Origin of the sequence: Klebsiella sp. S69 (genome assembly GCF_016516145.1) — a bacterium.
GTDB lineage: Bacteria > Pseudomonadota > Gammaproteobacteria > Enterobacterales > Enterobacteriaceae > Klebsiella > Klebsiella oxytoca.
The window spans coordinates 1-114,762 of the sequence record NZ_JACVUU010000021.1 but is presented as its reverse complement, the minus strand read 5'-3'; the positions used below and the strand labels follow the sequence as shown (position 1 = coordinate 114,762).

At 56.7% G+C, this 114,762-nt stretch carries 107 protein-coding genes, 1 pseudogene and 1 riboswitch; of the genes and pseudogenes, 58 read left to right on the top strand and 50 right to left on the bottom strand.

What is annotated here, in order from left to right:
• Window positions 1-53: 53 nt before the first annotated feature.
• Window positions 54-263 carry a YdgH/BhsA/McbA-like domain containing protein gene (locus tag IAE27_RS20365; protein WP_004105360.1) on the bottom strand — a complete coding sequence of 70 codons (210 nt, stop codon included), beginning with the start codon at window positions 261-263 and terminating at the stop codon, window positions 54-56.
• Between the two features lie 384 nt (window positions 264-647).
• On the opposite strand from IAE27_RS20365, the gene IAE27_RS20360 reads away from it, so the two are divergent.
• From IAE27_RS20360 to IAE27_RS20330, 7 genes are all read left to right on the top strand, one after another.
• Window positions 648-959, top strand: a complete 312-nt coding sequence (locus tag IAE27_RS20360) for an antibiotic biosynthesis monooxygenase family protein (RefSeq protein ID WP_004115172.1) — start codon at window positions 648-650, stop codon at window positions 957-959.
• A gap of 45 nt (window positions 960-1,004) precedes the next feature.
• Window positions 1,005-1,727: an ArsR/SmtB family transcription factor gene (locus IAE27_RS20355; RefSeq protein WP_154022840.1), complete on the top strand. Its 723-nt coding sequence runs from the start codon at window positions 1,005-1,007 to the stop codon at window positions 1,725-1,727.
• A gap of 393 nt (window positions 1,728-2,120) precedes the next feature.
• The gene (mrkA, locus tag IAE27_RS20350; protein WP_004105354.1) at window positions 2,121-2,729 is read left to right on the top strand and encodes a type 3 fimbria major subunit MrkA; all 609 of its coding nucleotides are present in this window, start codon (window positions 2,121-2,123) and stop codon (window positions 2,727-2,729) included.
• 289 nt (window positions 2,730-3,018) lie between these two features.
• A complete protein-coding gene (locus IAE27_RS20345) occupies window positions 3,019-3,720 on the top strand; it encodes a molecular chaperone (RefSeq protein ID WP_064397332.1) in 702 nt (233 codons plus the stop codon).
• A gap of 11 nt (window positions 3,721-3,731) precedes the next feature.
• Window positions 3,732-6,218 carry a fimbria/pilus outer membrane usher protein gene (locus IAE27_RS20340; protein WP_004115165.1) on the top strand — a complete coding sequence of 829 codons (2,487 nt, stop codon included), beginning with the start codon at window positions 3,732-3,734 and terminating at the stop codon, window positions 6,216-6,218.
• Entirely contained in the window at window positions 6,209-7,204 is a 996-nt protein-coding gene (locus IAE27_RS20335; protein ID WP_004105348.1) for a fimbrial protein, read from the top strand. Before IAE27_RS20340 ends, IAE27_RS20335 begins: the two co-directional genes overlap by 10 nt.
• Window positions 7,205-7,218: 14 nt before the next feature.
• A complete protein-coding gene (locus tag IAE27_RS20330; protein WP_004115158.1) occupies window positions 7,219-7,869 on the top strand; it encodes a fimbrial protein in 651 nt (216 codons plus the stop codon).
• Between the two features lie 57 nt (window positions 7,870-7,926).
• Here IAE27_RS20330 and IAE27_RS20325 read toward each other — a convergent pair whose 3' ends face one another.
• The 6 genes from IAE27_RS20325 to IAE27_RS20300 form a co-directional block, all read right to left on the bottom strand.
• Window positions 7,927-8,643 (bottom strand): EAL domain-containing protein, encoded by a 717-nt coding sequence (locus tag IAE27_RS20325; RefSeq protein ID WP_064370284.1) that lies wholly within the window; start codon window positions 8,641-8,643, stop codon window positions 7,927-7,929.
• Between the two features lie 140 nt (window positions 8,644-8,783).
• Window positions 8,784-9,368, bottom strand: coding sequence for a helix-turn-helix domain-containing protein (locus IAE27_RS20320; protein ID WP_016808168.1), 585 nt, complete (start codon window positions 9,366-9,368; stop codon window positions 8,784-8,786).
• Between the two features lie 4 nt (window positions 9,369-9,372).
• The gene (locus IAE27_RS20315; protein WP_200092820.1) at window positions 9,373-10,074 is read right to left on the bottom strand and encodes a flagellar brake protein; all 702 of its coding nucleotides are present in this window, start codon (window positions 10,072-10,074) and stop codon (window positions 9,373-9,375) included.
• A gap of 387 nt (window positions 10,075-10,461) precedes the next feature.
• On the bottom strand, window positions 10,462-11,334 hold the full coding sequence (locus tag IAE27_RS20310; RefSeq protein WP_016808169.1) for an aldo/keto reductase family oxidoreductase: 873 nt from the start codon (window positions 11,332-11,334) through the stop codon (window positions 10,462-10,464).
• 115 nt (window positions 11,335-11,449) lie between these two features.
• Window positions 11,450-12,679, bottom strand: coding sequence for an amino acid permease (locus IAE27_RS20305; protein ID WP_004105334.1), 1,230 nt, complete (start codon window positions 12,677-12,679; stop codon window positions 11,450-11,452).
• Window positions 12,680-12,814: 135 nt separating this feature from the next.
• On the bottom strand, window positions 12,815-13,276 hold the full coding sequence (locus tag IAE27_RS20300; protein ID WP_032729031.1) for a multidrug/biocide efflux PACE transporter: 462 nt from the start codon (window positions 13,274-13,276) through the stop codon (window positions 12,815-12,817).
• Between the two features lie 96 nt (window positions 13,277-13,372).
• Between IAE27_RS20300 and IAE27_RS20295 the strand changes: the two genes are divergently transcribed.
• From IAE27_RS20295 to IAE27_RS20285, 3 genes are all read left to right on the top strand, one after another.
• Window positions 13,373-14,245 carry a LysR family transcriptional regulator gene (locus tag IAE27_RS20295; protein ID WP_004105330.1) on the top strand — a complete coding sequence of 291 codons (873 nt, stop codon included), beginning with the start codon at window positions 13,373-13,375 and terminating at the stop codon, window positions 14,243-14,245.
• 290 nt (window positions 14,246-14,535) lie between these two features.
• Window positions 14,536-15,711, top strand: coding sequence for an acetyl-CoA C-acetyltransferase (locus IAE27_RS20290; protein ID WP_016808901.1), 1,176 nt, complete (start codon window positions 14,536-14,538; stop codon window positions 15,709-15,711).
• A gap of 242 nt (window positions 15,712-15,953) precedes the next feature.
• The gene (locus tag IAE27_RS20285; protein WP_004105324.1) at window positions 15,954-16,649 is read left to right on the top strand and encodes a porin; all 696 of its coding nucleotides are present in this window, start codon (window positions 15,954-15,956) and stop codon (window positions 16,647-16,649) included.
• A gap of 231 nt (window positions 16,650-16,880) precedes the next feature.
• On the opposite strand, the gene IAE27_RS20280 is transcribed toward IAE27_RS20285, so the two are convergent.
• The gene (locus IAE27_RS20280) at window positions 16,881-18,056 is read right to left on the bottom strand and encodes an oligogalacturonate lyase family protein (RefSeq protein WP_004105320.1); all 1,176 of its coding nucleotides are present in this window, start codon (window positions 18,054-18,056) and stop codon (window positions 16,881-16,883) included.
• 542 nt (window positions 18,057-18,598) lie between these two features.
• On the opposite strand from IAE27_RS20280, the gene kduD reads away from it, so the two are divergent.
• Both kduD and IAE27_RS20270 read left to right on the top strand, forming a co-directional pair.
• On the top strand, window positions 18,599-19,360 hold the full coding sequence (gene kduD, locus IAE27_RS20275; RefSeq protein ID WP_004105319.1) for a 2-dehydro-3-deoxy-D-gluconate 5-dehydrogenase KduD: 762 nt from the start codon (window positions 18,599-18,601) through the stop codon (window positions 19,358-19,360).
• Between the two features lie 311 nt (window positions 19,361-19,671).
• On the top strand, window positions 19,672-21,090 hold the full coding sequence (locus IAE27_RS20270) for a sugar porter family MFS transporter (RefSeq protein ID WP_004105316.1): 1,419 nt from the start codon (window positions 19,672-19,674) through the stop codon (window positions 21,088-21,090).
• Here IAE27_RS20270 and IAE27_RS20265 read toward each other — a convergent pair whose 3' ends face one another.
• Window positions 21,091-22,086: a LacI family DNA-binding transcriptional regulator gene (locus IAE27_RS20265; protein WP_004105314.1), complete on the bottom strand. Its 996-nt coding sequence runs from the start codon at window positions 22,084-22,086 to the stop codon at window positions 21,091-21,093.
• 241 nt (window positions 22,087-22,327) lie between these two features.
• Here IAE27_RS20265 and IAE27_RS20260 point away from each other — a divergent pair, with 241 nt between their 5' ends.
• The 3 genes from IAE27_RS20260 to IAE27_RS20250 all read left to right on the top strand — a co-directional run bounded on the left by IAE27_RS20260 (window position 22,328) and on the right by IAE27_RS20250 (window position 26,481).
• Window positions 22,328-23,569, top strand: a complete 1,242-nt coding sequence (locus IAE27_RS20260) for an MFS transporter (RefSeq protein ID WP_004105313.1) — start codon at window positions 22,328-22,330, stop codon at window positions 23,567-23,569.
• Window positions 23,570-23,587: 18 nt separating this feature from the next.
• Window positions 23,588-25,021: a glycoside hydrolase family 32 protein gene (locus IAE27_RS20255; protein ID WP_017145468.1), complete on the top strand. Its 1,434-nt coding sequence runs from the start codon at window positions 23,588-23,590 to the stop codon at window positions 25,019-25,021.
• A gap of 113 nt (window positions 25,022-25,134) precedes the next feature.
• On the top strand, window positions 25,135-26,481 hold the full coding sequence (locus tag IAE27_RS20250; RefSeq protein ID WP_070557733.1) for a carbohydrate porin: 1,347 nt from the start codon (window positions 25,135-25,137) through the stop codon (window positions 26,479-26,481).
• Between the two features lie 343 nt (window positions 26,482-26,824).
• On the opposite strand, the gene IAE27_RS20245 is transcribed toward IAE27_RS20250, so the two are convergent.
• The 6 genes from IAE27_RS20245 to IAE27_RS20220 all read right to left on the bottom strand — a co-directional run bounded on the left by IAE27_RS20245 (window position 26,825) and on the right by IAE27_RS20220 (window position 33,072).
• Window positions 26,825-27,955 carry an oligogalacturonate lyase family protein gene (locus tag IAE27_RS20245; protein ID WP_032692184.1) on the bottom strand — a complete coding sequence of 377 codons (1,131 nt, stop codon included), beginning with the start codon at window positions 27,953-27,955 and terminating at the stop codon, window positions 26,825-26,827.
• A 68-nt stretch (window positions 27,956-28,023) separates the two neighbouring features.
• Entirely contained in the window at window positions 28,024-29,310 is a 1,287-nt protein-coding gene (locus tag IAE27_RS20240) for an ABC transporter substrate-binding protein (protein WP_004105307.1), read from the bottom strand.
• A 16-nt stretch (window positions 29,311-29,326) separates the two neighbouring features.
• On the bottom strand, window positions 29,327-30,454 hold the full coding sequence (locus tag IAE27_RS20235) for an ABC transporter ATP-binding protein (RefSeq protein WP_004105304.1): 1,128 nt from the start codon (window positions 30,452-30,454) through the stop codon (window positions 29,327-29,329).
• Between the two features lie 12 nt (window positions 30,455-30,466).
• On the bottom strand, window positions 30,467-31,369 hold the full coding sequence (locus IAE27_RS20230; RefSeq protein ID WP_004105302.1) for a carbohydrate ABC transporter permease: 903 nt from the start codon (window positions 31,367-31,369) through the stop codon (window positions 30,467-30,469).
• Window positions 31,362-32,252 (bottom strand): carbohydrate ABC transporter permease, encoded by an 891-nt coding sequence (locus IAE27_RS20225; RefSeq protein WP_004115132.1) that lies wholly within the window; start codon window positions 32,250-32,252, stop codon window positions 31,362-31,364. Before IAE27_RS20225 ends, IAE27_RS20230 begins: the two co-directional genes overlap by 8 nt.
• Window positions 32,253-32,745: 493 nt before the next feature.
• Window positions 32,746-33,072: a cupin domain-containing protein gene (locus tag IAE27_RS20220; protein WP_004105284.1), complete on the bottom strand. Its 327-nt coding sequence runs from the start codon at window positions 33,070-33,072 to the stop codon at window positions 32,746-32,748.
• Window positions 33,073-33,208: 136 nt separating this feature from the next.
• Here IAE27_RS20220 and IAE27_RS20215 point away from each other — a divergent pair, with 136 nt between their 5' ends.
• Window positions 33,209-33,901 (top strand): aspartate/glutamate racemase, encoded by a 693-nt coding sequence (locus tag IAE27_RS20215; protein WP_200092825.1) that lies wholly within the window; start codon window positions 33,209-33,211, stop codon window positions 33,899-33,901.
• A gap of 61 nt (window positions 33,902-33,962) precedes the next feature.
• Here the strand turns inward: IAE27_RS20215 and IAE27_RS20210 are convergent, their stop codons facing one another.
• The 5 genes from IAE27_RS20210 to IAE27_RS20190 form a co-directional block, all read right to left on the bottom strand.
• On the bottom strand, window positions 33,963-35,093 hold the full coding sequence (locus tag IAE27_RS20210; RefSeq protein WP_115239249.1) for a CfaE/CblD family pilus tip adhesin: 1,131 nt from the start codon (window positions 35,091-35,093) through the stop codon (window positions 33,963-33,965).
• A complete protein-coding gene (locus tag IAE27_RS20205) occupies window positions 35,090-37,786 on the bottom strand; it encodes a TcfC E-set like domain-containing protein (RefSeq protein ID WP_200092819.1) in 2,697 nt (898 codons plus the stop codon). The genes IAE27_RS20210 and IAE27_RS20205 overlap by 4 nt, the downstream gene beginning before the upstream one ends.
• 69 nt (window positions 37,787-37,855) lie before the next feature.
• Window positions 37,856-38,374 (bottom strand): CS1 type fimbrial major subunit, encoded by a 519-nt coding sequence (locus IAE27_RS20200; RefSeq protein WP_004115121.1) that lies wholly within the window; start codon window positions 38,372-38,374, stop codon window positions 37,856-37,858.
• Between the two features lie 29 nt (window positions 38,375-38,403).
• Window positions 38,404-39,111 (bottom strand): fimbria/pilus periplasmic chaperone, encoded by a 708-nt coding sequence (locus IAE27_RS20195; protein ID WP_064370276.1) that lies wholly within the window; start codon window positions 39,109-39,111, stop codon window positions 38,404-38,406.
• A gap of 490 nt (window positions 39,112-39,601) precedes the next feature.
• Window positions 39,602-40,525: a LysR family transcriptional regulator gene (locus IAE27_RS20190; protein ID WP_108704588.1), complete on the bottom strand. Its 924-nt coding sequence runs from the start codon at window positions 40,523-40,525 to the stop codon at window positions 39,602-39,604.
• Window positions 40,526-40,659: 134 nt separating this feature from the next.
• Here IAE27_RS20190 and lysA point away from each other — a divergent pair, with 134 nt between their 5' ends.
• Window positions 40,660-41,922: a diaminopimelate decarboxylase gene (gene lysA, locus IAE27_RS20185; RefSeq protein WP_108704589.1), complete on the top strand. Its 1,263-nt coding sequence runs from the start codon at window positions 40,660-40,662 to the stop codon at window positions 41,920-41,922.
• A 39-nt stretch (window positions 41,923-41,961) separates the two neighbouring features.
• Here the strand turns inward: lysA and IAE27_RS20180 are convergent, their stop codons facing one another.
• A complete protein-coding gene (locus IAE27_RS20180; protein ID WP_162098332.1) occupies window positions 41,962-42,963 on the bottom strand; it encodes a LacI family DNA-binding transcriptional regulator in 1,002 nt (333 codons plus the stop codon).
• Between the two features lie 303 nt (window positions 42,964-43,266).
• On the opposite strand from IAE27_RS20180, the gene IAE27_RS20175 reads away from it, so the two are divergent.
• The 4 genes from IAE27_RS20175 (at window position 43,267) to IAE27_RS20160 (ending at window position 47,357) form a co-directional block, all read left to right on the top strand.
• On the top strand, window positions 43,267-44,604 hold the full coding sequence (locus tag IAE27_RS20175; RefSeq protein ID WP_004115108.1) for a PTS sugar transporter subunit IIC: 1,338 nt from the start codon (window positions 43,267-43,269) through the stop codon (window positions 44,602-44,604).
• A 7-nt stretch (window positions 44,605-44,611) separates the two neighbouring features.
• Complete coding sequence (locus tag IAE27_RS20170) at window positions 44,612-46,039, top strand: glycoside hydrolase family 1 protein (RefSeq protein WP_154022846.1); 1,428 nt, start codon at window positions 44,612-44,614, stop codon at window positions 46,037-46,039.
• A gap of 68 nt (window positions 46,040-46,107) precedes the next feature.
• Complete coding sequence (locus IAE27_RS20165) at window positions 46,108-46,881, top strand: GntR family transcriptional regulator (protein WP_154022847.1); 774 nt, start codon at window positions 46,108-46,110, stop codon at window positions 46,879-46,881.
• Complete coding sequence (locus IAE27_RS20160) at window positions 46,878-47,357, top strand: GNAT family N-acetyltransferase (protein ID WP_016809909.1); 480 nt, start codon at window positions 46,878-46,880, stop codon at window positions 47,355-47,357. The genes IAE27_RS20165 and IAE27_RS20160 overlap by 4 nt, the downstream gene beginning before the upstream one ends.
• Here IAE27_RS20160 and galR read toward each other — a convergent pair.
• On the bottom strand, window positions 47,318-48,334 hold the full coding sequence (gene galR / locus IAE27_RS20155; RefSeq protein ID WP_004105264.1) for an HTH-type transcriptional regulator GalR: 1,017 nt from the start codon (window positions 48,332-48,334) through the stop codon (window positions 47,318-47,320). The genes IAE27_RS20160 and galR overlap by 40 nt on opposite strands.
• Window positions 48,335-48,956: 622 nt before the next feature.
• On the opposite strand from galR, the gene aas reads away from it, so the two are divergent.
• Together aas and lplT are read left to right on the top strand one after the other, a co-directional pair.
• A complete protein-coding gene (gene aas, locus IAE27_RS20150) occupies window positions 48,957-51,116 on the top strand; it encodes a bifunctional acyl-ACP--phospholipid O-acyltransferase/long-chain-fatty-acid--ACP ligase (protein WP_023330017.1) in 2,160 nt (719 codons plus the stop codon).
• Window positions 51,109-52,302 (top strand): lysophospholipid transporter LplT, encoded by a 1,194-nt coding sequence (gene lplT / locus IAE27_RS20145; protein ID WP_154022848.1) that lies wholly within the window; start codon window positions 51,109-51,111, stop codon window positions 52,300-52,302. Before aas ends, lplT begins: the two co-directional genes overlap by 8 nt.
• A gap of 103 nt (window positions 52,303-52,405) precedes the next feature.
• On the opposite strand, the gene IAE27_RS20140 is transcribed toward lplT, so the two are convergent.
• The 5 genes and pseudogenes from IAE27_RS20140 to IAE27_RS29660 form a co-directional block, all read right to left on the bottom strand.
• Window positions 52,406-53,446 carry an NADP(H)-dependent aldo-keto reductase gene (locus IAE27_RS20140; RefSeq protein ID WP_070556883.1) on the bottom strand — a complete coding sequence of 347 codons (1,041 nt, stop codon included), beginning with the start codon at window positions 53,444-53,446 and terminating at the stop codon, window positions 52,406-52,408.
• 237 nt (window positions 53,447-53,683) lie between these two features.
• Window positions 53,684-53,902 carry a YgdI/YgdR family lipoprotein gene (locus IAE27_RS20135; RefSeq protein ID WP_004105255.1) on the bottom strand — a complete coding sequence of 73 codons (219 nt, stop codon included), beginning with the start codon at window positions 53,900-53,902 and terminating at the stop codon, window positions 53,684-53,686.
• Window positions 53,903-54,026: 124 nt separating this feature from the next.
• Complete coding sequence (locus tag IAE27_RS20130) at window positions 54,027-54,740, bottom strand: TerC family protein (RefSeq protein WP_200092818.1); 714 nt, start codon at window positions 54,738-54,740, stop codon at window positions 54,027-54,029.
• A 186-nt stretch (window positions 54,741-54,926) separates the two neighbouring features.
• Window positions 54,927-55,622: a DNA mismatch repair endonuclease MutH gene (gene mutH / locus IAE27_RS20125; protein ID WP_004105252.1), complete on the bottom strand. Its 696-nt coding sequence runs from the start codon at window positions 55,620-55,622 to the stop codon at window positions 54,927-54,929.
• Window positions 55,623-55,710: 88 nt separating this feature from the next.
• A pseudogene (locus tag IAE27_RS29660) lies at window positions 55,711-55,851 on the bottom strand (hypothetical protein); the annotation flags it as partial.
• 453 nt (window positions 55,852-56,304) lie between these two features.
• Here IAE27_RS29660 and rppH point away from each other — a divergent pair.
• Complete coding sequence (gene rppH, locus IAE27_RS20115) at window positions 56,305-56,835, top strand: RNA pyrophosphohydrolase (protein ID WP_004105248.1); 531 nt, start codon at window positions 56,305-56,307, stop codon at window positions 56,833-56,835.
• Window positions 56,836-56,847: 12 nt separating this feature from the next.
• The gene (ptsP, locus tag IAE27_RS20110) at window positions 56,848-59,094 is read left to right on the top strand and encodes a phosphoenolpyruvate--protein phosphotransferase (RefSeq protein WP_004105247.1); all 2,247 of its coding nucleotides are present in this window, start codon (window positions 56,848-56,850) and stop codon (window positions 59,092-59,094) included.
• Window positions 59,095-59,100: 6 nt separating this feature from the next.
• Here ptsP and IAE27_RS29655 read toward each other — a convergent pair whose 3' ends face one another.
• Window positions 59,101-59,253 (bottom strand): hypothetical protein, encoded by a 153-nt coding sequence (locus tag IAE27_RS29655; protein WP_227685286.1) that lies wholly within the window; start codon window positions 59,251-59,253, stop codon window positions 59,101-59,103.
• Window positions 59,254-59,389: 136 nt separating this feature from the next.
• Between IAE27_RS29655 and lgt the strand changes: the two genes are divergently transcribed.
• The 10 genes from lgt (at window position 59,390) to recD (ending at window position 74,800) form a co-directional block, all read left to right on the top strand.
• Entirely contained in the window at window positions 59,390-60,265 is an 876-nt protein-coding gene (lgt, locus tag IAE27_RS20105) for a prolipoprotein diacylglyceryl transferase (protein ID WP_004115094.1), read from the top strand.
• 6 nt (window positions 60,266-60,271) lie between these two features.
• Window positions 60,272-61,066: a thymidylate synthase gene (thyA, locus tag IAE27_RS20100; protein WP_004105244.1), complete on the top strand. Its 795-nt coding sequence runs from the start codon at window positions 60,272-60,274 to the stop codon at window positions 61,064-61,066.
• A 219-nt stretch (window positions 61,067-61,285) separates the two neighbouring features.
• Window positions 61,286-61,753: a prepilin peptidase-dependent protein gene (locus IAE27_RS20095; protein ID WP_154022849.1), complete on the top strand. Its 468-nt coding sequence runs from the start codon at window positions 61,286-61,288 to the stop codon at window positions 61,751-61,753.
• Window positions 61,744-62,307, top strand: a complete 564-nt coding sequence (locus tag IAE27_RS20090; RefSeq protein ID WP_154022850.1) for a prepilin peptidase-dependent protein — start codon at window positions 61,744-61,746, stop codon at window positions 62,305-62,307. The genes IAE27_RS20095 and IAE27_RS20090 overlap by 10 nt, the downstream gene beginning before the upstream one ends.
• Window positions 62,304-62,717: a DUF2509 family protein gene (locus IAE27_RS20085; RefSeq protein ID WP_004115074.1), complete on the top strand. Its 414-nt coding sequence runs from the start codon at window positions 62,304-62,306 to the stop codon at window positions 62,715-62,717. Before IAE27_RS20090 ends, IAE27_RS20085 begins: the two co-directional genes overlap by 4 nt.
• Complete coding sequence (locus tag IAE27_RS20080) at window positions 62,702-63,025, top strand: prepilin-type N-terminal cleavage/methylation domain-containing protein (RefSeq protein WP_004115071.1); 324 nt, start codon at window positions 62,702-62,704, stop codon at window positions 63,023-63,025. The genes IAE27_RS20085 and IAE27_RS20080 overlap by 16 nt, the downstream gene beginning before the upstream one ends.
• Before the next feature lie 12 nt (window positions 63,026-63,037).
• Window positions 63,038-66,412, top strand: coding sequence for an exodeoxyribonuclease V subunit gamma (gene recC, locus IAE27_RS20075; RefSeq protein ID WP_004115045.1), 3,375 nt, complete (start codon window positions 63,038-63,040; stop codon window positions 66,410-66,412).
• Window positions 66,413-66,540: 128 nt separating this feature from the next.
• Window positions 66,541-69,426 (top strand): pitrilysin, encoded by a 2,886-nt coding sequence (gene ptrA / locus IAE27_RS20070; RefSeq protein WP_115239254.1) that lies wholly within the window; start codon window positions 66,541-66,543, stop codon window positions 69,424-69,426.
• Entirely contained in the window at window positions 69,423-72,968 is a 3,546-nt protein-coding gene (gene recB, locus IAE27_RS20065) for an exodeoxyribonuclease V subunit beta (protein ID WP_115239255.1), read from the top strand. Before ptrA ends, recB begins: the two co-directional genes overlap by 4 nt.
• Window positions 72,965-74,800: an exodeoxyribonuclease V subunit alpha gene (gene recD, locus IAE27_RS20060; protein ID WP_064356481.1), complete on the top strand. Its 1,836-nt coding sequence runs from the start codon at window positions 72,965-72,967 to the stop codon at window positions 74,798-74,800. Before recB ends, recD begins: the two co-directional genes overlap by 4 nt.
• A gap of 39 nt (window positions 74,801-74,839) precedes the next feature.
• On the opposite strand, the gene argA is transcribed toward recD, so the two are convergent.
• The gene (gene argA / locus IAE27_RS20055) at window positions 74,840-76,171 is read right to left on the bottom strand and encodes an amino-acid N-acetyltransferase (RefSeq protein ID WP_004105227.1); all 1,332 of its coding nucleotides are present in this window, start codon (window positions 76,169-76,171) and stop codon (window positions 74,840-74,842) included.
• A 227-nt stretch (window positions 76,172-76,398) separates the two neighbouring features.
• Here argA and amiC point away from each other — a divergent pair, with 227 nt between their 5' ends.
• Together amiC and cobD are read left to right on the top strand one after the other, a co-directional pair.
• Entirely contained in the window at window positions 76,399-77,652 is a 1,254-nt protein-coding gene (gene amiC, locus IAE27_RS20050; protein ID WP_024274647.1) for an N-acetylmuramoyl-L-alanine amidase AmiC, read from the top strand.
• Window positions 77,653-77,669: 17 nt separating this feature from the next.
• Window positions 77,670-78,749: a threonine-phosphate decarboxylase CobD gene (gene cobD / locus IAE27_RS20045; protein ID WP_004105223.1), complete on the top strand. Its 1,080-nt coding sequence runs from the start codon at window positions 77,670-77,672 to the stop codon at window positions 78,747-78,749.
• Between the two features lie 259 nt (window positions 78,750-79,008).
• Here the strand turns inward: cobD and IAE27_RS20040 are convergent, their stop codons facing one another.
• From IAE27_RS20040 to pduA, 21 genes are all read right to left on the bottom strand, one after another.
• On the bottom strand, window positions 79,009-79,875 hold the full coding sequence (locus IAE27_RS20040; RefSeq protein WP_004105221.1) for an L-threonine kinase: 867 nt from the start codon (window positions 79,873-79,875) through the stop codon (window positions 79,009-79,011).
• A 164-nt stretch (window positions 79,876-80,039) separates the two neighbouring features.
• Window positions 80,040-81,254 carry an acetate/propionate family kinase gene (locus tag IAE27_RS20035; protein WP_004105218.1) on the bottom strand — a complete coding sequence of 405 codons (1,215 nt, stop codon included), beginning with the start codon at window positions 81,252-81,254 and terminating at the stop codon, window positions 80,040-80,042.
• A complete protein-coding gene (gene pduV, locus IAE27_RS20030) occupies window positions 81,239-81,691 on the bottom strand; it encodes a propanediol utilization protein PduV (protein ID WP_004105216.1) in 453 nt (150 codons plus the stop codon). Before pduV ends, IAE27_RS20035 begins: the two co-directional genes overlap by 16 nt.
• Before the next feature lie 4 nt (window positions 81,692-81,695).
• Window positions 81,696-82,046: a propanediol utilization microcompartment protein PduU gene (gene pduU, locus IAE27_RS20025; RefSeq protein WP_000441103.1), complete on the bottom strand. Its 351-nt coding sequence runs from the start codon at window positions 82,044-82,046 to the stop codon at window positions 81,696-81,698.
• On the bottom strand, window positions 82,046-82,600 hold the full coding sequence (pduT, locus tag IAE27_RS20020; protein ID WP_000075777.1) for a propanediol utilization microcompartment protein PduT: 555 nt from the start codon (window positions 82,598-82,600) through the stop codon (window positions 82,046-82,048). Before pduT ends, pduU begins: the two co-directional genes overlap by 1 nt.
• Before the next feature lie 2 nt (window positions 82,601-82,602).
• Window positions 82,603-83,958 carry a cobalamin reductase PduS gene (gene pduS / locus IAE27_RS20015; RefSeq protein WP_135800268.1) on the bottom strand — a complete coding sequence of 452 codons (1,356 nt, stop codon included), beginning with the start codon at window positions 83,956-83,958 and terminating at the stop codon, window positions 82,603-82,605.
• Complete coding sequence (gene pduQ, locus IAE27_RS20010; protein ID WP_108704598.1) at window positions 83,955-85,067, bottom strand: 1-propanol dehydrogenase PduQ; 1,113 nt, start codon at window positions 85,065-85,067, stop codon at window positions 83,955-83,957. The genes pduS and pduQ overlap by 4 nt, the downstream gene beginning before the upstream one ends.
• Window positions 85,068-85,078: 11 nt before the next feature.
• Window positions 85,079-86,470 (bottom strand): CoA-acylating propionaldehyde dehydrogenase PduP, encoded by a 1,392-nt coding sequence (gene pduP / locus IAE27_RS20005; RefSeq protein ID WP_200092817.1) that lies wholly within the window; start codon window positions 86,468-86,470, stop codon window positions 85,079-85,081.
• Window positions 86,467-87,477 carry a two-domain cob(I)yrinic acid a,c-diamide adenosyltransferase PduO gene (pduO, locus tag IAE27_RS20000; protein ID WP_154022852.1) on the bottom strand — a complete coding sequence of 337 codons (1,011 nt, stop codon included), beginning with the start codon at window positions 87,475-87,477 and terminating at the stop codon, window positions 86,467-86,469. Before pduO ends, pduP begins: the two co-directional genes overlap by 4 nt.
• Window positions 87,478-87,486: 9 nt before the next feature.
• Window positions 87,487-87,762: a propanediol utilization microcompartment protein PduN gene (pduN, locus tag IAE27_RS19995; RefSeq protein ID WP_000549823.1), complete on the bottom strand. Its 276-nt coding sequence runs from the start codon at window positions 87,760-87,762 to the stop codon at window positions 87,487-87,489.
• Between the two features lie 3 nt (window positions 87,763-87,765).
• Window positions 87,766-88,257, bottom strand: coding sequence for a microcompartment protein PduM (pduM, locus tag IAE27_RS19990; RefSeq protein ID WP_049094904.1), 492 nt, complete (start codon window positions 88,255-88,257; stop codon window positions 87,766-87,768).
• Window positions 88,254-88,886, bottom strand: coding sequence for a phosphate propanoyltransferase (locus IAE27_RS19985; RefSeq protein ID WP_049094903.1), 633 nt, complete (start codon window positions 88,884-88,886; stop codon window positions 88,254-88,256). Before IAE27_RS19985 ends, pduM begins: the two co-directional genes overlap by 4 nt.
• Window positions 88,886-89,368, bottom strand: a complete 483-nt coding sequence (locus IAE27_RS19980) for a BMC domain-containing protein (protein ID WP_105889103.1) — start codon at window positions 89,366-89,368, stop codon at window positions 88,886-88,888. Before IAE27_RS19980 ends, IAE27_RS19985 begins: the two co-directional genes overlap by 1 nt.
• A 3-nt stretch (window positions 89,369-89,371) precedes the next feature.
• Window positions 89,372-89,647, bottom strand: coding sequence for a propanediol utilization microcompartment protein PduJ (pduJ, locus tag IAE27_RS19975; protein ID WP_001057755.1), 276 nt, complete (start codon window positions 89,645-89,647; stop codon window positions 89,372-89,374).
• A gap of 19 nt (window positions 89,648-89,666) precedes the next feature.
• A complete protein-coding gene (pduH, locus tag IAE27_RS19970; protein ID WP_004105142.1) occupies window positions 89,667-90,017 on the bottom strand; it encodes a propanediol dehydratase reactivase beta subunit PduH in 351 nt (116 codons plus the stop codon).
• The gene (gene pduG, locus IAE27_RS19965) at window positions 90,007-91,839 is read right to left on the bottom strand and encodes a propanediol dehydratase reactivase alpha subunit PduG (RefSeq protein ID WP_200092815.1); all 1,833 of its coding nucleotides are present in this window, start codon (window positions 91,837-91,839) and stop codon (window positions 90,007-90,009) included. The genes pduH and pduG overlap by 11 nt, the downstream gene beginning before the upstream one ends.
• 15 nt (window positions 91,840-91,854) lie before the next feature.
• A complete protein-coding gene (gene pduE / locus IAE27_RS19960) occupies window positions 91,855-92,376 on the bottom strand; it encodes a propanediol dehydratase small subunit PduE (protein WP_004115017.1) in 522 nt (173 codons plus the stop codon).
• A gap of 14 nt (window positions 92,377-92,390) precedes the next feature.
• Window positions 92,391-93,065, bottom strand: a complete 675-nt coding sequence (gene pduD, locus IAE27_RS19955; RefSeq protein WP_108704603.1) for a propanediol dehydratase medium subunit PduD — start codon at window positions 93,063-93,065, stop codon at window positions 92,391-92,393.
• A 10-nt stretch (window positions 93,066-93,075) separates the two neighbouring features.
• Window positions 93,076-94,740 carry a propanediol dehydratase large subunit PduC gene (pduC, locus tag IAE27_RS19950; RefSeq protein WP_070556862.1) on the bottom strand — a complete coding sequence of 555 codons (1,665 nt, stop codon included), beginning with the start codon at window positions 94,738-94,740 and terminating at the stop codon, window positions 93,076-93,078.
• Window positions 94,741-94,758: 18 nt separating this feature from the next.
• Entirely contained in the window at window positions 94,759-95,571 is an 813-nt protein-coding gene (gene pduB / locus IAE27_RS19945) for a propanediol utilization microcompartment protein PduB (protein ID WP_200092813.1), read from the bottom strand.
• Entirely contained in the window at window positions 95,568-95,852 is a 285-nt protein-coding gene (gene pduA, locus IAE27_RS19940; protein ID WP_001183618.1) for a propanediol utilization microcompartment protein PduA, read from the bottom strand. The genes pduB and pduA overlap by 4 nt, the downstream gene beginning before the upstream one ends.
• Before the next feature lie 525 nt (window positions 95,853-96,377).
• Here pduA and pduF point away from each other — a divergent pair.
• The 21 genes from pduF (at window position 96,378) to cobT (ending at window position 114,615) form a co-directional block, all read left to right on the top strand.
• Window positions 96,378-97,178, top strand: coding sequence for a propanediol diffusion facilitator PduF (gene pduF, locus IAE27_RS19935; protein ID WP_004105118.1), 801 nt, complete (start codon window positions 96,378-96,380; stop codon window positions 97,176-97,178).
• Window positions 97,179-97,366: 188 nt separating this feature from the next.
• On the top strand, window positions 97,367-98,278 hold the full coding sequence (gene pocR, locus IAE27_RS19930) for a transcriptional regulator PocR (protein WP_064370267.1): 912 nt from the start codon (window positions 97,367-97,369) through the stop codon (window positions 98,276-98,278).
• A 290-nt stretch (window positions 98,279-98,568) separates the two neighbouring features.
• Window positions 98,569-98,737: riboswitch (cobalamin riboswitch) on the top strand.
• A gap of 87 nt (window positions 98,738-98,824) precedes the next feature.
• A complete protein-coding gene (locus IAE27_RS19925) occupies window positions 98,825-100,204 on the top strand; it encodes a cobyrinate a,c-diamide synthase (protein WP_070556860.1) in 1,380 nt (459 codons plus the stop codon).
• Complete coding sequence (cbiB, locus tag IAE27_RS19920; protein WP_004105111.1) at window positions 100,201-101,160, top strand: adenosylcobinamide-phosphate synthase CbiB; 960 nt, start codon at window positions 100,201-100,203, stop codon at window positions 101,158-101,160. The genes IAE27_RS19925 and cbiB overlap by 4 nt, the downstream gene beginning before the upstream one ends.
• A 10-nt stretch (window positions 101,161-101,170) precedes the next feature.
• On the top strand, window positions 101,171-101,803 hold the full coding sequence (locus IAE27_RS19915; RefSeq protein ID WP_135800264.1) for a cobalt-precorrin-8 methylmutase: 633 nt from the start codon (window positions 101,171-101,173) through the stop codon (window positions 101,801-101,803).
• Window positions 101,800-102,939 (top strand): cobalt-precorrin-5B (C(1))-methyltransferase CbiD, encoded by a 1,140-nt coding sequence (gene cbiD, locus IAE27_RS19910; protein WP_023330004.1) that lies wholly within the window; start codon window positions 101,800-101,802, stop codon window positions 102,937-102,939. Before IAE27_RS19915 ends, cbiD begins: the two co-directional genes overlap by 4 nt.
• Complete coding sequence (locus IAE27_RS19905; RefSeq protein ID WP_004114996.1) at window positions 102,933-103,538, top strand: cobalt-precorrin-7 (C(5))-methyltransferase; 606 nt, start codon at window positions 102,933-102,935, stop codon at window positions 103,536-103,538. The genes cbiD and IAE27_RS19905 overlap by 7 nt, the downstream gene beginning before the upstream one ends.
• Window positions 103,528-104,097: a decarboxylating cobalt-precorrin-6B (C(15))-methyltransferase gene (locus IAE27_RS19900; RefSeq protein ID WP_004105104.1), complete on the top strand. Its 570-nt coding sequence runs from the start codon at window positions 103,528-103,530 to the stop codon at window positions 104,095-104,097. Before IAE27_RS19905 ends, IAE27_RS19900 begins: the two co-directional genes overlap by 11 nt.
• The gene (locus tag IAE27_RS19895; protein WP_004114994.1) at window positions 104,090-104,863 is read left to right on the top strand and encodes a cobalt-precorrin-4 methyltransferase; all 774 of its coding nucleotides are present in this window, start codon (window positions 104,090-104,092) and stop codon (window positions 104,861-104,863) included. The genes IAE27_RS19900 and IAE27_RS19895 overlap by 8 nt, the downstream gene beginning before the upstream one ends.
• Window positions 104,844-105,899 carry a cobalt-precorrin 5A hydrolase gene (cbiG, locus tag IAE27_RS19890; protein ID WP_135800263.1) on the top strand — a complete coding sequence of 352 codons (1,056 nt, stop codon included), beginning with the start codon at window positions 104,844-104,846 and terminating at the stop codon, window positions 105,897-105,899. The genes IAE27_RS19895 and cbiG overlap by 20 nt, the downstream gene beginning before the upstream one ends.
• Entirely contained in the window at window positions 105,899-106,624 is a 726-nt protein-coding gene (locus IAE27_RS19885) for a precorrin-3B C(17)-methyltransferase (protein WP_004105101.1), read from the top strand. The genes cbiG and IAE27_RS19885 overlap by 1 nt, the downstream gene beginning before the upstream one ends.
• Entirely contained in the window at window positions 106,621-107,406 is a 786-nt protein-coding gene (locus IAE27_RS19880; RefSeq protein WP_004105100.1) for a cobalt-precorrin-6A reductase, read from the top strand. The genes IAE27_RS19885 and IAE27_RS19880 overlap by 4 nt, the downstream gene beginning before the upstream one ends.
• Before the next feature lie 10 nt (window positions 107,407-107,416).
• A complete protein-coding gene (gene cbiK / locus IAE27_RS19875) occupies window positions 107,417-108,211 on the top strand; it encodes a sirohydrochlorin cobaltochelatase (RefSeq protein WP_004105099.1) in 795 nt (264 codons plus the stop codon).
• Window positions 108,208-108,921, top strand: coding sequence for a cobalt-factor II C(20)-methyltransferase (locus IAE27_RS19870; protein WP_108704605.1), 714 nt, complete (start codon window positions 108,208-108,210; stop codon window positions 108,919-108,921). The genes cbiK and IAE27_RS19870 overlap by 4 nt, the downstream gene beginning before the upstream one ends.
• Complete coding sequence (gene cbiM, locus IAE27_RS19865) at window positions 108,918-109,655, top strand: cobalt ECF transporter S component CbiM (protein ID WP_004105094.1); 738 nt, start codon at window positions 108,918-108,920, stop codon at window positions 109,653-109,655. The genes IAE27_RS19870 and cbiM overlap by 4 nt, the downstream gene beginning before the upstream one ends.
• Before the next feature lies 1 nt (window position 109,656).
• A complete protein-coding gene (locus IAE27_RS19860; protein WP_004133685.1) occupies window positions 109,657-109,938 on the top strand; it encodes an energy-coupling factor ABC transporter substrate-binding protein in 282 nt (93 codons plus the stop codon).
• A complete protein-coding gene (locus tag IAE27_RS19855) occupies window positions 109,925-110,602 on the top strand; it encodes an energy-coupling factor ABC transporter transmembrane protein (RefSeq protein ID WP_004105090.1) in 678 nt (225 codons plus the stop codon). Before IAE27_RS19860 ends, IAE27_RS19855 begins: the two co-directional genes overlap by 14 nt.
• A gap of 8 nt (window positions 110,603-110,610) precedes the next feature.
• Window positions 110,611-111,426, top strand: coding sequence for an energy-coupling factor ABC transporter ATP-binding protein (locus tag IAE27_RS19850; RefSeq protein WP_004105088.1), 816 nt, complete (start codon window positions 110,611-110,613; stop codon window positions 111,424-111,426).
• Complete coding sequence (locus IAE27_RS19845; protein WP_154022855.1) at window positions 111,423-112,946, top strand: cobyric acid synthase; 1,524 nt, start codon at window positions 111,423-111,425, stop codon at window positions 112,944-112,946. The genes IAE27_RS19850 and IAE27_RS19845 overlap by 4 nt, the downstream gene beginning before the upstream one ends.
• The gene (gene cobU / locus IAE27_RS19840) at window positions 112,940-113,485 is read left to right on the top strand and encodes a bifunctional adenosylcobinamide kinase/adenosylcobinamide-phosphate guanylyltransferase (RefSeq protein ID WP_004105085.1); all 546 of its coding nucleotides are present in this window, start codon (window positions 112,940-112,942) and stop codon (window positions 113,483-113,485) included. Before IAE27_RS19845 ends, cobU begins: the two co-directional genes overlap by 7 nt.
• A gap of 74 nt (window positions 113,486-113,559) precedes the next feature.
• On the top strand, window positions 113,560-114,615 hold the full coding sequence (gene cobT / locus IAE27_RS19835; protein ID WP_004105084.1) for a nicotinate-nucleotide--dimethylbenzimidazole phosphoribosyltransferase: 1,056 nt from the start codon (window positions 113,560-113,562) through the stop codon (window positions 114,613-114,615).
• The last annotated feature ends 147 nt before the right edge of the window (window positions 114,616-114,762 follow it).

Genomic DNA, 114,762 nt, shown 5'->3' with positions numbered 1-114,762 from the left:
AGACCAGCCGCCTTCAGGCGACCTGTCCGGCAGCTCCCTCTGCAACCATTCGATTATTTAGACAGCTCGGCGGTCATATGTACCTGGTTACCGGTATAAGCTTCGGTAATGTGGTAAGACTCACCCTGGTCTTTAGCAATGGCAGCGATTTTGGCTTCGGCGTTGTCCAGAGTATCTGCGGTTACGCTAACAGGCTGAGCGAAGCTAGCAAAAGAGACCAGAGACAGCATACCGGCAGCGGCAAGTAATTTTACGTTTTTCATGGTGTTTATCCTTTTAACTTTTATGGTGGAAAGCGTGGTTGCTTTCGATGGACTTATAATAAGTCTGCTAACTATAACGCGCGTTGCAAAAAGTGCGATTTAGATCACACTTTTGTGACGGTATGATGATGAATTAGCTGATTTTTGTTTTTTTATTTTCAATAAAAACATATAGATGCTCTCTTTTTGGACCTGTTTCAGGCCTTAGAAAATAGTTTCAAAAGAGGCGCGATTAGCTTTCTTCAGGTTATTAACTATTGCTTTTGTGAATATGTGGGATGTTTTTTGCACAATAAAAGCCATCATACTTCGCCCATCAGCGAAGCATTGAGCCCGGCAAAGAAGATATCCTGGCCTTCACACTGATTGCGTGAGGACGACGGTATGATTGCAGTACTTTTTGAAGCTGAGGTTACCCCGGCGAGCCAGGAGCGCTACTTAACGCTGGCGGCGGAGCTGAAGCCGCTGCTGAGCGATATTGACGGTTTTATTGCCATTGAGCGTTTTCAAAGCCTGACTGCGGCAGGCAAAATTCTGTCGCTCTCCTGGTGGCGTGATGAGGATGCGGTACTGGCGTGGAGGCGCAACCTTTGCCATCAGGCTGCGCAGAAAGAGGGACGGGAGAGCATCTTCGCCTGCTATCAAATTCGGGTTGCCCGGGTGCTGCGCGAATATCGTTCTCAACATGCCGATTAACGTAATATGGCGGCAGTTTGCCGTTGGGAAAATAAGCGAGGCGCTATGTTAAAACCTGTTGAGCGGATTGAAGACGATGAATCGCTGGCCCTGGCGATGGCGGCAGTGGCGTCGGCAATGGCGGATGCCTCGCGGTTGAAGATACTTTGCGCCTTGATGGATGGCCGGGCGTGGACGGCTACCGAGCTTTCCACCGTGGCCGACATTTCCCCCTCCACCGCCAGCGCGCATCTTAGCCGGCTGGTCAGCAGCGGTTTGCTGATGTGTCTTGCCCAGGGCCGCCATCGCTACTACCGCCTCGCCGGTAGCGATGTTGCCGGATTGCTGGAAAATATGATGACCATGGCCGGCAAGCGTGCGGTGGCGCTGTCCACCGCAACGCCGGTTAATTTACGCGTCGCGCGTACCTGTTACGATCATCTGGCCGGCGAAGTGGCGGTATCACTGTATGATTTTCTGCTGCGCGAAGCGTGGTTAGCGCCTGATGGCACTACTCTGACGCCCGTCGGCGAAGCGCAGTTTGCGCGCCTGGGGATAATGACGAAGAGCGGCTCCCGGCGCAAAGCGTGCTGCGGCTGCCTTGACTGGAGCGAACGTCGCTTTCATCTCGGTGGGGCGGCAGGCGCGGCGCTGCTGCAGCACGGTCTGCAGAAAGGCTGGTTTACCACTACCCCGGGATTCCGCGAAGTGACGATTACGTCAGCAGGATGGCGAGCGCTACATCAGCATTTTCAGCTGGCGAAAAATACCCGATCAGCGAGCGATTAAGAGTGTTCTGACTGGGGGGAAATAGTTTTTATGCCAATATAGGTTGCTATATTGTTAATTCCATATCGTCTTTTCCCCTTCCGTGTAAATAACAATAACTTCGTTTCTTGCTATCAATCCTGAATTATTAATAGTTGTCAGCTATCTGTTACATTGATTAACAGCTCGTGAACATATGTATATTTGTCAGCGAAAAATAGCATTCTTTGACGCCGACAGCCTTGACGATTTCTTTATTAGAATTCGTTCCTGACGCCTTAAATATTGCGGCTTCCGGTCAGTCGAAGTTTCTATTAACAGTTGCACAAGTGAGCATCGCAAATCGCTTCTGACTTTTGTGCGAATTAACTGTTTGCTCATCGATACTTAATTCACTCTGACAAGGAAATGGCAATGAAAAAGGTTCTTCTCTCTGCTGCAATGGCGACTGCGTTTTTTGGTATGGCTGCAGCAAATGCTGCTGATACCAATGTAGGCGGCGGTCAGGTTAATTTCTTCGGTAAAGTTACCGATGTATCTTGTACTGTTTCCGTAAATGGCCAGGGCAGCGATGCAAACGTTTATCTGTCACCGGTGACTTTAACTGAAGTTAAAGCCGCCGCTGCGGATACCTATCTGAAACCGAAATCTTTCACTATCGATGTGTCTGACTGCCAGGCCGCTGACGGTACCAAACAGGACGATGTGAGCAAACTGGGCGTGAACTGGACTGGCGGTAACCTGCTGGCCGGCGCTACTGCTAAGCAGCAGGGCTACCTGGCGAACACCGAAGCCGCTGGCGCGCAGAATATCCAGCTGGTTCTGTCCACCGACAACGCGACCGCGCTGACCAACAAAATCATCCCGGGTGATGCCACCCAGCCTAAAGCGACCGGCGATGCTTCTGCCGTTCAGGACGGCGCGCGCTTCACTTACTACGTTGGCTACGCTACCAGCACCCCGACGACTGTCACCACCGGTGTGGTTAACAGCTACGCGACTTACGAAATTACTTATCAGTAATATCGACTGAGAGATAAAGCCGCCTCGCGCCGGGGCGGTTTATATCCGCAATCTTTCGAATAGCACAGGCGCTGGCGACGCTCGCTCATCCCAGTCACTTACTGGAGTAAGCTCCCGGGGATTAATGAGAAGCTCCTGCCTCTCAGCGAAGGACAGCCTTCGGCTGGACAAATTCGTCGGGAACGTATTTGTCACGCTCTTGCCGCCTTTCTGCAATTCGAATTATTGAGGGTATACAACAATAATAAAGCGGCCACTGCTGCCGCTTATTTTTTATTCTGAGGTCAGCATGAAGCGTATTGCCCTTTTTTTCTGTTTCATTTTTAGTTTTGCGGCCCATGCCAACAATATTATTGTTAACGGCACCCGTTTTATTTACCCAGGAAATGAAAAAGAAATAACGGTGCAGCTCTCTAACACCGCCGACCGTCCGGCGCTGGCGCAGGCCTGGCTGGACAACGGTAATGCCGATGCGACGCCGGATACCATTACCACACCATTTATTATCACGCCGCCTATTTCCCGCGTTGATGCGAAAAGCGGCCAGACCCTGCGTATTAAGCTCGGCAGCAATGCGGGACTGGCTAAAGATAAAGAGACGCTATGGTGGCTGAATCTTCTGGAAATACCGCCGGTCGAGGCCAGCCAGAAAAATGAAGGACAGAATATTCTGCAGCTGGCGATTCGTTCGCGCTTTAAGTTTATTTATCGTCCTGCCGGTTTAGGCAATCGCGACGCGGCGGCAGACAAATTAGCGCTCTCCGCTAACGGCAGCAGCCTGTCGATCGGTAATCCAACACCCTTTTATATCACCGTAAGCCGTATCTCCCGTAACGGCGGCAAAGCGCTGAATAGCAAAACGGTCATGCTTGCCCCGCAGTCCATTCAGACCATCGCCCTCTCTTCTGCGGTGAGCAAAGGTGAGACCCTGACCGTTAACAATATTAATGATTATGGCGCAGACGTCGCAGTGAAAGTTACCGTCAAATAAGGGAAACGATCATGAAGCAGAGGTCAATCTGCCCGGGAAGATTAAGCACGACGATTGCGGTTGCGCTGTGCTGCTTTCCGCCATTTTCCAGCGGACAGGAAAACCCGGGAACGGTCTATCAGTTTAACGATGGTTTTATCGTCGGTAGTCGCGAAAAGGTCGACCTGTCGCGCTTCTCGACCAGCGCTATCAGCGAGGGCGTCTATTCCCTCGATGTGTATACCAACGGCGAATGGAAAGGGCGCTACGACCTGAAAATCACCGCCGGTAAAGATGGCAAAATGGGCGTCTGCTACACCAAAGCGATGCTGATGCAGTACGGGATCTCGCCGGAAAAGTTTAACCCGCAGCTCAGCGAAAAAGAGGGATTCTGCGGACGCCTGCAGGAGTGGCGTAACGAAGATAATGTTAAAGACACGCTGATTCAGTCCTCTCTGCGACTGGATATTTCCGTACCGCAAATCTATGAAGATCAGCGCCTGAAAAACTTTGTCAGCCCGGAATTCTGGGATAAAGGCGTTGCGGCGCTGAATTTAGGCTGGATGGCGAACGCCTGGAATAGCCACACGTCGTCGAACAACGGCTCTGATAACAGCAGCGCGTACCTTGGCGTTAACGCGGGCCTGTCGTGGGACGGCTGGCTGCTCAAGCATATCGGTAACCTGAACTGGCAGCAGCAGCAGGGGAAAGCTCACTGGAACAGCAACCAGACCTGGCTGCAGCGTCCTGTTCCGCAGATTAATTCGATAGTCAGCGGCGGGCAGATTTTTACCAGCGGCGAGTTCTTCGACACGATTGGCCTGCGCGGGGTCAACCTGGCGACCGATGACAATATGTTCCCGGACGGCATGCGCTCTTACGCTCCCGAAATTCGCGGCGTAGCGCAAAGCAATGCCCTGGTGACGGTGCGCCAGGGCAGCAATATTATCTATCAGACTACGGTACCGCCGGGGCCGTTTACCCTGCAGGATGTCTATCCTTCCGGCTACGGTAGCGATCTTGAAGTATCGGTAAAAGAGGCCGACGGTTCGGTTGAGGTGTTCAGCGTACCTTACGCCTCAGTGGCGCAGCTGCTGCGTCCGGGAATGACCCGCTATGCGCTTTCTGCCGGTAAGGTCGACGATAGCTCCCTGCGTAATAAACCGATGCTTTACCAGGGAACCTTTCAGCACGGTTTGAATAACCTGTTCACCGGCTATACCGGCGTCACCGGCTTTGATGACTATCAGGCCTTTCTGCTGGGAACCGGGATGAATACCGGCATCGGCGCGCTCTCCTTCGACGTTACCCACTCGCGGCTGAAGAGCGATACCCTTGACGAGCAGGGGCAGAGCTATCGCGCCACCTTTAACCGTATGTTTACCGAAACCCAGACCAGTATCGTGCTGGCGGCGTATCGCTACTCCACCAAAGGCTACTACAACCTGAACGACGCGCTGTACGCCGTCGATCAGGAAAAGAACCACCGCAGCAGCTACACCGTATGGCGGCAGAAAAACGGGATGACGTTTACCGTTAACCAGAATCTGCCGGACGGCTGGGGCGGTTTTTACCTTAGCGGTCGGGTGGCGGATTACTGGAACCGTTCGGGAACGGAAAAGCAGTACCAGTTTAGTTACAACAACATGTACGGTCGGCTCTCGTGGTCGGTCAGCGCCCAGCGCGTCTATACCCCGGATAGCTCCGGCCACCGTCGTGACGATCGCGTTTCACTCAACTTTAGCTACCCGCTATGGTTCGGCGAAAACCGTACGGCTAACCTGACGTCAAACACCTCGTTTAATAACTCGCGCTTCGCCAGCTCGCAGATTGGGGTCAACGGTTCGCTGGATAGCGAAAATAACCTCAACTACGGCGTGTCGACAACGACCTCGACCGGCGGCCAGCACGACGTGGCGCTGAACGGCAGCTACCGTACCCCGTGGACCACGCTGAACGGCAGCTATAGCCAGGGCGAAGGGTATCGCCAGAGCGGCGTGGGCGCCAGCGGAACGCTAATTGCTCATCGGCATGGCGTCGTGTTCTCGCCGGAAAGCGGCACCACGATGGCGCTGATTGAAGCAAAAGATGCCGCAGGCGCGATGCTGCCCGGTTCGCCGGGGACCCGCATCGACAGCAACGGCTATGCCATCCTGCCGTATCTGCGGCCTTACCGGATTAACTCGGTTGAAATTGATCCCAAAGGCAGCAGCGACGACGTCGCCTTCGGCAGTACCGTGGCGCAGGTCGTGCCGTGGGAAGGCAGCGTGGTTAAGGTCTCTTTCGATACCACGGTGCAGAACAACATCACTCTGCAGGCGCGCCAGGCAAACGGCCTGCCGTTACCGTTCGCCGCCACGATATATGCCCCATCCGGGAAAGAGATTGGCGTGGTGGGCCAGGGCAGCATGATGTTTATCAGCGACGCCAGCGCGCCGCAGGCTACGGTCAAATGGAGCGGTGGACAGTGTTCGGTAGAGTTAAGTCAGCAAAAAACAAAGGAAACGCTATGTCGCTAATGAAAAAACTGACGCTTTTTATTGGCTTAATGGCGATGGGAACCACGTCGGCATGGGCGTACTGTACGCGTCTGTCGCAGCCGACCGTTAACCTCGACATGGTGGTGGGGAGGGTGGTGGTTCCACCTGACCTGCCGGTAGGATCGGTGATCGTTTCCCGTAACTGGACTATGTCGGCGCCGGGCGGGGCCAGCTATAGCTGCAGCAGCGGCAATAACCGCTTTGCGGCCAAAATCGTTTCCACCGGCGCGACGGATCTGGGAAATAAAATTTACTCTACCAACGTGCCCGGTATCGGCCTGCGCTTTAGCCGCGGCGGGGCGACGGTGAATATTATCTACCCGGATGTTTACTCGAGCTACGCCAGCAGGACCACGAATTACTCGCTGGAAGGCTCACGCTTTACGCTGGAAGTGATTAAAACTGCCAGCGTGACCGGGAGCGGTACTCTGGCGGCGGGGAAATATACCTCTTATGACTGGGAGAACGGTAACAACCCGATTCTGGTGACGTACCTGAGCGCCAACGCGATCACCGTGGTGTCGCCCTCATGCACTATCCTGAGCGGCAAAAATATGAACGTTGATGTTGGCACCATTAAGCGCAGCGATCTTAACGGCGTCGGCACTACCGCCGGAGGTAAGGATTTTAATATTGAGCTGCAGTGCAGCGGCGGATTAAGCGAGTCGGGCTATGCCAATATCCAGACCTCTTTTTCCGGTACGCTGGCGACCGGCACCACGAACGCTCGAGGCGCGCTGCTGAATGAAAAATCCGGTAGCTCGCTGGCGAAAGGGATTGGTATTCAGGTTTTGAAAGATGGCGTGCCGCTGGAGTTCAACAAAAAGTACAGCGTCGGTACGCTGCGCACGCAGGAGACCCGCTATATCACCCTGCCTCTGCATGCGCGTTTCTATCAATATGCGCCGACCACCAGTACCGGTGAGGTGGAGTCGCACATGATCTTTAACCTGACGTACGATTAATTCGGGAGGCGGGTATGAGTGATGCAGCACGATTCAAAATTAGCAAACGACTCATTCAGCTGACCCTGATAAGCGGGGCGCTGATGGCCTCAACGGCGTGGGGTTTCGAAACCAATTACGATCGCGGGCGGGTGGATTTTGCCGGACGAGTGACCGATATTTCCTGTAGCGTGGCGCTCAACGGCGGTCACAACGCGGGGAGCGGCAGCGTCTGGCTGGCACCGGTCAGCCTGGCGGAAGTGCACGATCGCGGCGCCGGCGCATTTATGAAACCGCAGCCCTTTACCCTGGAGCTCTCTAACTGCCAGCTACGGTACGACGGCGGCGCGGCCGATAAAGATGAGATCCGCCTGGTCAGCGTACGCTGGGTTGATGGATATATGGTCAAGGCGGTCAGCAATGAAAATGCCGGTTATCTGGCGAATACGCGAGCGGACGGGGCCAGCCATATCTTCCTCGCGCTCTCAACCAACGACAATAATACGTTGGATAAAAGCAATAAAATTGTTCCGGCCGATCCTCAACAAAACCGCGTACCGCTGGTAGAAAAGGCGGTAGATGGCGGCGTATTTACTTATTACATTGGCTACGTGACGCCAGCGCCGGAAAAAGCCACCAGCGGTCCGTTGACCAGCTGGGCGACCTGGGAGCTGGTTTATAATTGAGTCGCCGGTGGGATGGCCCGAGGGATAATATTGATGCCGGAATTTTCCGGCATTTTTTTAAACCGCGATCTCTTCCTGGATCAGTTGTTCAATGCTGACTTCCTGCCAGTAATGGCCCTGAATAGCAAACCACTCCATACCCTGTAACCATTTCTTATGCGCTTCGCTTTCTACGCCCTCAATAATCACGTTATGGTGGTTACGGGAAAGGAACGTGACCAGCGCATCCATTAATGGCCGACCAAACTCTTTATGCATTAAATGCCAGAAAAAATCTTTATCGATTTTGACATAATCAAAGTGATAACCGCAAATAGCGCTAATACCCGCGTTGCCTGAACCGAAATCATCGAGCCAGAGCGTGGTGCTTTGCGGATCATTCCAGGCGGCGAGAGCATTATTCAATAATTTGTTGGAGTTCTCGGTAACTTCAAAATGAACGCAGCCGATATGGTCGACCAGCGTTTTAATCTCCGGCCTTAGCAATACGCTAAGAATATGGTCATCAACATTGATGGTTGCCGAGATGCCGTTTTTATTAAACCACTGTTTATGTTTTTCGATAAGCGCCAGTTGTTCCATAAAAATGCTTTCACGTAAACCAGTATTGGCATAGCGGAAGAAGTTTTCCGGAGATATCGCCAGGCGGTCAAAACGACTCAGGCATTCAACGGCGACGAGCGTGCCTTTTGGGGAAAACATCTTTTGAAAGACATAACGCACGGATATATCGCTACGTGATAGATTATGGCTGGTAAACAGAGTTGCGTTCATTATCTCTCGTCAAAATGGGGTCAGAGGTCAGGAGAGGGTAATATTATTATAGGTGACCTTTCTGCCAATGGGAATGATTATTAAAGGCTGATTGCCAATAAATGATCGGCTTTTGATTGGTCACCCACATATTTTTAGTCTCAGCAGTGATACATATTGACTATGCTTTTATGCATTATTCGTGAGCTATTCATTCCCAATTTTTTCATAATATGTACCCGGTGGCTGTGTACCGTTTTGTGGTCAATATCAAGGAGCGCTGCGATTCGTTTGCTGTTGTTGCAGGCGATGATTAACTCCAGTACCTGAAGCTCCCTGGCGGTCAGCCTGCGTTGGGTGCATAACGCCTGGCAGCCTTCGGCGGTCAAGGGTTTGCTGAGGATAGCTGAATAGTCTGACAAAGAAGATTTTTCTGTAAGAATCATAAGGTTGTCCATATCAATCAGTTCCCGAAACAGGCTGGAGAGCTCGCTTTTTACAATCAGCACCAGCAGCGCGCAGTGCGTCAGGCGCTTTCGTAAAGTGTTGAGTAATGCGACCGTGGTGGCCGCAGAGATATCTTTGTGAATAATATTGATAATGACCGTCGCGGTCGGTGGGGCGCAGATACCTTTGACAATATCCTGAAAGTTCAGGGTCGTGATGTGCCTGGCGCGATCGATCATATAATCGTGAATGGCTTGTCCAATGATATTGTCATCAGTGTAGAGTAATATACTGTCCAAGGGTTCAGACTCTCTTTTTTCTTTTGGCTTCCATAATCAAGTCGAGCAGCACTTTCTCAATTCTCTTCTTGTTATCGAGGTTACGAAATTTAAACTGACAAGAAATCTGGTAGTAGCTGTCCGGCTTCTCGTTATCATCTAAAGTCACCATGACAACGTTTTTTATGACTAAATCTACGGTAACTTCGCCATATTCGGCGAGGGCGAGGATCGCATTCTTGAGAATGGCGTTATGGCTGATGAATTTCAGATTAGGGCTTTGGGTCATCAGCGCGCAGCCGCCATCCGAAATGTCTTTGATTTCGAAAAGATAATTTTCTCCATTTTTGTGCCTGCCGTGACAGAAGAATTCATGCTCGTGGCGCAGACGGAATCGGGGATCGCGGCGGCGCTGGACCACCTGGATACATTCAGGCAGGGTAAACGCGACTTTATTGCCTTTCCCTTCGCTGCTGGCATAGATTTTCTTTAGCGTAGAGCAAAATTCGATTTTCCCTGAATCGCTATGCAGAATAAATTTAACTTTATGCCCGGCGGGGATTTTGCAGGTGGTGGTGATATGAAACTCGGCAAAATCCACCCGCGTCAGCTGGGTTATCGTGCTTTTGTTATTAACAAAAACTTCTATCTCCGCCTGCTTTCGAAGCTCTTCCCTGAAAATAGCAATGATTTCATACTTACTCGTCTTTATCGTTCCCTCTGTCATGTGAAATCCTTGTAAATTGTTATTGTGTGGTTGATTTTTTATATGGCAATACAAACATTCTGATTGTGTTAACCAGATGTTTTTATGAGCGTTTGATGTTGTTAGCTATCTTTGCAGCTAAATTGATTTGTATAAACTTTGAATGCGATATTGTTTTTCCTGTAATCAAGAGTTCAAAAAGTTTGGCGAGACAAAAACGACAGAAGCCTCCATTTAGGAGGCCAGTCGGAAAAGGATAAAGCTATGCTTTGCATAGGGGTTATCCGTGAAGGAATAATGCAGATAACACCTAATTGTAGGATGTATAGTGCCAGTGGCGTAAAGGTAATTCCAGGCAAATATTGAGGAGCAGACTTCTGCGAATATCCATTGGCAGAAGCCTGAGAATCAGGCGTGAGGCTGGAGGTTATCCAGAATGGCTAACGCATCGGCCGGAAGGGTTAATTCCGCGGCGGCAAGATTTTCGTGCAGGTGCTGTAGCGAAGAGGTGCCCGGAATAAGCAGAATATTTGGCGAGCGCTGGAGCAGCCAGGCCAGCGCTACCTGCATCGGCGTGGCATCCAGCGAAGCGGCAACCTCGTTCAGCTCCCGGGCCTGGAGCGGGGTAAAGCCGCCCAGCGGGAAAAAAGGGACCCAGGCGATATTCTGCGCCGCCAGCTCGTCGATAAGCGGGTCATCCTGACGGTTTGCTACGTTGTACTGGTTCTGAACGCAGGCGACAGGCGTCATTTTTTGCGCATCGCTTACCTGTCTGGCGGTGACGTTACTCAGTCCGATATGGCGAATCAGTCCGCGTTCTTTCAGCTCCAGCAGGGTGGTTAAAGGCCCTTCCAGCGACCCCTCAACCGGGCCGTGAGTGCCGAGCATACTGCGCAGATTCACCACCTCCAGCACGTCGAGACCCAGATTGCGCAGATTATCCTCTACCGCCTGAGTGAGCTCCGCGGGCGACATGGCGGGTAGCCAGTTGCCTTTATCGTCCCGGCGGGCGCTGACTTTGGTCACGATACACAGATCGTCGGGGTAGGGATGCAGCGCCTGGCGAATAAGCTGATTAGTGATGTGGGGGCCGTAAAAATCGGAGGTATCGATATGATTAACTCCCGACTCGACCGCTTCCTGCAGGACGCGGATAGCGGTTTGCGGATCTTTTGGCGGACCGAAGACGCCGGGTCCCGCAAGCTGCATCGCCCCGTATCCCAGGCGATAAACCTGACGATCGCCTAACGTCGCGGTACCGGATAATTTTACGCTGGACATAGCCATCCTCGCTTTCATTGTATGCAAAGGATAAGTGTATGCCGTCAGGGAGAGTGGTGGGATGAGAATATTGGCAGAACGTGCGGCGAATAAAGAATTCGCCGCACGTCAGGGACTAGCTAAAAAACATCACCGATACGCAGAGCAAACCGACCACCAGGGTGATGAAGTTACCCACTGAACGGTAAGGCTTCAGCGCCGGAATAAGATACGTGGACAGGGTGGGCATGATGAACAGGATCATCGCAATAAGCGGGCCGCTGATCGCATAAATCATTGAGATGGCGTTGGGATTGATAAAGCACACCGCGAAGGTCAGCGTCGAGACCAGCAGGATCGACATCGCCCGATTAAAGGCGCGGCTTTTACGAATCCCCGCCTGGGCGAGAGCGGTTTTGACCATTTCGCTGGCGCCTTCAATCACGCCAAAATAGGTGCCGAGGAACGATTTTGACATCGCTACCACCGCCACAATAATCCCGGTGACCGCCAGCCACGCCGGTGAACCCGGCATCATCGATAGCGCGGAAAGAATCGTGACCCCTTCATCACGCGCGGTTTGAATATAGGTGGCCGGTATCGACAGCAGGCAGCTGAAGACGAAAAACAGCACGCTGGCGCAGATGAGGGTGTAGGCCACCTTCATGATTTTTTTGCATTTACCCATGGCCTGCTCGCCGTATTTCTCCTGCTGATCGATAGCAAAAGTCGAAATGATCGGCGTATGGCTAAAAGCGAAAACCATCACGGGAATAGAGATCCAGATTTGGTGGAACGTGTGCGAAGACAGCTGCATCTGGCTGGTCAGGTAGGCTGGCTGCCAGCTGCCCATTAAATAGATGGAGAGAAACAGGAAACAGGCGATCAGCGGAAAGACCAAAAAGCCCATGACTTTAATCGTGACGTGGCGGCCCATTAAAAAGATCAGATTCAGCACCAGCACCACGCCCAGACTGAGAAGCGCGCGTATTTGCGAAGTGATGGGCACGTGTCTGGCAAGCTGTTCCGCAAGCGAGTTGGTGATGGCGACGGCGTAAATCAGCACGACCACGAAAAAGGCGAGAAAATAGAGACCGGTGATCAGGCTGCCGATCTTTTTACCGTAATAGTGATTAACGGCGCCGGTGATCCCCGCGCCCGGAGCGATGTTAGCGGAAAGAATGAACTGGCTCAGCGCTTTATGCGGCCAGTAGGTCAGAGGCCAGGCGACCAGCGCGGTGATGAACAGAACGATGGCGCCAGCGGATCCCAGTTGGATCGGCAAGAATAACGTGCCAGCGCCTACAGCAGTGCCATATAAGGCGAAACTCCACAGAGTTTCTTCTTTAGACCAAATTTTAGACATTATGCGACTTTATCAACCAGAAAACGAACAAAAAGGAGTGCAATTTATCACATTTATGGATGAGCTGGGGCGATAGTTTCTGGCGAAGAAGTGAAGCCGTGGAGCGCCCGTTACCGGCCGGGCGCGTTGCAAAAATTACTGGCGGGCGGCGATTCGCTGCTGGCGAACCTTTATGACGCGTTCGCGCAGCATATCCCAGACCCAGTTAAACGCCATGGTGTAGGGAAGGAAAAACAGCATAAAGCCAATTTCCAGCATAAACGCCTGCATCAGCGAGACGCCCAGTACCAGCGCGACCATGGTGACGCCAATTATAATAAAGCCTGACTCGAAGCCGAGAGCGTGCAGCGCGCGAACCCGCAGGTTCCGCACGACCCGGGAGGTCGGCCACAGGCGGTCGAATAGGGCGTTATAGATAATGTTCCAGACCATCGCCAGCGTGGCGAGCAGGATACTCAGTCCGCCCATTTCCACGACCGAGCGCTGCATAAGCCACGCGGCGGTAGGGGCGAGGATCAGCGTCGCCAGGCCTTCAAAGCTGATAGCGTGGATAACCCGTTCCGTCAGCGTTTTGCGCTGAACATGTCGTTGTTGCATGGTTCGTTGCCTCCAAACATTATAAGGAAATATCCGGCATTTTATGGATAAATGTGATAAACAAAAGATAGTATCCATCGATAAAGTAGATAGTTCATGCGCTATTCTCCCGAAGCCCTTACCGCTTTCGTCGAAGCCGTCGCCTGCGGTTCATTTTCTGCCGCGGCGCGGCGGCTGCGCAAAAGCCAGTCCACCATCAGCACCGCGATCGCCAACCTGGAAGCCGATCTAGGTGTGACGTTGTTCGATCGTACCGCCAGACAGCCCGCGCTGACGCCGCAGGGCGAGCAGGTGCTCAGCTACGTGAAAGCGATTCTGGCGGCCAGCGACAGGCTTGATGAGCTGGCAATTTCGCTGTCCGGTAAGACGGAAGCGCGTCTGACCTTTGTGCTCTCCGATACGCTGCATCCCGATGTGCTGGAAGATCTGCTGGCGCAGTTCGATCGCCATTTTCCGCATACCGAATTTGAGTGCCTGATTGGCGAAGATGACGATGTTATCGACCTGCTACAAAAGGAGCGTGCGCAGGTGGGGCTGATTGAGGCCAGAGATAACTACCCGACAGAAATCGGCAGCATCCGGCTGCCGATGCAAACCGAAATGGCTATTTACGTGGCTCCCCGGCATCCGCTGGCGGCCCAGGGCAGGGTGACCCGTGACGAGCTGTTTAGCTGGCGCGAGCTGCGCCTGAGCACCTATCTGGAAAACACGACGGAACCGGCACGCGGGCTGGTATGGTCGGCGCCTAACTATCTTCTGCTGTTCAGCATGGCGGCTCAGGGGCTGGGATGGTGTATTTTGCCCAGCGCGCTGGTGGAGGAGTTTGCCGGTAGCGGCAGTCTGGTGGCGCTGGACATTGCCGGTTGGCCGCGGGTGATATCGACCGATTTGCTGTGGAATAAAAAGGCGCCTCCGGGAGAGGCGGGAAGCTGGCTGCGTCAGCATCTGCAGGGGCATCGGCGTGAATAGCGCCCATTATTTTCGCATCGCCCGGCGGCCGATACCTTGCGGGGCTTCGGTGCCGCTAGCTGGCCCGATATTGATTGCGCGGGGCTGCTTTTCGTCAGGCAGGTAAGGCGCCACCTGCCAACAATGCCTGCACGATGCGTAACAATGGCGTTGTCGCCAGCCGCAAGCGCTAAAATCGCCCACAATCTTTGTGATTCCCCTCACTTTTTTTAAACAATTGCGAAATTTTTTGATAACAATTCACTACTATGATGCTGTTTCTTTGCGCAGAGGCGGAGCAGAGGTAGAGGATGAAAGATGTCGTAATTGTCGGCGCGTTGCGAACGCCCATCGGCTGTTTTCAGGGCACGTTATCGCGTCATTCCGCGGTAGAGCTGGGCAGCGTGGTCGTCAAGGCGTTAGTTGAGCGCAGCGGCGTCGATCCCCAGAGTATAGATGAAGTGATCCTCGGCCAGGTACTGACGGCGGGCACCGGCCAGAATCCTGCGCGCCAGTCGGCAATCCGCGGCGGGCTGCCCAATACCGTTTCTGCCATTACCATTAACGATGTATGCGGTTCCGGGCTCAAGGCGCTGCACCTGGCCACGCAGGCGATTCAGTGCGGCGAAGCGGACGTGGTTATCGCCGGCGGGCAGGAGAATATGAGCCGCGCTCCGCACGTGCTGACCGACAGCCGTACCGGCGCGCAGTTGGGCAATAGTCAGCTTATCGATAGCCTCGTCCACGACGGCCTGTGGGATGCGTTCAATGATTATCATATGGGGGTGACGGCGGAGAATCTGGCGCGCGAGTACAATATTAGCCGTGAACTACAGGACGCCTGGGCGCTCAGCTCGCAGCATAAAGCGCGGCGGGCGATTGATTCCGGTCGTTTTCGCGATGAAATCGTGCCGGTAGCCAGTGAACTCAACGGTACCCTCCGCCTGGTGGACACCGATGAACAACCGCGCGTTGACCCCAGCGCTGAAGCGCTCGCCAGCCTGCTTCCGACCTTTGACCTGCAGGGCTCGGTCACCGCAGGGAATGCCTCAAGCATTAACGATGGCGCGGCGGCGGTAATGATGATGAGCGAAGCCAAAGCAGAGGAGCTGGGGCTGCCGATTCTGGCGCGCATCCGCGCCTTCGCCAGCGTTGGCGTCGATCCGGCGTTGATGGGCATCGCGCCGGTCCATGCCACCCGTCGCTGCCTGGAACGTGCGGGCTGGAAGCTGGATGAGGTCGATCTTATCGAAGCCAACGAGGCTTTTGCCGCTCAGGCTATTTCGGTCGGCAGGGTTCTGGAATGGGACGAGCGGCGGGTGAACGTGAACGGCGGCGCGATTGCGCTGGGCCACCCCATTGGCGCTTCCGGCTGCCGTATTCTGGTTTCACTGGTGCACGAGATGATTAAACGCGATGCCCGCAAAGGGCTGGCTACGCTGTGCATCGGCGGCGGTCAGGGCGTGGCCCTGGCGGTTGAACGTTAATAAGCCCTTTCTGATGTGAGTAAACTGAGCCTCCCGATGGAGGCTTTTTTGTTTTTACCGCAGGCATTTCCCTCCTGAAAATTCCTTTGTAACGCTCTATTTTGTTGAGCTTTGTCACGTCTTTTTGTGCCACCTTTTTTGAAACAAATAATTACGATCGCGATCACTAAAACATTATTGCCTAAAAAATAAAATGCGGTTTTATAAAAACGAAACGATATTTTAATTATGAGGGGTAATTTATGTTCGCAAGATCTCTGGCCCTTGCTGCACTCTGTGGCATGTCTTTCGCAGCTTCGGCAGTCACGGTAGATTTACGTCACGAATTCATTGATGGAGGCAAAACGGATAAGACCAACGCTGACCGCGTCTCCGTCTCCCATCGTTTCGCTAACGGCTTTGGCTTCTCCGTTGAGGCGAAGTGGAAGTCGGGCGGCGATAACACCAGCCAGCCTTATTCTGATTTCGTCGGTAATGGTCATGAAGAGAGCATTAGCTGGCAGTGGAAGGCTAACAAGAACTTCTCGGTCACGCCGGGGTTCAATATTGAAAGTAACGATAGCCGCTCAATCTACAAGCCGAATCTGCGCGTGCAATACAGCTTCGATAATGGTTTCTACGTTGCTGCCCGTTATCGTTATGACTACACCCGCTACCCGGCGAATGCAGGGAAAGAGGATGATAAAGTCAACCGTGGCGATGCGTGGGCCGGTTACGTGTTCGGCGACTGGCGTGCCGAGCTGAACTATGTTTATGCGCGCAGTACCGAAGGGGTTAAACGCAACGACAATAAACCTTACTCTCAGGAGTACAACCTCAAGGTTGCCTACAAGCTGGATAAAAACTGGGCGCCGTATGGCGAGCTCGGCAACGTCGGCGTCAACGATCGCAGCGATCGCCAGACCCGTTTCCGCGTAGGTGTTGCCTACTCATTCTAACTTAAAAAATGTCCTCATCGTTTACCCCGGAGCGGTCAGCCGGGGTTTTCTGTTGGTATTAACTCCTCTTCCCGGAGGCGGTGCTGTGCACCTGTCCGGGCTACCCCATATGCACATCATGTAGCCCGGATAAGCGCAGCGCGATCCGGGGAAAACGCCCAGGCATAAAAAAGCCCTCCAAAAGGAGGGCAAGGCCAGTTACAGAAACACTAACTCAAACAGTGGCTAACGCTATGCCTTCAGCATTTCGGGCTGCGGCGGCAGTTTCGCGATATATACGGCGGGTTTACCGTCTTTATCGGAACTGAACAAAATGGCGCTGTCGTCCGGCGTAAAGGACGGGTGCGGGTGGGTAACCTGGCGGCTATTAGCCACGGTTGCCCAGGACGTATCGTGACGCGCGACGCGGAAATAAGCCTGCTTCGCGACATCGAAAGCGTAGAGATACGGGTCGTTATCAATGGTGTAGCCGCTGGTATCTTTGACGTCCACCGGCGTACCGGAGCCATCGCCCACCAGCAACGTGCCGTCGAAGTTACTCATCAGATGTGAACAGGCCGGCATCTGCATTACCGCTTCATTAACGCCGGTATCCGGGTTGAAACTATAGATCGTGCGACCCTGCTGCCCCTTCAGATATGAGACGTACACCAGCGCCGAGCCGTTCGGTACCCAGAATTCATGGGTGCAGCTTTCGCCTTCCGCATGCTCTTTAACTTTACGCACGTTGCTACCGTCTTCATTTACCATCCACATCCGCGCATCGACCAGGTCATGCGGCCCTTCATGGCAGAAGGCGACGGTATGGTCATCGAAAGGACGATAAATCGGATGGCCCAGCCATTTCTTCTCTTCGTGGATCACGCTGCTTTCGCCGGTTTGCAGGTCGACGCGCAGCAGGCGGCAATGGGGGCCTTTGTGGAAGAAATCGTGGAAAATCTGCCAGTCGTTAAGCGGCGTCCAGTCGCTTTTGGCTATCTCAATGCCAACCAGTTTGGTGCAATCGCTGTTGGCCACCCAGGTGCCGTAGCCCACCCAGTCATCGGCCACGCGATAAACTTCACGTTCTTGCAGGGTGGTGAGGTTAACCTCCAGCAGCGTACGGTCGTTCTTCACGTAATAAAGAGATTTATCATCCGGGGAAAGGAAGCCCCCAAACGTGTTATCGCCGGCGCCTTCCGTTAGCTGCACCGCCTCGGCTTTGGCGAGATCAAGCAGATAGTAGTTCCAGTTGCCGTCGAACTCGCCGGCAAACAGCAAATGGCTGCCATCGTTAAAAAAACACTTCTGATAGAAATAGTTACGATGACATGTCACTTCCGGTGGGGTTAAACGGGTGATCTCCGCGCCGGTGTCCGGATCGCGGCTGACTTCATAATTCAGTTTAACCCGCATGCCTTTAGCCATGATGTACTCCTTTTCCTTCCTGAGGTATCGCCCGCCTGCGTTGACCGGCCAGTGGAAGTAGATTTAAAAGATGGGTGTTAATTTATCAAAACGTCGTTTCATTATTTGTGATGACGGACGCAATTCGCAACAACGATTTGCTCTGGATCGCACTTTTTTTCCGCCGCTTTGGCTCTCGCCAGAACGATCTTTGTTTTCCTGCCGTTTTTTTACGATCCTTCGTCTTTTTTTTAAGTTTATCTAACTAATTGTATTTTATTGAGTTAAATAGGGTTTTCACGGTTTATCAATCACCGCTTCGTGATCTGTTTTGCATTTTTAACATTTAACAGTCTTAAAATTGAAACGATGTTTTAATAATAATTGAAAATGACTTTAGCCGGGGCTAAGATGTGCTCACTGTAAAACGGAACTCTGTTTTATTTTTAGAAGGGTAAATCCCTGAGAGTTCTTCAAACCATAAGGGTCTGCGTAAGCAGCAGGCTGAACTATCAGAACCTTGCCTGTGCCTACACAGGCTCTGAAAGATTAAGGAACCAAGTATGATTCTTGACGCATTCTCCCTGCAGGGCAAAGTGGCCGTTGTGAGCGGTTGTGATACCGGTCTGGGCCAGGGTATGGCGGTCGGCCTGGCGGAAGCCGGCTGCGACATCGTCGGTATCAATATTGTTGAACCGACCGAAACCATTGAGCGCGTAACGGCGCTGGGCCGTCGTTTTCTCAGCCTGACCGCCGACCTGCGTCAGATTGACGGCATCCCGCAGCTGCTGGAGCGCGCGGTAGCTGAGTTCGGTCATATCGACATTTTGGTTAACAACGCCGGTCTGATTCGTCGCGAAGACGCGATCGAATTCAGCGAGAAAAACTGGGACGACGTCATGAACCTGAATATTAAGAGCGTGTTCTTTATGTCTCAGGCAGCGGCGAAACACTTTATTGCCCAGGGCACCGGCGGCAAGATTATCAATATCGCTTCCATGCTCTCTTTCCAGGGCGGTATCCGCGTACCGTCTTACACGGCGTCCAAAAGCGCGGTGATGGGCGTGACCCGTCTGCTGGCGAACGAGTGGGCTAAGCACGGCATCAACGTTAACGCGCTGGCGCCCGGCTATATGGCGACCAACAATACCCAGCAGCTGCGCGCTGACGAACAGCGCAGCAGCGAAATCCTCGACCGTATCCCGGCGGGACGCTGGGGCCTGCCGAGCGACCTGATGGGGCCGGTGGTATTCCTGGCTTCCAGCGCGTCTGACTACGTCAACGGCTATACCGTGGCGGTGGACGGCGGCTGGCTGGCGCGCTAATTTTTGCCGCGATATCCGCGCAATGAGAAACCCTGCTTCGGCAGGGTTTTTTTATGTCTTAATGAGTATTGTCCATATCGTTAAATGAGAATAGTCCATATGGGTTATTTGTTTTTCCGGTGATCATCTATCTATGCCAGGGGTTTCTGCGATTGAAATGCTTATTTTCTGTTCTTTGCAAAGTTGAATGTCCATCACAAAACCACTGCCTGTAGCAACTTAATCCATATCTTTGGCTTGTCCAGCCTGACACTTTAAGCCGCCGATCCCGTAGTTTCATCGTATGTCTTACTTCGTCTGGCAGGAAAAAAATGACCTCTATCAGTCACGACTCTACAACCATGCCGCGTTCGCAGCGCGATACCCGACGTATGAATCAGTTTGTCTCAATTGCCGCCGCGGTGGCGGGTCTGCTGTTTGGCCTCGATATCGGGGTCATCGCCGGGGCGCTGCCCTTTATCACCGATCATTTCGTTTTATCCAGCCGCCTGCAGGAGTGGGTGGTGAGCAGCATGATGCTGGGAGCCGCTATTGGCGCGTTATTCAACGGCTGGCTCTCTTTCCGCCTCGGGCGTAAATACAGTCTGATGGTTGGCGCGGTGCTGTTCGTCGCCGGCTCCGTGGGCTCTGCATTTGCGACCAGCGTTGAAATGCTGCTGGTGGCGAGGATCGTTCTCGGCGTTGCCGTGGGGATCGCCTCGTATACCGCGCCGCTGTATCTGTCGGAAATGGCGAGCGAAAACGTGCGCGGGAAGATGATCAGTATGTATCAGCTGATGGTGACTCTCGGGATTGTGATGGCGTTTCTCTCAGATACCGCGTTTAGCTACAGCGGCAACTGGCGCGCCATGCTTGGCGTGCTGGCGCTGCCTGCGGTGGTGCTGATTATCCTGGTGATCTTCCTGCCAAACAGCCCACGCTGGCTGGCGGAAAAAGGGCGTCACGTGGAAGCGGAAGAGGTGCTGCGAATGCTGCGCGACACGTCAGAGAAAGCCCGCGACGAACTGAATGAGATCCGTGAAAGCCTGAAGCTGAAGCAGGGCGGCTGGGCGCTGTTTAAGGTCAACCGCAACGTGCGTCGGGCGGTATTTCTCGGCATGCTGTTGCAGGCGATGCAGCAGTTTACCGGTATGAATATCATCATGTACTACGCGCCGCGCATCTTTAAAATGGCGGGTTTCACCACCACGGAACAGCAGATGGTCGCGACCCTGGTGGTAGGCCTGACCTTTATGTTCGCCACCTTTATCGCCGTCTTTACCGTCGACAAGGCCGGACGTAAACCGGCGCTGAAAATTGGCTTTAGCGTGATGGCCATCGGCACGCTGGTGCTGGGCTACTGTCTGATGCAGTTTGATAACGGCACCGCTTCCAGCGGCCTCTCCTGGCTGTCGGTGGGGATGACCATGATGTGCATCGCTGGCTATGCGATGAGCGCCGCGCCGGTGGTGTGGATCCTGTGTTCGGAAATTCAGCCGCTGAAGTGCCGCGATTTCGGTATTACCTGCTCCACTACCACCAACTGGGTGTCGAATATGATCATCGGCGCGACCTTCCTGACGCTGTTGGATGCTATTGGCGCGGCGGGAACCTTCTGGCTCTATACCGCGCTGAACGTCGCCTTCATTGGCGTGACTTTCTGGCTGATCCCGGAAACCAAAAACGTCACTCTGGAACATATTGAACGTAAGCTGATGTCCGGCGAGAAACTGCGCAATATCGGCAATTAATTATAATGAGTCGCGCGGCAGCCAGGGGCTGGCAACCCGAACTGTCTCCCGATGGCTGTCGCCGTTTATAATATGCAGGGCGCTCAGGCGCCCGATATCATAGTGCGGTAGCTGCACCGTTGAGAGCGGCGGTAAAAACAGATCGCCAATTCCCACCATATTATCGTAACCCACAACCGCCACATCCTGCGGAATGCGCAGCCCCTGCGCCAGCAGCGTTTGATAAACCATAAACGCGATGCGGTCGTTGCCGCAAATCACTGAATCGAACTGCGGCGTTTGTCGAACGATGTGCGCCAGCACGATGGCGGGAATATCGCGATAGTGCTCATCGCCGTAGGCCATATAGCTGTGGTCGAGCGTATCGGGGTCAATACCCGCTTCCCGGCAGGCGCGCTCCAGTCCCTCGCGGCGGCGGACGGTGGCCAGATGATTGGCCGGAAGATGCAGGCACAGCGGGCGGCGATAGCCAGCGGCCAGCAGCGCCTGTACCGCCGTATACTGGCCCTGTTCGTCGTCCGGAATATAGCTGGCGACCGGATCGTGCAGGCTTTCGCAGTTGGCCAGTACGCAGGGGAGGGTTAACAGCTTGGCCGGAAGCGGCACCTGACGCAGGCCCATCGTGGTGTAAATAATGCCATCCGGGCGATGGGAGAGCAGCAGGTCGACAATGGTTTCCGGGCTATCATCAGAGAACATATTGACCACGAAGCTGTTCCAGCCGTGCGCCCGCGCGGTTTCTTCGATGGAGAGCGTAATCTCTACTGAAAATGGCGTGGTGACGGTATCCAGCGCCAGCACTCCGATAGTGTTTGGCGTCGCATGAGCGCCGCGGATTTTTTTTGCCGACAGGTCGGGGACATAGTTGGTCTGTTCGATTGCCGCCTGGACGCGCGCCAGGGTCTCCGGCTTGAGCCTTTCCGGGCTATTGAGCGCCCGGGAGACCGTCATCAGCGATACATTCGCCAGCTTTGCCACATCTTTCAGAGATGCCATATTTAAGTGCTCCACCCTTGCCGTCGGCGGCGGGTATTACTAAGTTACTGATGTAAAAGGATCATACGATATTCTATCGTACCGCTGGCGCGGGCGCAGGCGATGAATATTTGATCGCGATCTCATTCCTACTATGTTAACGTTAACTTTTGTGATTAACATCATGAATCTCAGCAAAACGAAGTGAGTTTCGCTTTTTGTTAACGTTACCATAATAGTATTACTCCAACATGAGAATGTCATGATGAAAGCGCATCACTCTCACAGCTATCCGTTACTCAGTGCGTTACTGTTTTTCTTTTTCGTGACCTGGTCCTCTTCAGGCTCGCTGCTCTCTATCTGGCTGCACCAGGAAGTGGGCCTTAAGCCGGGGGATACCGGGATTATCTTTTCGGTGCTTTCGGTCTCCGCGCTTTTTGCGCAGGTGTGTTACGGCTTTATTCAGGACAAGCTCGGCTTGCGGAAAAATCTGCTCTGGTACATTACCGTACTGCTGATCCTCTCCGGGCCGGCCTATATGGTGTTTGGCTATCTGCTGAAAATTAACGTGTTACTCGGCAGTATTTTCGGCGGGATTTATATTGGATTGACCTTCAACGGCGGCATCGGCGTGCTGGAGTCCTACACCGAGCGCGTCGCGCGCCAGAGCCAGTTTGAATTTGGTAAAGCACGGATGTGGGGGTCGCTGGGCTGGGCGGTGGCGACGTTCTTCGCCGGATTACTGTTCAACATTAACCCGCATTTAAACTTCGCCGTCGCCAGCTGCTCTGGCCTGGTATTCTTCATTCTCCTGGCGCGCCTGCGGGTCTCTTCTGCGCCGCACGCCATGCAGGAAGCGGTATCGGGCGGTAAAGTGACGCTGGAAGATGCTCTGCGTCTGCTGACCCTGCCGCGCTTTTGGGCGCTGGTCTTCTTCGTGATTGGCACCTGTATTTACGGCGTATATGACCAGCAGTTCCCGGTCTACTTCTCCTCCCAGTTTCCGACGCTGCAGGAAGGTAATGAGATGTACGGCTATCTGAACTCGTTCCAGGTGTTCCTGGAGGCCGCCGGTATGTTCTGCGCGCCGTGGCTGGTTAACCGTATTGGTGCGAAAAACGGCCTGATCTTCGCCGGGATGGTGATGGCCATGCGGATGGTGGCTTCCGGACTGGTGGAAGGGCCGCTGCTAATCTCCATCACGAAACTGCTGCACGCGGTCGAACTGCCGGTGCTGCTGGTCTCCATCTTTAAATACAACAGTTTAAACTTCGATAAGCGTCTTTCATCCACGCTCTACCTGGTCGGCTTTGCCTGCACCAGCTCGGTTATCGCCACCGTCCTGTCGCCGCTGGCGGGCTATAGCTATGAGAAATACGGCTTCGCCCAGTCCTATCTGATTATGGGACTGCTGGTGTTCTGCACCACCTTTATCTCCATCTTCTTGTTGCGTTCAAGCAAGTCCTCTGCGGACCCGCTGATGCCGCAAACTTCCGCTATCTGAATCAAAAGAGTAATGAATATGACCTATTCCATTTCCCGGGCTGAGCAAGAACTGCAGGCTAAACATGAAAAGCTGAACCTGCGCTGGTATCCGCGCTACCACCTGGCCGCCCGCGCGGGCTGGATCAACGATCCTAATGGCCTGGTCTGGTTTGACGGCTGGTATCACGCGTTTTACCAGCACCATCCGTACTCTACCAAATGGGGGCCGATGCACTGGGGCCACGCGCGCAGCAAGGATCTGGTGCACTGGGAGCATCTGCCGGTGGCGCTGGCCCCGGAAGGCCCGGAGGATAAAGACGGCTGCTTCTCCGGCTCGGCGGTGGTGGATGGCGATACGCTGGCGCTAATTTATACCGGGCACAAATTCCACGGCGATCCGAGCGACGAAGCCAATCTTTATCAGGTGCAGTGTCTGGCAACCAGTCGCGACGGCATTCACTTCGAACGTCAGGGGATTGTGGTCGACACCCCGCCGGGTATGCACCATTTCCGCGACCCGAAAGTGTGGCGAGAAGGGGAGAGCTGGTACATGATCGTCGGCGCTCGCGATGGCGATACCGGCCAGGTGCGGCTGTATCGTTCAGCCGACCTGCGCCAGTGGCAGGATGCCGGCGTCCTCGACGAGGCGGAAAAAGAGATGGGCTACATGTGGGAATGCCCGGACTTCTTCGCCCTCAACGGCAAGCATATTCTGATGTTCTCTCCGCAGGGGCTGGCGGCTAAAGGCTATCAAAACCGCAACCTGTTCCAGAGCGGTTATCTGCTCGGTGAATGGCAGCCGGGACAGGCGTTTGTGCGCGAGGGGGCGTTTGTGGAAATGGATCACGGGCATGATTTTTATGCCCCGCAAAGCTTCCTCACTCCCGACGGCCGCCGCATTGTCATCGGCTGGCTGGATATGTGGGAATCGCCGTTGCCGGAGCAGCAGGATGGATGGGCGGGCATGCTTTCGCTGCCGCGTGAACTGAGCCTGAGCGCGGATAATCGGCTACAAATGCGTCCGGCGAAAGAGGTCGAGAGCATGCGCGGCGCCAGCTTCCCGTGGCCGGTGACGACGCTGAAGAACCAGCAGACCACGATGGTGGAAAACTGCGAGGCGATGGAAGCGATCCTCCACTGGGACTGCGCCAGCAGCAACGCAGAGCAGTATGGCCTGAGCTTAGGCGATGGTCTGCGCGTTTACGTGGATGCGCAGATGCAGCGCCTTGTGCTGGAGCGGCATTATCCGCAGTATGGCCTGTGCGGCACTCGCAGCGTCCCATTGACCGAGGGGGCCGATCTGAAGCTGAGGGTATTTTTCGATAGCTCTTCCGTCGAAGTGTTTGTTAATGATGGCGAGGCCTGTCTGAGTAGTCGTATATATCCGGATGCCACTCGCCGTGAATTATCGCTATTTGCCTGGAGCGGTTCGGCGTATTTAACTGAAGCAGGAGCGTGGCAGCTGGAATAATAATTATTGAATGATCGTTAATAACCCGTCTGCGAGGATGGACGGGTTATTATTATCGTGCTTTACCCATAAAATAAAAAATATCATTTAACTAAATAATAAAGGGTTTTCCGATGAATAAAATCTGGGTCGGGTGTGTTCTGACGTCTTTATTTACCCCTCTGGCTAATGCACAGGCGCCGTTATCTCTTGAGGAACGGCTGGCGCAAATGGAACAACGGCTAAAGGCGACCGAGCAGCGGGCGGCCAGCGCGGAGGCAGAAATCCGCGCGCTGAAAGGTCAGGAAGCGCCAGCGGCCACGGTGGCCAGCGCCGCACCGGCTAAACCTGCTTTACAGCTTAATGATTATGGTGAATTAAAATTCTATGGCGACGTTGAGTTTAATATGGACGGAGCCAGTCGTACCGGTAGCCTGACGTCGGTGAAAACCAGTGCCAATAAAAACTGGGCGCCGGGAGATAAGGAACGCTGGGATATTAACGGCCGCATTCTTTTGGGCTTTGATGGATTACGCAAAGGGGCTAACGGTAAATATGCCGGATTCAGCGTACAGCCGCTGGCGGATATGAATGGCAAAATGAATCTTGATGATGCCGCATTTTTCTTCGGTCAGCAGGATGACTGGAAAATTAAAATCGGTCGTTTTGAAGCCTACGATATGTTCCCGCTTAATCAGGATACCTTTATTGAATATTCCGGCAACACGGCCAACGATCTGTATAGCGACGGCTACGGCTATATTTATATGATGAAAGAGGGGCGCGGACGCAGCAGCAGCGGCGGCAATTTCCTGCTGAGTAAAAATATCGATAACTGGTATTTTGAGGTGAATACGCTGGTGGAGGACGGCAGCTCGCTGTTTGTCGATCAGAACTATCACGGCAACGCGCTCGATAATCGTAAAAACGTGGTGTACGTGCGTCCGGTGGCGTCCTGGCAGTCTGGCCCCTGGTCGGTGGCGGCAGCAATGGAGAGTAACCTCGTTAACAATGCTTACGGCTATCAGAATCAGAACGGGCGCTGGGTCGATCAGTCCAGCCGCACCGGCTACGGTATGACCATGAGCTGGAATACGCTGAAGACTGATGCCGAGGACGGAGCGGTGGTGAACCTGAGCACCGCGTATCTGGACGCGGCGGATGAAAAGGATTTCAGCGCCGGTATCAACGCTTTATGGCATCGCGTGGAGCTGGGCTATATCTATGCGCATAACAAAATCGACCAGTTTAATCTTTCCGGCGTGAGCGCGGAGTGCGATGGCGACTGCGCGATTCTGACGCCGGGGCGCTACGACATCCACACTATTCATACCTCCTGGCAGCTGCCGAATATTATGGATATGCCGAACTTTAATATTTATCTCGGGGCCTATGCGTCATGGCTCGATTCATCGGCGGCGAAAAGCGGTAATACCGATGAACGCTACGGCGCGCGGGTGCGATTTAAATATTTCTTCTGACATCTTCCCGGGTCGCGGCGTAAACGCCTTACCCGGGCTACGGGATCGCAGAGGGCTGTTAACCTGTAGCCCGGGCAGGCGCTTTGCGCCGCCCCCGGGGAGAGAATCGGAGCCTGCAATGGATAAGGTTTCCCGGAGGCGATGCTGCGCATCTGTCCGGGCTACGGGATCGCAGAGGGCTGTTGACCTGTAGCCCGGGCAGGCGCTTTGCGCCGCCCCCGGGAGCAGCGCGCAGAGTGGCATAATTTCCCGGAATCGACGCTTACGCATCTGTCCGGGCAGCGGGATTGCTGACGGCGGTAGCCCGGCTAAGCACCGCGCGAGCCGGGACGTTGCCGAATCACTACACCTCCGCCAGATACAGCGCGGGCATACCCTCTTTATCAGAGGTAAACAGCACCCAGCGGTTATCCGGTGAAAACGACGGATGCGGATGCGTCGCCTGGCGCTCGCCCTCAATCACTTTCCACGTAGAGTCGTGGCGGCACACGGCGGTCTGCCTATCGGCGGCAATATCAAACACCCAAATAAACGGATCGTTAAGCTGGATATCGCCGGTGCTGTGCGGCGCGCCGTCGCCGACCACCAGGCTGCCATCGTGATTGCTCATCAGATGCGAACACGGAGGAATCGCCATCAACTGGCGATTTTCCAGCGTTGCCGGGTCGGCGCGATACAGATAGCGATGCGGATCGTTTTCCTGATGCGCGACATAGTAAAGCGCGGAGCCATCCGGTACCCAGAATTCGTGCGTAAAGCTCTCACCCGGCTGGTGCTGGCGAACCTTGCGCATGTTGCTGCCGTCAGCGTTGATAAGCCACATTCTGGCATCGATAGCATCGCGCGGACCTTCATGGCAGAAGGCGATGGTGCTGTCGTCAAACGGGCGGTAAATCGGGTGGCCGAGCCAGCGTTTTTCCTGCAATACCACGCGCTGTTCGCCGCTGCGCAGATCGATATTAATCAACCGGCACTCCGGCTCGGTGAAGTAGAATGCGCGGAACTTGCCCCAGTCGGTCAACGGCTGCCAGTCGCTTTTTTTGATTTCGATTCCGACCATCTGACTGCAATCGCTGTTGGCGACCCAGGTCCCGTAGGCTACCCATTGGTCATCCACCTGATATACGACCTGTTCCTCCAGCGAGGCCAGATCCACGCGGCGCAGCTGCTGGTTGTTTTTCACATACCACAGAGACCTGTCGTCGGCGGAAAGGAAACCGCCGAAGGTGTTATCGCCCGGCCCGTCGGTGAGCTGGGTCGCCTGCTGGCCGGCGATATCGAGTAAATAGTAGTTCCAGTGGCCTTCAAACGCGCCGCCGAAAATTAGCTTGCCGCCATCCCGGGTAAAGCATTTTTGATAGAAATAGTTGCGATGGCAGATAACATGCGGTGGCGTCATCCGGATCACCTGGTGACCGGTTTCGCTGTCCTGCGTGTGCAGAAAGCTCAGCGGGATGATTTTGCCTTTCATGATTCACTTCACTCCTTGCTAAAAAAATACCCCGCAGCCGGAGCTGCGGGGTAGGTTCCGATAACAGGCAATTAGCGCATCGCGCGGCGCAGGATGCGGTCAGACTGACGCTGGAAGTCAATTGCCGTCTCTTCCACGGTTTTCTGCCCGTAGTCGATGTACTGCAGAGAGGTGCCGAACTGGGCGACGATCTGCGGGTCATCAAAGTACGGCGACACCGAGAGTTTGGCCGGCAGGGACTGCGCCAGGCGCAGGCCCGATACCGCCGGATCGTCCTCTTTGATCGCGCCGTTTTCGGTCAGGTATTGCACCGCCACTTTGCTCAGCGGCACGCCGCGTTCAAGACCCAGCGTCTCAACCCCTTCTTTGCTGTTCAGCAGGAAGTTGATCACCTTCGCCGCCGCTTCCGGATTTTTGGTGGATTTACCAATGGAGAGCATCTGCGCAGGTTTAAAGAACAGACCTGCGTCGGTAGCGCCCGGCAGCATCGGATAGCTTCCCAGCTCCAGCTTCGCCGGCGGCTTCAGGTTGTCGGAGTATTTGTTAATAGTGGAGTTCCACATATAGGTCCCCGCCCACTCACCCTGAATCCACGGCTTCATTTCATACATGTTGCTCTTACCGAACGAGGCATAGTACTTGGTGTCCGGCATCACGTGGCTGTCGATAAGCTTTTTATACATCTGGAAGAATTCGACCCACTGCTCTTTGCTGTAGGAGAATTTCTTGGTTTTTTCATCGATAGCCGGCTGGTTGTACTTCTGAATCATATATGAATTGAGCAGCGCCAGAGTATCCTGGTGCTCCAGCACGACCGGGTAATACTGTTTGCCCAGCTTGCTCTCAAAGGTTTTACCCGCCGCCATCAGCTCGTCCCAGGTTTTCGGGTACTCGACGCCCGCTTTTTTCCAGGTTTCATCGTTAAAATAGAAGACGCGCGCGGTCACGGAAATAGGTATACCGTTAAGCTTGCCGTCTACCGTGGTGGTTTGCAGCTCTTTGGCATCAAACTGGCTCAGGTCGATCACGTCCTTCATCTTGTTGAGATCGTAGAAGCCTTCGCCGTTTTTCGAAAAGATTGGCAGCCAGTTCCAGTTAGTTTGCATCACGTCCGGCTCGGTACCGCCGGCGATTTGCGTGGTCAGGCGCGAAAGATGGCCGTCCCAACCGGTATATTCCGCTTTAACGTTGATATCCGGGTTTTGTTTATGAAACTCTTCCAGCGCCTTGAGGGTCACCTGGTGACGGCCGTTGCCGCCCCACCATGACATACGCAGGTCGACATCCTTTGCCATAGAAGGCAACGCGGTAAGGCCCAAAGTGGCGGAGATTGCGGCGCTTAAAAGCACTTTTTTCATTTTAATACTCCAGGGTTCACAGAGAGATGTTCTGTTCAGTTTTGGCGTCAAAGATATGACACTTGTTGAGATCGAATTTGAAATGCACCGTGCGATGAAGTCCTTTCTCAATCATTGGCTTCGCTTCATCTGAAGGCACGCGGGCGGTCAGTTCATAATCGGCCACCTTCAGGTAGACGAAGAATTCATGGCCCATGTTTTCCACGCGCACCATCTCGCCGGGGCAGGAGCCTTCAGCAAACGGTTCATCGGAGATAGAGACAAATTCCGGACGCACGCCAAAGAACACCTGCTGGTTCTTATGGGTGTCGACCTTGCTCTGCAGTCGGTCGTTTAGCGGCAGCAGCCCGTCGCCAACGGTCAGATGCAGGCGACCCGCTTGCTCAACCAGCTGGCTGGGACGAATATTCATCTCCGGCGCGCCGATAAACCCGGCCACAAACATGTTTTTCGGCTTGTGATAGAGGTTGTCCGGGGTATCCACCTGCATGATATGGCCCAGTTTCATCACGCAGATGCGGTCGCCCATGGTCATCGCCTCGGTCTGATCGTGGGTGACGTAGACGGTGGTCGCCGGTTTACCGGATTTTTTCAGCTGCTTATGCAGGTCGGAAATACGAATACGCATCGAGGCGCGCAGCTTGGCGTCAAGGTTAGAGAGCGGTTCATCGAACAGGAATACATCCGGTTTCTTCACAATCGCGCGGCCAACCGCTACGCGCTGTGCCTGTCCGCCGGAGAGCTGACGCGGCAGGCGGTCCAGCAGTTCTTCCAGCTCAAGGATTTTCGCCGCTTCGTTTACCTGGGCCTCAATCTGGTCTTTTGGCAGCTTGCTCAGCTTCAGACCGAAGGCGAGGTTCTCGCGCACCGTCATATGCGGATAGAGCGCGTAGTTCTGGAACACCATCGCAATGCCGCGCGCTTTTGGCGCGAGATTATTTACGATTTTTTCGCCGATCCGCACTTCGCCGCCGCTGATAGTTTCCAGACCAGCCAGCATGCGCAGGGTAGTCGATTTGGCGCAGCCGGACGGCCCAACGATAACCATAAACTCGCCGTCCGCGATTTTCAGATCGATACCATGTACCGCCTTGAAGCCGTTGGAGTAGACCTTTTCCAGTTTGTTGAAAATAACTTCAGCCATGATATTTCCCTCTTAACCTTTAATTCCGCTGCTGGTAACGCCCTGTACGAAGTAGCGTTGTGCCAGGAAGAACACGATGATGGACGGCAGAATGGAGATACTCGCCATTGCCAGAATTTCGTTCCACGGAGCGCCTTCCGTGACGTCGATGGACATTTTCAGCGCCAGCGCGATGGGGTATTTATCCACGCTGTAGACGTAAATCAGCGGACCGATAAAGTCGTTCATGGACCACATGAACTGGAACAGCGCCACCGAGATAATCGCCGGTTTCAGAATTGGCACCACCACGTACCACAGCACCTGAATGGAATTGCAGCCGTCAATCTGCGCCGCTTCTTCCATGTCGCGCGGAACGCCGCGCAGGAACTGAATCAGCATGAAGACGAAGAACCCCTGAGTGGCGAAGGCCAGCGGCAGGTACAGCGGCAGATAGCTGTTCAGCATGCCCATTTCGCGGAACATCAGATACTGCGGGATCAGCAGTACGGTGCTCGGCAGGAGCATGGTGGTGATCAGCGTAGCGAACCAGAATTTCTTCCACGGGATTTCGAAGCGGGCAAAGCCGTAGGCCACGATGGTGGAGGAGATAATGGTCAGCAGCACTTTCGGGATCACATACTTAAAGGTGTTCAGCATGTAGTGGCCGAAGTTGTACTCGGTGCCGGTTTTCCAGCCGTTGATAAAGCCATCCCAGGTCGCGTGGGCAGGCCACAGGCTCAGGGTGGTGAAGATCTCGTGGTTCGGTTTGAACGACGCCGAGAACATCCATACCAGCGGGTAGAGCATCAGCAGGCCGACGAACAGCAGGATCACATAGCGAATCGAGCGGCTTATTTTTTCACGGCGCAGCGTCCGCGCGACTTCACGTTCAGCGACGTCCCTTGCTTCAGTGATTTGTTGGATATCAGCCATTTTTGCCTCCCTTATCGGCGGAGTAGAACACCCAATATTTCGAAGACTTAAACGCAATGGCGGCAAACACCGCGACCACCAGGAACAGCACCCATGCCAGCGCCGCACCGTAGCCCATATCGAAGTACTTAAAGGCGGTGTCGTAGATATAGAGCGAGAACAGATAGGTGGAGTAGGTTGGGCCGCCGCCGGTGATGACGTACGGGCCGGTAAACTCCTGGAACGCCTGGGTAGTCTGCATGATGAAGTTGAAGAAAATCACCGGTGTGATTAGCGGCACCGTGACCTTCATAAACATCTGCCATTTTGAAGCGCCATCGATCATCGCCGCTTCATATTGTGATTGTGGAACGTTCTGCAGCGCCGCAAGGAAGATGACCATCGCTGAGCCAAACTGCCAGACGCGCAGCAGGGTAACGGACATCAGGGCCAGCGAAGGCTCGCCGAGCCAGTTGACCGGGTCGAAGCCGAGCACGCCGATAAAGCTGTTCAGCAGGCCGTCGATAGCAAACAGCGCGCGCCACAATACGGCAATCGCCACCGAGCTACCGAGTATCGACGGGATGTAGTAGGCGGTACGGAAAAAACCGATGCCGCGCAGCTTAAAGTTGAGGACAAACGCGATCCCCAGAGCGAAAGCCAGTTTTAACGGGATGGTTAAAAAGACATACGCGAACGTCACGCCCATGGATTTCCAGAAGAGACCATCTTCGGTCAGCATGTAGCGATAGTTTTCGATGCCGTTAAACACCGGTGGACTCATCAAATCGTACTCAGTGAAACTGAGGAAGAAAGATGAAACAAAGGGAAAGGCGGTAAAGACTATCAACCCTATGATGTAGGGCGATATCCATGCCAATCCCAGCATTTTGTTTTCATTCATACATACCTACCTGGCTTACGAGTTTGTAATACGGATTCGGGGTTACTGCCTTTCCCGCGGCCCGTGCCGCCGGAAAGTTAATGCGTTCCTGGTATGTCAGCGGTAAATCCTTCCCTGGCGATGGTTGATTGGTTAAAACTTTTCTTTCTTCTTATCCCTGAAGAACATGTGTTTTTTGATTTTGTCTTACCCGGCGTCCTGATTTTGTAAAACGCCGTTTTAATTTTATTTTATTGCTATTTATTACGGAGTCATTCGGTTGATCGCGGAAATGTGATCAAAGTCGAAACGATGTTTCAAAAAGGTGCTGGAGCGCGCATTTTGCAGAGATGAGAGGTCAGAGATACGGATGAGAGTCCGACGGAGAGAGGCTGGTCAGGCGAAATTGCTTGCGCTGCTAATCATTGCGGTGCGACATACTTTATGACAATTATTTGTAGCGGAAAAGTTCAGAAAATGGTGGGCATGCGCGGCATGCCCTGGAGATGAAGCGCTACTTTTGCAGAAAATCCTGACGAACAGGGGTGAAGGTATCCAGCAGCGTTCCCGCCTTGAGACAAACGCAGCCGTGCATAATTTCCGGTTTCTTGTAGAGCGTATCGCCGGCGCTGACCACGTGCTTTTCATCACCGATGGTGAACTCGAACTCGCCTGAGAGCACGTAGGTAAGCTGTTCATGGGGGTGGTTATGCATCGGCCCAATGGCGCCTTGTTCGAAGTTCACTTCAACCGCCATCATTTTGCCATCGTGCGCAAGAATGCGGCGCGTGACGCCATTACCCAGATCTTCAAGGGTGGTCTCTTTATGAAAAATAAACATCCGATGGTCCTGTGATTAATTGAAACAATGTTTCATTTAATCTATCCCATAATCCTGAAAAAGGAAACGATCGTCGGGAGAAGTGGAAAGTCGATCACAACTTTGTTCTACTGGAAAACTCACACAAGGAGGGATGATGAAAACGATTGGTCTGTTAGGCGGTATGAGCTGGGAATCAACGATTCCTTACTACCGGTTGATAAATGAAGGTATTAAAGCACGCCTCGGCGGTCTGCACTCCGCCAGCCTGCTGTTGCACAGCGTCGATTTCCACGAAATTGAAGCCTGTCAGTCAAACGGCGACTGGGAACGCGCGGGCGAGATCCTCGCGCAGGCGGCCTTCGGCCTGCAGCAGGCGGGCGCCGAGGGGATCGTCCTGTGTACCAACACCATGCATAAAGTCGCGCAGGCGATAGAAACGCGCTGCGACGTGCCGTTTTTGCATATTGCCGACGCTACCGGACGAGCGATTATCGCAAAGGGCCAGCGCCGCGTTGCGCTATTAGGCACGCGCTATACTATGGAACAGGATTTTTATCGCGGCCGCCTGCAGCAGCAGTTTGCTATTGATACGCTGATTCCGGAAGCTGAAGATCGCACGCGGATTAACCAGATCATTTTTGATGAACTGTGCCTCGGCGTCTTTAATGCGCATTCACGCGACTACTATCTGCAGGTCATTGAGGTTCTGGCAGAGCAGGGGGCGGAAGGGGTCATTTTCGGCTGTACCGAAATCGGCCTGCTGGTACCGGAAGAGCGCAGTCCGCTGCCGGTGTTTGATACCACAGCGATTCATGCGGCGGACGCGGTGGAGTTTATGCTGTCTTGATTCATTAATGAAATCATCTCCTCCCGGTTATGAGAGGAGATGATCGTGGTGAAAACAAAGGTTATATACTGTTCAGGCTTGGGCTAAATTCTACAGTCAATTTACCTTTATAATAACCGGCTGATTTTTGCGCCACCTTGAATTTTTTGACGGTCAGCCGCAGCGGCGTCGGTGCGCAAAGTACCGGATAGGTGATTGAAGGCAGACGCACCGGGCGTATTTGATCCTGACCGTTTACGCCAGCCGAGATCTTCACTGCTTCGGAGTTTTTCATCGTCATCCAGCTGTGAGTATGGGGGTTAAACATCTCCACCCGGTAGTCTATCCGCTCGCTCTCACCGGTAGTGGCGTTTGCCGTGTTATAAATGGAGAACTCTCCATTTTGTCGCGCCGGTGCGCTTTTCCCTTCATCTCTGAAGGAGAGAGTCATACTGTCGCTGTTAGAGTTAAAGCCGTCATACAGGCACATATCCAGCGTGGTAACATCCTCTGCGTAGCTGTTGCCCGTCACGGAGCCGACAGGATGCAGGTCAAGTTGCACCAGTGGATTGGCGCTGTTAAATTCCGGGAAAAAAATGTCCTGTTTACCGGGCGCTTTACCCTTGAGGGTGATATTGGCTAAATAAGTGAACGATCCTTTGCCACCCAGCTGATTCCAGCCAATCTTCAGTTGTCCTTCCCATACACCGCCAATGGGAAGAGCATTCATTTCGCTTTGTGGGATCCAAACTGTCAGTGTTTTTGTATTATTCGTAACGTCACCACTTTTGCCTGTGCAACCGTTTACCGAATTAAATACTGTTAATGCCCACCGGGGTCCGCAATATACGGATTGAGAAGGATCGTTTACATCATAATAAATACTTTGCTGGTAAGCCTGTAGTTTTAATTTATGTTCCATACCACTTCTTTTTTCTTTTAATATCATGGTAATGGTTGAACCTGTACTTTGTGCACTACATGTCTGTCGGATACTGGAGTAAGAACAGATATAACTGCCATATTGAGAATTGTAATTCAGTGTTGTACCAGGGTAGTCATCGTGCCAAAGATAGACATCAGCAGGAGCACCAGAAGGTATTTCATAGTTTTGCAAGGTACTGGTCGCAGGCGTTGGTCCATTAATCACAACAGCCTGTGCGCTACAACTTCCTATTAGACAACACAGCATTAAAAATTTTATCAATTTCATTGCACACTCTCCCTTTGTGCGGTTTCCAGCGCCTGTCTGCGCTGCGACTGCTTAAGCTGCGCCTGAACCTGAATTGGCGATGGCAGTTGATCGTAGGCCACTACGGAGCACTGAATATCCCCAGCAAAGCGAATGCTGGCGCGTTTCTTCAGCACCTTCAGCGGGCACTTCAGGAAGCTCTGCCCGGCCAGCACGTAGAGATCGCGTGATGAGCCCTGCATTTCCAGCGTGAAGCCGCCGTCGTCCGCCATCAGCAGCATCGCGCTATTTAAGCCAATCACCGGATACTGCTTCAGCGCTTCGGGCAGCAGCAGTCGACCGATGTAGTTGTAGTTAAAGGTGGCTGACACTTCGCGGTAGCGCAGTTTGCCCGGCAGCAACATCAGGCTTTGTTTACCCGAACCGGCAATCAGGTTGGTGGTACCGGTCTGGTGTTTACGCGCGCTGTCGTTGACGTCGACGTAGCCCATCTCATAGCCAGTGAAAGGGAACAGGACCGATTCATCGCCGGTCAGGCTGGCCTTGCTGCCGTTGGTAGTGGCATCGACGGACAGTTCATCGTTGTCGGCGTCGTCCATTTTTTTCACCGCAATAAGAACTGCTGCCGATGGGTCACCGTTACCCGCACGGCCAACCTGAATCCCGTGGAGGCTGACGGCGAGCGTGGAGCTATAGCTGCCGGTAAAGGCGGTACTGTGCTCGCGGTCCTGGGTATCATAGCTGTCGGTGAGATAAGCACTGAGGTTGCCATACAAGCCATCGATACGGCCGTTAACGCCGCTGTCCAGCGTGTCGGTATTAATACCGCCCAGGCTGACGCCCACTTCTTTATGGTTCACGTTATCGTCATACCAGGTGCGAGACAGGTTCCAGGCGGTCTGGTCGCTGCTGTTATTGCTGGTACGATAATCGGTGCTAATGGTGGTGCTGCGGCTGCGTGCGTTATTGTCCTGACGCGGCGTCTCGCTAAAGGTGAACATCAGATAAGCGCCGTTATCGTTACGGCTGCTGCCGCTGTCATTGCGGGTAAATACGCCAAGGTTGGTGTTGAGGATCCAGTTCGTCAGGCTAAAGGATCGCGATGCGCTGAACTGTACGCTATCCGATGTAGAGTTGGCGTTAGTCTGGCTGAAATAGTTGTCGCTAAAGTTTTCGTCATTGTCCCAGCGAGTATGGTAGTCCGCATGGTTGCGAGTGCGGTTCCAGTTTAACGACAGGTTCCAGCTTAAGACGTTTTGCGACAGACCTGCGCTGATGCTCTCAAAACAGTTGAGATCGTAATCTTCAGAATCGTTATCGCCGGAACACTGTCCGCCGTTGGTGTCTTTACGGTAGAAGTTCAGTGAGGGCCAATTCTCGACCCGCCAGTTGAGCTGCTGCATATTGCCGCGACCGCCCTGGTCGTTATAGAAAAAGCCGGTTTGCAGATCCATATCGCCAAAGGCGCCTAGCGCAGGCGTAATATGGCTGTTAATTTCTGCCGAAAAATTATTGTCCACCGAGGCGACGCCAAGCATGAGTTCGCTTTGCGCCGTCACCGGGATCCGCAGGCCCGCCTGCGCGGAGGTAGCGCCGTCATCGCTATAGTTGGTTGAAGAGCTGGAATCATCCGCCAGCTTACCCGCCTGAAGGAACCACTGGATATGGCCATCCGTCATGCTCCCCGTTTTGGTAAAGGGAACCACTTCTGTGCGGGCGAGCTGGTTGCTTTCATAAACTTTTAGCTGCAGGGTGTAGCTTCCTGAAGGGAACGAGCTGGTGTCCAGCGACTGGTTGCCGCCGTTCAGGTAAAACGAACCCAGCAGTTGGTTATCGCGGTAGACATCGACGCGCGAGCTGCGGGAAAGCAGTACGCTTACCGGTGTTCCCTGACCCGCCTGTTCGCGGTTGAGGTAGCTCAGGGTCGACCCTGCGCGAACGCCGTCAAAGGCATCGAGCGGCAGGAACGAGAAGTTAAAGTTACCGCCATCAAGATTGTACAGGCTCCGACTGTCCATTCGCCCGCCCTGAACATAAAATCTCTGCAGAAGGTCGTAGCGATAGTAGAGTTCGCTGACGTCAGCGTCCGTTTCGGTTTCGCCATCGCTTTCGTTACCGTTCAGGCTCCAGTAAGCACCGATGTAACTGTTGCCCGTAACGCCCAGCGCGCCGGTACCCTGCAACCATGCCGATTTATAGTCGTCCTGAATGGAGACATTAATATCTTGCTGGTGAACGAAGGCATTAACGATATCGTCGCCTTGAGTGGGGGACAGATAAAGCGTGTCTTTACCGTTTTCTGGATACCACTCTTTATTAAGAAATAAGGAGACGGAGTTTTGCTCGCCGTTATAAATCAACGCGACATCGTTGGTGGTCAGGTAGCCGCAACCTGTGCTGTGATTAATGATGCTGCATGCTAGTTCGCCGTGACGCTCAAGAGGTTGGCCGAGCTTTGTAGAAATAGCTTTAAGCCGTACAGGGTCGTTATCCAGCCCCATTGCAGCAATAATCTTTTGCGGTTGATCGAACTTGACGGAGTCAAGGCTGACGGTGGCATAAAATTTGCCTAGATTACGTCCCGCGAGGTTTACGTCAAGGTATTCCTGTTGACCGAGTACGATAATTTCAAATCCTGGAGGAATTTTCTCGGTACGTGCATTTGCAACATTGAGTATGGAAAATATTAATAGTCCAAGAATTGATCTTTTCATTACTCAATCTTCGTCCCTGAAATAATATAAATGAACCGAAGAGGTTTCTTCGGTTCATTACGCTTTTAATTACTGAGTTACTGGAGCCGTTGTTGCCTGGTACAGATAGATGCTGACTACACCCTGGTAGGTGCCAGTCGCCAGAGGTTCCTGAGTTGCCTGAGCGATCTGCAGGGTTTTAGCAACAGAACCGGTCTGCAGAGCAGTATCCGGATTCGGGAACAGTTCGGTCGCTTTCAGAGTCGCTGGGGTAGTTGAAAGCTGTTCGCCGCCCCAGGTAACGCTCATCGGAACGGTTGAACCGCCCAGGCTGTTAACCAGTACTGCATCGCTGGTCAGCTGCATCATGACATCTTTCGCGGTGTCGTTTGCCCAGATTTTGGTCTGCAGCTGATACGGTACCAGGCCGGTGCCCGGGATATACTGCATATCAACGTTCTTCGGCAGCGCAGAGTTGTCGACCTGAGTCATATCCAGGGCAGCGTCAACGTTTGCAGTTACGGTAATGTCTTTTTGTACTGCCATAGCAGAACCCATTACGGATACCATTGCTAAAGCAAGTAAAGATTTAGAAATTGCTGCTTTCATTTACTTATATTCCATGTAATGAATGAAGATTAATGAATTGAGAAGCTTTGAGATTTCCTGGTCTTATCAATCCAGTTCCAATACTGAATAACGACGCGGTCGTAATTCAGTATATTCTTTGGTGCAAAATGGGCAGTAGGGTAAAGATTTCGCCCTACGTCTTGCCATGCGCACTCTTTATCCGCCTGTGCTTTCTTGCACAGGCCAATTTTTAAAACTTTAAAACGCTGGTTACCGTTATTGGTAATTTCCCCACCCGGCTGTAAGCTCATTTTCAGTTCGGGATGCTCTGGCGGAACGCTTACCAGAACCCCCCAGATGAGATTAATGTTGAGCTGTGTTTTGGTGCCTTTCGTTCCTTCCAGAGGGTCATCAAGTTGCGAAACGGCTTCAAATTTAACGCGATAAGTGGTCTCTTGCAGGGCGGGCTCCATCGACACCAGTCGCACCATTTTACTGGCGCCTGCCGGGAGCGCGAATTTTGGCGGCATCACCACAATAGCATTGGGATCGCCGGTTTTAATTTCGTTTTCTTTTTCTTTTGCTGTACCAGCATCGGAAATTTTGACAATAGTCGTTTTGATAAACTGAACATCGTTGGTTCGTGAAATCACACGGACATTGCCTTCACCTTGATTGTTCATATCAACGGACATTGGGTAGACGGACATATTGGCATAACTTATTGGTGCAAGGCATGCTAATAAGAGCGCACAGAGGTTCAATTTTACATTCATGTTATAACTCCCTGTTTTTATTAATAAGATGCCTGCTTTTTCGTCAGATAAGTAAAATACTGATACATAAAAATGCTGTTTTAAATGTTAAAAACATTTTGTGAGACAAAATATATATATTGAATTCAACTTGATGAAGTTAATTTTACTTAACCTTCCGTTAAGTAATGATTTAAAAATAGCGAGAGAGAATGAGTGGGGTGAGTTGTCGTTTGGCATTGGCAAACATATTTTCAATGAATGATATATGTTCACTTAAAGAATATTCATAGAGGATATCGCATGATTGGTTTATATAAATTAAGTCAAAAGGTCAGGTGTAATCACCGTTTTTAGGATTTTTCATGTGTTGAATAAAAGTGAATTTTGATGAGTGTTATGAATAAGCTTCAGACATATATTGATATGCTGAGTTATTATGATGTCGTGAATGTATTAAGTCTCTATGTTGATGTTATTGAAGAACAGCCATGATTATTCTTAAATCGACTTAATTATTCATCAGACTTTCCAATGAGGACCTGACGCTGGGTATTTCATTTAATAAATGATCGCAAAAAGCGTCGACCAGCGCGGATCCCGGGCGGTGGAGCGGGCGAACCAGGCTTACGGTAAAAGGCACTTCAACGCTAAAGCGTCGGACCACCACGCCGTTCCCGGCATAATCGAGCGCGGTGAGCGGGTTAACCACTGAAATACCGACTCCGGCGCGCACCATAGCGCAAATGGAGGCGGCGCTGTGCGTTTCCACCACCATCCGCCGTTTCACCTGATGTTCATGAAACAGCGCATCGAGCAGCTGACGGTAGCTGTCGGTGCGCGACAGGCTAATATAGTTTTCACCATTAAAGTCTGCAGGCGTTAATACTTGCTTAGCGGCAAGCGGATGGCCCTGCGGCAATACGCACACTTCATTCAGGGTCAACAGGGGCGTACGCTCGGTTCCGGCGGGAGTATGCAGGGTCTCCGTCAATCCCAGATCGTGGCGCTGGGCGGAAAGCCACTCCTCCAGCAGCGGCGACTCCTGCGGGACGATTTGCAGGCTGACCTCCGGGTAGCGCGTCAAAAAAGGCCCCAGCAGTAGCGGCAGGAATGATTGGGAAAATACCGGCAGACAGGCGACCGACAGTTCGCCCTGGCGGAACTCGCGCAGGCTTTCCGCAGCGCTGACGATTCTGTCCAGGCCGTACCAGGAGCGCTGCACCTCTTCAAACAGGCGTAAACCCTGAACCGTTGGCTGCAGACGGCCGCGGGCGCGGGCGAACAGCGTTAATCCCAGCACCTTTTCAAAACGCGCCAGCTCGCGGCTGACGGTCGGCTGCGAGGTATGCAGCATTCTTGCGGCCTCGGTCAGATTGCCGGTGGTCATGACCGCATGGAAGATTTCAATATGACGCAGATTAACGGCGGGCATGAGTGTTCCTTAAGTAACGCAAGCCATATCATTTTTGCATAGACTGGCAATAAAACGATATTTTTTATTCCCCACGCGCTGTGGCGTAATCGTAAAAAAACAGAGATAACGCACACACAGCACCGGAGTTCTTTATGCCACACTCGCTTTACGCCACCGATACCGACCTGAACGCAGACAATCTGCTGCGTTTGCCCGTCGAGTTCGGCTGCCCGGTTTGGGTCTACGACGCGCAAATTATCCGCCGCCAGATTGCTCAGTTGAGCAAGTTCGACGTAGTGCGTTTTGCGCAGAAGGCCTGCTCGAATATCCACATCCTTCGCCTGATGCGCGAGCAGGGCGTGAAGGTGGATTCGGTGTCGTTGGGCGAGATCGAGCGCGCGCTGGCTGCCGGATACGATCCGCATCAGCATCCGGAAGATATCGTCTTTACCGCTGATCTGATCGACGATGCAACCCTGGCGCGGGTGAAAGAACTACAGATCCCGGTCAACGCCGGCTCAATTGATATGCTGAGCCAACTGGGCGAAGTTTCACCGGGCCATCGCGTCTGGTTGCGGGTTAACCCGGGGTTCGGTCACGGTCATAGCCAAAAAACCAATACCGGCGGCGAAAACAGCAAGCACGGCATCTGGCACAGTCATTTAACGGCGGCGCTGGAAGTGATGCGTCGTTATCAGCTACAGCTGGTGGGAATTCATATGCATATCGGCTCCGGCGTAGACTACGGCCACCTGGAGCAGGTCTGCGGCGCGATGGTGCGTCAGGTTGTCGAATTCGGTCAGGATCTGCAGGCGATCTCCGCCGGCGGCGGGCTGTCGATCCCTTACCGCGAAGGCGAAGAGGCGATCGATACCGATCACTATTTCGGCCTGTGGAACGCGGCGCGTGAACAGGTCGCTAAACACCTGGGCCATCCGGTCGCGCTTGAGATCGAACCGGGTCGCTTCCTGGTGGCGGAATCCGGCGTGCTGGTTTCTCAGGTTCGCAGCGTAAAAGAGATGGGCAGCCGCCACTTCGTGCTGATTGACGCCGGTTTTAATGATTTGATGCGTCCGGCGATGTACGGCAGCTATCACCATATTACCGCTCTGGCCGCGGACGGCCGCGATCTGAGCGCCGCAGCGGAGATTGAAACCGTGGTGGCCGGGCCGCTGTGCGAATCGGGCGATGTCTTTACCCAGCAGGAGGGAGGGAAAGTGGAGACCCGCCTGCTGCCTGCGGTGGTGCCGGGCGATTATCTGGTGCTGCACGATACCGGCGCTTACGGCGCGTCGATGTCCTCAAACTACAATAGTCGTCCGCTACTGCCGGAAGTGCTGTTCGACAACGGTAAAGCGCGGTTGATCCGCCGCCGTCAGACTATCGAAGAGCTGCTGGCGCTCGAGCAGCTGTAAGGCGCTGCCCGATGGCGCTTTGCTTATCGGGCCCGCTAATTATGCGTAATACGGCCCGGTGGTGACCGACTCGCGCAGCACCAGTTTGCCGGTAAACGGCGGTATGGTTTCGATCGGCTGACCGTTAGCCAGCTTGATCGCCTGATCGATAGCGGTAGTGATCATGTTATCGATCGGCAGATAGACCGTCGATAGCCCCGGTTCCAGCCATTTAGCGCTCGGCGCGTCATCAAAGCCAAACAGCGAAATATCCTGCGGGATCCGCAGCCCTGCCTGGTGCAGCGCCTTCGAAGCGCCCAGCGCCATATCATCGTTACAGGAAAACAGCGCGCTAAACGGCGTTTTCTCTTCCAGCAGCTCGCAGCAGAGTTCATAGCCGCGGCTCATAGTGGAGTCGCCGTATTTCACTTTCGCCGGATCCCACTTAATGCCGTGCTTTTTCAGCGCGTTACGATAGCCTTCCAGGCGAGCTTTACCCGTCGGCGTGTGCATCGGCACGGTAATACAGGCGATATCGCGATGGCCCTGGGTTATCAGATATTCCACCGCCTGAAACGCTGCATCCTGCTGTTCGAAAAACACGCAGCGCTCTCTCGCCTGGCTTACATCACGGTTAATCACCACCAGCGGCATGTCGATGGATTCAATCAGCGACATGATTTTCTTTTCGCTCATATGGCGGGTGTAAAGCACGATAGCATCGCACTGGCGGTCGGCAAGCATCTGCACCGCCTCTTCTTCACGTTCCGGCGCATCGTGGCCGTCGGTAACGATCAGCTGTTTACCCCAGGCTTCCGTCTGGCGGGAAGCCTGCTGCAGCAGGCGGCCAAAATAGAAGCCGTCAAAGGTAGAAACCACCAGTCCGATACTGTTGCTGGTGCGGTTCGCCAGCGAGCGGGCGAGAAAATTAGGCCGATAGCCCAGCTCTTCCATCGCCTTAAAAACCTGTTGGCGGGTGCTCTCTTTCACCTGACCCGTGCCGTTCAACACGCGGGAAACCGTCGCTTTAGAGACGCCTGCGCGAATTGAGACATCCAGCATTGTAGCCATTCATCCGATTCCTGATATCACGTGGTAACCCGCAGTTTATCACAGACATTCAGGGGGATATGGCTTGATGGCGGCGCAAAAAACTATCGCGATCACGCTTTTACAGGAATTGATCGCGCGGAAAATAAAACTGTAAATGCGGTATGCCAATTTCCGCCTTTCTGGAATACCAATAAACGAGTTGCGAGCTTAATCACAGAACTTATTCTCACCAGTGGCTATTTTTTGGTATGCCAATAGGTGTTTGGCTGTACACCTGGTGCGCTAAAAGCCCTTAAAACTGAGGTATCCTCTATGGCATTGCAGGACAAACTGATCGACTCACTGGGGAGTTTCGCCACGAAATTCAACAGCTACCGCTACATCATGGCGATAAAATCCGCCTTTATTACCCTGATGCCGGTGATCATCGTTGGCGCCTTTTCGGTGCTGATCTCCAATATGGTGCTGGATCCAAAAAACGGCCTCGCCAGCTTTCAGGCGCTCTCGTTTCTGGCGGCGCTCAAACCTATTACCAGCGCGATCAACTACGCCACCCTTAACTTTCTCAATATTGGCGCGGTGTTCCTTATTGGCATTGAGCTGGGGCGGATTAACGGCATTAAGAGCCTGTTCCCCGGACTGCTGGCGGTGATCTGCTTTATCTGCGTCACGCCGACCACCGTCGAGATGATGGTCGACGGGCAAATGCATGAAGTGAAGGATGTCCTGCTGCGCCAGTTCTCCGATACCCGCAGCCTGTTCCTTGGCATGTTTATCGCTATTCTGTCGGTGGAAATCTACTGCTGGCTGGAGGGCCGTAAGGGGCTGAAGATTAAGATGCCGGATACCGTGCCGCCCAACGTATCGGCATCATTTTCCGCGCTGATCCCGGCCATTATCACCACCACGGTGATTGCCACCTTTGGCTTTATTTTTCATCAGGCGACCGGCATGTATCTGTATGACGCGGTCTATCAGGTGGTGCAGCAGCCGCTGGAGCGGGTGGTGCAAAGCCTGCCGGGGATCCTGCTGCTGATGTTTGTCGCGCAGCTGTTCTGGGTTATCGGCATTCACGGTAATCAGATGATCAAACCGATCCGCGAACCGCTGCTGCTGGGAGCCATTACCGTCAATATGAGCGCCTTTGAGCAGGGCAAAGAAGTGCCGAATATCATCACCATGCCGTTCTGGGATGTCTATATGAGCATTGGCGGATCGGGACTGACGATTGGTCTGCTGATTGCGGTGATGATCGCCACTAAACGCAAAGAGATGAAAGAGATCGCCAAGCTGTCGATTGGACCGGGCCTGTTCAATATCAACGAACCGGTCATTTTCGGGATGCCGATCATGCTCAATCCGATCCTCGCGATCCCCTTTATTATTACGCCGCTGGTAACCGGCAGCATCGGCTACTTCGCGACTGCCGCCGGTTTTGCCGGTAAAGCGGTGGTGATGGTGCCCTGGACCACGCCGCCGCTGATCAACGCCTGGCTGTCAACGGCGGGCTCGATGGGCGCGGTGGTGACGCAGCTTATCTGCATCCTGACCGCGGTGCTTATCTACCTGCCGTTTGTCAAAATTGCTTCCCGCCGCGCGGAAAACGCCCAGCGTCAGGCGGACAACGCGCAAGCCAGCGAAAATGCATGAGGACACCATGACGACAGTAAAGATGACCATTCCCCGCGACTTTATCCTCGGCGCCGCCGCTTCGGCGTGGCAAACCGAGGGCTGGAGCGGTAAGCAAGAGGGTCAGGATTCCTGGCCCGATCTCTGGTACAAGAACGACCGTCACGTCTGGCATAACGGCTACGGTCCGGCTGTGGCGACGGATTTTATCAACCGCTTCCGCGAAGATGTGCAGTTGATGAAGCTGGCCGGGCTCACCCACTACCGTACGTCGATAAACTGGTCGCGCTTTCTCACCGATTATGAAAACGTCACGGTCGATGAAGCCTATGCGACGTACTACGACCAGTTGTTCGATGAACTGCTGGCCAACGGCATCGAGCCGATGATCTGCCTTGAGCACTATGAACTCCCCGGCTATCTGCTGGAGCAGTACGGCGGTTGGGCGTCAAAAAAGGTGGTTGCGCTGTTTACGCAGTATGCAGAGAAAGTTTTCGCCCGCTATCACCGCAAGGTTACGCGCTGGTTTACTTTCAATGAGCCGATCGTCGTGCAGACCCGCGTTTACCTGGACGCGCTGCGCTGGCCCTACGAGCAGAATACCGGCACCTGGATGCAGTGGAACCACCACAAGGTGCTGGCGACGGCAAAAGTGGTCCAACTGTTCCGCGAGAAAGGCTATCGCGGCACGGTAGGTTGCATTCTTAACCCGGAGGTAACGTACCCGCGCTCAACAGCGCCGCATGACGTGCGCGCCGCCGAGCGCTACGATCTGTTCTATAACCGGATTTTTCTCGACCCGCTGGTCCACGGCGAATACCCGCCCGAGCTGCTGGCCCTGCTCGAACAGCACGAGGTTGCATGGGATTATCGAGCGGAAGAGCTGGCGATTATCCGCGAAAACACCGTCGATGAGCTGGGGATTAACCTTTACTATCCGCATCGCGTTAAAGCGCCATCGCGCGCCTGGCACCCGCAGACGCCGTTCCATCCGGCTTACTACTATGAGCCCTTTGAACTACCGGGACGACGGATGAATCACTCCCGCGGCTGGGAAATTTATCCGCAAATCATTTTTGATATGGCGATGTGGATCAAACGGGACTATCGCAATATTCCGTGGTTCGTGGCGGAAAGCGGCATGGGTGTGGAAAACGAAGGGCAGTTTCGCAATAGCGAAGGCACTATCGCCGACGACTACCGGATCCGTTTTATCAGCGAGCATCTTTGGCAGACGCTGCGCGCGCGGGAAGCGGGAGCCAACTGCCTGGGTTACATGCTATGGGCATTTACCGATAACGTTTCGCCAATGAACGCCTTTAAAAACCGCTACGGGCTGATTGAAATCGATCTGCAAAATAATCGTGCCCGGCGGCCCAAGGCTTCCGCCAGCTGGTTCCGTAAGCTTGGCGAGAGTCGCGAATTGACGCTGGATATTGATGATGAGTGGCGCTAGCCGGGCTGAAATTTTGCTAAGATAGCGGCCGATATTGACTCGCAGGCTCATAACGCACAGGTGATATTGTGGAGAAGGCTATCATTGCGCCGGAAAAGAAACCCTACCAGGAAATAGGTGATGATTTACGCGCACAGATTGCGCAGGGGCGCTATCCCATTGGGTCGCGCCTGCCGCCGGAACGCAATATCGCCGAAACCTACGGCGTGAGCCGCACCATCGTCCGTGAAGCGCTGTTGATGCTGGAGCTGCAGGGGACGGTTGATATCCGCCAGGGCTCAGGGGTGTATGTGATGCGCATCCCGCACGAGGACGATAGTGAGGAAGAACAGATGCTGAGCAGCGACGTCGGGCCCTTCGAAATCCTGCAGGCCCGCCAGCTGCTGGAGAGCAACATCGCCGCCTTTGCCGCCAAAATGGCCACCCGCGCCGATATCGATAACCTGAAGCGCATTATCGAGCAGGAGCAGCGGGCCATTGCCGCTAACGATACCAGCCAGGACAACGCCCGGCTGTTTCACCTGGTGCTGGCCGGCGCGACGCAAAATCAGATGCTGCTGGCGACGGTCGAGCGCATCTGGCTGCAGATGGACAGCAGCCCGCTGTGGCAGCAGTTCAACGTGCACATTGCCAGCCGGGCGTATCGCCTGAAGTGGCTCGGCGATCGGCAAACGCTTCTCGCCGCCCTGCGTCGTCGCGATGTGATGGGGGCCTGGCAGGCTATGTGGCAGCATCTCGAAAACGTTAAAAACAGTCTGCTGGAGCTGTCCGATGAAGACGCGCCGGACTTTGATGGCTACCTCTTTGAATCGGTGCCTATTTTTCAGGGAAAGCTGGTGTGATGATCCAACCCCTCTACGCCGCGCCGCAGCACGCTTCACGCGTGACGGAATGGCTATGGCGGGCTTTTGGCGGTGAAACGCTGCCGCAGGCGTTCTTCGCCAGTATTGTCGGGCATAGCCAGACGCCGGGGGCGCTGCCGATGACCTTTATTGCCGCTGAGGGGGAGACGCTGTTAGGCACCGTCGGCCTGTGGCGCTGCGATTTAATCAGCCGTCAGGACCTTTATCCATGGATGGCGGCGCTCTACGTGGCCCCTGAAGCGCGCGGGCAGGGGCTGGCCGGGAAACTACAGCAGCACGTTATCGACTATGCCCGAAAGCAGGGCTATGGCGAGCTGTTTCTCTACTCCGCCTGCCGCGATTTTTATGAACGTTTCGGCTGGCAGTACATCGGCGAAGGCCTGGATTATCCGGCCGCCGCCGTCAGTTTATACCGCTACGATTTGTCGCTATCGAGAGGCGCAATCACCGAGTGACGGCGGACCAGCGTAGGGCTGAAAAGATGCGTTATCTCCGGCGGAGGCCGATGTTCCGCCAGCGCTAATGCCAGCTCAGCGGCCTGAGTCGCCATGGTGATAATCGGATAGCGCACGGTAGTCAGCCGCGGCCGCACGTAGCGTGAAATCAGCACGTCATCAAAACCAATCAGCGAAATCTCGCGCGGCACATCAATCCCGTTATCGTTCAGTACGCCCATCGCGCCGGCGGCCATTGAGTCGTTATAGCAGGCGACGGCGGTAAAATTTCTGCCGCGGCCCAGCAGCTCGGTCATAGCCAGTTCGCCGCCGCTCTCATCGGGTTCGGCAAAGGTCACCAGCCGATCGTTGCACGGCAGGTTGCTCTCTTTTAACGCCGAATAGTAGCCCTGCAGCCGATCTTCGGCATCGGAAATGGCGTGGTTTGAGCAGAGATAGCCGATACGGGTGTGCCCCTGCTGAATCAGGTGGCGGGTAGCGAGCCACGCGCCGTAGCGGTCATCCAGCGCCACGCAGCGCTGCTCGAAGCCGGGCAGGATGCGGTTAATCAGCACCATGCCGGGGATTTGCTTCATCAGCGAGGCCAGCTCGTCGTCGGGGATAATTTTGGCATGAACCACCAGCGCAGCGCAGCGGTGGCGGATCAGCTGTTCAATCGCCTGACGCTCTTTGTGAAGGCTGTGATAGCCGTTGCCGATCAGCAAAAAATTGCCGGTATTGTAGGCAACCTGCTCGACGGCTTTGACCATCGCGCCGAAGAAGGGGTCGGAGACATCACCCACCACCAGGCCGACGGTTTCCGTTGACTGCTGCGCCAGCGCGCGGGCGTTGGCGTTAGGGTGATAATTTAGCGTTTCCATCGCCGCGCCTACTGACTGGCGCGAGGCTTCACTGGCTTTCGGTGAATTGTTAATCACGCGGGAGACGGTAGCGACAGAAACGCCTGCGAGTCGGGCTACATCCTTAATGGTCGCCATACCAGACCTTTTTTAGGGTAAGCGTTTACATACCGGTTATGGTACGGGAAAGCGCGGCATATTCAAGGCCTGGTCGTTTCAGGTTAATGCAATTGTGACGCAGAGTAGCGTTGCCGGTGAAATAGTTACCCACAGGGGAACGGAGAATGATACCGGGAAACGATAATTCACACCTTTGCTTACACTTTGCGATTAGCTGTTGCGAATGTTCGCTGGTTAACCCATTCAGTGCATTGATACTCTGGCTATCCCAGAGGTATTGATAGGTGGAGTCGACTTCAGGTTGACCACTCTAATTACACCAGCCTGCGCAGATGCGCAGGTTTTTTTTTGCCTGCCGCTGCCGTTGTTACAGTTAGCGAAAATAGCAATAACTGGTTGCACTTAGGCTTATTCCCTTGCGTTTTATGGCTGGCACCGGCGGAGGAAAAAACGAGACAATCAGGATCCCAGAGGTATTGATTGGTGAGTTTTTTACGTACGCTCTTCGTACTGATTATCTTGCACCGACCTGCGCGGATGCGCAGGTTTTTTTTGTCCTGAATTCCGCTCCCCACACTGCATTTCCCGCCGCTTCTCGTGTAACCTGCTTTGACTGATTAACCGGTCAAACGGAGTTGTTATGCTTTTGGGATTTTTTAGACTGCTATTCAAAGGATTGTATCGGGTAAGGCTTACCGGTGACACGCAGGCGCTGTACCAGCAAAAGGTACTGATCACCCCAAACCATGTCTCTTTTATTGACGGCGTTCTGCTGGCGCTTTTCCTGCCGGTGCGCCCGGTCTTTGCGGTCTATTCCTCGATTAGCGAGCGCTGGTTTATGCGCGCGCTAAAGCCGCTGATTGATTTTGTCCCGCTGGATCCCACCAAACCGATGTCGATAAAGCATCTGGTACGCCTCATTGAGCAGGGGCGCCCGGTGGTGATTTTTCCGGAAGGGCGCATTTCGGTGAGCGGTTCGCTGATGAAGATTTACGACGGCGCGGCCTTTGTGGCGGCGAAGTCGCAGGCAACCATAGTGCCGTTGAGAATCGAAGGCGCCGAATTAACCCATTTTAGCCGTCTGAAGGGGCTGGTCAGACGCCGCCTGTTCCCGCGCATTCAGCTGCACCTGCTGCCGCCGACTCATTTGCCGATGCCCGAGGCGCCGCGCGCCCGCGACCGGCGAAAAATTGCCGGTGAGATGCTGCATCAGATCATGATGGAGGCGCGGATGGCGGTGCGCCCGCGCGAAACGCTGTACGAGTCGCTGCTGGCGGCCCAGGACCGCTTCGGCGCGCGTAAAAACTGCGTGGAAGATATCAACTTTCAGCCGGACACCTACCGCAAGCTGCTGACCAAAACCCTGTTCGTGGCGCGTATTCTGGAAAAATACAGCGCTCAGGGGGAAAAAATCGGCCTGATGCTGCCGAATGCAGGAATTAGCGCGGCGGTGATTTTCGGCGCGATCGCCCGTGGACGCATCCCGGCGATGATGAACTATACCGCCGGAGTGAAAGGCCTGAGCAGCGCCATTACCGCGGCGGAAATCAAAACCATCTTTACCTCACGCACCTTTCTCGATAAAGGCAAGCTCTGGCACCTGCCGGAGCAGTTGACTCAGGTACGCTGGGTGTTTCTCGAAGATTTAAAAGGCGACGTTACCGCCGCCGATAAGCTGTGGATTTTTGGCCATCTGCTGATGCCGAAGCTGGCGCAGGTGAAGCAGGAGCCGGAAGATGCGGCGATGATCCTGTTTACCTCCGGCTCGGAAGGCAATCCGAAAGGAGTGGTACATAGCCACAAGAGCCTGCTGGCCAACGTCGAACAGATTAAAACAATTGCCGACTTTACCGCTAACGACCGCTTTATGTCGGCGTTGCCGCTGTTCCACTCCTTTGGCCTGACGGTCGGCCTGCTGACCCCGCTGTTTACCGGCGCGGAAGTCTTCCTCTATCCCAGTCCGTTACACTACCGCGTGGTGCCGGAACTGGTATATGACCGTAACTGTACCGTGCTGTTCGGCACCTCCACCTTCCTCGGCAACTACGCTCGCTTTGCAAATCCCTATGATTTCTATCGCCTGCGTTACGTTGTCGCCGGCGCAGAGAAGCTGCAGGAGAGCACGAAGCAGATCTGGCAGGACAAGTTTGGTCTGCGCATTCTTGAAGGCTACGGCGTCACCGAATGCGCGCCGGTGGTGTCGATTAACGTGCCGATGGCGGCAAAAGTGGGCACCGTTGGCCGAATTCTGCCTGGAATGGATGCGCGTTTGTTGGCGATGCCCGGAATTGAAGAGGGAGGCCGGCTGCAGCTTAAAGGGCCGAACATCATGAACGGCTATCTGCGGGTGGAAAATCCGGGCGTACTGGAAGCGCCCGCGGCGGAGAATCAGCACGGAGAAGTGGAAAACGGCTGGTACGACACCGGAGATATCGTCAGCTTTGACGAGCAGGGCTACGTGCGGATACAGGGCCGCGCGAAGCGCTTTGCCAAAATCGCCGGCGAGATGGTGTCACTGGAGATGGTCGAGCAGGTGGCGCTGGCGGTTTCGCCGGACAAAATGCACGCCACGGCGATTAAACAGGACGCCAGCAAAGGCGAGGCGCTGGTGCTGTTTACCACCGATAATGAACTGAATCGTGAAAAACTGCTGCGCTATGCCCGCGAACACGGCGTACCGGAGCTGGCGGTACCGCGCGACATTCGCTGGCTGAAACAGCTCCCGGTATTGGGCAGCGGCAAGCCGGACTTTGTCACTCTTAAAAGTATGGTTGATCGGACGGAAGATTCGGATGAGTGAGTCAGTACACACTAACAATTCGCTGTACTCGAAAGGAATGATAGCGGTTATCTGCGCCCAGTTTCTCTCAGCATTCGGCGACAACGCGCTGCTGTTCGCTACCCTGGCGCTGATGAAGCAGCTGTCCTACCCGGAGTGGAGCCAGCCGGTATTACAGATGTTGTTTGTGGGCGCTTACATTCTTTTTGCGCCGTTTGTCGGGCAATTTGCCGATAGCTTCGCTAAGGGACGAGTGATGATGGTAGCCAACGGCCTGAAGCTTATCGGCGCGGGCTGCATCTGCTTCGGCGTGAATCCGTTTCTCGGCTATACCCTGGTCGGTATCGGCGCCGCCGCTTATTCTCCGGCTAAATACGGCATCCTTGGCGAGCTGACCACCGGCGATAAGTTAGTGAAAGCGAATGGCCTGATGGAGTCATCCACCATTGCGGCGATCCTGCTCGGCTCGATGGCGGGCGGTATTCTCGCCGACTGGCACGTTGTGGCGGCGCTCAGCGTCTGCGCGGTGGTGTACGCCGGGGCGGTCGTTGCCAACCTGTGGATCCCGAAGTTGCCCGCGGCGCGTCCGGGGCAATCCTGGCGCTTCAGGCCGATGACCCACAGCTTTTTCAGCGCCTGTACGACCCTATGGCGCAACGGCGAAACCCGCTTTTCATTAGTCGGCACCAGCTTGTTCTGGGGAGCGGGCGTGACGCTGCGCTTTCTGCTGGTGCTGTGGGTCCCGGTAGCGCTGGGCATTACCAGCAACGCGATGCCGACCTACCTTAACGCGATGGTGGCGGTGGGGATCGTGCTGGGAGCTGGCGCGGCGGCGAAGCTGGTGACGTTGGAAACGGTGTCGCGCTGTATGCCTGCCGGGATATTAATTGGCGTGGCGGTCATCTTTTTCGCCATTCAGCAGGCGCTGCTGCCGGCGTTTGCTCTGCTGCTGCTGCTCGGCGCGTTTGGCGGCTTCTTTATCGTGCCGCTCAATGCGCTGCTCCAGGAGCGCGGCAAGCATACGGTCGGCGCGGGCAACGCTATCGCGGTGCAGAACCTGGGCGAAAACGTGGCGATGCTGCTGATGCTGGGGCTCTATTCGCTGGCGGTGAGCATCGGCATTCCGGTGGTCGGCGTGGGGATGGGTTTTGGCGTAGTGTTCGCGCTGGCAATTACCGCCCTGTGGAGCTGGGGACAGCGCAAATAACATCCCCGGCTCGCGCTGCGCTTAGCCAGGCTACCGTTCCGCCTATGCGGTGACGCTGTAGCCCGGATAAGGCGTCAGCCGCAATCCGGGAGCTTTTACGGCCTTACGGTGCCGGGTAGGTATAGACCTGATGCACCGCTTCAATCTCCGCTAACACCTCTGCGCTCAGCTCCAGATGGAGGCTTTCGACGTTGGTTTTCAGCTGTTCCATGGTCGTCGCGCCCAGCAGGGTACTGGCGACAAACGGCTGACGACGCACGAAGGCCAGCGCCATTTGTGCCGGGTCAAGGTTATGCCGCTTTGCGATATCGACATAGGCCGCCACCGCTTTTTGCGTTTGCTCGCCGCTATAGCGCGTAAAACGGCTGAACAGCGTATTGCGCGCGCCGTCCGGTTTTGCGCCATTGAGGTACTTCCCGGTCAGCGTACCGAACGCGAGGCAGGAATAGGCCAGCAGTTCAACGCCTTCGTACTGGCTAACTTCCGCCAGGCCCACTTCATAGCTGCGGTTCACCAGGCTGTACGGGTTCTGGATCGTCACAATGCGCGGCAGGTCGTGTTTATCCGCAAGATGAAGGTAACGCATGACGCCAAATGCTGTTTCGTTGGATACGCCGATATAGCGAATTTTGCCGGCACGCTGGAATTCAGCCAGAGCATCCAGCGTATCCAGGAGAGTGACGACCGGCGCGGAATCGGCCCAGGTGTAGCCCAGTTTGCCGAAACAGTTGGTTGGGCGCTGCGGCCAGTGTACCTGATAGAGATCGAGATAATCGGTCTGCAGGCGCTTCAGGCTGTCGTGAAGCGCCTCGCGGATATTTTTACGATCCAGCTTGTGGTCAGGACGGATGCTGCTGTCGTTATTGCGGGCAGGGCCGCTGACTTTAGAGGCGATAACCAGCTTCTCGCGGTTACCGCGCTTCGCCAGCCAGTTACCGACGTAGGTTTCCGTCAGACCCTGGGTTTCCGGGCGCGGCGGGACGGGATACATTTCAGCGACATCGATCAGGTTTATGCCCTGGCTCACGGCGTAATCGAGCTGCTCATGGGCGTCCGCCTCGCTATTCTGCTCACCAAACGTCATTGTGCCCAGCCCCAGCGTGCTGATTTCAAGAGAACTGTGTGGGATACGGTGATACTGCATAGCCGGCTTCCTTTTTTTATCAACAAGGTCAGGCGTTCCCCGACAAAGGAATATAAAAATGGCAGAGGGGAAGAAAAAGGGGAAGTAAAAAAATCAAAAAAGCCGGGCTGGCGGAATCAGGCCTGACGAATCCTCGCGGACAGATCAGGTGTATCCCGACTTTTATTTTAATGCTGAAGAATATTGAAACCTGCTCAGGCGAGCGATAAAGGAGCCATCGCTGCGTAGCGGCGAGTCTTAACGTTTAATAATCTGCGAAACGTCATCACGATTGATCTGCATTTTATTACCCTGCTGATCTTCGTAGCTGATAAGGCCGGTATCGTCGTCTATAGCGGGTTTGCCGTCAGTCAGAATCATGCGACCATCTTTGGTTGCCATGACGTAATCGCTGCTGCAACCTGAAACCGAGAACGCCAGTCCTACGGCGGAAATCAATACTGCCCATTTTTTCATCGTTATCACCCCTATTATAGCCGCACCTCGTACCAGTATATTAATAGCCTGATTTGTGAGACATAAAAAGCAGTTAAGTCTTAAAAAAAGATTGCAGCCCGTTTCAGGGCTGCATTTTAGCGCTCTACAGCGGATTTTTTTTATTTCGCAGCAGGTTGAGGCTCTCAACCGCAATCGAGAAGAACATGGCGAAATAGATGTAACCTTTCGGCACGTGCACGTCGAAACTTTCGAGCATCAGCGTAAAGCCGACAAGGATCAAAAACGACAGCGCGAGCATTTTTACCGAAGGGTGGCGATTGACAAAATCGCCTATCGAGCGGGCGGCAACCATCATCACCAGCACCGCGATAACTACTGCCGCCATCATTATAAACAGATGATCCGACAGCCCAACGGCGGTAATGACCGAATCGAGGCTGAAAATAATATCCAGCAGCATAATCTGCACGATAGCGCCCATAAATGAATGGACGTTGGTTTTCAGCCCTTCTTCTTCGCCTTCGATGGATTCGTGGATCTCTTTACTCGCTTTCCAGATCAGAAACAGCCCGCCGAGCAGCAGGATCAGATCGCGAAAAGAGATCTCCTGACCTAATACGGTAAAGAGAGGGTTAGTGAGCTTGACGACCCATGCGATTGACGCCAGCAGCGCCAGACGCATGATCATCGCGCCCATCAGCCCAATGCGGCGGGCATGTGCCCGTTGTGCCGTGGGCAGCTTAGCGACCACCAGAGAGAGGAAAATAATATTATCGATCCCGAGCACTATCTCCAGCAGCGTCAGCGTACCAAGCGCCAGCCAGGCGTTAGGATCGGTTACCCATGCAAATAACATCGTTCAAAGTCCTGCAAAATAGAAAGAAGCAATTATATGCAACCGTCATGGCAGAACAAAAAATTAATCATCATCCAGGCCGTTCAGCTTTGGTTTACCTTATTGTTAGCCGATTGCGCTGACCCAGGTCGCGTAAGGTTTCTACGCTTCGGCAGGCGTTTAATGACCGCCGTGAAGCAAGCCGATTTATTTAGGGTAAAGAAGAAAATGGCGGGCGAGCAGGGCGGCGGTAAAATTTTTCTTCAGATAGAAACCGCGCGGTAAGGTGAGGATCGGTTCGCCGCGGGCGCCTACGGCCTCGGTCAGCGCTTTGCTGTTGGCCGCTTTCGGGCGCAGCTGCAGAACTTCGCCGTGGCGAGCGGTGATACGTTCGACCTGGCCAAGGACGATCAGGTCCATCAGCTCTTCCCAATCCATACGTAGCTGTCGCTCTTCTTCTTCGCTGGGGCTCCACAGCAGCGGAGCGCCAACGCGGCGGTCGGCTAAAGGGATCGCGCGATCGCCCTCTACCGGTACCCACAGCACGCGCTTAAGCTTGTGACGTACGTGGCTGCTCTCCCAGGTAACGCCGCTGTTGCCGGTTAGCGGCGCGACGCAGACGAAGGTGGTTTCCAGCGGCCGGCCAAAAGCATCGATGGGAATCGTTTTCAGTTCAACGCCGAGGGCGGCGAAATCCTGCTCCGGCTTGCTGCCTGCGCTCGCCCCCAGCCATATTTCCAGCAGAATACCGATCCAGCCTTTATCACGTTTTAAATCGCGCGGAATGGGAATTCCGGCAAGCATCGCCAGCTCTCCCAGCGAATAGCCTGCCAGCTGCTGCGCCTGGGCCAGCAGCTGCGCCTGGCTTTGCGGGGGGGATAACAGCGGCGCGATGGTCGACATAACGTAAAACCTCTGGCTAAAAAATGAGCGGTAATTTCATCCGTTGTGGATAGAGTTTACCTTTTCTTGGGTAAGTATGACAATTTGATGATTCATATAGCTTTTTTTGCGATTTTTTGCCGCGATGAAATTTGTAAAACCGGGTTTTCCAGAACTGGTCACCGACAATGAACAGGATCTTACACCATGTTATCCACAGAAAAATGGGATAACTGGGGAAAAGCCCCACTACTGTTTCCATTTACAGCCTTGACGTGAGAGGAAAATCGAGTTTTTAGACAAAATATGCCCAGAGCGCTTGCGTAATCTGTGGATAAAACCAACATTGCTCGATCTTTCATCAGTTCCGGGATCGCTTATGTGATGATTGTCACGTTATGCAGTGAATTATGAAATTTTACCATGCTAACTTAATGAAAATTAGGTCATTATTATCGAGGGTTATGACTACGCCGTTCGGATGATTCCGGGTTTTCCCTGGTTAATTCCGTACTTCTTCACAACTCTATCCACAGAAAAAGTGAATAAAATCGTCCGGGTATGGCTTTCGCTGTTTATAACTCCGGGTATTACTGTGAGTTATTCAAATGTTATTCGATCTCATCGCCCTCACAGAGTGGTTTACCGTTTCCAGCGAGTGTGAAACAATCATTCACATTGAAGCTTATTTTGAGGTAGTCCGGTGATTGATGACGATGGCTACCGCCCAAATGTCGGTATTGTAATCTGTAATCGCCAGGGCCAGGTTATGTGGGCCAGGCGCTATGGTCAGCACTCGTGGCAGTTCCCGCAAGGGGGCATAAATCCAGGAGAATCAGCAGAGCAGGCGATGTATCGGGAATTGTTCGAAGAAGTCGGGCTTAGCCGCAAAGATGTGCGGATCCTCGCTTCAACCCGTAACTGGTTGCGTTACAAATTGCCTAAACGTTTGGTGCGTTGGGACACAAAGCCGGTATGTATCGGCCAGAAACAGAAGTGGTTTCTCCTGCAATTGATAGGCAGTGATGCAGATGTCAATATGCAAACCAGCAGTACACCTGAGTTTGATGGCTGGCGATGGGTAAGCTACTGGTACCCGGTGCGTCAGGTGGTGTCGTTTAAGCGCGACGTATACCGCAGGGTGATGAAAGAGTTTGCCAGCGTCACAATGGCGCTGGCGGAAAACACGCCTAAGCCGCAAAGCGCGCCTGCATATCGACGTAAAAGAGGTTAAGCCACGCACATTATGCTCACTCGGTTGCGAGAAATAGTCGAGAAGGTCGCGAGTGCGCCACGTTTAAACGAGGCGCTGGATATCCTGGTAACCGATATCTGCGCTGCGATGGAGACGGAAGTTTGTTCGGTTTATCTGGCTGATCATGACCGACGCTGTTATTACCTGATGGCGACGCGCGGGTTGAAAAAGCCCCGCGGGCGCATCGTTGCGCTTGCTTTTGATGAAGGCCTGGTCGGCCTGGTCGGCCGCCTGGCGGAACCCATCAACCTCGCCGACGCGCAAAAGCACCCCAGCTTTAAATATATTCCTGCCGTAAAAGAGGGCCGCTTTCGCGCTTTCCTCGGGGTGCCGATTATCCAGCGGCGTCAGCTGCTCGGCGTGCTGGTGGTACAGCAGCGCGAGCTGCGCCAGTTTGACGAAAGCGAAGAGTCTTTTCTTGTCACGCTGGCCACGCAAATCGCCGGCATTCTCTCCCAGTCCCAGCTAAACGCGCTATTTGGTCAGTATCGTCAGACCCGCATCCGCGCGCTGCCCGCATCGTCCGGCGTAGCAATTGCCGAAGGCTGGATGGACGTCAGCCTGCCGCTGATGGAGCAGGTTTATGAAGCCTCAACCCTCGATACCGCTTCCGAGCGCGAGCGGCTGACCGGCGCGCTGGAAGAGGCGGCGAATGAGTTTCGCCGCTACAGCAAACGCTACTCTGCCGGTGCGCAGAAAGAGACGGCGGCCATTTTTGACCTCTATTCACACCTGCTCTCTGACGCGCGCCTGCGCCGCGAGCTGTTTGCCGAAGTGGATAAAGGCGCGGTGGCCGAATGGGCGGTGAAGAAGATCATCGAGAAATTCGCCGAACAGTTTGCCGCGCTCAGCGATGGCTATCTGAAAGAGCGCGCGGGCGATCTGCGCACGCTGGGCCAGCGGCTGCTTTTCCATCTCGACGACAGTATTCAGGGGCCAAATACCTGGCCGGAGCGCATCGTGCTGGTGGCGGATGAACTGTCGGCCACCACCTTAGCGGAGGTTCCTCAGGATCGTTTAGCCGGCGTGGTGGTGCGTGATGGCGCGGCGAACTCCCATGCCGCGATTATGGTCCGCGCGTTGGGCATTCCGACGGTGATGGGGGCGGATATCCAGCCTTCGTTGCTGCACGGCCATACGCTGATTGTCGATGGCTATCGCGGCGAGCTGCTGGTCGACCCGGAGCCGGTGCTGCTGCAAGAGTATCAGCGCCTGATCAGCGAAGAAAACGAGCTTAGCCGCCTGGCTGAGGACGATCTTGAACGCGCTTCGGAACTGAAAAGCGGCGAGCGGGTAAAAGTGATGCTCAACGCGGGCCTGAGCCCCGAGCATGAAGAAAAGCTCGGCAACTTCGTCGACGGGATTGGACTTTACCGTACCGAAATCCCCTTTATGCTGCAAAGCGGCTTCCCCTCTGAAGAGGAGCAGGTTGCCCAATATCAGGGCATGCTGCAGATGTTCAACGATAAATCGGTGACGCTGCGCACGCTGGACATCGGCGCGGACAAACAGCTGCCGTACATGCCGATCAGCGAAGAGAACCCGTGCCTTGGCTGGCGTGGGATTCGGATCACGCTCGATCAGCCGGAGATCTTTCTGGTTCAGGTCCGCGCGATGCTGCGCGCCAACGCGGCGACCGGAAACCTCAGCATCCTGCTGCCGATGGTTACCAGCCTCGATGAAGTGGATGAGGCTCGTCGCCTGATCGATCGCGCCAGCCGCGAAGTGGAAGAGATGATCGGCTACGCCATTCCCCGCCCGCGTCTTGGCGTGATGCTGGAAGTGCCGTCGATGGTCTTTATGCTGCCGCAGCTGGCGAACCGCGTCGATTTTATTTCCGTCGGCACCAACGATCTGACCCAGTACATTCTGGCGGTGGATCGCAATAATACCCGGGTCGCCAGTATGTATGACAGCCTGCATCCTGGGGTTCTGCGGGCGCTGGCGATGATCGCCCGCGACGCCGAGCGTTTTGGTATCGATCTGCGCCTGTGCGGAGAAATGGCGGGCGATCCGATGTGCGTGACGATCCTGATTGGCATGGGTTATCGTCATCTGTCGATGAACGGCCGTTCGGTGGCGAGAGTGAAGTACCTGCTGCGGCGCATCGATATCAATGAAGCTCAGGAGCTTTCACAGCGAAGCCTGGAAGCGCAGATGACCGCCGAAGTGCGCCATCAGGTCGCGGCATTTATGGAACGACGAGGACTCGGCGGCCTGATTCGCGGCGGCCGTTAGCGCGGGCTACGGTTCAAGAATTTGTAGCCCGGGTAAGGCGTTAGCCGTGGCCCGGGACAACGCTGACGAGGTTCGAGCGGCCTGAGGGTTGGGTAGCCCGGACAGGCGCAGCGCGCCGCCTCCGGGAATGCTCAGCCGCGAATTCGCATTCGTATACATATCTTTTACATGTCCAACGGGGATCGCCCCTGGCGCTTATGCTATCATTCGCAGCCTTTGGAGCGCCCGTTTCTGACGCGCGTGAACGATCCCCGCTGTCCACTTTCGGCGGAATAACAAGTCTTTATGGTGACAGATGAATAGTGGCTACCTGCATTTTCCGGAGTTTGATCCGGTAATTTTTTCCATTGGACCGGTCTCCCTCCACTGGTACGGCCTGATGTACCTGGTTGGGTTTGTTTTTGCGATGTGGTTGGCCACCCGTCGGGCCAATCGTCCAGGCAGCGGTTGGACAAAAAACGAAGTTGAAAACCTGCTGTACGCCGGCTTCCTTGGGGTTTTCCTCGGCGGGCGTCTTGGCTATGTCTTCTTCTACAACCTGCCGGTGTTCCTCGACGATCCGCTCTATCTGTTCCGCGTCTGGGACGGCGGTATGTCCTTCCACGGCGGCCTGATCGGCGTGATTCTGGTGATGATCATTTTCGCCAAACGCACCAAGCGTACCTTCTTCCAGGTTTCTGACTTCATTGCGCCGCTGATTCCGTTTGGCCTCGGCGCCGGGCGTCTGGGTAACTTTATCAACGGTGAACTGTGGGGGCGCGTCGATCCGAACTTCCACTACAGCATGATTTTCCCCGGCTCTCGGGCGGAAGATCTGGCGCTGCTGCCATCGCATCCGGAGTGGCAATCGCTGTTCGATACCTACGGCGCGCTGCCGCGTCATGCTTCGCAGCTCTATGAACTGGCGCTGGAAGGTGTGGTGCTGTTCCTGATCCTGAACCTCTTTATCCGTAAGCCGCGTCCGGCCGGTTCGGTTTCCGGGCTGTTCCTTATCGGCTATGGCTTGTTCCGCATCATCGTGGAATTCTTCCGCCAGCCTGATGCGCAGTTTACCGGCGGCTGGGTACAGTACATCAGCATGGGGCAGATTCTTTCGATTCCGATGGTGCTTGCGGGTATCATAATGATGGTCTGGGCGTACCGTTCTCGTCCGCAGCAACAAAATTCTTGAGGAACCATGAAACAGTATCTTGATTTGATGCAGAAAGTGCTCGACGAGGGCACGCAAAAAAATGACCGCACCGGTACCGGCACCGTCTCTATTTTCGGCCACCAGATGCGTTTTAACCTGCAGGAAGGATTCCCGTTGGTGACGACCAAGCGCTGTCATTTACGCTCCATCATCCATGAACTGCTGTGGTTCCTGAAGGGTGACACCAACGTCGCGTATCTGCACGAAAACAACGTCACTATCTGGGATGAATGGGCGGATGAAAACGGCGACTTGGGTCCGGTTTATGGCAAGCAGTGGCGTTCCTGGCCCGCGCCGGACGGCCGTCACATCGACCAGATTAGCACGGTGATGGAACAGCTGAAAAACGATCCCGACTCTCGTCGGATTATCGTCTCGGCCTGGAACGTCGGCGAACTGAACAAAATGGCGCTGGCGCCGTGCCATGCGTTCTTCCAGTTCTATGTCGCCGACGGCAAGCTCTCCTGCCAGCTCTATCAGCGCTCTTGCGACGTGTTCCTCGGCCTGCCGTTCAATATCGCCAGCTACGCGCTGCTGGTGCATATGGTAGCCCAGCAGTGCGACCTCGAAGTGGGCGATTTTGTCTGGACCGGCGGCGACACGCACCTGTACAGCAACCACATGGAGCAGACGCACCTGCAGCTAAGCCGCGAACCGCGGGCGCTGCCGAAGCTGGTGATCAAACGCAAGCCAGCGTCGATTTTCGACTACCGCTTTGAAGACTTCGAAATCGAAGGGTACGATCCGCATCCGGGGATTAAAGCGCCGGTCGCGATTTAACCCCGAAGTCATGATGAAAACCGGCGCCTGCGAGCGCCGTTTTTTTATGCGCCAGCCCGGCCGAGCCGCGGCTGTAAGCCGCTGGTCGTACGGATTTTTTGCGAGCAGATTTCCTGTACTTTTGTAATTCGTTGCAACGCCTTGAATACTCTCCGAGGCGCGACGCAAAGCGCCATTTTCCCGTTCGTATAAAGCCTTAATGCTACGCATACTCGGGCCATGAACAGAGAACATGGCTATACCCTGATTGAAACCCTGGTCACCATGGTCGTCGTCGTCATTCTTGGCGCCAGCGGACTTTATGGCTGGCAGAGCTGGCAACAGCAGCAGCGTCTGTGGCAAACCGCCTGCCAGGTTCGCGATTATCTGGTGCTGCTACGCGATGACGCCAACTGGCACAACCGCGACAGGGTATTAAGCGTCGACCGAAGCGCGGAGGGCTGGTGCCTGAGCGTCAGCGGATCGACGAACGACTGTAGCGTCAGCCACGCTTTCACGCTGCAGCCGCTATGGCCGGAGGTTTCGCTCAGCGCGATGACGCCGGGGCTAGGATTTTACGGCCTGCGAAATACCGCCTGGGCGGGACATATCCGCCTGCAAAGCGCGGCGGGCGGCTGGAATATTATCGTTTCCAACTGGGGGCGAATCCGCCTGTGCCGCGGCGAGGAGACGGCATCATGTCTGTAAAACGTCGCGGCTTTTCGCTGCCGGAAACGCTGATCGCGATGGCTATTAGCTCCGTGCTATTGCTCGGCAGCGCGCGTTTTCTCCCGGCGCTGCAGTGGGCCGCGCTTCGCCAGACCCGGCAGCAGGCGCTGGAAAATGAACTATGGCAGCGAATCTACACCGTAGCGAAGCATCTGCAGCGCGCAGGTTATTGCCGTGGCCGCTGTAGCGGGCAACCGCTGTATATCGCAGAGAGCGGCGATTGCCTGCTTGTTCGTTGGGATGGCAACAACGATGGCGTCTGGAATCGCTCTCCGTCATCAGAATCTGATACTACCGGATTTCGCCTGCGCGACGGGGCGCTGGAAACCCTGAGAGGGGCGGAGGAGTGTAGCGGCAAGGGCTGGGAGAAAATGACCAATCCAGCGGCGATTCAGGTCACCGTTTTTCAGGTTACCCGGCAGAATAAGACGGATTTTTCGCCTGAGTTGTCGATAACGCTGGCGGCGCATTCCGTTGCCGACCCGCAAATCCGCGCGCGAGCGGAATATGGCGTAACGGGGTATAACCTGTGAATCGCCAGCGCGGTCTCTCTTCGCTGCTGATGGTGCTACTGCTTTTAGCGCTTGGCACACTGTTACTCCAGGGGCTGCACCAGCAGCAGCGTTCGCTGTTAGTGCAGACGGCCAGCGAAACGCGGGCGCTTCGCGACGCTGCTGATGCGCATTCCGCGCTGCAGTGGGGAAAAACGCTGACCTGGCCGTTGCAAGAAGCGGTTAGCTGCCAGCAGAAGACTGCACTCGACTGGCGCGCCTGTCTGAGGATCTTCAGCGACGCCTCGGTATTGCTCATTGGCAGCAGCGGCGGTGGCAGAATGCTGCTGTGGCAGTCGGGCGCTGTGGAACAAAACCGCGTCCATTTTTCACCCCACGGCTGGAGCGATTTTTGCCCGCTAAAGGAGGCGAGCCTATGCCAGATGCCCTGAGCCGGCAGAGAGGGTTTAGCCTGCCGGAAACGCTGCTGGCGCTGGTTCTGCTGATAATGACCGTGACCGCGCTGGCGGGCTATCAGCGCGGGCTGGCCAGCAGTTCTATACAGCTCAACCAGTACCGAGAGCTGTGGCGCGATGCATGGCGATTTGGTCAGCTTAGCCCTCCGGCGATTGCCGGGGACCACCAGATATCCCGTATGCAGACATCGATGCAAAGATGTGTCAGCATCACGGTAACGATCACGATGCCCGCATCCAGGCGGGCGCAGATGACCCGGCTCCATTGCCCGGTCAGTCAGTAGCCAGGAGCGAATATGTTAAGGGTGTACCACTCAAACCGTCTGGATGTGCTTGAAGCCTTGATGGAGTTTATCGTCGAGCGCCAGCGGCTGGATGACCCTTTTATGCCGGAAATGGTGCTGGTACAGAGTACCGGGATGGCGCAGTGGCTGCAGATGACGCTGGCGAAGCGCTTCGGGATTGCGGCCAACATTGAGTTCCCGCTACCCGCCAGTTTTATCTGGGACATGTTCGTGCGGGTGCTGAAAGATATTCCCGGAGAAAGCGCGTTCAGCAAGCAAAGCATGAGCTGGAAACTTATGACTCTGTTGCCAGAGCGGCTTAATGATGAATCTTTTACGCTACTGCGCCACTACCTGCATGACGATAGCGACAAGCGTAAACTGTTTCAGCTGGCCGCCAGAGTGGCGGATCTCTACGACCAGTATCTGGTTTATCGCCCGGAGTGGCTGATGCGCTGGGAGGCTGACCAGCGCGTTGACGGGCTGGGAGAGGCGCAGGAGTGGCAGGCGCCGCTGTGGAAAGCGCTGGTGGAATATACCGCTGAGCTGGGCCAGCCGCTGTGGCATCGCGCCAACTTGTACCAACGTTTTATCAGCGCGCTTGAAGACGCCGAACAGCCGCCCGCCGGGCTGCCATCGCGGGTCTTTATTTGCGGAATATCGGCGCTGCCGCCGGTGTATCTGCAGGCGCTCCAGGCGCTGGGTAAACATGTTGATGTATATGTCCTCTTCACTAACCCGTGCCGCTACTACTGGGGCGACATCAAAGATCCGGCATTTCTGGCCAAACTGCTGTCCCGCCAGCGGCGCCACCACCGCGAAACGGCGCGAGAGCTGCCACTGTTCCGCGATACGGAACAGGCGCCAGGGTTGTTCAACGACGCCGGTGAGCAGGATGTCGGCAACCCGCTACTGGCCTCCTGGGGCAAGCTGGGGCGCGACTATATCTACCTGCTGGCGGGTCTTGAACGCTATGAAGAGCTGGACGCTTTTGTCGATATTGTGCCGGATAACCTGCTGCATAATCTTCAGGCGGACATTCTCGAACTGCGCAATGAAGCCGTGGCCGGGCGCAGCGCCGAAGAGTTTGCCAATAGCGGCAGCAAGCGGCCATTGGCAGCGGACGATCGCAGCCTGACGATTCATGTTTGTCATAGCCCACAGCGAGAAGTTGAGGTGCTACACGATCGGCTGCTGGCGATGCTCGAAGAGAACCCCGAGCTCACGCCGCGCGATATTATCGTCATGGTGGCGGATATCGATAGCTATAGCCCGTATATTCAGGCGGTTTTCGGCAGCGCCAGCGGCGAACGCTGGCTGCCGTGGGCGATTTCCGATCGACGCGCCCGTGAATCGCATCCGGCGCTGCAGGCCTTTCTCACGCTCCTTTCTCTGCCCGATAGCCGCTTTGCCAGCGAAGATGTGCTGGCGCTGCTTGACGTGCCGGTGCTGGCGGCGCGCTTTAACATTGACGAAGAGGGGCTGCGCTACCTGCGACAGTGGGTGAACGAATCGGGCGTACGCTGGGGGATGGATGATGACAACGTGCGTGAACTCGACCTCCCGGCAACCGGCCAGCATACCTGGCGCTTTGGCCTGACGCGAATGTTATTGGGCTATGCCATGGACAGCAGCGAGGGTGAGTGGCGCTCGGTGCTGCCTTATGATGAGTCGAGCGGGCTGATTGCCGAGCTGGTGGGCAACCTGGCATCGCTGCTGATGCAGCTTAATCTCTGGCGTCGCGGGCTGGCCCAGGAGCGGCCACTGGCCGAGTGGCTACCGGTATGCCGCGATCTGCTGAACGACTTTTTCCTCCCGGATAGCGAAACGGAAGCCGCCCTCGCGCTGATAGAACAGCAGTGGCAGGCGGTGATTGACGGCGGCGTCGACGCCCAGTATGGCGAAACGGTACCGCTCTCCTTGCTGCGCGATGAGCTGTCCCTGCGCCTCGATCAGCAGCGTATCAGCCAGCGCTTTCTCGCCGGGCCGGTTAATATTTGCACCCTGATGCCGATGCGTTCGATTCCTTTCAAGGTGGTCTGCCTGCTGGGGATGAACGACGGTGTTTATCCGCGCACGCTTGCGCCGCTGGGCTTTGACCTGATGAGTCAGAAGCCGCAGCGCGGCGACCGTAGCCGTCGCGATGACGACCGCTATCTGTTCCTTGAAGCCCTGATGTCCGCCGAGCAGAAACTCTATATCAGCTATATCGGCCGTTCTATTCAGGATAACAGCGAACGCTATCCCTCGGTTCTGGTTCAGGAGCTGGCGGACTATATCGGTCAGAGCCACTGCCTGGAAGGAGACGAAGATCTGGATTGCGATGCCAGCGAGCGTCGCGTTAAAGAACATATTACTCATCTGCATACCCGCATGCCTTTTGATGCCGCGAATTTTCTGGCGAACGAAGATCAAAGCTATGCCCGGGAATGGCTGGCGGCTGCCAGCCAGCAGGGGGAAGCCCACGGTGAGTTTATCCAGCCGCTACCGGTCCCTGAACTCGATCACCTGCCTCTGGAACAGCTGCTGCGCTTCTGGCAGCATCCGGTACGCGCCTTCTTTCAGCAGCGGCTGCGGGTGAATTTCCGCTCGGAAGAGAGCGAGATCCCTGACGATGAACCTTTTACCCTCGAAGGGCTGAGCCGCTATCAGCTGAACCAGCAGTTGCTTAATACGCTGATTGAACAGCAGGACGCCTCGGCAATGTATCGCCGTTTTCGTGCCGCCGGGGAGCTACCCTATGGCGCATTCGGCGAACTGGCCTGGGAAACGCAGCGTCAGGAGATGCAGAACCTGGCAGAGCGGGTAATAGCCTGCCGTCAACCGGGGCAGAGCATGGAAATCGATCTGCAATGTAACGGAGTCAACATTACTGGCTGGCTACAGCAGGTACAATCCGACGGTTTGCTGCGCTGGCGGCCATCGTTATTAAGCGTGGCGCAGGGAATGCAACTTTGGCTGGAGCATCTTGTCTATTGTGCTAGCGGCGGTCGCGGCGAAAGTCGGCTGTTTGTGCGCAAAGAAGGCGAGTGGCGTTTTCCCCCGCTGGCGCAGGAACAGGCCCAGGAATACCTGAATGAGCTCGTTGACGGTTACCTGCAGGGAATGTCAAAACCGCTGCTGTTGCTGCCGGAAAGCGGCGGCGCATGGCTAAAAGTCTGTTATGACGCCGAAAAGAATGTCATGTTAATGGACGAAGAGACGCAGCAAAAAGCGCGCAGTAAATTTCTTCAGGCTTATGAAGGGAACATGGTGGTCAGAGGCGAAGGTGCCGACGTCTGGTATCAGCGCCTGTGGCGCACCCTGGAGCCGGAATACTATGAAGAGATCCTTACGCAAACGCAGCGTTATTTGCTACCGGTGTTTCGTTTTCATCAGTCCGAATAACATTGTAATAGTATAAAAATTGCGCAATAGATGGCACTTCATTTATGATGCGCAACCAATCACGGACTGATGTTTTATAAAGGCTGCATAGCGTGCAGCGCCAGGTTTGTTAATGATGAGGTCCGTGAATGCCCCGCAGTTTATGGTTCAAGGTTATTGTTTTACTGGCCGCCCTCTGGGCGCCGTTAAGTCAGGCAGACACCGGATGGCAACCGATTCAGGAAACCATCCGTAAAAGCGACAAAGATACCCGTCAATATCAGGCGATCCGCCTCGATAACGGCATGGTGGTGCTGCTGGTTTCCGATCCCCAGGCGGTAAAATCGCTGTCGGCGCTGGTCGTTCCCGTGGGGTCGCTGCAGGACCCCGCTGAGCATCAGGGACTGGCCCACTTCCTGGAGCATATGACGCTGATGGGGTCGAAAAAGTACCCGCAGCCGGATAGCCTCGCCGAATATCTCAAAATGCACGGCGGCAGCCATAACGCCAGTACCGCCCCGTACCGCACCGCCTTCTATCTTGAAGTAGAAAACGATGCTCTGGACGGCGCGGTCGATCGCCTGGCCGACGCCATCGCCGCTCCGTTGCTGGATAAAAAATATGCCGACCGCGAGCGTAATGCGGTCAACGCCGAGCTGACGATGGCGCGCAGCCGCGACGGGATGCGGATGGCGCAGGTCAGCGCAGAAACCATTAACCCGGCGCACCCCGGCTCACAGTTTTCCGGCGGTAACCTTGAAACGCTGAGCGACAAGCCCGGCAAGCCGGTGCTTGATGCCCTGCACGCCTTTCGCGATAGCTGGTATTCCGCCAACCTGATGAAGGCGGTGATCTACAGCAACAAGCCTCTGCCGGAGCTGGCAAGTATCGCGGCGGCCACCTACGGCCGCGTGCCGAACCACGATATCAGCAAACCGGAAATAACCGTCCCGGTGGTGACCGATGCGCAGAAGGGCATCATCATTCACTATGTCCCGGCGATGCCGCGTAAAGTCCTGCGCGTGGAGTTCCGCATTGATAACAATAGCGACCAGTTCCGCAGCAAAACCGATGAGCTGGTGACCTATATGATCGGTAATCGCAGCCCCGGCACGCTCTCAGACTGGCTGCAAAAGCAGGGGCTGGCTGAGGGTATTCGCGCGGACTCCGACCCGGTTGTCAACGGCAACAGCGGGGTGCTGGCTATTTCTGCTACTCTGACGGACAAAGGCCTGGCACACCGCGATGAAGTGACCGCGGCCATCTTCAGCTACCTCAATCTGCTGCGTAGCCAGGGAATTGATAAACGCTATTTTGATGAACTGGCCCACGTGCTGGCGCTCGACTTCCGCTACCCGTCCATCAACCGCAATATGGATTACGTCGAATGGCTGGCGGACACCATGATCCGCGTGCCGGTCGAACATACCCTGGACGTAGTTAACATCGCCGATCGCTACGATCCGCAGGCGATCAAAGACCGTCTGGCGATGATGACGCCGCAAAATGCCCGTATCTGGTACATCAGCCCGAAAGAGCCGCATAACAAGACCGCCTACTTCGTTAATGCGCCCTATCAGGTGGATAAAATTAGCGAGCAGACTTTTGCCGACTGGCAGCAGAAGTCCAGCGCTATCCATCTCAAGCTGCCGGTGCTGAACCCCTATATTCCGGACGATTTTAGCTTAATCAAAAGCGATAAGGCTTACCCTCATCCGCAGCTGATTGTCGATGAACCGACGCTGCGTGTGATCTACGCGCCGAGTCAGTACTTCGCCAGCGAACCAAAAGCGGATATATCGCTGGTGCTGCGTAACCCGCAGGCGATGGACAGCGCCCGCCGTCAGGTGATGTTTGCCCTCAATGATTATCTGGCGGGTATCGCGCTCGATCAGCTCAGCAACCAGGCTGCGGTTGGGGGCATCAGCTTCTCTACCGGTGCAAATAACGGGCTGATGGTTAACGCCAACGGCTATACGCAGCATCTGCCAGAGCTGTTTAACGCCCTGCTGGACGGTTACTTTAGCTATACGCCAACCGAAGAGCAGCTGGAGCAGGCCAAATCCTGGTACGCGCAGATGATGGATTCGGCGGACAAAGGCAAAGCCTACGATCAGGCGATCATGCCGATTCAGATGGTTTCACAGGTGCCGTACTTTCAGCGTGAAGATCGCCGGGCGCTGCTGCCGTCGATTACGCTGAAAGAGGTGCTGGAGTATCGCGATAACCTCAAGGCGAAAGGGCGACCGGAGCTGCTGGTCATCGGTAACCTTACCGCCGAACGGTCAACGGCGATGGCCCGCCAGATCCAAAAACAGCTGGGGGCGGACGGCAACGAATGGTGCCGCAACAAAGACGTACTGGTTGATCGCAAGCAGCTGGCGATTTTTGAGAAAGCGGGTAACAGCACCGACTCCGCCCTTGCCGCTGTCTTCGCGCCGCCGAACCTGGACGAATACGCCAGCTCAGCTGCCAGCTCGCTTCTCGGGCAGATCGTCCAGCCGTGGTTCTACAACCAGCTGCGTACGGAAGAGCAGCTGGGATACGCGGTCTTCGCCTTCTCGATGAACGTGGGCCGCCAGTGGGGAATGGGCTTCCTGCTGCAAAGCAACGATAAGCAGCCGGCTTTCCTCTGGCAGCGCTTCCAGGCCTTCTTCCCCACGGCGGAAGCCAAACTGCGGGCGATGAAGCCGGAAGAGTTTGCGCAGATTCAGCAGACGGTCATCAGTCAGATGCTGGAGGCGCCGCAAACGCTGGGCGATGAAGCATCGAAGCTGAGCAAAGATTTCGATCGCGGTAATATGCGCTTCGATTCACGTGATAAAGTAGTGGCTCAGATTAAACTGCTGACGCCGCAAAAGCTTGCCGACTTCTTCCATCAGACGGTGGTGGATCCGCAGGGCATGGCAATTCTCTCCCAGGTTTCCGGTAGCCAGAATGGCAAGGCGGAATACGCGCATCCGCAGGATGGCAAAGTCTGGGAGAACGTCAGCGCGTTGCAGAAATCCTTACCCCTGATGCGAGAGAATGAATGACCGACACCGCCGAGTCTCTTGACCCACTGCGCTTGCCCCTGACGGGCGAGCGCCTGATAGAAGCCTCTGCGGGCACCGGAAAAACGTTTACCATCGCCGCGCTCTATCTGCGGCTGTTGCTGGGGCTGGGCGGTGAATCCGCTTTCCCCCGGCAGATCAGCGTGGAAGAGCTGCTGGTGGTGACCTTTACCGAAGCGGCGACCGAAGAGCTGCGCGGACGTATCCGCAGCAATATCCACGAGCTGCGGATCGCCTGCCTGCGCGAAAGCACCGACAATCCTCTTTATGCCGGGCTGCTGGCGGAAATTGACGATAAAGCCCAGGCGGCGCAAACGCTGCTGCTGGCCGAACGCCAGATGGATGAAGCAGCGGTATTTACCATTCACGGGTTCTGCCAGCGGATGCTGAGCCTTAACGCCTTTGAGTCCGGCATGCTGTTCGAACTGCAGCTGATTGAAGATGAATCCCGCCTGCGCTATCAGGCCTGCGCCGACTTCTGGCGTCGCCACTGCTATCCGCTGCCGCGCGAAATTGCTGCGGTTATCCACGAGGCGTGGAAAGGGCCGCGCGACCTGTTGAAATCCATCGACCGCTGGCTGCAAGGAGAGGCGCCGCAGCTAAAATCTCCGCCCCCTGCTGAAGAAACGCTGGCCGAACGCCACCAGCAAATTATTGAACGCATTAACGCGCTCAAACAGCAGTGGCTGGAACAGGCGAGCGAGATTGAGGCGGTACTGGAAACCTCCGGTCTCGACCGGCGCAAGTTCAATCGCGGCAATCAGGGCAAATGGCTGGAAAAAGTGACCGCCTGGGCCCAGGAAGAGACTTTGAGCTACCAGCTGCCGGATGCGCTGGAAAAGTTCTCTCAGCCCTTCTTGCTTGAGCGCACCAAAGCGGACGGCGCGCCGCCGGTACACCCGCTGTTCAGCGCGATAGAAGCGCTGCTGGCGACACCGTTAACCCTGACCGATCTGGTGATCGCCAGGGCGATGGTTGAAATCCGCGAGGCGGTCGCGCGGGAAAAACGCCGCCGCGGCGAGCTGGGATTTGACGATATGCTTAGCCGCCTGGATGACGCCCTGCGCGGAGAGAGCGGAGAAGCGCTGGCCAGCGCGATTCGTCTGCGCTTCCCGGTGGCGATGATCGATGAGTTTCAGGATACCGACCCGCAGCAGTACCGAATCTTTCGCCGCATCTGGCGGCGCCAGGCGGATACCGCGCTGCTGCTGATTGGCGACCCTAAACAGGCTATTTACGCCTTCCGCGGCGCGGATATCTTTACCTACATGAAAGCGCGTGGAGACGTCACCGCTCACTATACGCTCGATACCAACTGGCGCTCCGCCCCGGGGATGGTTGACAGCGTCAATCGCCTGTTTAGCCTCAGCGATAACCCTTTTATGTTTCGCGAAATCCCGTTCCTGCCGGTGAAATCGGCCGAGAAAAATCAGGGGCTGCGTTTTACCGTTGATGATACGGCGGTTCCGGCGATGAATATCTGGCTGATGCCGGGCGAGGCCGTGGGCGCAGGGGATTATCAGACGTTTATGGCCCAGCTGTGCGCTGCGCAAATTCGTGACTGGCTAAGCGCGGGCCAGCAGGGCAAGGCGCTGCTGTGGCGCGGTGAAAAAGCTGAACCCGTGCGGGCTTCAGACATCACGGTGCTGGTGCGCAATCGTCAGGAGGCGTCGTTAATTCGCGATGCCCTCCAGCTGCTGTCGATTCCTTCCGTCTATCTCTCCAACCGCGATAGCGTGTTTGAAACGCCGGAGGCGCAGGAGCTGCTGTGGCTGCTGCAGGCGGTGCTGGCCCCCGAGCGCGAGAATACCCTGCGCAGCGCGCTGGCGACCTCAATGTTCGGTCTTAACGCGCAGGATATCGAAAACCTCAATCAGAACGAACGGGCGTGGGATGAGCTGGTAGAAGAGTTTAGCGGCTACCGGCAAGTCTGGCGGCAGCGCGGCGTTATGCCGATGCTGCGCGCGCTGATGACCGCGCGGCGCATTGCAGAAAACCTGCTGGCGACCAACGGCGGCGAGCGGCGCCTGACCGATATCCTGCATATCAGCGAGTTGCTTCAGGAGGCGGCGAACCAGCTGGAGAGCGAACATGCGCTGGTGCGCTGGCTGGCGCAGCATATCGCCGAGCCGGATAGCAACGCCTCCAGCCAGCAGATGCGCCTGGAAAGCGACAAGCATCTGGTGCAGATCGTCACCATCCATAAATCGAAAGGGCTGGAGTATCCGCTGGTCTGGCTGCCGTTTATCGCGCGTTTTCGCAAACAGGATCAGGCGTTTTATCACGACAGAACCTCCTTTGCCGCCGTGCTCGATCTGGGCCAGGATGAGGGCAGCATGGAGCTGGCTGAGGCCGAACGTCTGGCCGAAGACTTACGTCTGCTGTACGTTGCGCTGACCCGGGCGGTCTGGCACTGCAGCCTGGGCGTTGCGCCGCTTAGCCCCCGCCGCAGCGACAAGCCCGGCGCCAGCGATTTTCACCACAGCGCGCTGGGGCGGCTGCTGCAGGGCGGAGAAGCGATGGACGCCGCAGGGCTAACGGCGCGACTGCAGGCGTTTTGCAGCGGGGATATCGCCCTGCAGCTCCCCGCGACGACGACGCAGACGCCCTGGCAGGCTCCACAGTCGGCGCTGCCGCCGCTCTCCGCGCGTCTGCTTGAGCGTTCGGTGAGCGATGACTGGCGCGTCACCAGTTACTCCGGCCTGCAGCAAAACGGACACAGCGCGGCGCAGGACCTTTTACCGCGTCTGGATATCGATGCCGCAGGCGTCGGCGATGTGGCGGAAGAACCGCAGCTTACGCCGCACCACTTCCCGCGCGGAGCATCGCCAGGCACGTTTCTGCACAGCCTGTTTGAAGATATTGATTTCACCCAGCCGGTCCCCGCCGACTGGATGGCGGAAAAGCTCCAGCTTAGCGGCTTCGAGGAGAAATGGGCCCCAGTACTGACCGAATGGCTCGACGGCGTACTGCGTACCCGTATCCCTGGCGCGGAGATCGCGCTGAATCAGCTTAGCGAGCGTGATAAACAGGTGGAGATGGCTTTTTATCTGCCCATCGAGCAGCCTCTGGATCCGCTGCGCCTGGATGCGCTGATTCGTCAGTACGATCCGCTCTCCGTCGATACCCCCATGCTCGATTTCCGCCAGGTGCGCGGTATGCTGAAAGGCTTTATTGACCTGGTATTTCGCCATAACGGCCGCTATTACCTGCTGGATTACAAATCCAACTGGCTGGGGAAAGATCGCGAGGCCTATACCCAGGAAGCGATGATGCAGGCTATGCGTACCCATCGTTACGATTTGCAGTATCAGCTCTACAGCCTGGCGCTGCACCGTTATTTGCGCCACCGTATTGCCGATTATGATTACGAACGCCACTTTGGCGGCGTCATTTATCTCTTTTTACGCGGTATGGATGGACAGGACGGCGGGCAGGGTATTTTTACCACTCGTCCGGCGCGACCGCTGATTGACGGCCTTGATGCGCTGTTTGCTGGAGAAACTCAGGAGGTGGCGCTATGAACCTGGATGAACTATTGCTACAGGCGGTTGAGCAGCGACTGCTGCGCCCGCTGGACGTTCAGTTTGCGCTAATGGTGGCGCAAGAAGCGCATCCGGCGGTGAAGCTGGTCGCGGCGATCCTCAGTCGCGATGCTGGTGAAGGGCACGTCTGTCTGCCGATTTCGCGTCTTGTCGATGATGAACTGTTGAAGGCTAAAGCAGGTGGCCTGAGCGAGCAAATTCTTGAACTGACCGGCGCGCCGGACGGCTGGCTGCCGCTGCTCAATGATTCCGAGGCCGTCAGCTGCGGAGAGCGGCCAGCGCCGATGATTCTCTGCGGCGATCGGCTTTACCTTAACCGCATGTGGCGCAACGAATTAACCGTCGCGCGCTTTTTCAATGAAGCCAATCAGGTGCTGGAGGTGGATGAAGCCCGGCTGGCAGCGACGCTCGACGCGCTGTTTCCGCCCGCAGAGGAAACTGACTGGCAAAAAGTGGCGGCTGCTGTCGCCCTGACCCGGCGGATTTCGGTAATTTCCGGCGGACCGGGTACCGGTAAAACCACGACCGTCGCTAAACTCCTGGCCGCGCTGATCCAGACCTTCTCCAGCCCGCGCTGCCGTATTCGCCTGGCTGCGCCGACCGGTAAAGCCGCGGCGCGCCTGACCGAGTCCCTTGGCGCTGCGCTGCGCCGTCTTCCTCTCACCGACGAACAAAAGGCGCTGGTGCCCACCGAAGCCAGTACCCTTCATCGCCTGCTGGGCGCGCAGCCGGGAAGCCAGCGGATGCGCTATCACAGCGGAAACCCGCTGCATCTTGATGTGCTGGTGGTCGATGAAGCCTCAATGATTGACCTGCCGATGATGTCGCGCCTGATCGATGCGCTGCCTGAGCACGGAAGGGTGATTTTCCTTGGCGACCGCGATCAGCTGGCTTCGGTCGAGGCCGGGGCCGTGCTCGGCGATATCTGCGCGTGGGTTAATGCAGGCTATACCCCGGAGCGGGCGACGCAGCTCGCCCGGTTAACCGGCCAGCCGGTTCCGGCAGGCGAGGGTAATATGGCCGGTTCGCTCCGCGATAGCCTGTGCCTGCTGCAGAAAAGCTACCGTTTCGGTCGCCATTCCGGTATCGGCCAGCTGGCCTGGGCGGTGAACAGCGGCGATCGTAGCGCGGTACGCGCAACGCTGCGCCAGTCATTTGACGATATCGCTCTGTATCCGCTGAGCGCCACCGAAGAGTATGAAGCAATGCTGAATCAGGCGCAGGCGGGCTACGGCCGCTTCCTGCAGCTGCTGCGCGCCCGGGCAGAGCCCGAAGAGATGATCGCCGCTTTTGGCGAATTCCAGCTGTTGTGCGCGCTGCGCGAGGGCCCGTATGGCGTCAGTGGAGTTAATGAACAGCTGGAGCAGATGCTCAACCGCAAGCGGGCGATTACGTTACCGCGCCATTCGCGCTGGTATGAAGGTCGGCCGGTGATGATCTCGCGCAACGACAGCGCGCTGGGGCTGTTTAACGGCGATATCGGTATCGCGCTGGAAAGAGGTGGTGACCTGCGCGTCTGGTTCCCGATGCCTGATGGCAGCATCAAGTCGGTACAGCCAAGTCGTCTGCCGGAGCATGATACCGCCTGGGCGATGACGGTGCATAAATCGCAGGGGTCGGAGTTCGATCACGCGGCGCTGATCCTGCCTTCGCGCAGCGTGCCGCTGGTGACCCGCGAGCTGGTTTATACCGCTATAACTCGCGCGAAACGGCAGCTGTCGATCTATGCCGATGAGCAGGTACTGACCCAGGCGGTTGTCGCGCGTACCGAACGACGCAGCGGCCTGGCGGATATTTTTTCCGCTCAGTGATGTTTTCCCCGGTCAGCCGTGCGCTTTCCGGGGAGAGAATCAGGCCAGGTCTGCCATCAACACCTTGGAGCGGCGCTGATAGTTGTACATCTCTTTTTTGCTCTCCGGCAGCAGGTCAACGTCTACCGGCGTAAATCCGCGCTCCTGGAACCAGTGAATGCTGCGGGTTGTCAGAACAAACAGTTTGCTGAGGCCCATTTGCTTCGCCTGCGCGGCAATTCGTTCGAGCAGCACTTCGCCGCGCGATGAGCTGCGGTAGTCCGGATGCACCGCCACGCAGGCCATTTCGCCGATCTTCTCTTCCGGGAAAGGATAGAGCGCGGCGCAGGCGATGGTGGTGTTGTCGCGCTGAATAATGGTGAACTTATCGATTTCCATCTCCAGCTGTTCGCGAGAACGCCTGACCAGAATGCCCTGCTGCTCCAGCGGGCTTATCAGCTCAAGGATGCCGCCGATGTCGTTAATGGTGGCGCGGCGGATCTGCTCGGCGCTCTCCATCACTATCTGAGTGCCGATACCGTCGCGTGAGAACAGCTCCTGCAGCAGAGTGCCGTTTTCCTGATAGCTAATCAGGTGGCAGCGGCGCACGCCGCTGCGGCAGGCTTTTACCGCGCCGCGCAGGAAGCGCACGGTACCGGAGCTGTAGTCTTCGTCCGCTTCCATCTCTTCAACCCGCGCCTGGGCTTCGTTAGGGAATAGCTCGGGGACGATCTCGCCATCCTGGTTGTACACCCCCTGTGACGAGCAGAAGCCAATCATCTTTTCGGCTTTGAGCTTAATCGCCAGCTGGGTTGCAATCTCTTCGGAGGTCAGGTTAAAGCTTTCGCCGGTGACCGACACCGCAACCGGGCCCATCAGCACAATCGCGCCGTTATCCAACTGACGGTGAATGGCTTCTTCATCGATGCGCCGAATGCGCCCGCTATGGCAGTAATCCACGCCGTCATCCACGCCTAACGGCTGCGCGATAATGAAATTGCCGCTGACCACGTTGATGTGGGCGCCCTGCAGCGGGGTGTTGTTGAGGCTCATCGACAGGCGAGCGGTAATTTCCAGCTGCAGCATACCCGCCGCCTGCTTAACCAGCTCGAGCGTTTTGGCGTCAGTCACTCGGGTTTGTTTGTGATAGACCGGTTCGTGACGGTGCTCCGCCAGGTTGGCGTCGATCTGCGGACGGGCGCCATAGACCACTACCAGACGAATTCCCAGGCTGTGAAGCAGGCCAATGTCGTTGACTATGCTAGAGAAATTATCATGCTCGATGGCTTCCCCGCCCAGCATGATGACAAACGTTTTACCTCTATGGGCGTTAATATAGGGGACAGAATGGCGGAATCCCTCTACCAGTTCGGTGCGACGTTCCTTCACCATGACACAACCTCAATGCATGATTATTCGTAATTTATGTATTTTTATTCTGTTTTGCCGGCAAACGCAAGCCCCAATTTCTCGCGCAACCGAGAAAACAGTGTGAGCCAAATCAGGGTGTCAAAGATTGTTTACCCTTTTATAGATGACAGGTTATGCGCCTTTCGTTAAAGTTTCTGGTCAATCTGTTTGTTTTAAATACGAATGATTTCTTACTGCTTGGGAGTGGCATGTCAGGATACAAGTCAGGATTAAGCCGCCGCCGATTTTTACAGGGGGCGGGCGCCATGTGGTTAATGAGTGTGAGTCCGGTTGGGTTGGCTGCCGCGGCGCAGGTGGTTGCCGTACGCGTCTGGCCATCATCGACCTACACGCGCGTCACCGTGGAGTCCAACCATATCCTGAAATATCGGCAGTTTGCGCTCAGTAATCCTGAACGTGTGGTTGTGGATCTGGAAGGCGTTAACCTCAACTCCGTCCTAAAAGGCATGGGTAACCAGATTCGCAGCGACGATCCCTATATTCAGTCCGCCCGCGTGGGACAATTCGACCCGCAAACCGTACGCATGGTGTTCGAGCTGAAACAGAACGTAAAACCGCAGCTGTTCGCGCTCGCTCCGGTCGCCGGTTTTAAAGAGCGTCTGGTCATGGATCTCTACCCTTCCAACGCGACCGACGTGCAGGATCCGCTGCTGGCGCTGCTCGAGGATTACAATAAAGGCGATCTGCAGCGGCAGGTTCCTCCTGCGGAGAGCGGGCCGAAACCGGGTAAAGCCGGGCGCGATCGGCCTATCGTTATCATGCTCGATCCCGGACACGGCGGCGAGGATTCCGGCGCCGTCGGTAAATACCGCACCCGCGAGAAAGACGTGGTGCTGCAGATAGCCCGACGGCTGCGCGCGCTGATCGAGAAAGAGGGCAACATGAAGGTCTATATGACCCGCAACGAGGATGTCTTTATCCCGCTGAAGGTTCGCGTCGCCAAAGCGCAGAAGCAGCGCGCCGACCTGTTTGTCTCTATTCACGCCGATGCGTTTACCAGCCGTCAGCCGAGCGGCTCGTCGGTATTTGCCCTGTCAACCAAAGGGGCTACCAGTACCGCGGCTAAATATCTGGCTCAGACCCAGAACGCCTCGGATCTGATCGGCGGCGTCAGCAAAAGCGGCGATCGCTACGTCGACCACACGATGTTCGACATGGTGCAGTCGTTGACCATTGCCGACAGCCTGAAGTTTGGCAAGGCGGTGCTGGAAAAGATGGGAAATATTAATAACCTGCACAAGAATCAGGTTGAGCAGGCGGGCTTCGCGGTGCTGAAAGCGCCGGATATTCCATCGATCCTGGTGGAAACCGCGTTTATCAGCAACATCGAAGAAGAGCGTAAACTGAAAACGGCGAAATTCCAGCAGCAGGTTGCAGAGTCGATTCTGGCAGGGATTAAAGCCTACTTCGCCGACGGCGCGACGCTGGCAAGGCGAGGATAACGCAACAGGAAAGTGAAATGGCTCTATTAAAGAGCGCGCACGGCGGCAATATTCGCGAGGCCGCCGCGCTTATGGGCATCTCTGCGGAGCAGTTGCTGGATTTTAGCGCCAACATCAACCCGCTGGGGATGCCGGAAAGTTTAAAGCGCGCAATCCTCAACAATATGGACTGCGCTGAACGCTATCCCGACGTTGAGTATCAGCAGCTGCACCTTGCGCTGGCGGAACATCATCATATTCCTGCGTCGTCGATCCTTGCAGGAAACGGCGAAACTGAAGCGATTTTTACCCTGGTACAGGGGCTGAAACCGCGCCAGGCGATGATCGTCACTCCGGGTTTTGCCGAATATCGCCGGGCGCTGCAGTCGGTGGAGTGCGCGGTGCGGGAATTTCTGCTGCGCGAGGAGGATGGCTGGCAGCTCACCGGAGCGATTCTTGACGCCCTGACGCCGGATCTGGACTGCTTATTTCTCTGCACGCCGAACAATCCAACCGGCCTGCTGCCCGATCGTCGACTGCTGGCGCTGATTGCTGAACGCTGTCAGTCGCTGGACATCGCCCTGATCCTCGATGAGGCGTTTATCGATTTTATCCCCGATGAGCCAGGATTTATTCCGCTTCTGGCCCACAATCCGCACGTGTGGGTGCTGCGTTCGCTCACCAAATTTTATGCCATACCCGGCCTGCGCCTGGGGTATCTGGTCAATGGCGATGCGCGGGCGGTGGCAAGAATGCGCGAGCGCCAGATGCCGTGGTCGATAAATGCTTTTGCCGCCCTGGCGGGGGAGATCATTCTCCAGGATAGCGCCTACCAGCAGAAAACCTGGCAGTGGCTGGCGGAGGAAGGGCAGCGCTTTTATCATCAACTGCGCCATATTCCCGGCCTGACGGTCTATCCCGGACAGGCAAACTATCTGTTTCTGCGCTGCGACGTTGCGGATCTGGATCTGCAATACGCGATGCTGCAGCAGCACATCCTGATCCGCAGCTGTGCCAATTATCCAGGGCTCGACGGGCGCTACTTTCGCGTCGCGATCCGCAGCCAGCAGGAAAATACCCGGCTGCTGACGGCCTTCAGGCGGGTATTTAACGAGTAGATGTCTGCCGCTATTGTTCGTCTGCGGTTCTTCCCGGTGGCGCTGCGCTGACCGGGCTACGGGTTCATAGCCGTCTGCGGGTCGGTAGCCCGGACAGGCGCTCAGCGCCGCCTCCGGGGAATGCGCCGGGATTAATGTATCGGTGCGGCTGCTTCCCGGCTCGCGCTGCGCTTAGCCGGGCTGCGGGTTTACAGCCGTCTGTGGTCCGGTAGCCCGGACAGGCGCGCAGCGCCGCCTCCGGGGCATAGCAGCGGCAGCGTTAGCGCAGTTCGACGCCGCCCTGCACCATGCGCAGCAGGTGCTGCCTGGGCCAGAGCTCGCTAAGTCGCGTCTCTTCCAGCCGTCGCTGTAAATACTCAATGTCGTGACGTTGACGGTCGAGCATCAGGCCGACCACGCTGCCGCTGTGCGCCACGTTAATACCGTATAAATCGCACTCTTCCACCAGCCCCCGCAGCGTATCAAACCCCGGCTTTGGTAACAGATGCTGACTGGCGACGGCGCTAAGCGTCGCGGCCTCTCCCATCCGCCGGGGATTATCCGTCTCGCAGGCCAGCTGAACTTTCTCCCAGGCTAGCTGCAGAGACGCGGAGTGGGCGTGCAGCTTTTCAAGCCGGGGAAGTCGGTGGTAATCGGTGGTCAGCAGCGTAGCGGGGCTTTCCAGCACCAGCAGATCGAGCTGAGGCTGGCTGTCACAGGCAATCTGCGTGGCGGCGGTGTTGTGGTCGAACAGGGTGAGCTGACGAAACAGAGTGCTGTCGGTGGGCTCCAGGGAGACGCAGAGCCGGGCGAGGGTGGGTTCATCCAGCGGATGGCCGAGATGATGCGCGGCGGCTACCGCCGTCGCGGCGATGTCCGCGGTGCTGCTGGCCATACCTTTGGCAACCGGAATCGTGGAGCAGATATCGATCCGAATCTCCTTGCTCAGCGCCGGCGGATAACGCCAGTAGCTCAGCAACTGGTCGACCATCGCCCGCGCCAGCGGACGTTCATCCGCCCGAGGCGAACCGTAGTCCACCTCGACGGTGCTGTACCAGTCAACGGGGCAGGAGACCAGCTTCTCGCTGCCGAGGATCCAGCCCTGGATGAGTTCCCCACAGGAGGCGGGGCATTGCGCTACGGCCACGTATTCACCTTTTTACCCGTTATACTTCAAGCTACGGGACAAAGCACCAGTGCTTTGTCCTGTGACCTGAATTATTTAGGGTAAAGTTTTCAGAATTTTAAGCGCATAGTGTCATGCCGATCCCGCTATTTCCATGATTCACCGCAATTTGCCTGGCGGCGAGCTCAGGCTGAAACGGTTAATGTCTGCGCTTCGGGAAGCGCCAGGCGCATCACATCGCGGGCAATCATCAGCTCTTCATTGGTATTGATGACCGCCACTTTGACCATCGCATTTTCGGCCTGAATAAAGGTAGCGTTGTGCTGGTTTTTCTCTTCATCGACCGAGAGCCCGAGGAAATTCAGGTTATGGCAGATGGCGCTCCTGGCGCGGGCGGAGTTTTCGCCGATGCCGCCGGTAAAGATCAGCGCGTCCAGGCCGCCCATCTGCATAATATAACTGCCGATGGTGGCGCGAATGCGCTCGGCAAACAGCGAGAGCGCCAGGGCTGCCTGACGATTACCGCTGTCCGCCGCCTGCTCGACATCGCGATAATCGTGCGAGATGCCGGAAACCCCCAGCAGGCCGGACTCGTTATTCAGCAGCTGATTAAGCTGCTCCGGCGTTTTTCCCTCATGCAGCGCCAGCCACGGTAGAATCGACGGATCGATATCGCCGCTGCGGGTGCCCATCATCACGCCGGACTGCGGCGTAAAGCCCATTGACGTGTTAACCGAGCGCCCGCCTTTGATTGCGCAAACGCTGCTGCCGTTGCCGAGATGGCAGCACACCACGCGCAGAGCGCTCAACGGTACGCCCAGCTTTTCCGCCAGCGTCGCGCTAACGTACTTGTGGCTGGTGCCGTGGAAGCCGTAACGGCGAATGCCCAACTCGCTGTAGTAGCGCCAGGGCAGCGGATAGATAAACGCGCGCTCGTCCAGCGTCTGGTGAAAAGCGGTATCAAACACCGCCACCGACGGCGCGTCGGGCAGCAACTGGCGGAAAACTTTAATGCCCAGCGCGTTGACCGGATTATGCAGCGGGGCCAGCTCCGCCAGGCGCTCGATTTCCGCTAAGGTCTCATCGGTCACCGGCGTCGAATCTTTAAAGCGCTCCCCGCCGTGCGCCACGCGGTGGCCGACGCCATCGATATCCTGCAAACTCTGGATAATCCGATGGTCGAGGAGCTTTTCCAGCAGCAGGGTGACGGCTTCACGGTGATCGGCTACGGGCGCCGTTTCCTGCCATTTTTGCGCCGGCGTTTTGAGGGTCACCTGGGCGTTTGCCATGCCGATACGCTCGATCAATCCCTGGCAGAGCATATCGCCCTGAGGCATCTCCAGCAGCTGGAATTTTAACGATGAACTGCCGGCATTAATGGCCATTATTTTGTAAGACATAAAGGTTCCTTCGAATTCAGAAAATCCAGCACGGCATCAAGACCCAGATTATTCAGCGCGCTGGTGATAAAAATCTGCTGGGCGCCAGCCTGCCTGAGCCACTCGCCGATTAGCGATATCCGCTGCGCATCGGCAAGGTCGGCTTTAGTGACCAGACCAATCGTCGGGCGGTTCATCGGAGCGGTAAAACCCGGAGAAAACGGCGACCACTGGGCGTCGGCGTTCAGCACCAGAGCGATAACGTCGGCCTCGCAGGCGCTGGTCAACAGAGCGCTATAAAGGCAGCGGTTCTCCAGATATTCGCCCGGCGTGTCGATGGCCATCGGCGACCATTCAATCGCCTGGGTTTTCTTATAATGGAGCGCTTCGCCGCGCAGGCCCTGGGTCAGCGAGGTTTTGCCGCACTGGCTGGGGCCGATCAACATCAGACGTTTCATCGCGCTACGTCCGGGTTATTGAGCAGGTAGTAAACTGCATCATCTCGCCCAGGGTGCGCGTCACCTGCTTGAGGGCGTACTCGACGGCGGAAACGTCGCCGGTCAGCACCACGGCGCCGGTAAAGCGGTCAAGAAAACCGATCTCCACCGCGCCGGATTTGGTGGCGATATCGCAGGCGATAATCGACGCTTCGCTGGGCGTAATGGTGAGGATGCCGATGGCGGACACCGCATCCTGCAGGCCGAGTTTCTTAAAGAGATCTTTCCCGGGATTGGCAATCAGGTGCGCGAGGGTTACCTGTTTCCCGGGAACGTATTCCTGAATCATGCGATCCGTTGTTGGCTGTCTTTCCATTATCCCTCCACCATCTGTCGCCACATGGCTTCATGCGGTCGCGGGATCACCGAACGATAAACCAGCAGCCCTTTTTCACCCGCGCTTTCGCTGGCTACCGTAACCGCGTTGTTGACGTCGGAAACGTCGCCCGCCACCACCATGTAGCATTTACCGCCGATGCCGAAGGCCATATGCACCCGTACCAGGGTGACGTTGGAGCCTTTCACCGCCCGGTCCGCGGCGCTGATGCAGGCCGCAACGCTCCAGGTTTCAACGATGCCGACTGCCTGGCGTTTGTCTACGCTGTTCAGGCCGCTGATGGCCGGGAGTACGCTGGGATGGATATTCGCCAGCACCAGGCTGTCGACGAGCATTTCGCCGGCCTGCGAAGTGCCGGTTTCAATGGCCTGCTGGATAGCGCCGATATCCCCGCCGAGCATCAACAGAAACTTACCCGGGCAGATAGTCTTGCTGACCAGCAGATTGACGTTGGCGCTTTTCAGCATCGCATCGCCGAGTTCCATTCCTTTGGCAATGCTGGTGAGTTCTAAAATTCCTATAGCCTGAGACATGGTTAACCTCTTACAACCGTGATGGCCTGTTCGCTGATGGCCGCAACCACGCCGTCGATGCTGGCGTGAACCGGCGCGCCTAATGCGCCTGCCGGGATATCGGCAACGCATTGCCCGCGGGTAACGCGTTCACCCACTGCAACGTTCGCTACCGCGCTGGCGCCGATATGCTGGCGCAACTGTAAAGTCACTGTTTCTACTGCCGGTTCGTCTTCCACCAGCGGCGCCTCCTGATACCAGGGGCTCAGCCCCAGTTTGGCGATCAGTCGCTTCACCGGCACGAGGCGATATTTCGCCATTTCGTCGGCCGGATAGAGCGGTCCTTCATAGCGCTGGTTTTGCGCGCGCAGCTCGCGTTTCAGCATGCGGTTGATGCGCATCGGCGAGATCCCCACCGGACAGGCCACGCTTTCGCAGACGTTGCATTCCGAACAGGTGAGCGCGCTCAGCAGCAGCTGGGGCGTGGCGGCCTGATGAAAGTTCACCGCCCGCACCAGCAGGTGCGGGGAGAGTTCGTGGCCGATCAGATGCCGTGGGCAGAGATCGGTACACAGGCGACACTGTTCGCAGACGGTACGGGCCACGGAAAGCACCGTGCGCTCGTCCTGCATCCGCCGCTGGATAAGCGGATGGCTTTTGGGCAGCACCAGCAGGCCGCCGGTAGTTTTGGTTACCGGGCTATCGAGAGCAGTCATCAGGCCGCCCATCATCGGGCCACCGTTAATAAAACCGGGGTCGTCGACCGTCGCGCCGCCCGCCAGCGCCAGCACTTCGCGCAGCGACATGCCGATGGGGACGGTGACGGTCAGCGGTCGGGCGACCGCGCCGTTAACGGTTAGCGTGCGGCGGGTCACCGGAAACTGCTGCTCAACCGCACGGGCAATATTGAGCACCGTTTGTACGTTATTCACCATGACCCCAACGCTGGCTGGCAGCGCGGCGGGTGCGACCCGTCGACCGGTAGCTAACCAGATAGTCAGCACCTCATCGCCTGCGGGATAGACATCCGGCAGAATATGCAGGCGAATACCGGCAGGCAGCAGCGGGGTGAGGGCGTCGATAGCCCGGCGGTACTTCTCTTTCAGGGCAATCACCCCTTCGCGCGCGCCGGTTGCCGTCATCGCGTACTGCACGCCGCGGACCAGACGTGCAGCCTGCTGCCACATTAGCTGCTGGTCGACCTTGAGCATCGGTTCGCACTCGGCGGCGTTAACCAGAAAGATCTCCACCTGCGCCTGCAGCTTCACGTGGGCGGGAAAACCCGCTCCACCCGCGCCGACTACGCCCGCAGCGCGCACGCGCTCGCGGATCTCCTCGGCGCTTCTGGCCATTTCAACAGCGTTGACGGCGGTACTCATAGCAGTTCCTCCAGCAGTTCCTGAATTTCCCCGGCGCTGGCCGGGCGAGGATTCGTGCGCAAGGTCACGTCAGCCAGTGCGGCCTGCACCATGGCCGGAATGCGCGCTGAGTACTCGGCACGTCCCTCTTTCAGCGCGATCGCCAGTGACGGCAGCGCACAGCGCTGCTTGAGCCGTTCGATTTGCTGGATCAGCGCATTGATCGCCGTACTATCGCTGGCGTCTGCCGGACAAAAGCCGCAGGCTTTGGCCAGCCGCGCGTAGCGTTTTCCGGCGCGCGGATGACCGGCGTTAAAGCGGATAACCGCGGTCAACAGCAGCGCGTTGGCCAGTCCGTGCGGGAGATGAAACTGCCCGCCAAGCTGGTGGGCGATAGCATGGTTAAGCCCCAGCCCCGCCTGGCTGAACGCCATCCCGGCAAGCGTTGAGGCATTGTGCATTTTCCCGCGCGTCGCCACGCAGTCGCCTTTTTCCACCGCGGTGGGCAGATACTGGAACACCAGTTTGGCGGCTTTTTCCGCCAGCGCGTCGGTAAAGTCGCTGGCGTGCGGAGAGACCCACGCCTCCAGCGCGTGGGTCAGCACGTCCATGCCGGTGTTGGCCGTAATCTGCGGCGGCACGCTGACCACCAGCTCCGGGTCAAGGATCGCCATATCGGGATAGAGCGCATTGTTGAACAGCGGGTACTTGATGCCTTTATCCGGATCGCTAATTACGCAGGCGCTGGTTACTTCTGAACCGGTACCGCTGGTGGTCGGTATAGCCACGCAGGTTTCGATGCTGATGCCGCTCTGCTGACTGAACCAGACGATAGCTTTCGCCGCATCCATTGCCGATCCGCCGCCGAAGCCGATGACCACCTGCGGCTGCAGGGCCTGCATTTGCGCAATGCCCTGTACCACGGTGTGGATAGTGGGGTCCGGGGTTATCTCGCTAAAGACGCTAATGCGGTTATCTGCGGGCAACGCCTGACGCAGGGTTTCCAGCAGCGGCGAGCGCGCAAGAAAGCCATCGCAGATAATCCAGATGTGCTTGTTGGTAAAGCGCTTGAGCACCGCCAGGCTACCCTGACCGCTGTACAATCGCGTTTGTAGTGAGAAAGTCTTCATCACGACCTCGGTTAGCGAATGGAAAAGCCGTTGGTCAGCACGCAGCGACGGGAGCGGGCAAACGTGCGCGCCGAGGTTGTCCCTTCACCGGTCGGCGTGGCGATAGTAAAGGTGGTAAAGCCTTCGCCGCCGACGCCGATCCCGGCATAAGAGGGGCCGTTCTTGACGAATATCGAGGTTTGCAGGGTGCGGGCCGCGAGGTTCAGGCGCGACACGTTCTGCGAGTGCATAATGGCGGTATGATGCAGTCCCTCTTCAACCTTCAGCGCCAGGGCCAGCGCGCTATCGAAATTGCTAACTTTCACTATCGGCAGCATCGGCATCAGCTGCTCGCTGGTAACCCACGGATCGTCGGCGTTAACCAGTGCTATCAGTAGACGCGGCGCTTTCGCCGGAACGGCGATGCCGGCCGCTTCCAGCATGGCTGATGGGTTTTTGCCGACCAGTTTTTTATTCGCCTGGCCTTCAGGCAGGCAGGCGGCCCGGAGTTTGTCAGTGTCGGCAGGGCTCAGCAGCAGCGCGCCGAAGGTTTGCATTTGCTGCACCAGACGTTCGGCGACGCTCTCCACCACAATCAGGCTCTTCTCGGCAATGCAGGGCAGGTTGTAATCGAACGAGGCGCCGTTGATGATATCTTCCGCCGCTTTAACCAGATCCGCCGTTTCATCAACGATGCAGGGCGGGTTACCCGCGCCAGCGCCAATGACTTTCTTACCGCTCTTCATGCCCATCGCCACAATACCCGGGCCGCCGGTAATGGCCAGAACCGCAATGCGCGGATGGGCCATCATCTGCTGGGTGGCTTCGAAAGTGGGTTCTGCTACGGTAACCACCAGATTGCGGATGCCGCAGCAGCGGAAAACAATCTCTTCAATCATGCTAATCAGCTTCAGTGAGACCTTTTTTGCTCCCGGATGCGGGCTGAAGTAGACGCTATTGCCCGCCGCCAGCATGCTGATGCTGTTATTAATGATGGTTTCCGTCGGGTTGGTGCTCGGTGCGACCGACCCGATAACGCCAAATGGCGAATACTCAAACAGCACCATGCCGCCGTCGCCGGTCAGTGCCGTGGTGGTGAGATCTTCCACGCCCGGCGTGTTGTCCAGCGCAGCTTTGTTTTTCAAAAATTTATCTTCTTTGTTGCCCATCCCCGTTTCATTAGCGCTCTCTTCCGCCAGGGCGGCCAGATGCGGCGTCAGCTCCTGACGCATTGCGCTAATGATGGCGCTGCGGGTTTTTAGCGGGCACTGCTGATAACGTAAGAACGCCTGATGCGCGGCATCAATGGCCTCGCTCACGGACTGAAAAATCCCTTTGCCCTGCGCCGGGTTTGGCGTTTGGGCTGGGGTTAACTGTTCGCTAAGAATGGTGCGAATAAGAGTTTCGAGTTCAGAAGTATTCATTGATGAGTTCCCACGTTAATGGCCGCGATGGCGGTCTGTGCTATATCCATGTCCTGTTCAACGCTGCCGCCGCTGATGCCAAGACCCCCAATTAATGAGCCGTCGCGCCACAGGGCGTAACCGCCGCCAAAGGTAACCACTTTTCCCTGCAAATGCGTTTCGAGGCCATAAAGCGCGGCGCCCGGCTGAACGGCCTCGCTCAGCTCATGGGTCGCCGTTTTCATCGCCACCGCGGTCCAGGCTTTTTTCGGCGCCAGTTCGCTGCTGACCAGCAGGGCGTCCGGCATCCGCCAGGTCACGGTTTCGGTGCCGTGTGCGTCAACAATGCTGATCACCACCGGAACCTGAAGCTGCTGCGCGCGCTCAACGGCGGCGCGGGTGAGCTGGTGCAGATCGTGGAATGAAAGGGCCAGGGGCGTCTTCTCCTTGCTGCGGCTCGGTAGAGTGGCGGCCAGATAGCGCCGGCTCACTTCACGAATGATGTTGTTCTGGTGCGCATAGCTATCTTCCGCGCGCGCCAGGGCGTACAGGCAGTCTGACAAGCGATTGATGTAGCGCATCAGCACCTGGCGCACGTTGACTTCCGCCGCCAGCTCAACCAGTCGCCGTTCGGCCCGGCGGGCCAGCGTGCGGGCAAAATGCAGGCGGCTCGCGGCTTCGCAGCGGCCGGGTAAAATAAAACTGTGCAGCGGTTCGACGCGGGCCATGGCCCGATCGATGGCGGCTTCCAGAGCGGAAATCTCTTCGCTGCTGATGTAGCGCTGTTTCGGCGACGGCCGTTCGCTGTCGCTGGCCAGTTCTGCGCTAAACCAAAAAAGCTGCTGCTGGATGGCCTCAAGTAAGGCGCGGTGATTTTCATCCGCGGCGGCGCAGGCGCACAGGCTCAGCGCGGCGTTCAGCTCATCCAGCGTGCCGTAGGCTTCAACCCGCGGGTGAGTTTTACTCACCCGCTGGCCGGTAAAGAGTGAGGTGGTGCCAGCGTCGCCCGTTCGGGTATAAATCGCCATATTCGCTCCTTAACGTGAAAGCGTATCGACAATGCCGACAACGGCGAGGTCGATGGCCTCGTTTGGCCCGGAAAAAACGTGCCTGGCGCTGGAGCCGCCGCTGAGCAGAACCAGCTCGCCGATCCCCGCGCCGACGGAATCCACGGCGACTTCATCGCCGGAGGTCGGCGAGGCGGGAAGCTCGCCATCGGCGCTGACCCGCCGCACCAGCAGCAGCTTTTTGCCGATCAGGGAAGGCGATTTTTGCGTGGAGACAACCGCGCCCGTGACTCGTGCCAGATGCATGATTTACTCCTGCTTAATTAATTGAATATGCCGCGCCTGTGCCGCTTCGCGCGCCAGCGCGGTCACGATGCATTTGCGGTGGATAACCAGGCGACCCTGGCCCAGATGCGCGACGTCGCGATAGCTCAGCACCGATCCTGCGTGCAGGATCAGCGGCAGTCCGCGCTCGTCGGTGAAGATCGTCGGCAGGCGCGCCAGTTTTTTGACCGGGATAACCGGCAGCAGCTGGCTGTGCAGGGTGAGCTGCACGCGGATGCCGAAAGCCAGCGCGTCGTGAATTTTCCGGGCCGCAGGATCGTCGGTTTCCGCCTCCGTCAGTTGGCCCAGCAGCGGCAGGTCGACAAGCAGGATGCGCAGCGAGGCGTGCTGGCTGAACAGCCCGGGGCAGTCGGCATCGCGCAGCTGCGCAACGCTCAGCGTCGCCGTGCTATGGGCGCGACGCTGCAGCCTGGAGACGATTTCCTCCACGATGCGCTGCAGAACTTCGCCGTTCATCGCAGGCCTACCAGCCGGGCAAAGGCCTGCGGATTATCGGCGCCGGCGGCGTTGGCTTCATCGGTATCAATGTGCATTTCGAGACGCATATCCGGTGAAACGCGAATCGCCACGTTGTTGAAAATCAGCCCGCGCTCGTCGCCTTCAATGGCCACGGAGACCCTATCGCCGTGGGAAACCCGCAGGATCAGCGCATCGAGCGGCGACATATGAATATGCCGTTGCGCGACGATAACCCCTGACGACAGCGTCAGTTCGCCATAGGGGCTGACCAGACGGATGCCCGGCGTCCCTTTCAGATCGCCGGACATTCTCAGCGGCGCCGCAACCCCCAGGGTTCTGGCATCGGTACGCGATATTTCCACCTGGCTTACCGAACGCAGTGGGCCGAGCAGGCGCACATTTTTAAGCTGCCCCTTCGGCCCTACCAGGGTGACGGTTTGCTCCGCAGCGTACTGTCCCGGCTGCAGCAGCGCTTTTTTCTCGCTGATGGGATGGCCAGGAAACAGGCGTTCATAATCCGACGCCGACAGGTGGATATGACGATTTGAAACCCCCAGCGGAATGGGCCGCAGACGCATCTCGTCGAGGACTTTACTGACCGTTGATTCGAGAAGCTGTTTATCCATTACGCTTCACCTCGCTTGCCGGGATGAATGCAAAGGGTGCGCGGCTCGCCCTTCTGGCGCGGACATTTTGGATCCAGGCACAGGTTGCAGCTGACCACGCCTTGTTGCTGGAGGGGCTCTTCTGCTGGCGCTTCAGAAACGACATTAGCCGTCTCTGACTCTTCAGGCTCAGGTTCCATGACGGAGGATGGGGGAGCCTCTGCGGGCAGGATCCCTTCTCCGGGTCTGGCGATGACTTTATGAGCCACCAGACCATTTCGCTGTTCGGCAAACTGTGCACCGGTGGTGATGGCCGCCTGTACTGAGGCCACATCACCGGTAATTTTAATGACCGTCCAGCCTGAACCATTGGTCTTTTCGAGGGCGACCAGCGTGATAGAAGCGGATTTCGCCATGATATCGGCGCAGCTAATAGCCAGTGCCAGACCACAAACTTCAAGTAATCCCAGTGATTGCTTCACGCGGTGCTCCTTATTCGCCATCAATCAGGCTGATTTCGGTAAAATGGCCTCAACGTCGCTGTGCGGACGCGGGATCACGTGGCAGGATTTCACTTCGCCTACGACGCTTGCCGCCGCGCTGCCCGCATCCACCGCCGCTTTGACTGCGCCGACGTCGCCGCGAACCATTACGGTCACCAGACCCGAGCCAATTTTTTCGTAGCCGACCAGCTGCACGTTGGCCGATTTCACCATCGCATCGGCGGCCTCAATGGCGCCTACTAACCCTTTTGTTTCAACCAGTCCCAGTGCGTTATTCATACTGCTGTTCTCCTGTTGCTTAGCTATTCAGATCCCGGAACGGGATCCCTTTGACCAGCCGTGCCGCGTTATTACCGGTGTTACGTTGGGCCTGACTGTCCTGATGATGCATCAGCGTAAAAAGCGGCGCCGATGCGGGTAAATTCTTGTAGTGCACGACCAGCGTATGGCGGTCGCAGGCGATGCCCACCAGTAGCGGCGAGCTGCGCGCCGCCTGCCAGGCGCTGTCCACGACATCCCCGGCCGGGTGATGCTGGAGCAGGAAAGGAATGCCTTCCTCTTCGATACCCAGCAGCACTTCGCGCCACAGGCCGTCGCAGCCGTCGATGGCGGCGATCACAATAGCCGGGGCGCTGTGATTACTGTCCATGCGCGAACTCCTTATGCCAGGAGAGAATCAGGCCGGTGGCCACCGCGTTTCTGGGACCCTCGCTGCCGCGAATATTTCCCCGCCCGGCAACCAGGCGGTAGTGCGCCAGCGCATCGGTGACCAGCTGCGGGACCTCGAAATCCAGCGACGAACCGCCGACCAGCACCACGAACGGAATATCGCGAATGTTGCCGGTGGGGCTGACCTGACGCAGTGCGCGCAGGGCGTTGGTGACAAAGACCCGCTCTTTGGCGCTGCGGCGAATGGCGCGCACTTTTTCCAGCGCTAAGTCGCCGGGTAGCGGTACCAGTTCGTCCGGTTTCACCACGCAGACGCGGGCGAATACGGCGGGGGGCAGCGGCGTGGAGAAGAACTGCACGCTGCCGTCCTCGTGGCGTAAATGGAACAGACTTTCCACCTTGGCCAGCGGATACTTCTTGATCTCTTCCGCCAGATAGCGGTCTTCCAGCCCCAGCTCGCGGGCAATAATCATCGTCACCATATCGCCAGCTCCGGCGAGGTGAGTGGCGATGATTTCGCCTTTGGGGTTGATGATGGAGGCATCGGTGGAGCCTGCGCCGAGGTCGAGGATCGCCAGCGGTCGGGTGGTACCCGGCGTGGTCAGCGCGCCCAGAATGGCGGCTTCGGCCTCGGCGCCGCCGATCTGCACGTCGATATTGAGCTTCTGCTCGATTTCGCGGGCAATCATCGCCATCTGCAAACGATCCGATTTCACCATTGAGGCGATGCCCACGGCCTGCTCCAGCGAGAACTCCCCGGCAAGACCGCCGGTGACGCTCACCGGCACCGAGGTATCGACGGCCAGCAGGTCCTGAATGAATATTTCGCTGCTGGGCTTGTTGGTCAGCTCGGCCATGGTCTGGCGCACGTGTTCCAGCATGCCGCCGATATTGGTCCCCGACTCGCCGGTGACGTTATCGAGCTTGCCGCAGCCGTCGACCGCTTTCATGATGGCTTCGGCGCCAGCGGCAACGTCTACGCGTACGCTCCGGCCCTGGGCCAGCAGCTCAAGGTTACCGGCGGGTATCGCGCGCGCTTTGACGTCACCGGATGGCGTTTTGACCACCACGGCGGAACGGTTGCCAATCAGCGCACGAGCCATCGGGACGATGTTTTTCGTCTCCTCGGCGTTGAGGTTGAATACGGTGGCGATGCCGTAGGGGTTAGAGAGCGTTTCGATGACCTTCCCCGGGACGGCGACCTCAATTGCCGCCAGCATTCCCAGCGGAATGCGGTCGATGTACAGCACTTCGTCAACAATCGGCAGCGGTTTTTCCAGCCGGTTGCTGACCAGTACGCCATCGTCACGTTGCAAAATGACGCCGGTAATCTGATATCCGGCGCGCAGGGAAGCGTTAATCACGCTGGCGATATCGGCAAAATCGAACGCCGACGACACCACCAGGATATAGGGCGCGTCCGCCGGGCGGGTTAACAGCTCCTGCGGCGTAATGGTGATGCCCACGCCAAGCCCCGCGCCGCCGGGCGTTTTCGGGTTATGGCCGATCATGGTCGATTCGGTGATGATGGTCTCGGTAATGGTTTCCATCGCCACATCGCCAATCACCGGCGTAGCTTCATTAATGCGGATGAGCGAAATATCGCTGACAGCGATCCTGGCGCCTCTGGCGACGAGGGCGAGCGCCTCCTGAATACCGAACACGTTACGCAACGTGCCTTTGATCCCGGTGGTTTCCGCCAGCGCGCTGTGGGTGATTGTCAGCGTGCCAGCCTCATTCAGAGTCGCCAGGGCGACTTCCGTCGATGAGTTGCCGATATCAATGCCAGCTATATATCGCATCACATGCCCCTGTAATTAATCGTCGCCTTTGAGTTTTTTACGCTCGACGTACAGCGTTGCCGCTTCGCGAACGAAAGCGGCGCAAATCTTCGCCTGATAGCGGCTTTCGAGATCGTCGGCGATCGCCAGCAGCTCCTCTTTCGTCGAGCGATAGGGGCGGAGGGCGTTGTAGATTTCAAGAATGCGATCGTCCGGTACCGCGGTCAGTTCGGCGGCGCGTTCGAAGTTCATCGCCAGCCGGTCGCGGCCCGCGTCCCTGGCGATAGAAGCCTGTAAGCGCAGCGTTTCCGGGGTAATACGCATATCCTGGGCGGTAACTTTGTTGCTCAGCACGTTTTCCAGCGTAAAGTCGTCCAGCGTTTTATTGGTGGCGGTTTTCACCCATTCCGGGTGTTTGTTCGCCAGCGGGTAGTCGCTGACCTTTGCGCTACGGGACGTGCCGTCTGCCGCCGGAGCCGCCGTCGGCGCCTCGCCCTGCAGGCTGTTCATGCGGCTTAATACGTCGCGCACCATCGATTCAATTGCGTCGGTATTCATGGAGTTATCCTTTATCAAAGCGCCACGCGCAGTTCCTGCGGGTTTTTGCCCGTCACCACGTACTTGGTCTCTTTAATGTGCAAAATGGCCGATTTCGCCTGGTATTTTGGCCGCGCCATCTGGTCGTTCAGCGTCGGGACCGGCTGCGGCGATTCGCGTTTCGCATAGCGGGCGGCGTTTTTACCAATCTGGCGATAGGTTTCCAGGGTCAGCAGCGGCGCCTGGGGGAACAGCTCCAGGTTAGAGAGCGGCGGCAGCCCCTGCTGGTGAATCACCGTGGTGCCTTTTGACTGGATGCCGATAGAGATGCCGGAACCGCTCAGGCGATTGCCTTCAACGGCGACGAAGGCCACGTCGGAGGATTTAAAGCAGCGAATCACGCGCGCCTTAATGCCTTCTTCTTCAATACCGGCAATGACTTCGCGCAAAATGTTCTTATGCGGTATGCCGACGATATTGACGGTCTGCGCCAGGCCGAAAGCCGGGCCGACGGCGATAATCACTTCGTCCTGCTGGGTTCCCTGACGCGCTTCGCCCACTTCCGTCAGGAAGCCGTCGCCGGCGGGCGGCGTGGCCTGTGGCGCCGCGGAGGCCGCTGGCGCAGTAAACGAGACGGGTTTATCGCTGCCCTTCATCTCGCTGAGCACTTCTTCAATTATCTGGCGCAGCAATTTTTCATTAATTTCCATTTCTCACCCCTTAATCAATCTCGTTGGGATCAAGAGCGCCAGGGATGTTTTTAATCTCTTCCCAGCGTTCGCCCTGCAGGCGATAGCCCGTTGCCGGACCGGCATAGTCGTTAACATCGTTGACGGCTGACAGCACCTGCCCATCGCCGACGATAATTGCGGAGGTATGCAGATAGTCTCCGGTCAGCTTGGCTTTCTGGATGTTGAGCATGTCCTGGGCCACGTCGGTGAACCCGCCCTGCGCCAGCGCTTTCACTACTTCCAGGCCGTTGCGGTTTTTATTGATGATTTCCTGGGCGAACTTGATGTCTTCGACGATGTTGCGCTCCGGCATATCTTTCGAACCGTGGGCGTAGGTCGCGGCTTCCACTTCTTCATCGGTAATCGGCGGCAGCCCCATTCCGGCAAAAACGGCCTGCAGCGCGCGGGCAGCCTTATTACGGATGGCGATAACATCTTCTTCGCGAACCGGACGCAGACCGCCGTCCACCTTCAGGTCGCGCTGGATGACGTTGTAGTCGTCAAAGTCTTCGGCATCTTCGTTGGAACCGGCGAACATGTTGTCGTAGTTCGGCACCGCGGAATAACCGGAAGAGATAAAGTCGGTCCCCGGCAGAAACTGCATCAGCAGGCGCGCGGTACGACGCATATCGGAGTGGGTGAAGGTCTGGTCGTTACTGGAGGCGCACTCCAGATCCAGCGACGAACAGATCAGGTTTTCCGCCAGCACCGCGCGAATGCCGGAAGGCACCGCAGACGGCACGCCGATGCAGCTAACGGAACCGTTTTGCAGGCCCTGTACGCCCGCGGCTTTGGTGATGTAGATGCAGCGCGCTTCCAGGTAAAGCATGGATTTGCCTTCGGCGTAGCCCATCTGCACTTCGGAGCCGGAGCCGGAGGTGAAGCGCATTTTCAGACCGCGAGAGGCGTAGGAGGAGGCTAAGAAACCCTTCGACCACGGCGTGTCGTCGCCGTCGGTAAAGACCGGTTCGGTACCGTAGACGGAGATGGTTTCGGCGTAGCAGGTGTGGCCCAGCATGCCGAGCTTCAGCTCGGTGGCTTCTTCCAGCGAGCACTGAGTCAGTACGCCCGGACGGCCTACCTGCGAGCCGACCAGCAGCGCGATGGCGTTGAACGGCGCGTAGCGCGCTACCGCAACGGTGGTTTCCTGTTCGTCAAATCCGCGCCATGCGCCTTCGGCGGCGTCGGCGGCAATCTGTACCGGGTTATCTTTGACGTTGGTGACGTGCGCCTGCTGGGATGGGGTGCGGCGGGCGCGCATTTTCTGCATCGACATCATCATCTCAACGACGTTCATATGCGAAACCACTTCGACAATTTTTGCCGGCGTCATCGCGGTGGTCAGCGGGACGATTTCGCTGCGTTTAACGTTCGGATCGCACAGCATGTTGGCCAGCTTAACCGAATCCATCGCCATCACTTCTTCGGCGCGATTCAGGTTAATGCCGTAGCGGGCGATAAAGTGGTCGATCAGGTCAAAATCGCTCACCGGTTTCCCGTCCAGCTCGGTCACCGCGCCGTTAACGATTTTTATCGACGGTTTCGGATCGTTCGGGCTTTCCATCGCGATAAAGCCTTCTTCGATCCACTCCTTAACGAAGCCGTCCTGATTCACAGGGCGTTTCGCCAGTGCTTCAAATCTTTTCGATCTCATGAATCAGCCTCGTGGGTATCAGATGTAGGACGGGCGATCGTTTTTCGGTTCAGAACCGAGGGTCGCAAGGACGGTTTTACCGATTTCGCGCGCGGAGGTGACTGCCTGGCGGACCGCGCCGGAGTCGCCGGAAATCACCAGGATGGCTTCGTTACTGAAGCTGGTGCCGTGCGCCGGAGAGCTATACGCCACGACTTCTACGTTGGCTGACTTCAGGGCGGTATCGGCCATCAGCACGCCAACGGAGGCCGGTGCGCCGACGATAATGCCGCAGGCGCGGCCAATCGGCGCGCCGAAGGCTTTTTCCAGGGCGTAGCTGGCGCGGGCGGTGTACTGCAGCTCGATATGTCCGGCTTCATTGCCGTAAACATCGCCGAAGGTGCGGTCGAGCTCTTTCAGCGCAACTTCAATCCCGCGCTTAACGTCGGAAACGTCGTTGCCGCCAAAAATAATCAACGAACCGTGGCCTGCACCGCCTTTGGTATCGCGCGGAAGCTCAATGCTGACCACTTCGGTGTTGGTGGCTTTCACCGCTTCGTCCGCCGCCATAATGTGCGGGCCTGCGCCGGTACGGGCGCCGAGAATGCCGATGGAGCGATAGCGCTTTTCAAGCTTCATCGCGTCCAGCAGGGCGGTATCGACGTTGGCGATAACCAGACCCAGGGTGTCGCCAATGGCGGTCCCGACAAATTCCGTTAAACTGCAGCTTTTTTCTGCCATAGCCGTCTCTCGTATTGGATGGTTTTCAGTAGGGATGGCCTGCTGTTCCGGCGTTGCCACGCGGGCAATCACCTGAGCCATGATCTGTTCAACCAGCTCATTGCTGCTCATTGGCTAATTCCCTTCGGTAAGATTTTTTCTACATCGGTGTGAGGGCGTGGGATGACGTGTACGGCTTTCACTTCACCCACGTTACGTGCGGCGGCGGCACCCGCATCGGTGGCCGCTTTTACCGCGCCAACATCGCCGCGCACGATGACGGTTACCAGCCCGGAGCCAATCTTTTCATAGCCCACTAACATCACATTGGCTGACTTAACCATTGCATCAGCGGCCTCTATGGCTGCGGTTAAGCCTTTGGTTTCTACCATTCCTAGTGCTTCTTGTTGCATAAAGACCTCGCATGGAGTGTTCCGATAGTTGGGACTATAAGAAGATGCGAGGAAAAAGAATGGCTGACTTCAATTTGATGGTGAAAAAATAGTGGGTGTTGGATAATATAAAATTGTCGTTTATTTATTTAACTGTTTGATTTTATTTGTTATTATTATTTGTTTTGATGTGACTATCTTGTTTTGTATATTCCATATTTACAAATTTGTTCATGACGATTTTAATTTTATCTGCTATGCGCGAGAAACTGATTTGTGATGTTTGTTGGAAAACGATGAGTTGGTTTTAGCAATATTTTTGCATGCCATGGCGGTGGCATAATTGCGAAAGCCGCGCGTGAGCAATGCAATTCTGAGTTATTTAATGACAATAATTTGTTATTGATGCCCGAATTTTCCGGAGGCTGCCGTCAGCAGGTTGCCAACAATTTGCGGACGGGAGTTCATATAGTGGTGCCCGTTGTACTCTACTGCCAGCAGGATGTTGGCTGGTCAGGACACGAACTCTGCTAAGAAGGTGTCATAATGAATGATTCGTTAAAAGCGCAATGTACCGCCGAGTTTTTGGGCACCGGGCTATTTTTGTTTTTCGGCATCGGCTGCCTGAGCGCGTTAAAGGTGGCGGGAGCCAGCCTCGGACTGTGGGAGATATGCATTATCTGGGGGTTGGGGATCTCGCTTGCCGTGTATCTGACTTCGGGGATCTCCGGCGGGCATCTCAACCCGGCGGTGACCGTCGCTTTATGGCTGTTTGCCTGCTTTCCCGGACGAAAAGTTTTCCCCTATATCGTTTCACAGGTTGCCGGCGCCTTTGGCGGCGCGGTGCTGGCCTATGTGCTGTACAGCACGATGTTTACCGAGTTTGAATCCGCCCACCATATCGCGCGCGGCAGCGTAGAGAGCCTGCAGCTGGCGAGTATTTTCAGCACCTACCCGGCGGCATCGCTGAGCATCTGGCATGCGGCGCTGGTTGAAGTGGTGATCACCTCCATGCTGATGGGGATGATTATGGCGCTGACCGACGACGGCAACGGCGTACCGAAAGGGCCGCTGGCCCCGCTGCTGATCGGCCTGCTGGTGGCGGTAATTGGCGCTTCAACCGGGCCGCTGACCGGCTTTGCGATGAATCCGGCGCGTGATTTTGGGCCGAAGCTGTTTACGTGGATGGCGGGTTGGGGCGATATCGCGATGACCGGCGGAAGGGATATTCCGTACTTTATTGTGCCGATTATTGCGCCACTGATCGGCGCTTGTCTCGGCGCGGCCATCTATCGTTATCTGATTGGTAATAATCTACCGTGTAATACCTGTAAATTAGAGGATTAAGGTCACGGCTGAAATAGCCAAAAATTTTCATGAACCGGTATCACGAACTCGCCAAAAACGTCTCCCACGGATGGGAGACTTTTGCTATCGTATTATTCTTTTATCGTTGGCGGCAATTGATGATGAAAGGAAGTAAATATTAAAGAAATGTTTTATTTATAACAAAAAATTAACTGAGAGGTTTTATCATGATTTCTGCGAGCACACTGAACTCAGAACTCATTAATAAAATCGCACAGGATTTTGCGCAGGCCACCAGTCTGGCGGTGGTGGTCGTCAATATTCATGGTGATGAAATATCTGAACTGTTTAACTTCACACCTTTTTGCCAGCTGATGCGCCAGCATCCCCAGCACAGCACCCGCTGTCGAATGAGCGACCGCTGCGGCGGGCTTGAGGCGTCTAAAACCGATCAGCTCTGTATCTACCGCTGCCACGCCGGGTTAACCGATTTCTCCATTCCTCTGGTCATTGCCGGGCACCTTGTGGGCTTTGTGCTTTGCGGCCAGGTGCGCTTAAGCAACGATGTTGAACTGGTCGATATCCTCAACGTGGATGACCGCTGGCAGGCCGACCCTGAGCTGCTTAAAGCGTTTCGCGACGTGCCGGAAATGGACTACTCCAGAGTGATTGCTTCTGCTGATTTACTGAAGCTTATCGTCGAAAACTGCCTTAAAAAACAGCTCAACTTTGTGGTGATTAAAGATAATCCCCAGCAGCCGGAACCTGCGCGCGCCAGCCGCGTTGCCAGCCCTCATGACAGTAAAATGAAGAAGGCGCTGCGCTACATTGATGCCCATTTATCCGACGAGCTTCGCCTGGAAGACGTCGCCGCTCACGTTTATCTCAGCCCCTATTACTTCAGTAAGCTGTTCAAAAAATATCAGGGTATTGGCTTTAATGCCTGGGTGAACCATCAGCGGATGGTGAGCGCCAAAGAGCTGCTTTGCCACAGCGACTGGAGCATCGCCAGCATTGCGCGGAATTTAGGATTTTCGCAAACCAGCTATTTTTGCAAAGTTTTTCGCCAGGCCTATCAGGTGACTCCGCAGGCCTATCGCCAGCAAATTAACGCCAGATCACAAACTGAGTCATTTTAAATGACAATAATTTGTTATTGCCGATTTTTGTTATGCCCGCGTATCTGGCTCATTATAAAATGAAAATATCTCATTCAGAGCAATAAATTGTCATAGCGCAACAAATTAATAATGAGAGAACGATAAGCTGCACCAGTTTTTATTTATTTGATGAGATAGAGTGATATCCGAAATGGCTTTCAGCGCGCCATCGGCGTAATGAAACGGCTTTGGTAATTAAAAATTAAACACGACGGGAGCCATCCTGCTTCCGTAAGATGTTCCGGGAATCATTCGAGTGGGTTTCATCCCGCTCGATAAAACCGACAGGCGCCAGGGAAGGGGGTGTGAATCCCCCGCAGCCCCCGCTGCTGTGATGCTGACGAACCCATATTTAGCCACTGATCTGCTTACCGGATTGGGAAGGATGGGGGAGGACGACGCTAAGCCAGAAGACCTGCCTGTCGGTAATAATCAACAACTTCGGTGGGAAGTGGGTTGCTCAGATGCGTACAGTCGAAAGACTGGGAATGCACGCAGCCCTACCACCCGGCACAGGATCGGGGTATGGCAGCCAGGCAGCACGCATTCATTCTTGCAGGTACCGGCAGCGGTTGTGGTAAAACTACGGTCACGCTTGGCCTGCTCAGCCTGTTGAAGCAGCGCGGCATGCGGGTTCAGCCCTGCAAAGTCGGCCCGGACTACCTCGACACCGGCTGGCACACCGCCGTCAGCGGCGTCGCTTCCCGCAACCTCGACAGCTTTATGCTCCCGGAGCCGGTGCTTAACGCGCTATTTTGCGAACAGATGCAGCGGGCGGATATCGCGGTCATTGAGGGCGTGATGGGGCTGTATGACGGCTTCGGTACCGACCCTGGCTACTGCAGCACCGCCGCGATGGCTAAACAGCTCGGCTGTCCGGTCATTTTGCTGGTAGATGGCAAAGCGGTTTCCACCTCCATCGCCGCCACGGTGATGGGATTTCAACACTTCGACCCCAGTCTTAACATTGCCGGCGTTATCGTCAATCGCGTCAACAGCGAAAGCCATTATCAGCTTCTCAAAGGCGCCATTGAACACTACTGCGAGCTGCCGGTGCTCGGCTACGTACCGCGAGTGGAAGGGGTGGCGTTACCCGAACGCCATCTGGGACTGGTTACCGCCCGCGAGTCGCTGGTTAACCAGCAGCCGTGGCGCGATTTTGCCCAAACGCTGGCGCAAACGCTGGATATTGAACAGCTTCTTACCCTCAGCCAGCTCTCCATCCTACCCGCCGGGGAGTGGCCGACGCTGCCGTCCCCTGATGCTGGCGCGGGCCTGACGCTGGCGCTGGCCGACGACGAGGCCTTCAACTTTTACTACCCGGATAACCTCTCGCTGCTTGAACGCTGCGGAGTGAATATCGTGCGCTTCAGCCCGCTGCACGATAGCGAGCTTCCACCGTGCCAGATGATTTGGCTCGGCGGCGGCTATCCGGAAATTCATGCTGCCGCGCTGGCGGCCAATACGCCGATGCTGGCGCAGCTGCAGGAGGCGCACCGGCGCGGGGTGGCGATTTACGCTGAATGCGGCGGTCTGATGTATCTCGGCAGCTCCCTGGAAGACGCCAACGGTGATATCTACCCGATGGCCAACCTTATTCCCGGCCATAGCAAAATGGGCAAACGGCTTACCCGCTTTGGCTACTGCGAGGCGCGAGCTATGCGCAAAACGCTGCTGGCGGCGCCGGGCGAAACCCTGCGCGGACATGAATTTCACTACTCGGATTTTACTCCCGAGTCCCCGGCGGTTCTGGCCTGCCGCAAGGTCCGCGACGGTATGACCCTTCAGCAGTGGTCCGGCGGCTGGCAGGTGGGCAACGCGTTCGCCAGCTATCTGCACCTGCACTTTGCGCAGCGCCCCACCATGCTCAAACACTGGCTGGCTGCGGCAAGGAGCGCGCTATGACGCTACTGGCATGGGGCGTTGCCTGGCTTCTCGATTTTATCATCGGCGATCCGCAAAGCTGGCCGCATCCGGTGCGCTGGATTGGCAACTTGATCGCCGCCGTTCAGCGCGGCGTGCGCCGCTATTGCCGTAGCGATGTTGCCTTGCGCATCGGCGGCGGGGTGATGTGGATAGTTGTAGTCGGACTGACGTGGGGCGTCTGCTGGGGCGTGCTGACGCTGGCGCAGAGGATTCATCCGTGGCTTGGCTGGCTGGTTGAGGTCTGGATGATTTTCACCGTGCTGGCCGGACGCTGTCTGGCGCAGTCGGCGCGGGACGTCGAGCGACCGCTGCGCGCGGGGGATCTGGCGGAAAGCCGTAGCAAGCTGTCATGGATTGTCGGGCGCGACACGTCGCAGCTTGCGCCGCAGCAGATTAATCGCGCGGTTGTTGAGACGGTGGCGGAAAACACCGTTGACGGGATTATCGCGCCGCTCTTCTTCCTGCTGCTCGGCGGCGCGCCGCTGGCGATGGCCTATAAAGCGGTCAACACCCTGGATTCGATGGTCGGCTATAAGCACGAAAAATACCGCGCCATCGGCATGGTTAGCGCCCGCCTTGATGATGTCGCCAACTTTATCCCCGCTCGCCTGAGCTGGCTGCTTATCAGCCTCGCCGCTCTCCTCTGTGGTGAAGCGAGTGGCCGCGCGTTGCGCATCGGCTGGCGCGATCGCTACAACCACAGCAGCCCAAACTGCGGATGGTCGGAGGCCGCCGTCGCCGGGGCGCTCGGCATCCGGCTTGGCGGCCCTAACGATTACTTTGGTCAGCGCGTGGAGAAGCCGTGGATTGGCGAGGCGACGCGCGACGTTTCCGTAGACGATATTTCCCGAACGATTCGACTGATGTGGGTGTCTTCGACCCTGGCGCTGGCGCTGTTTATGGCGATCCGGTTCTGGCTGGTCGGCGCAGCCTGAGGACAAATGAATGCACTATATCCAGCAACCGCAGGCGATTGAGGCGAAAAGCTTCGACATTATTGGCGACATTATTGTGCAGACCCGCCCGGACTACCGCTTTGCCAGCCCGCTACACGAAGCCATTATCAAGCGGGTGATCCACACCACCGCCGATTTTGACTGGCTGGATATCCTGTGGTTTTCTCCCGACGTGCTTCCTCGCTTAAGCGCCGCCCTGAGCCAGCCCTGCACGCTTTATACCGATACCACCATGGCCCTTTCCGGGATCAATAAAACTCTGCTGGCGAAATTCGGCGGCGAGTGCCGCTGCTATATCAGCGATCCGCGCGTGGTGGCGGAGGCCAAAGCGCAGGGGATGACCCGCTCGATGGCGGCGGTCGATATTGCGGTTGCCGAAGAGGGCGAGAAGGTGTTTGTTTTCGGCAATGCGCCCACCGCTCTGTTTCGTCTGCTGGAGCATGATGTCGCGGTCAACGGCGTGATTGGCGTGCCGGTCGGCTTCGTCGGTGCGGCGGAGTCGAAAGACGCCCTGACGCAGAGCGGCCTGCCGGGCATTGCCGCGCTGGGTCGTAAAGGCGGCAGCAACGTCGCCGCCGCTATCGTCAACGCCATTTTATACCACTTACAGGGGGCGAGATGAGCGAGCAATCCTTCGACGCCCCGGTGTGGCACAACGGCAAGGCGCTGCGTAAAGGCTATACCACCGGATCCTGCGCGACGGCGGCGGCAAAGGTCGCGGCGCTGATGGTGATGCGCCAGCACCTCATTCATCAGGTCTCCATTGTGACTCCTTCCGGCGTCACCCTGTGTCTTAACGTCGAATCGCCGCACGTCGAAGGGCAGCAGGCGATCGCCGCGATTCGTAAAGACGGCGGCGATGACGTTGACGCCACCCACGGCATGCTGATTTTCGCCCGCGTGACGCTCGACGACTCCGGCGAGATAACCCTGCGCGGCGGCGAAGGTATCGGCACCATCACCCGTAAAGGAATCGGCCTGCCTATCGGCAGCCCGGCGATAAACCGCACCCCGCGCCACACCATTGAGTCGGCGGTGCGCGAAGCGATAGGCCCGTCGCGTGGGGCGACGGTAGAGATTTTCGCCCCGGAGGGCGAGGAGCGGGCGCAGAAAACCTATAACTCGCGGCTGGGGATCCTGGGTGGTATCTCGATTATCGGCACCACCGGTATCGTGACGCCGATGTCGGAAGAGAGCTGGAAGCGTTCGCTGTCGCTGGAGCTGGAAATTAAGCGCGCGGCGGGGCTGGAGCGGGTGGTGCTGGTGCCGGGCAACCACGGTGAACGCTTCGTACGCGAGCAGATGGGCATCGACTCGCAGGTGGTGGTCACCATGAGCAACTTCGTCGGCTACATGATTGAAGAGGCCGTCCGCCTCGGGTTCCGTCAGATTGTGCTGATTGGCCATCCCGGCAAGCTGATTAAAGTCGCCGCCGGGATCTTCCATACCCACAGCCATATCGCCGATGCGCGCATGGAAACGCTGGTCGCGCATCTGGCGCTGTTGGGGGCGCCGCTGGCGCTGCTGCAACTGGTGAGCGAATGCGATACCACCGAAGCGGCGATGGAGCACATTGACGCGTACGGTTTTCAGACTATCTATAACCATCTTGCTGAACGCATCTGCCTGCGGGTGATGCAGATGCTGCGTTTTACCAAAACGCCGCCCGTCTGCGACGCCATCATGTTCTCCTTTGATAACAAGGTCCTCGGCAGCAATCGCCCGGTGGCCGAGATTGCGCGGGAGATGTCATGTTAACGGTGGTTGGCATGGGGCCGTCAGGCCTGCATTTGATGACGCCGGCGGCGCAAGATGCGGTCGCCAGTGCGGATGCGCTGGTAGGCGGTAAGCGGCATTTGCAGCAGTTCCCCGGATTTCGCGGCGAACGGTTTGCGCTGGGCGCCAATATTGCCGAACTGCTGGTCTGGCTCGGCGAACGCGCAGCGCAGAAGGTGGTGGTGCTGGCCTCAGGCGACCCGCTCTTTTACGGGATCGGCACGCGGCTGATAGCCCACTTTGGCATCGATCGCGTGCGCATTATTCCCGGCATCAGCGCGGTGCAGTATCTCTGCGCGAAGGCCGGTATCGATATGAACGATATCTGGCTGACCAGCAGCCACGGGCGAGACGTCTGTTTTGATGAGCTGGCGCGTCAGCGCAAGGTGGCGATGGTGACCGACGGGCGCTGCGGGCCGCGGGAAATCGCCGCCCAGCTGGCGGCGCGGGGTAAAGGGTATCGCTGGATGGTGATTGGCGAAAATCTGGCGATGGATAACGAGCGGATCCACTGGCTACCGGTCAGTGAGGTCGATGCCGAATATGAGATGAACGCGGTGGTGATCCTCGATGAAAGATGAGCTTTTTCTGCGCGGCGAGAAGGTGCCGATGACCAAAGAAGCGGTTCGCGCGCTGGCGCTGGCCAAACTTGAACTGCACCGGGCAAGCCACCTGATTGATATCGGCGCCGGTACCGGCAGCGTGTCGATTGAGGCGGCGCTGCAGTATCCCTCTTTGCAGGTAACCGCCATCGAACGCAACCCCGCGGCTCTCCGGCTGCTGGACGAAAATCGCCAGCATTTCACCTGCGGCAATATTGAGATCCTGCCCGGTGAAGCGCCGATGGTGATTACCGAGCGGGCCGACGCCATTTTTATGGGCGGCAGCGGCGGCCGTCTCGACGAACTGATTGACTGGTCGTGGCAGCAGCTCTATCCCGGCGGCCGTCTGGTGATGACTTTTATCCTGCAGGAGAACCTGAACGCGGCTCTCGACTATCTGCAGCAGCGGGGGATTACACAGATTGATTGCCTGCTGCTGAACGTTTCATCGCTGACCGCGCTGGGCAGCGGCCACTATTTCAAACCGAATAATCCCGTTTTTGTTATCGCCTGTCAGAAGGAAGAAAACCATGGCTGAGACATTTGACCCCCGTAGTGTGTGGTTCGTTGGCGCAGGGCCGGGCGACCGTGAGCTAATTACCCTCAAGGGCTACCGCTTGCTGCAGCAGGCCCAGGTGGTGATCTACGCCGGGTCGCTGATAAACACCGAGCTGCTGGAGTATTGTCCGCCCGGCGCCGAGTGTCACGACAGCGCCGAACTGCATCTGGAGCAAATTCTCGACCTGATGGAAGCCGGCGTTAAAGCCGGGAAAACGGTAGTGCGTTTACAGACCGGGGACGTGTCGCTGTATGGCTCGGTCCGCGAGCAGGGTGAAGAGCTGACCAAACGCGGTATCGACTGGCAGGTGGTGCCGGGCGTCAGCGCGTTTCTGGGCGCGGCGGCGGAGCTGGGCGTCGAGTACACCGTGCCGGAAGTCTCCCAGAGCCTGATCATCACCCGCCTTGAAGGGCGCACGCCGGTGCCGGCGCGCGAGCAGCTTGAATCATTTGCCAGCCACCAGACTTCAATGGCGATTTACCTTTCCGTGCAGCGCATTCACCGGGTAGCGGAGCGCCTGATTGAAGGCGGCTATCCGGCAACCACGCCGGTGGCGGTGATCTATAAAGCGACCTGGCCGGAAAGCCAGACCGTACGCGGTACGCTGGCGGATATCGGCGACAAGGTACGCGAGGCGGGGATCCGCAAAACGGCGCTCATTCTGGTCGGGAATTTCCTGGGCTCTGAGTATCACTACTCAAAACTCTACGCGGCGGACTTTAGCCATGAATACCGTAAAGCCTGAATCAATCGCACTTTTCTGCCTGACGCCAGGGGGCGTTCGGCTGGCGAAACGGCTGGCGGCGATGCTGCCGTTAACCTGCTTTACCAGCGAGAAGCTGCTGGAAGAGGGTTTTCTCCCCTTTGAAAACGGTTTTGCCAGCGCCGCGCGCGAGGCCTTCAGCAGCTATTCGGCGCTGATTTTCATCGGCGCCACCGGGATCGCGGTACGCGTGCTGGCCCCGCTGGTCAATGATAAGTTCGGCGATCCGGCCGTGGTGGTGATCGACGAACGTGGCCAGCACGTCATTAGCCTGCTTTCCGGCCATGCGGGGGGCGCGAATGCCCTCAGCCGCTATCTGGCCGGGATGCTCGGCGCCGACCCGGTGATCACCACCGCCACCGACGTCAACGAGTTGGCGGCCCTGGATACGCTGGCATTCCAGCTTAATGCCCGGATGAGCGACTTCCGCGCGGCGGTGAAAACCGTCAACCAGATGCTGGTCAGCCATCAGCGCGTCGGTCTGTGGTGGGACGAAGAGCTGGATGAAGACGTCCGCCACTGCGACCGGCGGGGGTTTATCACCGTGGCCGATCTGCACCAGCTTCCCGAGCTGGATGCGCTGGTCTGCGTCACGCTGCGCAACGAACTGCCGCCGATCGCCGTGCCGCACTGGAAGCTGGTGCCGCAGCGGGTGGTCGCCGGAATTGGCTGCCGCCGCGATACGCCATTCCCGCTATTAGCGGCGCTGCTGGCGCGCCAGCTTGAGGCGCAGCGCCTGGATCCGCTGGCGCTGAAAGCTATCGGCAGCGTCACGCTGAAGAAGCACGAGCAGGGGCTGATTCAGCTGGCTTCCTGCTGTCGCGTACCGTTCGAAACCTTTCCCGCTGATGCCCTGCGCGAGCATGAGCATCACTTTCCCGCTTCATCGTTCGTCAGAAAAACCGTCGGCGTGGGGAGCGTATCCGGTCCGGCGGCCTGGCTGCTGAGCCATGGGCAACTGTTAGGCGAAACCCTGCGCGAACAGGGCGTCACTATTACTTTGGGAGTTTCACACTGATGTTAAGCGTAATCGGAATCGGCCCTGGCTCGCAGTCCATGATGACCATGGAGGCCATTGAAGCGCTACAGGCGGCGGAAATCGTCGTTGGCTATAAGACCTACACGCACCTGGTGAAAGCCTTTACCGGCGATAAGCAGGTGATTAAAACCGGAATGTGCAAAGAGATTGAGCGCTGCCAGGCGGCGATTGAGCTGGCGCAGGCCGGGCATAACGTGGCGCTGATCAGCAGCGGCGATGCCGGTATTTACGGCATGGCCGGACTGGTGCTTGAACTGGTCAGCAAGCAGAAGCTGGATGTGGAAGTCCGCCTGATCCCGGGGATGACCGCCAGCATTGCCGCCGCCTCGCTGCTGGGCGCGCCGCTGATGCACGACTTCTGCCATATCAGCCTCAGCGACCTGCTGACCCCGTGGCCGGTGATTGAAAAACGCATTGTCGCCGCCGGGGAAGCCGACTTCGTCATCTGTTTTTATAATCCGCGCAGCCGCGGCCGCGAGGGCCATCTGGCGCGCGCCTTTGAGCTGCTGTCGGCCAGTAAAAGCGCGCAGACCCCGGTGGGAGTCGTGAAATCCGCCGGACGTAAAAAACAGGAGAAATGGCTGACTACCCTGGGGGAGATGGATTTTGCACCGGTCGATATGACCAGCCTGGTGATCGTCGGCAACAAAGCGACGTATATCCAGGATGGCCTGATGATCACGCCGCGAGGCTACGTGCTGTGAGCCACGGCGAGGTGCTGGTGATGGGCGGAACCAGCGACGCGAGGGCGCTGTGTCAGCAGCTTGACGCGGCGCAGGTCCCCTACACCCTGTCGGTGGCGACGCCCACCGGTCAGCAGCTGGCGGGGGATATTCGCGGCCAGGTGCGCTGCGGGCGCCTCGAGCTGGAGGAGATGATCGCCTGGCTGAAGGCTAACCGGACCCGCTGGGTGATCGATGCTTCGCACCCCTACGCCGAAGCGGTAAGCCGCAATATCGTCCGGGCCTGTGAAACCGCCGGCGTGCTGCTGAGCCGCTATCAGCGCCCAGAGCAGCTGAGCGGCCTGACGCATCCGCTGCTCTATACCGTGGAGAGCATTGAACAAGCCTGCGAGGTGGCGCGGCGTTTCGGCCAGCGCGTGCTGCTCACCACGGGAAGTAAAGATCTGGCGCGCTGGCGGGCGGGATTAGGTGACAAAACGCTGCTGGCCCGGGTGTTGCCGGTCGCCGATGTCATCGCGCAATGCGCCGCGCTGGGGTTTGGCGTTGGCGAGATTTTCGCCCTGTGCGGGCCGTTCAGCGCCGCGTTCAACGCCGCTTTTTACCGCCAGTGCCGGGCCGACGTGGTGATCACCAAAGCCTCCGGCGCCGAAGGTGGCTATCAGGAAAAAGTACAACCCTGTCTGGATGCCGGTATCCCCTGCATCGTGATTACGCGCCCGGCGCCGCTGGTGACGGGTGAAGAGTTACTGGAAAGTCAGGCTGCCTTTGCCCGGCGCTTATCGCGCTGGCTGGCCGCTGCTTAAGGAGTCAGAAATGAAAAAAGCGCTTCTGGTGGTCAGTTTTGGCACCAGCTATCCCGACACCTGTGAAAAGAACATCGTCGCCTGCGAGCGCGAGCTGGCGGCCAGCTGTCCGGACCGCGACACGTTTCGCGCCTTCACCTCCGGGATGATTATCCGCAAGCTCAAACAGCGCGACGGTATCGAGATTGATACGCCGCTGCAGGCATTGCAGAAGCTGGCCGAGCAGGGCTACCAGGATGTGGCGATTCAGTCGCTGCACATTATCAACGGCGATGAGTATGAAAAGATCGTCCGCGAAGTGCAAAGCCTGCGCCCGCTGTTCCTCCGCCTGACGCTGGGGGCGCCGCTGCTGAGCAGCCATAACGATTATGTCCAGCTGATGCAGGCGCTGCGCCAGCAGATGCCGCCGCTTGCTGCCGATGAAACGGTGGTCTTTATGGGCCACGGCGCCAGCCATCACGCTTTCGCCGCCTACGCCTGTCTGGATCATATGATGACGGCGAAGGGATTTCCGGCGCGGGTCGGCGCGGTCGAGAGCTATCCGGAAGTCGATATTCTTATCGATAGCCTGCGCCAGCAGGGGGTGAAGGGCGTACACCTGATGCCGCTGATGCTGGTGGCCGGCGATCACGCCATTAACGATATGGCCTCGGACGAAGAGGACTCCTGGAAAACGCTGTTCAACGCCGCCGGTATCACGGCGACGCCCTGGCTGAACGGGCTGGGAGAGAATCCGGCGGTGCGCGCAATGTTCGTCGCTCACCTGCAGCAGGCGCTGAGCCTGGCAATGGAGGAGGCGGCATGAGCGGCAAACTATATGCCTTAAGTACCGGCCCTGGCGCCGCCGACCTGATCACCGTGCGCGCGGCGCGGGTGCTGGGCACGCTGGACATTCTCTACGCGCCCGCCGGACGTAAAGGCGGCGACAGCCTCGCGCTCTCCATCGTGCGCGAGTATATCGGCGAACGGACCGAAGTACGCTGCTGCCATTTCCCGATGAGCGCCGACAGCGCGGAAAAAGAGGCGGTGTGGGATGAGGTTGCCGCCGCGCTGGTTCAGGAAGTGGAAGCGGGCAAGCAGGTCGGCTTTATTACCCTCGGCGACGCCATGCTGTTCAGCACCTGGGTGTTCTTACTCCAGCGTATCGGCTGCCCGGAGTGGCTGGAGGTTGTTCCCGGCGTCACCTCTTTTGCCGCCATTGCCGCGCGTTCAAAAACGCCGCTGGCCATGGAGCAGCAATCGCTGGCGGTGATCTCCTGCACCGCGCCGGAAACGGAAATCGAGCAGGCGCTGCGCCAGCATGAAAGCCTGGTGCTGATGAAAGTGTACGGGCGGTTTCCCCGCATCAAAGCGCTGCTGGCGAAAAACGGTCTGCTGGATGCCGCGCTGATGATGTCTGAAGCCACGCTGCCGGGCGAGCAGTGCTGGCGCCATCTCAATGACGTCAGCGACGACCAGCCGCTGCCCTATTTCTCGACCATTCTGATCAATAAACAGTGGGAGTATGCAGAATGAAACTTGAACAACAGCTAAAACAGCTGTCTTTCAGCGGGTTAGCTGCGGCGCTATTGCTGATAGTGGTTCCCGAAAAGGCTTTCGCGATGCACATCATGGAGGGGTTTTTACCGCCGATGTGGGCCCTGGCATGGTGGCTGCTGTTTTTACCCTGCCTGTGGTACGGGCTGGTGCGCCTGCGCCGCATTGTGCAGGAAGATAACAATCAGAAGGTGCTGCTGGCGCTGTGCGGGGCGTTTATTTTTGTCCTCTCGGCGCTGAAAATTCCTTCCGTAACCGGCAGCTGTTCCCACCCGACCGGCGTCGGCCTGGCGGTGATTCTCTTCGGGCCTGGCGTGGTGGCAATCCTTGGCGCCATCGTACTGCTGTTCCAGGCGCTGCTGCTGGCGCACGGCGGGCTGACGACGCTCGGCGCGAACGGGATGTCGATGGCGGTCATCGGGCCGGTGGTCGGCTATATGGTGTGGAAAATGGCCTGCCGCGCGGGCATTCGCCGCGACGTCGGGGTGTTTCTCTGCGCGATGCTGGCGGATCTGGTGACCTACTTTGTCACCTCCGTACAGCTCGGCGTGGCCTTTCCGGATCCCGCCGCCGGAGCCACCGGCTCGATCGTCAAGTTTATGGGGATCTTCTGCCTGACGCAGATCCCGATCGCCATTGCTGAAGGACTATTAACCGTCATGATCTATGACCAGTTGACCAAACGTCAGCTGATTACCGCACAGGGGCATTAACATGAAAAAGACGCTGATATTGTTAGCCATGGTGGTGGCGCTGGTGATCCTGCCGTTTTTTGTCGATCACGGCGGCGAATTCGGCGGTTCGGACGGTGAGGCGGAGAGCCAGATTCAGGTGGTCGCGCCGCATTATGAGCCGTGGTTCCAGCCGCTGTACGAACCGGCTAGCGGAGAAATTGAGAGCCTGCTGTTTACGCTCCAGGGCTCTCTCGGCGCGGCGGTAATTTTCTATATTCTGGGCTACAGCAAAGGCAGACAGCGCCGTGATGACCGGGTTTGACCGACTCAGCTATCAGAGCCGCTGGTTTCACGTCGCACCGGAGCGCAAGTTCCTGTTCTGGCTGCTGCTGATGGTGCTGGCTTTTACCCTGCCTCCGCTGGGGCAGGGTATCGAAATGGCGCTGATTGCCGCCTTAACCTGCTGGCTGCTGCGGGTCTCGCCGTGGCGCTGGTGCCGTTGGATGGCGCTGCCGTTTGGCTTCCTGCTGATCGGTGTGCTGACCATTCTGTTCAGCGTTAGCCGCAATCCGCAGGATCTGCTGGTGAGCCTGCCGCTGGGCAGCGTCTGGCTGGGCATGACGTCGGAGGGGTTGACGACCGCCAATCAGACCTTCTGGCGCAGCCTGGCGGCGCTGGCGTCCACCTTCTGGCTGGTGCTGAATCTGCCGTTCCCGCAGCTTATTTTGCTGCTCAAGCGCGGACGGGTACCGCGGCTGCTGACCGAGCAAATCCTGCTGACCTGGCGTTTTATTTTTATTCTTTTAGACGAAGCGCTGGCGATTCACCGTGCGCAAACATTACGTTTTGGCTACCGTAGCGTGCCGAAGGGCTATCGTTCGCTGGCGATGCTGGTAGGACTGCTGTTTACCCGGGTGATGATTCGCTACCAGCAGATGAGCACCACGCTGGATATCAAACTGTATCAGGGTGATTTTCACCTTTAAGGATAAGTATGCTTGCCACGACCGATCTCTGGTTTCGCTATCAGGACGAGCCGGTGCTGAAGGGGCTGACGCTGGATTTTTCCCATCACGCCGTGACCGGACTGGTAGGGGCGAACGGCTGCGGAAAATCCACGCTGTTTATGAACCTGAGCGGTCTGCTGCGCCCGCAGAGCGGGGCGGTGCTATGGCAAGGAAAACCGCTGGACTACAGCAAGCGCGGCCTGCTGGCGCTGCGTCAGCAGGTGGCGACCGTTTTCCAGGACCCGGACCAGCAGATTTTCTATACCGATATCGACAGCGATATCGCCTTTAGCCTGCGGAACCTGGGCGTAGCGGAAGAGGAAATTGCCCGCCGGGTGGACGATGCCCTGACTCTCGTCGATGCCCAGGGGTTTCGTCACCAGCCGATTCAGTGCCTGAGCCACGGGCAGAAAAAGCGCGTGGCGATAGCCGGGGCGCTGGTGCTGCAGGCGCGCTATTTACTGCTCGACGAGCCGACGGCGGGTCTCGATCCTTCGGGACGCGCGCAGATGATCGACATCATTAAGCGTATTGCCGATCGGGGCAACCACGTGGCGATCTCCAGCCACGATATCGATCTGATCTATGAAATCAGCGATGCGGTTTACGTGTTACGCCGCGGCGAAGTGCTGGCGCACGGCGAACCCGGGGAGGTGTTTGCCCGCAGCGAACTGATGGCCCAGGCCGGGCTCACCCAGCCGTGGCTGGTGAAACTGCACGCGCAGCTCGGGCTGCCGCTGTGTAAAACCGAAGAAGAATTTTTTACGCGGATGCGAAGCAACGCGATGAAGGAGGCGTCATGACGCTGGCAATTATGTTACAGGGCACCGCTTCTGACGTCGGCAAAAGCGTGCTGGTCGCGGGGCTGTGCCGCATCTTTTATCAGGACGGGCAGCGCACCGCGCCGTTTAAATCGCAGAATATGGCGCTTAATTCCGGTATCACGCCGGATGGCAAAGAGATGGGCCGCGCGCAGATTTTCCAGGCCGAAGCGGCGGGTATTATCCCGGATGTGCGCATGAACCCGGTGCTGCTTAAGCCAACCAGCGACCGCAAAGCGCAGGTGGTGCTGATGGGCAAGGTGGCGACCGATATGGACGCGGTGAGCTATCACGAATATAAACCGCGCCTGCGGGAACAGATCCTCGCGGTTTATAACAGCCTGGCCGCCGAACATGATGTGCTGGTGCTGGAAGGGGCAGGAAGTCCGGCGGAGATCAATCTGCGCGATCGCGACATCGTCAATATGGGCATGGCCGAGATGGCCCAGTGCCCGGTGATCCTCGTGGCGGATATCGATCGCGGCGGCGTATTCGCCTCTATCTACGGCACGCTCGCGCTGCTGCACGATCGCGAGCGAGCGCGGGTCAAGGGCGTGATTATTAATAAATTTCGCGGCGACGTGGCGCTGCTGTATTCCGGGATCGAGCAGATAGAAGCGCTCACCGGCGTCCCGGTGCTCGGCGTCATGCCGTGGCTGGATGTCGATCTTGAAGATGAGGACGGCGTCGCGCTGCAAAAAGGGAAATATCTGCGCACCGACAGGCGCGATATTGAGATTGCCGTAATTCAGGTGCCGCACATCTCCAATTTTACCGATTTCAACGCGCTGGCGGCGCAGCCGGACGTCCGCGTCCGCTATGTTCGCCAGCCGCAGGAGCTGGCGGGCGTGGATATGGTGATCCTGCCGGGCAGTAAAAATACGCTCGGCGACCTCGGCTGGCTGCGCGAGAGCGGCATGGCGCATGCGGTACTGCAGGCCCGGCGTCAGGGCGCACCGGTGCTGGGGATCTGCGGCGGCTATCAGATGCTCGGCGAAACCATTATCGATGAGGTAGAGTCGGGGCTTGGCACGCAGCCGGGGCTGGGGTTGCTAAATACCGTCACCCACTTTGCGCAGAGCAAGACGACGACCCAGGTAACGGCGACCCTGGCAACAGCGCTGCCGGCGTGGCTGGCGGCGACGGCGGGGCTGGCCGTAAGCGGCTACGAAATTCATATGGGCGAAACCGAGCTGCGCGACGGCTGCCGTTCGCTGATGCAATTACATAAAGGCAGCCTGAGCGTGGCGGACGGCGCGGTCAGCGATGACGGCCTGGCGTTTGGCACCTATCTGCACGGCCTGTTCGATAGCGATGCATTTACCCGCGCGCTGGTTAACGGCCTGCGCCAGCGTAAAGGGCTGGCGGCGCTGGATAGCGATTTCGAGTATGCGCAGTATAAATCGCGCCAGTTCGATCTGCTGGCGGACGCGATGCGTCAGCATATTGATATCGAAAAAATCTACGCCATCATGCGCCAACATCAGGAGCCCGTATGCTGACTTTAGTGACCGGCGGGGCGCGCAGCGGTAAAAGCCGCCATGCCGAAGCGCTGATCGCCCATGCGCCGCAGGTACTGTATATCGCCACCTCGCAGGTCTTTGATGACGAGATGGCGGCGAGGATCCAGCACCACCGCGACGGCAGGCCCGCGCACTGGCGCACCGCCGAGCGCTGGCAGCAGCTTGATGAGCTGATCACCCCGGATATCGCCCCAGAGGAGGCGATTTTGCTGGAATGCATCACCACCATGGTGACCAACCTGCTGTTTGCGCTGGGGGGCGACAGCTCGCCGGACGGCTGGGATTATGCGGCGATGGAGCGGGCGATCGACGCCGAAATCGCGGTACTGATTGCCGCCTGCCAGCGCTGCCCGGCCCGCGTGGTGCTGGTGACCAACGAGGTAGGGATGGGGATTGTGCCGGAAAACCGTCTTGCCCGCCATTTCCGCGATATCGCCGGACGCGTCAACCAGCGCCTTGCGGCGGCGGCAGACGAGGTGTGGCTGGTGGTGTCGGGCATTGGCGTAAAAATCAAATAGGCCAGGCGCGCCGTAACGGGCGTTATTCTTCCTGCTGGCTCTGCTATGAGTCAGCCAACAAGACGAGAACCTCTATGCAAAGCTTAACCTCTCTACTGGGCGCGATCCCTGCGCCTGATGAAAACGCGATGGCGCGCGCCCGGCTTCATATTGATGGTCTGCTGAAACCGCCCGGAAGCCTTGGACGCCTTGAAGATCTTGCCGTGCAGCTGGCGGGTATGCCCGGTCTTGAAGGCGTGCCGCAGGTGAAAAAAAAGGCGCTGCTGGTGATGTGCGCCGACCACGGCGTGTGGGACGAAGGGGTCGCCATTTCGCCAAAAGCGGTGACCGCAATTCAGGCGGCGAATATGACGCTGGGCAAAACCGGCGTTTGCGTACTGGCGGCGCAGGCGGGCGCGAAGGTGCACGTGATTGATGTTGGAATCGATGCCGAGCTGATACCGGGCGTCATCAACATGCGCGTGGCGCGCGGCTGCGGCAATATCGCCGTTGGTCCGGCAATGCGCCGCAGCCAGGCGGAAGAGCTGCTGCTGGAGGTGATGCGCTATACCCGGGGGCTGGCGGAGGATGGCGTCACGCTGTTTGGCGTCGGGGAGCTCGGAATGGCCAATACCACCCCGGCGGCGGCAATCGTCAGCGTCCTGACCGGCAGCGATGCCCAGGAGGTGGTGGGAATTGGCGCTAATCTGCCGTTGGCGAAGGTCGGCAATAAAGTTGAGGTGGTACGACGGGCCATCGCCGTTAACCGCCCCGATCCGCATGATGGTCTGGACGTGCTGGCAAAAGTGGGCGGTTTTGATTTATTGGGGATGACGGGTGTGATGCTGGGCGCGGCCTCCTGCGGTCTGCCGGTGGTGCTTGATGGCTTCCTCTCCTACGCAGCGGCGCTGGCGGCGTGCAGAATTGCGCCGCAGGTGAAACCCTATCTTATCCCGTCGCACTATTCGGCGGAGAAGGGGGCGCGTACGGCGCTGATGCATCTCGAGCTGGAGCCCTATCTGAATATGGGAATGCGTTTGGGCGAAGGCAGCGGCGCGGCGCTGGCGATGCCGATCGTTGAAGCGGCCTGCGCGATGTATCACGAAATGGGGATGCTGGCGGCGAGCAATATTGTGTTGCCGAAGGGCTGAGAAGGTGAGGGAGCGGCGCTTAGCCGTTCCCTGAATCAGGTATAAGATTTTGCGAATCGCAGAAACAAAAAAACACCCTTGAGGGTGTTTATGATGTTGGTTGCGGGGGCCGGATTTGAACCGACGACCTTCGGGTTATGAGCCCGA

Bases quoted from the DNA above. Each gene is read 5' to 3' on its own strand.
- IAE27_RS19980 (WP_105889103.1), bottom strand. From the start codon at position 89,368: ATGGCGAATAAGGAGCACCGCGTGAAGCAATCACTGGGATTACTTGAA.
- IAE27_RS20135 (WP_004105255.1), bottom strand. From the start codon at position 53,902: ATGAAAAAATGGGCAGTATTGATTTCCGCCGTAGGACTGGCGTTCTCG.
- IAE27_RS20260 (WP_004105313.1), top strand. From the start codon at position 22,328: ATGATGAAAGCGCATCACTCTCACAGCTATCCGTTACTCAGTGCGTTA.
- recC (WP_004115045.1), top strand. From the start codon at position 63,038: ATGTTAAGGGTGTACCACTCAAACCGTCTGGATGTGCTTGAAGCCTTG.
- pduT (WP_000075777.1), bottom strand. From the start codon at position 82,600: ATGTCTCAGGCTATAGGAATTTTAGAACTCACCAGCATTGCCAAAGGA.
- pduE (WP_004115017.1), bottom strand. From the start codon at position 92,376: ATGAATACCGACGCAATTGAATCGATGGTGCGCGACGTATTAAGCCGC.
- aas (WP_023330017.1), top strand. From the start codon at position 48,957: ATGCTTTTGGGATTTTTTAGACTGCTATTCAAAGGATTGTATCGGGTA.
- mutH (WP_004105252.1), bottom strand. From the start codon at position 55,622: ATGTCGACCATCGCGCCGCTGTTATCCCCCCCGCAAAGCCAGGCGCAG.
- IAE27_RS19985 (WP_049094903.1), bottom strand. From the start codon at position 88,886: ATGGATAAACAGCTTCTCGAATCAACGGTCAGTAAAGTCCTCGACGAG.
- IAE27_RS19845 (WP_154022855.1), top strand. From the start codon at position 111,423: ATGACGCTGGCAATTATGTTACAGGGCACCGCTTCTGACGTCGGCAAA.
- IAE27_RS20195 (WP_064370276.1), bottom strand. From the start codon at position 39,111: ATGAATGTAAAATTGAACCTCTGTGCGCTCTTATTAGCATGCCTTGCA.
- ptrA (WP_115239254.1), top strand. From the start codon at position 66,541: ATGCCCCGCAGTTTATGGTTCAAGGTTATTGTTTTACTGGCCGCCCTC.
- IAE27_RS20140 (WP_070556883.1), bottom strand. From the start codon at position 53,446: ATGCAGTATCACCGTATCCCACACAGTTCTCTTGAAATCAGCACGCTG.
- pduO (WP_154022852.1), bottom strand. From the start codon at position 87,477: ATGGCGATTTATACCCGAACGGGCGACGCTGGCACCACCTCACTCTTT.
- pduG (WP_200092815.1), bottom strand. From the start codon at position 91,839: ATGCGATATATAGCTGGCATTGATATCGGCAACTCATCGACGGAAGTC.
- lysA (WP_108704589.1), top strand. From the start codon at position 40,660: ATGCCACACTCGCTTTACGCCACCGATACCGACCTGAACGCAGACAAT.
- cbiK (WP_004105099.1), top strand. From the start codon at position 107,417: ATGAAAAAAGCGCTTCTGGTGGTCAGTTTTGGCACCAGCTATCCCGAC.
- IAE27_RS20095 (WP_154022849.1), top strand. From the start codon at position 61,286: ATGAACAGAGAACATGGCTATACCCTGATTGAAACCCTGGTCACCATG.
- pduV (WP_004105216.1), bottom strand. From the start codon at position 81,691: ATGAAACGTCTGATGTTGATCGGCCCCAGCCAGTGCGGCAAAACCTCG.
- IAE27_RS20345 (WP_064397332.1), top strand. From the start codon at position 3,019: ATGAAGCGTATTGCCCTTTTTTTCTGTTTCATTTTTAGTTTTGCGGCC.
- IAE27_RS19925 (WP_070556860.1), top strand. From the start codon at position 98,825: ATGGCAGCCAGGCAGCACGCATTCATTCTTGCAGGTACCGGCAGCGGT.
- IAE27_RS20130 (WP_200092818.1), bottom strand. From the start codon at position 54,740: ATGTTATTTGCATGGGTAACCGATCCTAACGCCTGGCTGGCGCTTGGT.
- IAE27_RS19850 (WP_004105088.1), top strand. From the start codon at position 110,611: ATGCTTGCCACGACCGATCTCTGGTTTCGCTATCAGGACGAGCCGGTG.
- IAE27_RS20235 (WP_004105304.1), bottom strand. From the start codon at position 30,454: ATGGCTGAAGTTATTTTCAACAAACTGGAAAAGGTCTACTCCAACGGC.
- IAE27_RS20090 (WP_154022850.1), top strand. From the start codon at position 61,744: ATGTCTGTAAAACGTCGCGGCTTTTCGCTGCCGGAAACGCTGATCGCG.
- IAE27_RS20325 (WP_064370284.1), bottom strand. From the start codon at position 8,643: ATGAACGCAACTCTGTTTACCAGCCATAATCTATCACGTAGCGATATA.
- IAE27_RS20265 (WP_004105314.1), bottom strand. From the start codon at position 22,086: ATGGCATCTCTGAAAGATGTGGCAAAGCTGGCGAATGTATCGCTGATG.
- IAE27_RS20360 (WP_004115172.1), top strand. From the start codon at position 648: ATGATTGCAGTACTTTTTGAAGCTGAGGTTACCCCGGCGAGCCAGGAG.
- cbiD (WP_023330004.1), top strand. From the start codon at position 101,800: ATGAGCGAGCAATCCTTCGACGCCCCGGTGTGGCACAACGGCAAGGCG.
- IAE27_RS20035 (WP_004105218.1), bottom strand. From the start codon at position 81,254: ATGTCTTACAAAATAATGGCCATTAATGCCGGCAGTTCATCGTTAAAA.
- IAE27_RS20250 (WP_070557733.1), top strand. From the start codon at position 25,135: ATGAATAAAATCTGGGTCGGGTGTGTTCTGACGTCTTTATTTACCCCT.
- ptsP (WP_004105247.1), top strand. From the start codon at position 56,848: ATGCTCACTCGGTTGCGAGAAATAGTCGAGAAGGTCGCGAGTGCGCCA.
- pduC (WP_070556862.1), bottom strand. From the start codon at position 94,740: ATGAGATCGAAAAGATTTGAAGCACTGGCGAAACGCCCTGTGAATCAG.
- IAE27_RS20205 (WP_200092819.1), bottom strand. From the start codon at position 37,786: ATGAAAAGATCAATTCTTGGACTATTAATATTTTCCATACTCAATGTT.
- IAE27_RS19855 (WP_004105090.1), top strand. From the start codon at position 109,925: ATGACCGGGTTTGACCGACTCAGCTATCAGAGCCGCTGGTTTCACGTC.
- IAE27_RS20305 (WP_004105334.1), bottom strand. From the start codon at position 12,679: ATGTCTAAAATTTGGTCTAAAGAAGAAACTCTGTGGAGTTTCGCCTTA.
- IAE27_RS20270 (WP_004105316.1), top strand. From the start codon at position 19,672: ATGACCTCTATCAGTCACGACTCTACAACCATGCCGCGTTCGCAGCGC.
- IAE27_RS20340 (WP_004115165.1), top strand. From the start codon at position 3,732: ATGAAGCAGAGGTCAATCTGCCCGGGAAGATTAAGCACGACGATTGCG.
- IAE27_RS20220 (WP_004105284.1), bottom strand. From the start codon at position 33,072: ATGTTTATTTTTCATAAAGAGACCACCCTTGAAGATCTGGGTAATGGC.
- pduN (WP_000549823.1), bottom strand. From the start codon at position 87,762: ATGCATCTGGCACGAGTCACGGGCGCGGTTGTCTCCACGCAAAAATCG.
- pduA (WP_001183618.1), bottom strand. From the start codon at position 95,852: ATGCAACAAGAAGCACTAGGAATGGTAGAAACCAAAGGCTTAACCGCA.
- IAE27_RS20300 (WP_032729031.1), bottom strand. From the start codon at position 13,276: ATGCAACAACGACATGTTCAGCGCAAAACGCTGACGGAACGGGTTATC.
- IAE27_RS20255 (WP_017145468.1), top strand. From the start codon at position 23,588: ATGACCTATTCCATTTCCCGGGCTGAGCAAGAACTGCAGGCTAAACAT.
- IAE27_RS20285 (WP_004105324.1), top strand. From the start codon at position 15,954: ATGTTCGCAAGATCTCTGGCCCTTGCTGCACTCTGTGGCATGTCTTTC.
- pduD (WP_108704603.1), bottom strand. From the start codon at position 93,065: ATGGAAATTAATGAAAAATTGCTGCGCCAGATAATTGAAGAAGTGCTC.
- lplT (WP_154022848.1), top strand. From the start codon at position 51,109: ATGAGTGAGTCAGTACACACTAACAATTCGCTGTACTCGAAAGGAATG.
- cobD (WP_004105223.1), top strand. From the start codon at position 77,670: ATGGCTCTATTAAAGAGCGCGCACGGCGGCAATATTCGCGAGGCCGCC.
- IAE27_RS19895 (WP_004114994.1), top strand. From the start codon at position 104,090: ATGGCTGAGACATTTGACCCCCGTAGTGTGTGGTTCGTTGGCGCAGGG.
- IAE27_RS20080 (WP_004115071.1), top strand. From the start codon at position 62,702: ATGCCAGATGCCCTGAGCCGGCAGAGAGGGTTTAGCCTGCCGGAAACG.
- pduB (WP_200092813.1), bottom strand. From the start codon at position 95,571: ATGAGCAGCAATGAGCTGGTTGAACAGATCATGGCTCAGGTGATTGCC.
- IAE27_RS29655 (WP_227685286.1), bottom strand. From the start codon at position 59,253: ATGTATACGAATGCGAATTCGCGGCTGAGCATTCCCGGAGGCGGCGCG.
- pduP (WP_200092817.1), bottom strand. From the start codon at position 86,470: ATGAATACTTCTGAACTCGAAACTCTTATTCGCACCATTCTTAGCGAA.
- pduJ (WP_001057755.1), bottom strand. From the start codon at position 89,647: ATGAATAACGCACTGGGACTGGTTGAAACAAAAGGGTTAGTAGGCGCC.
- IAE27_RS20355 (WP_154022840.1), top strand. From the start codon at position 1,005: ATGTTAAAACCTGTTGAGCGGATTGAAGACGATGAATCGCTGGCCCTG.
- IAE27_RS20210 (WP_115239249.1), bottom strand. From the start codon at position 35,093: ATGAAATTGATAAAATTTTTAATGCTGTGTTGTCTAATAGGAAGTTGT.
- IAE27_RS19885 (WP_004105101.1), top strand. From the start codon at position 105,899: ATGTTAAGCGTAATCGGAATCGGCCCTGGCTCGCAGTCCATGATGACC.
- cobT (WP_004105084.1), top strand. From the start codon at position 113,560: ATGCAAAGCTTAACCTCTCTACTGGGCGCGATCCCTGCGCCTGATGAA.
- IAE27_RS19860 (WP_004133685.1), top strand. From the start codon at position 109,657: ATGAAAAAGACGCTGATATTGTTAGCCATGGTGGTGGCGCTGGTGATC.
- pocR (WP_064370267.1), top strand. From the start codon at position 97,367: ATGATTTCTGCGAGCACACTGAACTCAGAACTCATTAATAAAATCGCA.
- IAE27_RS20295 (WP_004105330.1), top strand. From the start codon at position 13,373: ATGCGCTATTCTCCCGAAGCCCTTACCGCTTTCGTCGAAGCCGTCGCC.
- pduQ (WP_108704598.1), bottom strand. From the start codon at position 85,067: ATGAAGACTTTCTCACTACAAACGCGATTGTACAGCGGTCAGGGTAGC.
- cobU (WP_004105085.1), top strand. From the start codon at position 112,940: ATGCTGACTTTAGTGACCGGCGGGGCGCGCAGCGGTAAAAGCCGCCAT.
- amiC (WP_024274647.1), top strand. From the start codon at position 76,399: ATGTCAGGATACAAGTCAGGATTAAGCCGCCGCCGATTTTTACAGGGG.
- IAE27_RS20225 (WP_004115132.1), bottom strand. From the start codon at position 32,252: ATGAATGAAAACAAAATGCTGGGATTGGCATGGATATCGCCCTACATC.
- pduH (WP_004105142.1), bottom strand. From the start codon at position 90,017: ATGGACAGTAATCACAGCGCCCCGGCTATTGTGATCGCCGCCATCGAC.
- IAE27_RS20230 (WP_004105302.1), bottom strand. From the start codon at position 31,369: ATGGCTGATATCCAACAAATCACTGAAGCAAGGGACGTCGCTGAACGT.
- IAE27_RS19870 (WP_108704605.1), top strand. From the start codon at position 108,208: ATGAGCGGCAAACTATATGCCTTAAGTACCGGCCCTGGCGCCGCCGAC.
- IAE27_RS20190 (WP_108704588.1), bottom strand. From the start codon at position 40,525: ATGCCCGCCGTTAATCTGCGTCATATTGAAATCTTCCATGCGGTCATG.
- IAE27_RS20180 (WP_162098332.1), bottom strand. From the start codon at position 42,963: ATGCTGGATGTCTCAATTCGCGCAGGCGTCTCTAAAGCGACGGTTTCC.
- IAE27_RS20335 (WP_004105348.1), top strand. From the start codon at position 6,209: ATGTCGCTAATGAAAAAACTGACGCTTTTTATTGGCTTAATGGCGATG.
- pduM (WP_049094904.1), bottom strand. From the start codon at position 88,257: ATGAACGGCGAAGTTCTGCAGCGCATCGTGGAGGAAATCGTCTCCAGG.
- IAE27_RS20200 (WP_004115121.1), bottom strand. From the start codon at position 38,374: ATGAAAGCAGCAATTTCTAAATCTTTACTTGCTTTAGCAATGGTATCC.
- kduD (WP_004105319.1), top strand. From the start codon at position 18,599: ATGATTCTTGACGCATTCTCCCTGCAGGGCAAAGTGGCCGTTGTGAGC.
- cbiG (WP_135800263.1), top strand. From the start codon at position 104,844: ATGAATACCGTAAAGCCTGAATCAATCGCACTTTTCTGCCTGACGCCA.
- IAE27_RS20175 (WP_004115108.1), top strand. From the start codon at position 43,267: ATGGCATTGCAGGACAAACTGATCGACTCACTGGGGAGTTTCGCCACG.
- argA (WP_004105227.1), bottom strand. From the start codon at position 76,171: ATGGTGAAGGAACGTCGCACCGAACTGGTAGAGGGATTCCGCCATTCT.
- IAE27_RS20365 (WP_004105360.1), bottom strand. From the start codon at position 263: ATGAAAAACGTAAAATTACTTGCCGCTGCCGGTATGCTGTCTCTGGTC.
- recD (WP_064356481.1), top strand. From the start codon at position 72,965: ATGAACCTGGATGAACTATTGCTACAGGCGGTTGAGCAGCGACTGCTG.
- cbiM (WP_004105094.1), top strand. From the start codon at position 108,918: ATGAAACTTGAACAACAGCTAAAACAGCTGTCTTTCAGCGGGTTAGCT.
- IAE27_RS20280 (WP_004105320.1), bottom strand. From the start codon at position 18,056: ATGGCTAAAGGCATGCGGGTTAAACTGAATTATGAAGTCAGCCGCGAT.
- IAE27_RS19915 (WP_135800264.1), top strand. From the start codon at position 101,171: ATGCACTATATCCAGCAACCGCAGGCGATTGAGGCGAAAAGCTTCGAC.
- IAE27_RS20170 (WP_154022846.1), top strand. From the start codon at position 44,612: ATGACGACAGTAAAGATGACCATTCCCCGCGACTTTATCCTCGGCGCC.
- pduU (WP_000441103.1), bottom strand. From the start codon at position 82,046: ATGGAAAGACAGCCAACAACGGATCGCATGATTCAGGAATACGTTCCC.
- IAE27_RS20240 (WP_004105307.1), bottom strand. From the start codon at position 29,310: ATGAAAAAAGTGCTTTTAAGCGCCGCAATCTCCGCCACTTTGGGCCTT.
- IAE27_RS20315 (WP_200092820.1), bottom strand. From the start codon at position 10,074: ATGACAGAGGGAACGATAAAGACGAGTAAGTATGAAATCATTGCTATT.
- galR (WP_004105264.1), bottom strand. From the start codon at position 48,334: ATGGCGACCATTAAGGATGTAGCCCGACTCGCAGGCGTTTCTGTCGCT.
- IAE27_RS20330 (WP_004115158.1), top strand. From the start codon at position 7,219: ATGAGTGATGCAGCACGATTCAAAATTAGCAAACGACTCATTCAGCTG.
- cbiB (WP_004105111.1), top strand. From the start codon at position 100,201: ATGACGCTACTGGCATGGGGCGTTGCCTGGCTTCTCGATTTTATCATC.
- IAE27_RS19905 (WP_004114996.1), top strand. From the start codon at position 102,933: ATGTTAACGGTGGTTGGCATGGGGCCGTCAGGCCTGCATTTGATGACG.
- IAE27_RS20310 (WP_016808169.1), bottom strand. From the start codon at position 11,334: ATGTCCAGCGTAAAATTATCCGGTACCGCGACGTTAGGCGATCGTCAG.
- recB (WP_115239255.1), top strand. From the start codon at position 69,423: ATGACCGACACCGCCGAGTCTCTTGACCCACTGCGCTTGCCCCTGACG.
- IAE27_RS20215 (WP_200092825.1), top strand. From the start codon at position 33,209: ATGAAAACGATTGGTCTGTTAGGCGGTATGAGCTGGGAATCAACGATT.
- lgt (WP_004115094.1), top strand. From the start codon at position 59,390: ATGAATAGTGGCTACCTGCATTTTCCGGAGTTTGATCCGGTAATTTTT.
- thyA (WP_004105244.1), top strand. From the start codon at position 60,272: ATGAAACAGTATCTTGATTTGATGCAGAAAGTGCTCGACGAGGGCACG.
- pduF (WP_004105118.1), top strand. From the start codon at position 96,378: ATGAATGATTCGTTAAAAGCGCAATGTACCGCCGAGTTTTTGGGCACC.
- IAE27_RS20290 (WP_016808901.1), top strand. From the start codon at position 14,536: ATGAAAGATGTCGTAATTGTCGGCGCGTTGCGAACGCCCATCGGCTGT.
- mrkA (WP_004105354.1), top strand. From the start codon at position 2,121: ATGAAAAAGGTTCTTCTCTCTGCTGCAATGGCGACTGCGTTTTTTGGT.
- IAE27_RS19900 (WP_004105104.1), top strand. From the start codon at position 103,528: ATGAAAGATGAGCTTTTTCTGCGCGGCGAGAAGGTGCCGATGACCAAA.
- pduS (WP_135800268.1), bottom strand. From the start codon at position 83,958: ATGAGTACCGCCGTCAACGCTGTTGAAATGGCCAGAAGCGCCGAGGAG.